This is a genomic window from Neisseria sp. HMSC078H04 (genome assembly GCF_001838135.1).
Classification (GTDB): domain Bacteria; phylum Pseudomonadota; class Gammaproteobacteria; order Burkholderiales; family Neisseriaceae; genus Neisseria.
In genome coordinates, this window is the sequence record NZ_KV835849.1 from 57,467 (window position 1) to 148,997 (window position 91,531).

Below are 91,531 nucleotides of genomic sequence, written 5' to 3' on the forward strand. Positions count from 1 at the left end.
GCTGAAGCGGCTTCGGCAGGGCTGATAGTAATTTCGTTGTTTAAGCCGATAACGGTGTGTTGGACTTTTTCTTCTGCGGAAAAGTCGTCTTCCATGGTCAGCTCGACATCGGTTTTAAGTTGGGCAGGGTGAGCCAGTTTGGCTTTTGCCGCGTAGATTTCATCTTGCTCTTGCAGGTTGCGCAATGCCTCTTCGGTTTTTTTGTTTTTCTTGATAAACAAACCTTGGCCGCCGGTTTCTTTGCTGTCGCGGACATGTTTGGTTTTGCTGGTCAAAAGTGCATCCTTATCGGAATGGCCGAATTGTTCGCGCACTTGTTTGCGGTATTGGTTTTCCTGGTACATGTTGTAACCGATGACCGCCAAAAGGGCGGCGAGGGCTAAGACGATGAAAATCATGGAGTAATCACTTTTTAAAAAGGCAGCATTCCGTCTTTTTCAGGGTGCGGAATCTTGCTGCGTGGGAAGTTCGTTGGAGCCGGACTTTATGTGTCCGAATGAATAGCTGAATTATAACGAAAATAAACGGTTGTGACAGCATTATGTCTGCCAATCATTGTTCAGGCCATCTGAAAGTTATCCGCGCCGGATAGAGAAACCTGCTTTTTGAAGGCGAGGCCAATCGAAGAAATGTCCGGGATCGGTTTTCCTGTCCGGCGCGATGTCCTGATGACCGGTAACGGCCTGAATCGGATAATGCTCGGAAATAGCGGTCAGCAAGGCTTGCAGGCTGGTGTATTGTGCTTCGGTAAAAGGCTCGAAATCGCAGCCTTCCAATTCGATACCGATGGAAAAAGCATTGCATTTTTCTCTGCCTTGAAACGACGATACGCCGGCATGATAGGCCATGTCGTCGCAGGAAACGAATTGGACGGTTTCGCCCTTACGGCTGATGAAAAAATGGCTGGAAACGCGCAAGGTGTGGATAATGCTGAAGAAAGGATGCTCGTCAGGGTTGATTTGGTTGGTAAACAATTTTTCCACTGCCCCTGTGTTGTATTCAAAAGGAGCGAGGGAAATATTGTGGAGGACAACCAATGAGATGTCTTCATCCGGTTCGCGCGGGCTGAAATTGGGCGAATGAGTTTGGCGTGCATTCAGCCAACGGCCGTTTTGCCAAGTGTTTTTGGAAGGGAAATTCATGGTTTCAGACGGCCTTTCGGGATAGGAAAACATACGTTGGGGAAGGTGGCAGGCTTAATGCGCTTGTTTTCGGTTATACTGTCGCCCGACACGTTCACAAACCAAGAATCCTACCATGTTGAAAAAATTGTTGAAATGGCTGGCCGTATTTTTGACGGCATTTGCCGCCGTGGTTGCCGCATTGTTGTTTGTTCCGAAAAACAACGGCAAGCCATACCGTATTACCGTTGCTAAGAATCAAGGTATCTCTTCCGTCAGCCGCAAACTGGCTCAAGACGGCATTGTTTATAACCGTTATGTGCTGGTAGCCGCCGCATATGTGATGGGCGTGCACAACCAACTCAATGCCGGTTCTTACCGCCTGTCTTCCAAAGTATCGGCTTGGGACATTTTAAAACGCATTAGAAAAGGCCGCCCTGATTCGGTCAGCGTGCAAATTCTAGAGGGTGCGCGGTTTGTCCAAATGCGCCGTATTATCGACAATACTGCCGACATTGCCCACGATACGCGCGGTTGGAGCGATGAAAAACTGATGGCTGAAGTGGCGCCCGACGCCTTGAGCAGCAATCCTGAAGGACAGTTTTTCCCGGATAGTTACGAAATTGATGCCGGCGGCAGCGATCTTCAAATTTACAAAATCGCCTACCGTAAAATGCGGGAAAACCTGCAAGAAGCATGGGATGATCGTCAAAGCGGCCTGCCTTATAAAAATCCGTATGAAATGCTGATTATGGCGAGTCTGATTGAAAAAGAAACCGCACACGAAGACGACCGCGCCCATGTGGCCGCCGTATTCGTCAACCGCCTGAATATCGGCATGCGCCTGCAAACCGACCCGACTGTCATCTATGGCATGGGCGATGCATATAAGGGCAGAATCCGCAAAGCCGACCTGCAACGCGATACGCCTTACAATACCTACACGCGCAGCGGTTTGACGCCGACGCCGATTGCGCTTCCCGGCAAGGCCGCGCTTGAAGCGGCGGGTCATCCGTCTGATGAAAAATATCTGTATTTCGTCTCAAAAATGGATGGTACGGGCCTGAGCGAGTTCAGCCACAATCTTTCTGAACACAACGCTGCCGTACGCAAATATATTTTAAAGAAATAAACCAAATAGGCCGTCTGAAATATTTATAATCCCTGTTTCAGACGGCCTTTAAATTGACGATATCCATATGAAACCCAGATTTATTACCCTTGACGGTATAGACGGCGCAGGCAAATCCACCAACCTCGCCGTAATGAAAGCATGGTTTGAAAAACACCAACTGCCCGTATTGTTTACGCGAGAACCGGGAGGTACTCCGGCCGGAGAAGCATTGCGTGAAATCCTGCTCAACCCTGCCACCCAAGTCAGCCTGCGTACCGAAACCCTGCTGATGTTTGCAGCCAGACAGCAACACTTGGAAACAGTCATTCTGCCTGCCCTGAAAAACGGCACGCATGTCGTTTCCGACCGCTTTACCGATGCAACGTTTGCCTATCAAGGCGGTGGACGAGGCGTTCCCTTACAAGATATTGCCACGCTTGAACATTGGGTGCAGGGCGATTTCCGCCCAGATTTAACCTTGCTGTTGGATGTGCCTTTGGAAGTGTCAATGGCACGCATCAACCAAACGCGTGAGAAAGACCGCTTTGAACAAGAAGAAGCCGAGTTTTTCAATCGGGTGCGCGAAGTATATCTGCAACGTGCTAACGAACAGCCGGAACGCTATGCCGTCATCGACAGCAGCCAAAGTCTGGACGCGGTAAAAAATCAGATTGAAACCGCGCTGGACAGTCATTTTGGATTGAATGTTTAAGTTTAAATAAAATGCCGTCTGAAAGAAGGGTAGTGTGGCGAAGAAATATTATTACAGAAGTTTTTAGACATAAAACCAAATAAAACGAAATATCAAAACAAATGTAATAAATATCGGTATGCGCCACCAAAAGAACATGATAAAATTACGGTCCCTTACAAAGCCGGTCTGTTAACAACCCGACTTTAGAAATTTTAAACGTCTGAAGCAGCCTGTTTCAGACTTGTTCGCTGTAAAATCTCTCTCGCAAACAGGATCGATAAATGGAAAATTCATTAAAAGAAGCCGCCCTGCAGTTCCACGAATTCCCCGTGCCGGGCAAAATCTCCGTTACCCCAACCAAATCTCTGGCCACTTCTAAAGATTTGGCGTTGGCGTACTCTCCGGGCGTAGCCGCTCCTTGTATGGAAATCCATGCCGATCCGCAAACTGCCTACAAATACACTGCCAAAGGCAATTTGGTTGCCGTGATTTCCAACGGTACCGCAGTGTTGGGTTTGGGCAACATCGGCGCATTGGCCGGTAAACCTGTAATGGAAGGCAAAGGCGTATTGTTCAAAAAATTCGCCGGCGTTGACGTGTTCGATATTGAAATTGATGAAAAAGACCCGCAAAAACTGGTAGACATCATCGCTTCTTTGGAACCGACTTTCGGCGGTATCAACCTCGAAGACATCAAAGCGCCTGAGTGCTTCTACATCGAACGCGAATTGCGCAAACGTTGCAAAATCCCTGTATTCCACGACGACCAACACGGTACTGCCATCATTACCGCTGCCGCTGTATTGAACGCTTTGCGTTATACAGGCCGCAAAATTGAAGAAGCGACTTTGGTGTGCTCCGGCGCAGGTGCGGCCGCGATTGCCTGCTTGAACCAATTGCTGGATTTGGGTTTGAAACGCGAAAACGTGACCGTTTGCGACTCCAAAGGCGTGATTTACAAAACCCGCGAAGACAAAGACCGTATGGACGAGTCCAAACAGTTCTACGCCATTGAAGATAATGGCCAACGCGTATTGGCCGATGCCGTTAAAGGTAAAGATATCTTCTTGGGTCTGTCCGGCGCAAACCTGCTGACTCCTGAAATGCTGAACACCATGAACGAAAAACCAATCGTGTTCGCTATGGCAAACCCAAATCCGGAAATTCTGCCTCCATTGGCAAAAGAAACCCGTCCGGATGTGGTAATCGGTACCGGCCGCTCAGACTTCCCGAACCAAGTAAACAACGTATTGTGCTTCCCATTCATCTTCCGTGGCGCATTGGATGTCGGCGCGACCACAATCAACGAAGAAATGAAACGCGCCTGCGTGTATGCTTTGGCTGATTTGGCGATGGAAGAGGTAACTGAAGAAGTGGTTGCCGCTTACGGTAAGAAATTTGAATTCGGTGCGGAATACCTGATTCCTACCCCATTCGACTCCCGCCTGTTGCCTCGCGTTGCTTCTGCTACCGCTAAAGCAGCTATGGAAAGCGGCGTAGCTACCCGTCCAATCGCTGATTTGGATGCGTACGCTGCTAAACTGGCCGGTTTGAAATTATAATCCGGTAAGTAGTATTTGATTGAAAATGCCGTCTGAAAGTTGTATTTCAGACGGCATTTTTGTTTATTGGGTATTTTATAGAGGGTTTAATGAAACGGTTGGAATGATGAACATGGTAAGCTGCTGATTCAAAATAGGCGTGGAAATATGAATTGTTTTCTAAAATAGGTTTCTTATTTTTGAGCCGATTTGATTTTGCAGAATTGGTATGGGTTTTAAATACAATATTTTTGCCAGCTTTTTTAAACAACATCAGGCCGTCTGAAATCGGGTTTTCAGATGGCCTGAGTTAATGAAACGGTTTATTTTTGCCAATAGGTTTTGACGTTGACGAACTCGTACAGTCCGAATTCGGATAGCTCCCGTCCGTAGCCTGAAGCTTTGACGCCGCCAAAGGGGAGGCGCAAGTCGCTGCTGGTGTGGCGGTTGATAAAGACAGAGCCTGCTTGGATTTTTTCGGTGTATTGCCATGCGTTTGCCGTGTCGGCTGTGTAGATACAGGCGCCGAGGCCAAAAGGTGTGTCATTGGCAAGCGCAACGGCGTGATCTGGATTGTCGGCGCGTAAGATCATGGCGACTGGGCCGAAGACTTCTTCGTGCCAAACGCGGCAGTTTGGGTTGATTTGATCCAATACCGTGGCAGGGTAAAACCAGCTTTCTCCCTCAGGGATATAGCCGCCGCTCAAGCATTGCGCGCCATGTGCAACCGCATCTTGAACCTGCTCGTGTACGGATTGACGCAGGTCTTCGCGGTGAAGCGGGGCAAGGGTGGTGTTCGGGTCTTTGGGATTGCCGGTTTGCAGTTTGGCGCACTCGGCAAGGAAGAGCGGAATAAATTGTTCGGCAATATCTTGGGTAACAACGATGCGTTTGGCGGCATTGCAGGATTGTCCGGCATCGCGAAAGCGCGAATAGCAGGCATCGATGGCTGCGCGTTGCATATCGGCATCGGGCAGGATGATAAACGGATTGCTGCCGCCTAGTTCAAGGACGGTTTTTTTCAGATGTTTGCCTGCGTGGGCGGCCAGCAGGCGGCCGGTATGGGTTGAACCGGTAAATGCCATGGCATCGGTATCTTCAATGGCTTGAAGCGTGTCTTCATGGCTTAACCATGCGCCGATAAGCGGTAAACCTCTGGGGACAAGGCTGAATAGGGTTTCGCTGACGCGGGCAACACTGGGCGCAGGTTTGACCGCGCAGGCATTGCCGGCACAAAGGGCAGGGATGGCAAATCGTAAAATCTGCCAAACAGGATAGTTCCACGGCATGACCGCCAAAACAACGCCCAAAGGCTCGAAGCGGACTTGGCTGAGGCTGGCTTGGGTGGCGATGGTTTTATGGGCAAGCAGTTCGGGAGCAAGGCGGACGTAGTAGCGGATAAGCTCGATGGATTTGCTGATTTCGGCACGGCATTCGTGCAGGCAGCGTCCGACTTCTTCGCAAACCATTTCGGCAAGGCGTTCTTGGTTTTGGGTAAGGCTGTCGGCAAATTGCTGTAAGAGGGCGGTGCGCTCGATAATGCTTGATTGGGCGAAGGTTTGTTGAAGGGTTTGGAGGCGGTTTAATTCGTCGGTGAACTCGGTATAGCTTTGCGCCGGTCGGCAGTAAATGGTTTCTCCGGTGAAAACGTGGGTGCTGTGAAACATGGTTGGCTCCTTTGTTTTTATGTTTTTATGAGGCCGTCTGAAAATGTTTCAGACGGCCTTTCATTGTGATGATTGTACTTTAAGCGACCAGTTGGGGAAAAATAGATTTTAAGCCGGCAACAATAATCTCTACGGAAATGGCGGCAAGCATCATGCCCATAATGCGGTTGAGGATGGTCAGGCCGGTAGTGCCCAGGCGTTTGCTGATGCGTCCGGCCACGACCAGAATGAAATAGCAAATCAGGCTGACCAAAAAGCCGGAGATGATAATCAGGGCAATATCGCTGTAATTTTTGGCGGCAGAGGAATAAATGATGACAGTGGAGATACCGCCGGGACCGATGGTAATCGGAATGGCAATGGGTACGACGGCAATGGCTTTTTCATTGCGGCGGACTTGTTGCGCACTTTGATGTTCTTCTGAATGGGGATCAATTTTGGGTTTGGCAGGATTATCGTTGCCGTTCATTAAGGAGATGGCAATCAGCAAAACCAGAATACCGCCGCCGACTTGGAAAGAGCCAACGCTGATGCCGAGTACTTTCAACAAGATACCGCCGCTCAGTGCAAAGACGATGATTACGATGAAAACAGCCAATGCGGCAGTACGCGCGATTCTGCGCTTTTCTTTGGTGCTGTGGTTTTGTGTCAGATCAAGATAAATTGAGAGCGCGCTGAAAGGATTAATCAGCACGAGAAATGCCACAAGTAGCTTGCCGATTTCTACACCCAGTTCCATATTATTCCTCGCTTTCAGTTAGGTCATCGTTATCCGCATTACGGCGGCGGTTTTTGTGTTCATTGGCAATACCCATCAACAGGGCGAGCACCACCATGATGGAAAGCGTAGCCGTACCGCCGTAGCTGACCAAGGGGAGAGGGACGCCGACAACGGGCAAAATACCGCTGACCATGCCCATGTTTACAAAGGCATAGCAGAAAAAGGTCATGGTCAACGCGCCTGCCAGAGTACGGCTGTAAAGGGATTGCGCTTGCGCGGCAATCCACAATCCGCGTGCCAGAATGATAAGGTAGACCAGCAGTAAAAGGATATTGCCAATCAGGCCGAACTCTTCGCCGAATGCCGCGAAAATAAAGTCAGTCGTTGATTCGGGAATATAGTCCAAATGGGTTTGCGTACCGTTGAGCCAGCCTTTACCCCATACACCGCCCGAGCCGATGGCAATCATGGATTGGATGATGTGGTAGCCTGCACCTAACGGATCTTTGGTTGGGTCGAGCAGGGTAAGGACGCGGGTTTTCTGGTAGTCGTGCATGCCGTAGTTCCACAAGAGCGGCAAAGCGGCCACAAAGGCAATAATGGCGGCAAAAATAGCCTTCCAAGGCAATCCGGCAAAGAAGATGACAAAAATACCTGAAGCCATAATCAGCGCGGCTGTACCGAGGTCGGGCTGCTTCAAAATTAGGGCGGCAGGAACAAGAATCAGAACGAGGGCGACAATATAATGTATCCATTTCAGACGGCCTTCATAGCGTTGGAAATACCACGCGACAGTCATGGGAATACCGATTTTCATGATTTCGGAAGGTTGGATACGGGTAAAGCCGAGGCTCAGCCAACGTGTCGAACCGTTGACGGTAACGCCGGCAACTTCGACGCCAATCAGCAGTAATACGCCGACAATATAAACAGGCAGGGCAACTTTGGCAGCCGTTTGCGGCTTGAATACGGCGATAATCCATAAAAGGGTAAAGCCTAAAACGGTATGGATGGTTTTGTTTTCCAATTGGCCAAACTCTTGCCCGTCCGCAGAATAAAGCAGGAATAGGCTCATGATATAGATGGCGAGCATGGCAAAAAACAGCCAAGGGTCAATTGGGGCTGCAATGGTGGATTTTAAATTTTTCCACGCTGATGTGTTATTCATGATGAACCTCCGGCTGTGAGGCAGGGCTTGTCGGCGTCAGTCCGTAGGCGGATTGGAAAATACTGGTAATAGGCTGATGTTTATCAGTTTTTTCAGTTTGGGTCAAATCTGATTCAAGGACGTCTGAAAACTGTTGCGGCTTGACGTGAAGCATATAAAAATCAGTCATTTCACGAGCCAATGGCGCGGCATACGCACCCCAGCCGCCGTTTTCCAAAATAACGGCAATGGCGATTTCAGGTTTTTCCAATGGCGCAAACGAGATAAACCATGCGTGGTCGCGGTGTTGTTCGCGCAGGGCTGCGGCGTTGTAGCGGCCTCCCTGTTTGATTTGTACGACCTGGGCCGTACCGGTTTTACCGCCCATCGTATAGGCGAGTCCACCACCGATACGGTGCGCTGTACCGCCCGGTTTCAATACCTTTTCCATTGCGCGTTTGACGTACTCGAAGTTGTCGGCTTTGAACGGAATTTGACGCTCAGGATTGGGGTTGATGCGGGTAATTTTGCGTGCGCCGAAATCCAATACTTCTTTGACCAAATGCGGCTGATGGACAATGCCGTTGTTGGCCAGAGATGCTGTCGCATGTGCCATTTGCAAAGGCGTGTAGGCATTGTAGCCTTGGCCGATACTGACGGAAACCATCTCGCCGGCGCGCCATTCTTTGGCGGTAGGGTCGGAAGACTTGGCAAAGCGTTTGGCTTTCCATTCGCGGCTAGGCAAAACGCCTGTGTATTCGCTGGGCAGGTCAATGCCGGTTTTTTGGCCGAAACCGAATTGCGCCAGATACGGAGAGGCTTTATCAATACCCATCTCGTAACCCAAGCGGTAGAAGAAAGTATCTGAGGATACTTGAATGGCTTTGCTCAAGTTGGCCGAGCCGTGGCCGCTGCGGACAGAGTCGCGGAAGATATGGCGGCTGCTGGGGATGCTCCATGCGCCGGGAGCGGGGATGATGGTGTTTTGAGTGATTTTGCCGCTTTCCAACAAGGCCATGCCCATAAAGGGTTTGAATGTAGAACCCGGCGGATAAAGGCCTTGGGTAACGCGGTTGATCAAAGGCTTTTTCCAATCGTCATTCAGCATTTTCCAAGTGTCGCTGTCGATGCCATCAATAAAGAGGTTGGGATCGAAGGAAGGTTTGGAAACAAAAGCCAAGACAGTACCATCTTGCGGATTGATGGCCACCAATGCGCCACGGCGGTCGCCCAAGATTCGGTCGGCTTCCTGCTGCATACGGATATCCATGCCTAGGCGCAAGGTTTGCCCCATTTTGGACGGGACATTTTTCAATACGCGGACGATATTGCCGTAAGCGTCTTTTTCGACTTCCTGATAGCCTGGAATGCCATGAAGCTGGTGTTCATAATATTTTTCCAAGCCGGATTTGCCGATATGCGTACTGCCGCGGTAGAGGGCGGTCAGACCTTCTTCTTCCAGCATTTCTTTGTCTTTGTCGCTAATACGGCCGATATAGCCTAAGAAATGGGAAGTCAGTTTGCCGTAAGGATATTCGCGGAATGTGCGTGAATTGACCTCTACGCCTTTGAATTCGCGCAGATGTACGGACAAACGGGCGGCCTCTTCATCGGTCAGCCTGAGCTTGAGTGGGATATTTTCAAATTTTCGATAGCTTTCGCGGTATTTTTTGAAGCGTTTTAAATCTGTCGGTGTGATATCGACATATTTTTTCAATGCTTCAATGACATCTTCCATCTTGCCTTCAATGCGGCTGGGAATAACTTCGAGCGAAAAGACTGGATAGTTTTTGGCCAAAGGAACGCCGTTGATATCGACGATTTCGCCGCGTACGGGCGGCGTTGGAATCAGGGTGATGCGGTTGCTCGATGCCTGACCGGAAAACTCGTTGTGTTGAGTCACTTGCAGGTAAAAGAACCGCGCCAGCAAGATGGAAAAGAAGATGACGATCAGGATAAAAGCAACGAGCAGGCGCAATAGGGCGTCGGCTTGTGCTGCCTGAGTGGAAGGTTTTTGGGTATGTTGACCACCGGAAAGACGGCGTGGAAGAATCGGTTTCATCTTTTCAGCGGGAGCGGTGAATACGGGTCACAATCAACATTAGCTGGCTGAGTATCGGCCAAAGCAATGCGCCGACAAATGGGGCAACAAAGCCTTGCAAAGTGATGACCTGATGATTAAGGAACAAACGGGCAACAGTTAAGACGGCCTGATTGAGAAGCAGCGCAGCCAATACAGCGGCTAATTGCATAATGTGGCCGTAAAGCATGATTTGGCGGCGGCGGTTTAAGATGAAATAAGTCATCACGACGTAAGACAGGGCGTGCAAGCCCAAAGTTGCGGCGGTTGCGGCATCGACAATCAGACCGATGGCAAAAGCCAGTCCCATGCCTGCGCGTTGCGGCTGGTGCAATGTCCAATACAGCAATATCAGTGCCGTCATTTCAGGCAGCCAGAAGAATCCGTCAAAGGAAAACGGCATAAAGTCCAGTATCATCATCACTATGAGACTGGCCGCCATGATGTGCAGCGGTACTGCACGGTAAGAATCGTCAAAATCGTTCATGAAATCAGCGTGGGGAAGAAGGGGCGGAAGAAAGTACCAAGACAAAACGGCTGCTGCGTAAAGCGGCCAAAGGCGTCAGTTGCGTATCGTAATAAGGCGTTCCCGATGCGCGGACAACCTTGTTGACGGTTGCAACGGGAATCCCCGCCGGATAAGTACCGTCCAAACCGGAAGTCAGCAGAACATCGCCGGGTTTCAAGTCTGAGCCGGTTGGGAAATAGCGCAAATCCAAACCGTTGCCATTGCCGTATGCCAAATTGCGTTCACCGGTGCGGCTGACGGCTACGGGGACAATGCTTTGTCCGCCCGAAATCAGCCCAATTTCCGCACTTTGTGTGTGAACTTGTGTCAACAGGCCGATCAAACCACTTTGATCGATGACTGCATCGCCAACTTTCAAACTGTCTTGGCTACCCTTGCCGATAATCAGTCTTTCGGAAAGCGGATCTTTGCCATTGGAAATGACTTCCGCACCGATAACGTTGTGAATGCCTTTTTGTTGCAAACCGTACAGTTTTTTTAATTCACGCAATTCATCGGTATTGACTTTATCTCGCTGCAAATCGATTTTCAGACGGCCATTTTCTTCCATAAGCTGGCGGTTTTGTTCCAAGAGCTCGGATTTGGACTGGGAGAGGTCGGCAAAATATTGATAAAGTTGAACAGGTTGATTCGCCAGCCATTGAACAGGATAGAGCATGGGCATTACTGCCGCACGTACAGGCTGCATCAATGAAAAGCGGTAATCGGCCACCATCAGGCCGGCAGCCAGCGTGATATAAACGACAAAACGAGGCAACAGCTTAGGGCCTTTTGCCTCGTCAAAGCGCAAAGAAGAGCGTTCCATAACCATCTACCTTATGGGTTTTCCGTAAACACGGTATCCCATTTGCCGATATAGTCCAAAGCCTTACCAGCACCATAGGCGACGCAATTTAGAGGCTGGTCGGCAATACCGACGGGCAGGCCGGTTGCATCGGCCAAGACGGTATCGATACCGTGCAGAAGCGCGCCACCGCCTGTCAGCATAATACCGCGGTCGGCGATGTCGCCGGCCAATTCGGGCGGAGCCTGTTCCAAAGCCAGACGAACGGCACGGATGATTTGATTTACCGTTTCACTCAATGCTTCACGGATTTCATTTGAAGTAACCGCCAAGGATTTAGGCGTACCTTCGGCCAGATCGCGGCCTTTAATGCGCATGGCTGTTTCTGTTTCAAAGCCCGATGCAGAGCCGATTTGTTTCTTCAATTCTTCTGCCGTCGCTTCGCCAATTAAGACACCGCGATGGCGGCGCAGGTAATGGATGATACTTTTATCGAATTCATCGCCGGCTGCGCGGACGGAAGCAGAATAGGCCATGCCTCCCAGTGAAAGAATGCCGATTTCGGTCGTACCGCCGCCAATATCGACAATCATCGAACCTGCCGCATCTTCAATCGGCAAGCCCGCGCCCAAAGCGGCAGCCATCGGTTCTTCAATCAAATGTACGCTTGCCGCGCCGGCAGCAAACGCAGAATCCAAAATCGCTTTACGTTCCACTTGGGTAGAGCCGCCCGGAACACAGATAACCACACGGGGTGGAACCAAAGATCGTCCTTCGGTGGCTTTTTTAATCAACATACCCAGCATACGCTCGGTAATCACAAAATCGGCAATCACTCCGTCCCTCATCGGACGGACGATTTCAATATTGCGCGGCGCACGGCCCTGCATTTTTTTGGCTTCCGTGCCCACGGCCATAATTTTACTTTTATTGCCTGCGCCGGATTGAATCGCAACCATGGACGGCTCATCCAAAACAATCCCTTTGCCGCGTACAAAAATCAGCGTGTTGGCCGTGCCCAAGTCGATGGCAATATCATTGGAGAGGAAACGAGATAAAAGACGAAACATTAGGATTCCTGAAATTCCGGCCCAGCCCGGATGTGTTTAGCATTATTTAAAATAAGAAAAACAGGTACACGGTTTTAGACGGATAAATGCACCCTTTAAAGGCCGTCTGAATTAAAACACCATGCCAACCTGTTTGGTTTTCGGTTATAATTCTTCGCTTCATAGAAGACGAAATGCAATGATACCCCAAATTGCTATCAGACAAGGATTTTTTATGGCTTTAAGCTTAAATGATGTGGAAAAAATCGCAAAACTCTCGCGCCTCACTTTAACGGACGAAGAAAAAAACAAAACGCTTGCCGAGTTGAACGACATTTTCGCCATGGTTGAAAACATGCAAAGCGTCAATACCGACTGCATCGAACCCATGGCGCATCCGCACGAAGCCGCTTTGCGTCTGCGCGAAGATAAAGTGACTGAAACCGATCACGCTGCAGAATATCAGGCTGTTGCCCCAGAAGTGCGCAACCGCCTGTATATCGTTCCTCAAGTGATTGAAGAATAAGGTTTCAGACGGCCTTTGCTTATCGGCAAGCCCCTATTGCAAGGCCGTCTGAAAGGATACTTTGTTCAGACGGCCCGATTTATTGATTTAAACGGATGTTTTCAATATCTGTTTTGAAAGCAAAAACTGTTTTATAGAAAGTACGGCACAATGACCGCTTACACGCTCAAACAAGCCAGCAGCCTGCTGCAATCCAAACAAATTTCCGCAGTCGAATTGGCGACCGAATATTTGGCCGCTATTGCTGCGAAAAACCCTGCCATCAACGGCTACGTTACCATCGATCAAGATAAGACCCTTGCTGAAGCCAAAGCAGCCGATGCGCGTATCGCAGCCGGCAATGCAACGGCTTTGACCGGTGTGCCGGTTGCTTACAAAGATATTTTCTGCCAAACAGGTTGGCGCAGTGCATGCAGCTCCAAAATGTTGGATAACTTTGTTTCTCCTTATACTGCCACTGTGGTGCAAAACTTGTTGGATGCCGGCATGGTTACTCTTGGCCGTACCAATATGGACGAATTTGCCATGGGTTCGACCAATGAGACTTCGTTCTACGGCGCAACCAAAAACCCATGGAATCTTGAACATGTTCCCGGCGGTTCGTCAGGAGGTTCGGCTGCCGTGATTGCGGCGCGTTTGGCACCTGCTGCGTTGGGTTCGGATACCGGCGGTTCTATCCGTCAGCCTGCATCGCATTGCGGTATTACCGGTATCAAGCCGACTTACGGTACGGTTTCACGTTTCGGTATGGTTGCTTATGCTTCCAGCTTCGACCAAGCCGGCCCTATGGCGCAAACGGCCGAAGACTGTGCGATTTTGTTGAACGCCATGGCCAGCTTTGACGAGCGCGATTCCACCAGTTTGGAGCGCGACAAAGAAGATTACACCCGTGATTTGGACAAGCCGCTCAAAGGTTTGAAAATCGGTTTGCCTAAAGAATATTTCGGCGAAGGCGCAGATGCCGATGTTCAGACGGCCTTACAAAGCGTTATCGATTTGCTCAAAGTCCAAGGCGCGGAGACTGTTGAAGTTTCCCTGCCGCAAACATCATTGTCGATTCCTGCTTATTACGTTCTCGCCTCTGCTGAAGCAAGTACCAACTTATCCCGCTTCGACGGCGTACGTTATGGCCATCGTGCGGCGCAATTCGGCGATTTGGAAGAAATGTACAGCAACACTCGTGCCGAAGGTTTCGGCAGCGAGGTCAAACGCCGTATCATGATCGGTACTTATGTATTGAGCCATGGTTACTACGATGCTTATTATCTGAAAGCGCAAAAACTGCGTCGTCTGGTTGCCAATGATTTTCAGACGGCCTTTGGTCAATGTGATTTCATTCTTGCGCCGACTGCGCCGACTGCCGCGCCAAAACTCGGCAGCGACATTCACGACCCTGTCCAAATGTACTTGTCCGATATTTACACCATCGCTGTGAACCTTGCCGGTTTGCCTGCACTGACTCTGCCTGCCGGTTTCAGCGCAAACGGCCTGCCGATTGGTGTGCAATTTATCGGCAACTATTTCTCCGAAGCCAAAATTTTGGGTGCCGCACATCAGGTTCAACTGAACAGCGATTGGCACACTAAAGCGCCGGAATAATGTTTTTAGGGCCTTGATGATTTAAGGCCGTCTGAAAATAAACCATATAAAAGCGCCTGAATGTATTGAGGTGCTGCATATTGTAGATATTTAAAAAATTATGACAGCCACCGACTTCATTCAAATCATTGGGACAGCCGCGTTTGCCATTTCCGGCTATTTGGTTGGCTACAACAAGCGGTTGGATGTACTCGGTGTCGTCATTACTGCGTTACTGACGGCTGTCGGCGGCGGCATGATACGCGATGGCTTGGTCGGCCGGATTCCGCAAGTATTTTTGCAAACCGATGCGTTGATTGTTGTGTTTGCCACGCTTGCCATTGCATGGTTGATAAGGGTGCAACGTTATCGCAGCACCTATTTGGCCGCTGCTTTTATTATCGCCGATGCCATCGGTTTGGCAGCGTTCAGCATTACCGGCGCACAAATCGGTATGGCTTTGCAGCTTAATTTGTTCGGCGTTATTTCTTTGGCTTTTGTGACTGCCGTTGGCGGCGGTATTGCGCGCGATATTTTGGTCAATGATGTGCCGATGATTTTGCGCACCGACCTTTACGGCAGCGTAGCCATTTTGATTGGCGGACTGATTTATCTGTTCGGGCATTTGGGCTGGATTAATATTTTTACGTTAAACCTGCTCTTTGCCGGCGGATTGTTGTTTCGCCTGACTGCATACCGTTTCCATTGGCAACTGCCCGGTTTCCAACGCCGCAGGAAATAAACTTATCTTACAGACGGCCTATTATGGTGTTTTATTCAGGCCGTCTGAAAAACGAATCACTCATTTAACCGATTAACTTTTTTTCGACAGAAAGACCCTTATGACTTGGGAAACCGTAATCGGACTGGAAATCCACGTCCAACTCAACACCCAATCCAAAATCTTCAGCGGCGCATCCACTGCATTCGGTGCCGAGCCTAATGCCCACGCCAGCGTGGTTGAGTGTGCGTTGCCGGGCGTATTGCCGGTAATGAACCGCGAAGTCGTCGAAAAAGCCATCAAACTCGGTTTGGCTTTGGATGCGAAAATCAATCAGAAAAACGTGTTCGACCGTAAAAACTATTTCTATCCTGATTTGCCGAAAGGCTATCAAATCAGCCAGTTGGATTTGCCGATTGTTGAACACGGCAAACTGGAAATCGTGGTGGGCGACGAGGTCAAAACCATCAATGTTACCCGTGCGCACATGGAAGAAGATGCGGGTAAATCCGTACACGAGGGTTTGAACGGTGCAACCGGTATCGACTTAAACCGCGCCGGTACGCCTTTATTGGAAGTTGTCTCCGAGCCTGAAATGCGTTCCGCTGCCGAAGCCGTGGCATACGCTAAAGCGTTGCATGGTTTAGTGACTTGGCTGGATATTTGTGACGGTAATATGGCGGAAGGCTCGTTCCGCGTTGATGCCAACGTATCTGTCCGTCCAAAAGGTCAGGCAGAGTTCGGTACACGCCGTGAAATCAAAAACCTCAACTCTTTCCGCTTCTTGGAACAAGCCATTAATTATGAAGTGGAAGCGCAAATCGAAATTTTGGAAGACGGCGGTAAAGTACAGCAGGCAACCATGTTGTTTGACCCTGAAAAAGGTGAAACCCGTGTGATGCGTTTGAAAGAAGATGCGCACGATTACCGCTATTTCCCAGATCCAGATTTGCTGCCGGTCATTATTTCAGACGGCCAATTGCAAAAAGCCAAAGAGCAAATGCCTGAATTGCCGCATGAAATGGCGGCGCGTTTTGTTACCGATTACGGTGTGTCTGACTATGATGCGCGCCTGTTGACTGCCAGCCGCGCCCAAGCTGCCTATTTTGAAGAAGCGGCCAAAGCCTGCGACCAAGGTAAATTAACGGCGAACTGGATGAACGGCGAGCTTGCTGCTACTTTGAACAAAGAAGGCTTGGAATTGGCTGAAAGCCCTATTACAGCTCCACGCCTTGCCGAGTTGGTTGCTAAAGTTGCAGACGGAACATTAAGCAGCAAACTGGCGAAAAAAGCTTTTGAAGCAATGTGGGCCGAGCCTGAAGCAGGTATTGCAGAAATCATCGAGAAACATGGTTTGCAACAAATTACTGACACTGGTGCAATTGAAGCGATGGTGGATGAAGTGTTGGCAAACAATGCGAAAGCCATTGAGCAATTCCGTTCTGGTAATGAAAAAGCCTTAAATGCGATTGTCGGTCAAGTGATGAAAGCAAGTAAAGGCAAGGCCAATCCGGCTCAGGTTCAAGAGCTGATTAAAGCTAAATTAGCTTGATAGATAGGACAGGCCGTCTGAAAAATAGGTCTTATTTTTCAGACGGCCTTTATTTTGATTCTAAAATTATTCTAAATACCATGACACATACTATTACTTTACCAGATCAAACTACATTTACGGCAAACGAGGATGAGACCGTTCTTGCCGCTGCGACCCGTCAGAATTTAAATCTGCCCCATTCTTGTAAAAATGGCGCCTGCGGACAATGTAAGGCCGAGTTGATTAGTGGCGAATTTGAAATGGGCAAGCATATTGATAAAGCCATCAGTGAAGAAGAAAAAGCACAGGGCAAAGTGTTATTGTGTTGTACCACTGCGAAGAGCGACCTCAAAATCAATGTGCCAGGTTTTAATCAAAATGCTTTGCCGGTGCGCACTTTGCCTGTACGCATTGAAACGATTGAAATCAAACATGATGTTGCTTTGTTGCGATTGGCTTTGCCTAAAGCGCCGTCATTTGCATTTTATGCCGGACAATATATTGATTTGCTGCTTCCCGGCAATATCAGTCGCAGCTATTCAATTGCCAATTCTCCTGACCAAGAAGGTGTTTTGGACCTGCATATCCGCAAACGTGAAAACGGCGTATGCTCAGAAATGATTTTTGGTGCCGAGCCTAAAATCAAAGAAAAAGGCATTGTCCGCGTTAAAGGTCCATTGGGTACGTTTACTTTGCAAAAAGGCAGCGATAAACCGATTGTTTTGTTGGCAACGGGTACAGGTTACGCACCTATCCGCAGTATCTTGCTTGATTTGATTCATCAGAATAGCGAACGTCCGGTTCATTTTTACTGGGGAGCACGTCAGCAGGAGGATTTGTACGCATTGGAAGAAGCAGAAGCATTAATAGGCCGTCTGAAAAATGCAAAATTTTCGCCTGTTCTTTCTAAGCCTAATTCCGATTGGAAAGGGGAGAATGGATACGTGCAAAATGTTGCCGCACAAAATTATCCTGATATGGGGCAATATGAAGTTTATGCTTGCGGGTCACCAGCCATGACGGAGAATGCGCAAAGTTTGCTGACTCAAAATTGCGCTTTACCGGAAGATGCCTTCTTCTGTGATGCTTTTTCACCGGCATAGGAATATATTTTACGGAATTCATATGTTTGGATAAGGGTATTTAGCATAGGGTTTGACGACAATTCGTTTGAAGAAGAGAGTGTGTTTTTGCACACTCTTTTTTTATACAGTAATTTTCAAAAAATATTTTTATCTTTAAGTAAAGACTATTCTGTTTGTTATCAAACATTAACTTGATTATCTATCATCAAGAAAAAGGCCGTCTGAATCTTTCAGACGGCCTTTGTTTTAAAGATAATATTAGCTACCAATCAGTTTCAAACGTTGACCGGGAGATACGGTACGGGTATTGCGGTTCCAACGGCGGATATCGTTAATATCAACATTGAAACGGCTGGCGATGGTGTTCAGGGTATCGCCTTTACGTACAGTGTAGGAAACGTTTTGAACCGGGTTGCTGCGGACTTTTGCCGGAGCAGCTGTAACACGGAGGATTTGGCCTTTTTTGATATTGTTGCCTTTGATGTTGTTGGCAATAATCAAATCGGCTACGCTCAGGTTATAGCGTTTGGAGATATTAAACAATGTATCGCCATCTGCCACACGGTGGGTACCCACTGCAAGTGCTGCGGTTTGTGTGTTTTGTTGGCCATTTACACGTGCAAGACGTGCATTGATGCGTTGTTGTTGTTTAGCGGTATTGGCTGCGATACGTGCGGCACGAGCGCTTTCAGCAGTAACAACAGTTTGAACTTGTTTGGCTTCAGAAGTCGCTTCAGCAACAGTTGCTGCAGGTTCCTCCGCAGGTTGGCTTTGTACCAAAGCCATCAGGTCATCACGCTCTTCTTGAACCGGAGCAACAGCAACAGATTCAACTGCTGGAGTAGGGGCTACATCGTTTGCGGCAACAGACGGTGCAGTCAAGTCGGCAAGGATAGCTGCTTTGGGTGCTTCAGCAACATTTGTGGCAGCAGGCTCAGCAGTAGTATGGGTCATGGCTACAACAGGGGCGGCTACTTCCGCATTTGCAACTTGAGGCTGTGCTTTGGTTTCTGTTACTGCTACAGAAGTAACGTTTTCAGCTTTGCTACGTGCAATAAAGTCAACCGGTTTGCTGGACTGTGGAACAACAGGCGCAACAATATTGGTCACGGTAGTTTGAGCAACTTTAACCGGTTCTGCTACGCTGGAAGCAATAATCGGAGACATAGCCGGCATATTGGATTGGTAAGTATCCGGAGTATTGTCTTTGTCGATAAAGTTAATAATGTCTTGACTTTGGGTAGCTGAGTTTTTAGCCACCAAAATGCTGCGGCCTTCAGAAATGGCGCTACCGCTCAGGCCGTTGAGGCGTTTGAGTTCGGCTACGCTCATGCCGGTATCGTTAGCAATGGCGTTAAGCTTCTTGTTGCCCAAAGAAGTATAAATATCCCAAGACATCAGGGTATCTGGATTGGCATTGCGGTAGTTCTTCTCAAATGCAGAAACCGCAGAAACCGGCAACAACAGGCGACGGTTATTTTTAGGGATGAATACCGGAGCATTGAAACCTGGGTTGAGTGCCAACAGTTCGCTTTCGCTGATGTTTGCAAAGCGAGCGATTGTGCTGTTATCAATAGGTTTGTCGATGCTGACAGATTTGAAATACGGCTGATTGCTGATTTCGCTGATATTCATACCGAAGGTTTGCGGATTGGCAACGATATTGCGGACGGCCAAAAGTTTGGGAACGTAGTTGCGTGTTTCGTTCGGCATACGCAGGTTTTCGTATGTCGGCTCCAAACCTTGCGCACGGGCACGGTTTACGGCACGGCCGACGTTACCTTCGCCCCAGTTGTAAGCGGCAAGGGCCAAAGACCAGTCGCCGAACATACCGTGCAGGTATTGCAGGTAGTTCAATGCAGCATCGGTAGCGGCGTAAACATCGTGGCGGCCGTCATACAAAGGCGTTTTTTCCAAGCCGAAGTGGCGGCCGGTAGCCGGCATAAATTGCCACAGGCCGGATGCGCCGACGTGTGATTTGGCTTTGGTTACAAATGCGCTTTCAATGAAAGGCAGCAAAGCGATTTCAGCAGGCATATTGCGTTTTTTAACTTCATTGGCAATATGGTACATATAAGGTTTGCTGCGGGAGATGGTGCGGTCGAAATATGCGCTGTTTGCAGCAAATTTGTTTTCATGGCGGCGAACCAGTTCTGTGTTGACTTCGTTGATGCGGAAGTCTTTACGCAACGATGCCCATAAGCTGCCAGAGCCGAAGGTTTGTGCTTTGGCTTGGTCGAGCAGGGCGGAGTTGAGACGCATCATGGCCATGCCGACTTGGTTGGGCGTAGCGTTTTGCGCATAGGCTGTGGCGGAAACCGCCGACAGGCTTGAAACGGTCAGAGCGATGGTTTTTAGTTTTGCCATAGTAAATAAAGTTATCAAATATATAATAAAATTTCGTCTTTTTGATAGTATCGTTTCAGCATTTAAACGTCAAGTCGAGCAGGGAATTTGCTTGTGTGATGTGGCCGTGGTGTTAAAATTCTGTCACACAAGTCGGGATGCATAGGGGAGTATTTAATGGAAACTTTTTTTATGCAAATGCCAATGGGACAATATCTCGCTCAAAAAGAGGCGGATTTTTTCAGACGGCATTTGCAATATTTGAATAGCCAAGTGGCGGTTCAATTAGGCGCTGTATGGCAGAGGCCGTCTGAAAATATGATTGTGGTGCCGCGCGATGTGCGGATGGATGCTGAAATGTTGGCATTTGAAACGCATTCCGTGGATGTATTATTGATGCCCCATCTTTTGGAAATTTCATCTGCCGATTTGGTGTTGCAAGAGGCATTTAGGATATTAAAACCCGAGGGCAGGTTGATTTTAACGGGGTTTAACCTTAAATCTTTGTGGGGGTTGAGCTCGTGGTTTGATGGTAAAAGACTGCCTATGAAATCTCAATGCTTGGCTCTGGCTGAGTTGAAACGAAAAACTGCCGCTATTGGTTTTGAAATGGAATATGGGCAGTTTATGGATTATCTGCCTGCTGTGAATTCATCATCTGCTTTGAAGTTTTGGCAGTTTATGGAAAAGGCAGGGGATAGGTGGTGGCCGCAGTGTGCGGCGGTGTATGGTGTGGTTTTAACGAAACATTTGATTGGTGTCCATCCTTTGCCTGAATTGGAATCTGCATTCGATGGCAATACGGTTGCTTTAAGTACGGCACGTTTGGCCGAATAGTTTTCAGACGGCCTATATATAATGATGAATTTGGAGAATAATGATGCCTGAATTACCTGAGGTAGAAACGACTTTACGCGGAATCGCGCCGCATATTGATGGAAAAAAGATAGAAAAAGTCATTATTCGCCAGTTTAAATTGAGATGGCCTATCCATCCGAACTTGGCGCAAATTTTGGCCGGGCACAAAGTTTTGGCATGCAGTCGGCGTGCGAAGTATTTGATTATTACTTTTGAAACGGGTATTTTACTTATTCATTTGGGTATGTCCGGCAGTTTGCGGATTTTTACCGCCGATGATGAGCGCATCGCCACGCCGGATAAACATGATCATTTAGATTTTGTATTTGATGACGGTACCGTATTGCGTTATCACGATCCGCGTAAATTTGGTGCGGTATTGTGGTATGAGGGTATTGCCGAGCATCATCCGCTGTTGGAAAAGTTGGGACCGGAGCCGCTCTCGGATGATTTTGATGCAAATTACCTGTATCAGAAATTGAAAACCCAAAAGCGTGCAGTCAAATTAGCGCTGATGGATAATGCAGTGGTGGTTGGTGTCGGTAATATTTATGCGAATGAAAGTCTGTTTAAGGCAGGTATTTCGCCATTGCGTCCGGCGAATAAGCTGACCAAGAAAGAATGCGCATTATTGGTAGAAACCGTTAAAGCGGTTCTGCTGAGGGCGATTGCAACGGGCGGCAGTACGCTGCGAGACTTCGTTAATAGCGATGGTAAAAGCGGCTACTTTCAGCAGGAATATACGGTCTATGGCCGTCACAATGAGCCTTGTGTCCAATGTGGCGGGCTGATTTTTAAAGAAACTTTGGGGCAGCGTGGAACATTTTATTGTCCAAATTGCCAGAAATAGTTTCAGACGGCCTTAAATGTCAGAGGCCGTCTGAACATAATGAACACAATACAGAAGAAATTTTATGTCTAAACAAAAAGCTCCTTTTTTTAAACGTCTGAGCCGACTTTGCTGTTTGGCAGCTTGGTTATTCAGAACCGGCCGGGATTTGCGTGCCATTGATGGCAACAATGCAGAGGAACGCAATCACGCTGTGGTTGTTTTGGGAAAAGGTGCGTTGGATGCTTTGGATATCGAATTGGAAATCGGCGTACCGCCTCAAGGAAATGTGAGTGGTACTTTGGTGGTGGCCAATCATGTATCTTGGTTGGATATTTTTGCCATGAGTGCCGTTTATCCGAGCAGTTTTATTGCGAAACAGGAAATCAGCGGTTGGCCGGTTTTGGGGAAAATGGGTAAAAATGCCGGTACGGTGTTTATCAACCGCAATTCCCGCCGTGATGTCGAGCCGATTAATCAGGCGATTTGTGCGGCATTGAAAGCAGGGCATAATGTAAGTTTTTTCCCCGAGGCGCGCACTTCTTCCGGCTTGGGTATTTTGCCGTTTAAAGCAGCCCTGTTTCAATCGGCTATTGATGCGAAAGCGCCGATTCAGGCGGTAACCTTACGCTATTATGATGGCGAAGGACAACGGACGGATTTGCCATCCTATGCGGAGGTAAACCTGTTTCAATCTTTATGGCGTATTGTTTCGATGAGGAAAATCCGTATCCGTTTGGATTTCTCACCACAGTACAAACCGACAGATATGCCGGATAAAGACCGCTATGCTTTGAAGGATATTGCGGAAACAGCCATCGGCGAAATTGTGGCTTCGGATTCTCCCGTTCAGCCCTTACCTAAAAAATAATTTCAGTCAGGTACTTGTTTTATTTCAGACGGCCTTCATTTAGAAGAACAGCTGTTTTCGATTTAATTGAATTGATAGTTTGATGTAATTAATATTATTTGAACTATAAATTATACAAATCGATAGGCCTGCATTAAAATGCAAGCATTGATTCATTTCTCAAACCCGAATTTTTAAGGAGCTTAAAAATGGCTTTGCAAGATCGTACCGGTCAAAAAGTACCTTCCGTAGTATTCCGCACTCGCGTTGGCGACACTTGGAAAGATGTTTCTACTGATGATTTGTTCAAAGGCAAAAAAGTAGTCGTGTTTTCTCTGCCTGGCGCATTTACTCCAACTTGCTCTTCTTCTCACCTGCCACGCTACAACGAATTGTTTGGTGCGTTCAAAGAAAACGGTGTTGACGCAATCTACTGCGTATCTGTAAACGACACTTTCGTAATGAACGCTTGGGCTGCTGAAGAAGAAGCCGACAACATCTACATGATCCCTGATGGCAACGGTGAATTCACTGAAGGCATGGGCATGTTGGTTGGCAAAGAAGACTTGGGCTTCGGCAAACGCTCTTGGCGTTACTCCATGCTGGTTAACGACGGCGTGGTTGAAAAAATGTTTATCGAACCTGAAGAACCAGGCGATCCTTTCAAAGTGTCTGACGCTGACACTATGTTGAAATACATTGCTCCTGACTGGAAAGCTCAAGAGTCTGTTGCCATCTTCACCAAACCTGGCTGCCAATTCTGTGCTAAAGCTAAAAAAGCTCTGCAAGACAAAGGCTTGTCTTACGAAGAAATCGTATTGGGCAAAGATGCAACTGTTACTTCCGTACGCGCTATTACCGGCAAGATGACTGCTCCTCAAGTATTCATCGGTGGCAAATACATCGGCGGCAGCGAAGACTTGGAAGCTTACTTGGCTAAAAACTAATTGCCTGTATGCTTGAGACGGCTTGAAAAGGCCGTCTGAAAGACCCAAATATAGAGTTATTCAGACGACGTTTACAAATCGGCGTTCTGAATAACTCTATATTTATAAGTAGAATTTGAGATTATTGTTTTAAATCGATATTTAGGTATTGACTATTAATTTTTAAATTTTGATAGTTTATGAAGTTTAGGCCGTCTGAAAACGGATAACCTGATGGCAATATCGGTTTGGATATAGACAGTAAGGATAAAATATGAAAAAGATTCAAGCAGATGTGGTAGTACTGGGTGGCGGTACAGCCGGTATGGGCGCATTTCGCAATGCCCGACTTCATACAGACAATGTTTACCTGATTGAAAACAATGTATTCGGAACAACTTGTGCGCGTGTCGGCTGTATGCCGTCCAAATTGCTGATTGCGGCTGCGGAAGCGCGCCATCATGCTCTGCATACCGATCCGTTTGGCGTACATTTGGATAAAGACAGCGTAACGGTAAACGGCGAAGAAGTCATGCACCGCGTGAAGTCCGAACGCGACCGTTTTGTCGGTTTTGTGGTCAGCGATGTAGAAGAGTGGCCAGCCGACAAGCGTATTATGGGTACGGCAAAATTTGTTGACGAACACACCGTCCAAATCGATGACCACACTCAAATTACTGCAAAAAGTTTTGTGATTGCCACAGGTTCGCGCCCTGTGATTTTCCCTCAGTGGGAAGTTTTGGGCGATCGCTTGATTGTGAACGATGATGTTTTCTCTTGGGATACCCTGCCTAAGAGTGTGGCTGTATTCGGTCCTGGCGTAATCGGCTTAGAGTTGGGTCAGGCTTTGCACCGTTTGGGCGTAAAAGTTGAAATTTTTGGCGTGGCCGGTGCCATTGGCGGTATTTCCGATCCTGTTGTCGCTGAAGAAGCCAAAACTGTTTTTGGTGAAGAGTTGACTTTGCATTTGGATGCCAAAACCGAAGTCAAATTGGACGCAGAAGGCAATGTTGAAGTTCATTGGGAACAAGATGGCGAAAAAGGTATATTCCATGCCGAATATGCTTTGGCTGCCGCCGGTCGCCGTCCGAACGTGGACAATATCGGTTTGGAAAACCTGAATATCGAAAAAGATGCACGTGGCGTGCCTGTTGCCGATCCGCTGACCATGCAAACCAGCATTCCGCACATCTTTATCGCAGGCGATGCATCCAACCAACTGCCTCTGCTGCATGAAGCTTCTGACCAAGGCAAAATTGCCGGTCACAATGCCGCTATTTTCCCGAATATTGAGGGCGGTTTGCGCCGTAGCGTAATCGGCGTGGTATTTACCAGTCCGCAAATTGCCACTATCGGTTTGAAATACGCGCAAGTTGCGGAGAAATATCAGCCTGATGAGTTTGTCATCGGTGAAGTTTCCTTCCGAAACCAAGGCCGCAGCCGCGTTATGTTGGTAAACAAAGGCCATATGCGTTTGTATGCTGAGAAAGCGACCGGCCGTTTCATTGGTGCGGAAATTGTCGGCCCTGCTGCCGAACATTTGGCACACTTGATGGCTTGGGCGCATCAAATGAAGATGACGATTCCGCAAATGTTGGATATGCCGTTCTACCATCCGGTTATCGAAGAAGGTCTGCGCACTGCATTGCGTGATGCCGATGCAAAACTGAAACAGGCTTGATTATTTGATGGAATAAAGGCCGTCTGAAACTCGTAGTAAGGTTTCAGACGGCCTTTTTTATGCTTTGAAGCTGTTAAATCAATTCTAAATCCGGACCGGCATTTTGCGCACGACGGCTTCGTAATTGAATGTCTAAGCGCAAATCATGAGCGGAGTCGGCATTTTTAATGGCGTCTTGATAACTGATATCGCCGTTTTCATACAAATCATACAAGGCTTGGTCAAAAGTGATCATGCCCATGCCGGTTGATTTTTTCATCATTTCTTTGATGTTGTGGACTTCGCCTTTTTGAATCAAGTCGGCAATAATTGGCGAATTGAGCAAAACTTCGACCGCCGCCACACGACCCCGTCCGCTTTCACGGGGAATCAGGCGTTGCGAAATAAAGGCTTGCAGGTTGAGCGATAAATCGGTTAGCAACTGGTTACGGCGCTCTTCGGGGAAGAAGTTGATGATGCGGTCCAGCGCTTGGTTGGTGCTGTTGGCGTGCAGTGTCGCCATACACAAATGGCCGGTTTCTGCGAAGGAAATGGCGTAGTCCATGGTCTCGCGGTCGCGGATTTCACCAATCAAAATGACATCTGGTGCTTGGCGCAGGGTATTTTTCAATGCAATCGGCCAATTTTCGGTATCTACACCGATTTCACGTTGGGTGATGATGCAGTTTTTATGTTGATGGATAAACTCAATCGGGTCTTCGATGGTAATAATGTGGTCGAAGCTGTTTTCGTTTCGATAGTCGATAAGGGAGGCGAGGGAAGTGGACTTGCCCGAACCTGTACCGCCGACAAAAATAATCAGGCCGCGTTTCCTGAGGGCAATGTCTTTCAGAATCGGTGGCAGATTAAGCGTTTCAAATTTCGGGATATTGCTGGTAATGGAACGGAATACCAAAGCTGTTGCACCGCGTTGAACCATTGCATTGACACGGAAGCGGCTGGTATCGGGTAGGCTGATGGCGAAGTTACATTCGTTGGTGGAAGAAAATTCTTCGATTTGTTTGGAAGACATAATCGAAAAAGCGATTTCCATACATTTTTCAGCGCTTAACGGCTCATCAGTCAGTCGCATGATTTTGCCGTCCACTTTCATGGCCGGCGGGAAATTGGTGGTAATGAAAAGGTCGGAGCCTTTGTATTTGTTCATATGGCGTAGCCAAGCGAACAATTCTTCTTTTGCATCCGGAGTATTTTCGTTAAACATAAGAATTTAGGTATTTAAAATATAGTTATTTTATCTATGGTAATTATAACAGAGGCAATCAATTATTTGCTGATTGCTAGCTAGAGCATCAATCTGTTTTAAATTGGGTGTCGTTCTGGGAATATAGCAGATTTTTCAGTATCCCTGTGATTTTAAATTCTGCTGTTATAATGTTGCCCGATTAGTGAATGGAAAGGTAACGAGATGTCAGTACAAACAATTGCCGTGGTCGGCGCAATGGAACAGGAAATCGAGCTTTTGCGTGAAAGCATGGCCAATGTCAAGCATGTGTCCTTCGGTAAATTCTCGGCATATGAAGGCGAATTGGCTGGAAAACGCACGGTATTGGTTTTGAGCGGTATCGGTAAGGTCAATGCAGCGGTTTCGACTTCTTGGGTCATTCATCAGTTTGCACCGGATTGCGTCATTAATACCGGCAGTGCAGGCGGTTTGGGTAAGGGTCTGAAAGTCGGCGATGTGGTCATCGGCGAAACTGTGGCGCATCATGATGTCGATGTAACGGCTTTTGGCTATGTTTGGGGGCAAGTACCGCAACTTCCTGCTGTGTTCGCATCGGATGAAAACCTGATTCGCCAAGCAGAAAAGGCGGCGCAAGTGTTTGAAGGTGCGGCCGTAGCTCAAGGCCTGATTGTCAGTGGCGACCGTTTTGTACACAGCAGCGAAGGTGTCGCGGAAATCCGCAGCCATTTCCCTGAGGTCAAAGCAGTGGAAATGGAAGCAGCGGCGATTGCGCAGACTTGTCACCAGTTGGAAGTGCCGTTTGTAATTATTCGCGCCGTATCCGATTCGGCAGATGAGAAAGCGGACATCAGCTTTGAAGAGTTTTTGAAAACGGCGGCTGTCAGCTCGGCGAAGATGGTGACCGAGATTGTCAAATCGCTATAAAATCATGCAGAAACGTTGAATTTCCGTTAGAATACGGAACGATTCAACCTTATTCTAAGGCCGTCTGAAAACCGAATCCCTGTTTTTTCAGACGGCCTTTCCGACTTTAATTGCATTTATCTTAATAACAATATGAAAAACATACGGAATTTCTCCATTATTGCCCACATCGACCACGGTAAATCGACGCTTGCCGACCGTTTTATCCAATACTGCGGCGGTTTGGATTTGCGCGAAATGAGTACGCAGGTGCTCGATTCCATGGACATCGAAAAAGAGCGCGGTATTACCATTAAAGCGCAAACCGCCGCGCTCAACTATAAAGCACGCGACGGGCAGGTGTATCAGCTCAATCTAATTGATACTCCGGGACACGTCGATTTCTCTTACGAAGTATCACGTTCGCTGTCGGCTTGCGAAGGCGCGCTTTTGGTGGTCGATGCGTCTCAAGGTGTAGAAGCGCAAACCGTGGCGAACTGCTATACCGCGATTGATTTGGGTGTGGAAGTTGTGCCCGTTTTGAACAAAATCGACTTGCCTGCCGCAGAACCCGATCGCGTGGAGCAGGAAATTGAAGACATTATCGGCATTGATGCCGTTGGTGCGGTTCAATGTTCTGCCAAAAGTGGTATTGGTGTGGAAGATGTTTTGGAAGAAATCATTGCCAAAATCCCTGCGCCGACCGGCGATGAAAATGCGCCGTTGCAAGCGGTGATTGTCGATTCGTGGTTTGACAACTATGTCGGCGTAGTCATGCTGATTCGTGTGAAAAACGGTACCATCAAGCTGAAAGACAAAGTGCGCTTTATGAGTACTAAGGCGGAAACACAGGTTGAGCAGCTGGGCGTATTCACGCCGAAATCAGTCCAAAAACAAGAACTCAAAGCCGGCGAAGTAGGCTTTTTGATTACCGGCGTAAAAGAATTGGGTCAGGCTAAAGTCGGCGATACAGTTACTTCGGTTGCCAACCCTGCCTCTGAGCCGCTGCCCGGATTCCAAGAAGTACAAAGCCAAGTATTTGCAGGCCTTTATCCCGTGGAAAGCCACGACTACGAAGCCTTGCGCGATGCTTTGGAAAAATTGCAGCTGAACGATGCTTCATTGAAATTTGAGCCTGAGGTTTCCCAAGCGTTGGGCTTCGGCTTCCGTTGCGGCTTCTTGGGCCTGTTACACTTGGAAATCGTTCAGGAACGCTTGGAACGCGAGTTCGACATGGACTTGATTACCACTGCGCCAACGGTAGTTTATGAAGTCGTGTTGAAAAACGGCGAGAAAATCGAAGTTGAAAATCCGTCCAAACTGCCTGAAATCAGCACCATTGAAACCATTCTTGAGCCGATTATCACTGCGACCATTCTTGTGCCGCAGGAGTATGTCGGCAACGTCATGACTTTGTGTAACCAAAAGCGTGGTGTTCAGGTCAATATGCAATACATGGGCCGTCAAGTCATGCTGACTTATGATTTGCCGATGAACGAAGTCGTAATGGATTTCTTTGACAAGCTTAAATCGACTTCGCGCGGTTATGCTTCGTTGGACTACCATTTCAAAGAGTTCCAACCGTCTGATTTGATTAAGCTCGACATTATGGTCAACGGCGAAAAAGTCGATGCCTTGAGCCTGATTGTGCACCGTCAAAGCGCCGTTCACCGCGGTCGAGAGCTGGCATCAAAAATGCGCGAACTGATTCCGCGCCAAATGTTCGACATCGCCGTCCAAGCCGCCATCGGCAGCCAGATTATCGCCCGCGAAAACGTCAAAGCCCTGCGTAAAAACGTTTTGGCGAAATGTTACGGCGGCGATATTACGCGTAAGAAAAAACTTCTCGAAAAACAAAAAGCAGGTAAGCGCCGCATGAAACAAGTGGGCAATGTGGAAATCCCGCAAAGCGCATTCTTGGCGATTCTGCAAGTGAGTGATAAATAATGAGTATAAATCTGACTTTAGGCGCAATCGTTGTACTGCTGGCCGGTTTGGTCCTCAACTTCAAAAGCAGCAAAGAGCGCCAGGAAAACGGCGAATGGAGTTCCGGCCTGCAATGGAGTTATCTCTTGTGCATGGTCGGCGTATTCGGCATTTTGTCCGAGTTTATGAGCTTTACCGCCGTATTGCTGGTGTTTGTCGTGTTCACCGGTATTGTTTGGGCAATCCATAAAGGCCGTCTGAAAAAAAGCGAAACCGGCGAAGACAATGCGCATTTTACCGACTATATGGGCGGCTTTTTCCCCATCATCTTGGTTATCTTTGTGTTGCGCAGCTTTATTGCCGAGCCGTTTCAAATTCCGTCCAGCTCCATGCGTCCGGGCTTGGTCAAAGGCGATTTTATCTTGGTGAACAAATTTTCTTACGGTATCCGCCTGCCGATTTTGAATAAGGTCATTATCCCTGTCGGCAACATTGCCCGAGGCGATGTCGTGGTGTTCAATTACCCACTTCAGCCTGAGATGAATTACATCAAACGTATCGTCGGTATTCCGGGCGACGTTGTGGAATACCGTGATAAGGTTTTGACTGTTAACGGTGAAATTATTCCCGAAAAACCAAACGGCAATTATCAATACGCAGATGATACCGATCCGTCTATGATTCATACGCTTGAGCGTTTTCAGACGGCCTTGAACGGCAAAAACTTTGACGTTGTCAAAGAGGCCGGTCAGCCTTCCGTATCTATTGCCGTATTGAACAAATACACCTCCGAAGTGATGCCTGAAAGCAATTACTCGATTGAAACAAGCGGTTTGGAAAATTGCGAATACGCAGAAGACGGCAATGGCTTTATCTGTAAAGTTCCTGAAGGCCGTTATTTCGCGATGGGTGACAACCGCGACAACAGCGCCGACTCCCGTTATTGGGGATTTGTCGATGACAAGTTGATTGTCGGTAAAGCCTTCTTCGTTTGGATGAACTTTGGAGAACTCAGCCGTATCGGTACCAGTATCAAATAAGCAATAAACAGATTAAAAGGCTGTCTGAAATTTTTCAGACGGCCTTTTTTATAGTAATTTAAAATTTGTGTCTTAGGTGAATATTAAATTTAATATTAAAAGATAGACTTGAAATATTGTTAACTTAAGAGATGATTAGGTATTTAATAATTATAAATTAATCAAAATAAGTACATTTTCAAAAATTAACAAACGTTAATTAAGTAAGGCTGTTTGTATTCGTTTATAATATTACGGTGGTGTAAGTGTTGTTTATATTTAGTTTTTCAATTAGTAGTAAATAATCTAGTTGTTTTAAGTAAAGTTACTTTCAGTTAATGAGGATTATATTTATGTTTACTCAGAAGAAATCACCTATTACTCATTTTGTATTGACAGGTATTTGTGCGGCAGTTTTAGCTGCATGTGCTAGCTCGAATGGAGAACCGGGTTCTCCGATAAGTCCATCTGTGGCACCTAATGATATTAGTAATAATACCAACAAAGGTAATTCCAATAAGGATAATACAAATAAACCTAATACCGGTAAAGATAACGCCGGTAAGGACAATGCAACCAAGCCTACTACCGGTAAAGATAACGCCGGTAAGGACAATGCAACCAAGCCTACTACCGGTAAAGATAACACCGGTAAGGACAATGCAAGCAAACCCACTACCGGTAAGGATAACACCGGTAAGAATAATGCAACCAAACCTAATACTGGCAAAGATAATTTAGCTCAAGTTAATGAGCAAATTTCTAAAAATATTCAGAATAAATTAGTAACTCTTAGATTGAGTGATGTAGTAAAAACAGAAGAATTTAGTCAAGCTGAAGTAGATACAGGTTTTATTGCAAATAACTTTGCTGCAAACCCATTGTTGGAGAAAGCTTCCGAGAATACTTTTGTTTATGATAGTGCACATATTATCGAAACTTCTGGGGGGCGTGGAAAATATAAACTTTTACGTCCCCAAACGGTTATATTGGGAGGTGTAGCAACACGTTATAAAGTAAATAAAATCGATGGATATATTAAGAGAGAGTATGGTTATGATGAAATTGATACCCCATTAAATTCAAAAAATTTAATTGGTGTAGATAAGCGTAATGCAAATGGTATTTTAATTAAACAGGGTAGTAGTGTTAATATCTTAGACCAAGCGGCCAGCAAATTCGAGTTGGATAGTGTAGGTGGTAGCCGTTATACACAATGGTTTAATAATTTTGAAACTAATGCAGATAATAAAACTTCTTTAGATAAAGGGCGCCGTGTATTAGCTGATGTAGAATATAAATTAGATGATAAGGGTAATCCGATATGGAACATATCTACTAAACCTAATAAGGGTTATCAATATGCACATTCTTTGAATAATTATTTTGATAATAATCCGGATGACGAATTATATGTTAATCAAAATGGTGAATATGCATATCGCTTTACTTTGAATAAAACTACTACATTTAAAGTTAGCTCGGAAGCAGCAAAAGTAAATCCAGAGCGCGCAGATGCGCTTAAAGCTTTGGGTTGGGTTGCGGATAAACAATATACTTACCCTGCTGGTAGCTATTTTCTTGTAACACAAAAAGATGGTAGGTTGAAGATTGTAGCTGATAAAGGGCAAATGACCGAAGTGTCATTATATTCAATTCATACCGGTATTGATAATAATAAGGCATTAGGCGCATTTCAAAATAAACGTGTAATTGCTGAAATGTTTAGTGCACTGCGCTATGGAAAGGTAAATGAAGTTCGTGCGATTTATACTTATGATGTTGGACAAGCCAATGGTTTTAACCAACAATATCTCTCATTGACTGCATGGCGTTATAAAAATGGCGATGGTAGTTATGGGGTTAATACTCCGTATAATATCGGCATTTTTGACCGAGTTATTACTGAGAATGGTATGGTTGCCAATGTCTATGATATGAAGACTAAAAAAGGATTATCTGCTAAATATACAGGTGTTGCTTATTCTAGCAGAGACGGTAAACAAGACGGCGTGATGAATATGACTGCGCAGTTCCATGAACCAAATATGGCTTACAATACTGTTTTAAGTAATAATGTTACCTTTAATGGAGCAATTACCAATCGTCGCTTAGATGATAAACGTAATGTATATTTCGCTAGTGGTAATGTAAAAACAGAAAGTGGAATGCCTTCTGCAACTGCAGGTCAAAAAGTCTCTCTAGTGGGAAGCAAACAACTTGCTAACGATATCACTGTTTGGATGAAGGGAAAAAATCCAGGTGAAAATAAAGTGATTTATGGTAAAGGTGACATACGTTTTGCTGGCCCAAATGCTGAAGAAGTGGGTGGTGTGTTAAAAATTACGACCAGCCATGGTGAAAATAATATTGGTTTTATTGGCAAGCGTTAATACGCTGATTAAACAATAAGCAGCAGGAGCTTAGCATCTGCTGCTTATTGTTTTTAAGATGAAAAATACCAATAGATAAAATTTTAATTCAACTATTGTTACTTAAATTTTTAATTTTAAGAAATAGATTTATGAAGTCTTATTCATTCATTTTTATACTGGGAACGTTAGTTCCTTCAATGGCTTCTGCTGAAATTATGACGAATCCTGAAACTGTAGCTGATCGACAGGTAGAAAAAATTCAGGAGATGGCTATTCCTAAAGTATCAGAGCAAGGTAAATTATTTTCAGACAATGACGGTACTTCTGTAGAAGAGTCTAGCCAAACGTTGACATTAGATGATTTATCCAAGCAACCAGAGTTGACAGAGCCATTATTAAATCAGGCTTTACAAATGCGAAATTATGTTTCAGCGGCGCAGCTCTTACCTATATATCGTAAATGGAGCGGGCACGATCCTATTTTATTAGCTTATGCACAAGGTGCAATTTGGCGATCTGAAGGAAAATATAAAAAGGCTATCAAACTTTATCGTTCTATTCTTGCTAAAAATTCTGATCTTGTTACTGTCCGTTTAGATTTAGCTGCTATGCTTTATGAGGATAGACAGACTCGCAATGCGAAACATGAATTTAATGTGGCCAAGGAGCAGGGGCTTCCTGAAGATGTACTTCCGACTATCGCACTTTATGAAGATGCTATGAAGAAAAAGAAATGGCAAATTTCAGGTAGTCTAAGTTATATCCAAGACAGTAATATCAATAATGTTTCAACAGAACGCGAAATTCATCTTCCTCAATTTGGTAATTTAGCATTTGAAAAGAATCCTGACTATTTGCCGCAAAAAGGACATGGGTTTAATTATTCGTTATCTATCAATCGTGATGATAATATTAAAGATAACCATTACTTAGCTATGTCGGGTGATATAGATGGTGTGACTTATTGGGATAATCATGCTTATGATGATCAAGTAGCAAGAATAAGCCTGGGTTATAAAAATAAAAGTTTTAAAACAGATGGCTATGTTATGCCATTTTTAGAAAAACGTCGTTATGGAAATCATCCTTATTACACACGTGCAGGTGTAGATTTAGGCATTTCAAATTGGATAACGCCAAATTTACGTTTGTCTGCTAACAGTACAATAGCAAAAAAAGATTATGCATATACTGAACGACGAGGGAAAGATTATCAAATCGGAGTAGGTGCTACTTACCTTTTAAACAATGATACTTATTTTTTAGGTGGTTTAAACTATGCTCGTGATAAAGTAAAACATTATGCTGGCAGTAGCTCTAAACGTATAGGGAGGTATATTGGTTGGGGGCAGACTTGGGGTAAAGACCTGAATAGCAGACTTATAATCAATCACTATCACGAACGTTTTGATGGAAAGCATTATATTTTTACTGATCGTCATCGCAAAGATAATGTAACTATTACTAATTTAAGTATTTGGCACAATAAATTAAGCGTGCTGGGTGTTACTCCAAGGTTGAATTGGCGATATACAAAAAATAACAGTAATATTGGAGAGCTTAATAGTTATTCTAAAAATCGTGTATTCATAGATTTTGAGAAAACATTTTAGAAAATCATTGAATGGATTCATATAACTTAAACTAATTCGGTTAAATTTGGTTTGAGTCTAAGTATTTCATTATACCAAAAAGGCTGTCTGAAATTTTTCAGACGGCTTTTTTTGTATCTATTTTTTGTCTTTTAACGAACCTAAATAAATTGCCAATAAAGTTAAAGTGGCGCCACTCTATTGGACGGTATTAATCGGTTTATCCAGCCAGAAATAATCGATCAACATGGCGGCGACTGGTTCGGAGAGCAGTAGTAGGCCTGTTAGTGACAAAGATAAAAGTGGGATGGCGTAAGCAATCAATGCCCAAGCAAAACATTGCATGACGATGCCGTAGATGGAGACTAGAATCACATCGTTTAAAGTTTTGGGATAAAGATGGGCGGCATCGAATAGCAGCGATGGGATGACCAGCGCCATTGCGCCGCCGAAGCTTAAAATCATCATCAGTGGAAACAAACCGACTTTTTCCTGCTCATGGGTTTTGCGTACGAAAACCATAGACAGGGCCAGCATGGCACCGGACACTACGCCGCTGACAAATCCCCATGCGGCATTGTCGTTATGACCGAACTCTGGGCTGCCGATTAAGGCTACGCCTATGGTGGCCAATATCAAACTTAAAATTTGCAGGGTGCTTAAACGTTCTGAATAAAAGAAGAAGCCGATGGCGGCTAAAAAGAAAATCTGCAGGCTGTTGAGTAAGGTGGAAATGCCGGGGCCTACGGCGTGAATGCTTTCGTGCCAAAGGGCGAGGTCGAATGCGAGGAAAACGCCGGATAAGATTGCGTAGCCGACCGTTTTTCTTTTCGTGGGCATTTTTTGTCTGAAAAAACGCCCGAGCAGGAAGAATATAGGGGCGGCGATCAGTAAGCGCCAGAATGCGATGGCGTAAGAGCCGACATCGACAAATTTGACGATCAAACTGCCCAAGCCGAAGACGACGCAGCCGACGACTAGCAGGGGTGCTGCATAATTTCCTGAACGTGTGTTCATCGGCTTCTCCAAGAATTAAATGAAGACGATTATTTCATAAAATATAGCTGGGGCGTTAATGATAAATAGTGGTAAGCCAAGATAAAGGGTTTATGATGAAAGGCCGTCTGAAAACTATTTCAGACGGCCTTTTGATGATTTTCTGGCTTGATTTCGTATTGTTGTAGTATAAAATCGTTTTACGCCGTGTTTTCAGACGGCCCGATCAGTTTTGGTTTTGAGAAAAGGATATTGGAAATGGCAAACCCTATTCGTGCGTTTTTGGATTATGTGCCGTCGTTTGATGAGTCTTGTTTTGTAGATGAGACTTCGGTAGTGATTGGCGAAGTGTCGCTGGCGGAAGATGTATCGATTTGGCCTTATGCTGTATTGCGCGGCGATGTGAACAGTATTTCTATCGGCAAGCGCAGCAATGTGCAGGATGGCAGTGTTTTGCATGTGTCGCATAAGAATGCGGCGAAGCCTGACGGTTCGCCTTTGATTATCGGCGATGATGTGACGATTGGGCATAAGGTCATGCTGCATGGCTGCCGAATTGGGAATCGTGTGTTGGTGGGTATGGGCTCGATTATTTTGGATGATACGGTTGTCGAGGATGATGTGATGATAGGCGCGGGCAGTTTGGTGCCGCCGCGCAAGCGTTTGGAAAGCGGTTTTTTATACGTCGGCTCGCCTGTGAGACAAGTGCGTCCGCTGACTGATGAGGAAAAGGAATTTTTGACGTATTCCTCTGCGCATTATGTCCGCCTGTCCGGTCAGCATAAAATTTCAAAATAAGGAAAACCAATACAATGAACGCAATTTATCTGGCTTCGGGTAGTCCGCGCCGTCGTGAGATTTTGGAGAATTTGGGTTTCACGGTACGCCGCCTTCCTGCGGATATTGATGAAACCCCTAAAGAAGGCGAAGCCGCAGTAGAGTATGTGCGCCGTATGGCCTGCGAGAAAAATCAGGCAGCGGTGGCGCAATGGTTTGCTGCTCATAATCAAGAACCTGAGTTTGCTGTATTGACGGCGGATACGACGGTGGCGGATGGTGCGGTTATTTTGGGTAAACCGGAATTCGAAGCGGATGTGGTCGATATGCTGGAACGCCTGTCTGGGCGGACGCATCAAGTGCTGACGGCTGTATGCGTTTACTGGCAAGGCGTGCGCCATGATGTGGTGCAGACGAGCGAAGTGCGCTTTAAAACGTTGACGGCTGAGGAAATTGCAGCCTATGTTGCCAGCGGCGAGCCGATGGATAAAGCCGGTGCGTATGGGATTCAGGGCTTGGGCGGCGTATTTGTCGAACATTTGCAGGGTAGTTTTACCGGAGTGATGGGTTTGCCGGTTTATGAGACCGCGCAACTACTGAAATCCTTGGGTTTGGAAGCGCCGCCATTTGCTTAAAATTAGGCAAATGCCGTCTGAAAGCGTGCCGACAAAAACGCCTGTTTCAGTTACAATACTGCCTTAAACAGCTTGCTTGAAGAAAGATATGAAAGAACATAAGGCCCGGAAACGCTTCGGGCAGAATTTTTTGCAGGATACGCGGATTATTAGCGATATTGTCAACGCGGTCAGACCGCAGCCCGATGATATCGTGATTGAAATCGGCCCGGGCTTGGCCGCCATTACCGAGCCTTTGGCGAAAAAACTCAACTACCTGCATGTTTGCGAAATCGACCGTGACATCGTACGCCGTCTGAAAACTTTGCCGTTTGCAGATAAATTGGTGATACACGAAGGCGATGTATTGCAGTTTGATTTCAACAGCATTGAAGGCAAGAAAAAAATTGTCGGCAACCTGCCGTACAATATTTCCACGCCGCTTTTGTTCCGATTGAGCGAAGTGGCAGACGATGTGATCGATATGCACTTTATGCTGCAGAAAGAAGTGGTCGAACGCATGGTGGCGCAGCCGAAAACCAACGACTATGGCCGTCTGGGCGTGATGCTGCAATATTTCTTCGATATGGAAATGTTGATTGAAGTACCGCCCGAATCCTTTGATCCTGCGCCGAAAGTGGATTCGGCCGTGGTGCGCATGATTCCGGTGAAACACCGTATCGGTAAAGCGGAAGATTTTGAACATTTTGCCAAACTGGTGAAACTGGCTTTCCATCAACGCCGCAAAACCATACGCAATAATTTGAAGGAACTTGCAGGCGATGATGATTTGCAGGCAGTCGGCATTAATCCGCAGGACAGGGCAGAACACATTGCCGCTGAGAAATATGTGGAATTGAGCAATTATTTGGTTCAAAAGGCCGCCTGAAACAGTGATGGCAATTTTTAAGCAGCCTCCTATTCAATGGGGGTTTCTGGGTGATTCATATTTGTGGCGCGAGTTGGCGCAGTATTTTTCCGGTAAGGATATGCCGCCTGAGCGGCACCGTTTTGAAACAGCAATTATCGGCGCAGTTTGGGTATTGACCGGGCATCGTCTCGATAGGGAAGAGCAATTTAAAGTCAATCGGTACAATAAAGGCGGAATCTCAGGCGACATAGTCAGTTGCCGCTTTTGGCTGGAAACGGCCATTCCTTTGCTTTGGCAGCGGCAATCGCAACTCAAGCCCCGAAAATTTTGGTAGTTTGGAAAGAAATAATGATTAAATTCAAAAATGTACACAAACATTTTAAAGATTTACACGTTATCAACGGCGTGAATCTGGAAGTCAAGCAAGGCGAGGTGGTCGTTGTATGCGGTCCTTCAGGCAGTGGCAAATCAACGCTGATTCGTACGGTAAACCAACTCGAGCGCATTGAAAGCGGCGAGATTTGGGTGGACGGTATTAATGTTGCCGATCCGAAAACCGATTTGAACAAAGTGCGCGAAGAAGTGGGCTTTGTGTTCCAAGGGTTCAATCTGTATCCGCATTTGACTGTCTTGGAAAATATTATTCTTTCTCCGATGAAAGTGAAAAACCAAAGCCGTGAAGAGGCAGAAAAGAAAGCGATGGAGCTTTTGGAACGTGTCGGCTTGGCGCATAAAAAAGACGCGCTGCCCGGTCAGCTTTCCGGCGGTCAACAGCAGCGTGTGGCGATTGCACGCGGTTTGGCGATGGAGCCGCGCGTCATGTTGTTTGACGAGCCGACTTCCGCGCTTGACCCTGAAATGGTCGGCGAGGTATTGAAAGTAATGAAAGACTTGGCGGAAAGTGGCATGACCATGATGTGTGTGACCCATGAAATGGGTTTTGCACGTGAAGTCGCCGACCGTGTGATTTTTGTCGATAAAGGCCAGATTCTGGAAGATGAAACGCCGGAAGAGTTTTTTACCAATCCGAAACACGAGCGTGCCAAACAATTCCTGCAACAGGTGATGACACATTAAACTCGGGCCGTCTGAAATTTCAGACGGCATGATCGGTTTGAATGATTTTGAAAGTTGAAAATAATGTATTTTGTTGACCGTACCGCTGTTGTGCTGAAGCCGACCGCCCGTTTTTTGGAATGGCTGAAATCCGCCGATGAAAATATGCCCGACCTGACCATCGAGCAACTGCGCACCAACTGCTCCGTATTCCTTGTGCCGCAATTTGACGAACCCGAATCCGTCATTTCTTATTTTGACGAACGCTACCAGCAGATTTTTGAAGCCGAATTGGCAGGCTGGGACATCGATAAAAGCAAATGGCCGCAAGACATGAGTTTGAAGGCTTTTTGGGAATTTTTCGATACCGAAATCCACGATATGGTTTTGGATATGGAAGAGGCGGAATTGAACATTACGCCTGTTTTCGACAATATGATGTAAAGCCGTGCGAAGTTTTCAGACGGCCTTAAAGCCCTCGCGTTCTTTGAAAATTCTGATTGTCTTCTTACACCTTTCGGCATTGGCCTTATGTCTCGCCGAGTTTTACGGCTGGATGATGTGGCTGGGTTTGGCGGCATTGGCCGGCAGTTTTGCCTATGCTTGGCGCAGCGTTAATTTTCAGACTCGAAATGCGGTCAGAAAAATCATCATCGACCGTCAATACCGTGCGACGGTTTACTTGAATGACGAGGAAGAGGGAAGAAGCGCGGTTTTGCAAGACAGCAGTATGTTGACAGCTTATGCTTTGTTTCTGCAATGGAATATTGACGGAAAAATGGTTAAACACTGTATCTTGCCCGACATGACCGACCGCGATGCCTACCGCCGTCTGAAAGTGTGGGCGCGCTGGTGTCGGGAAAAAGAAGACAAAGCAGAACTTGCGGCAGATATGGATTAAACGGCTGTTTCAGACGGCCTTTTGAAGCGATAAATACAATGAAAACATTACAAGACTGGCTTTCTCATTTGGAGACTGCCCATAGTTCCGGCCTTATCGATATGGGCTTGGAGCGCGTGGGGGAAGTGAAAAAACGCATGAATTTGGTGCCGCAATGTCCTGTCGTCGTGGTGGCGGGTACCAATGGCAAAGGCTCCGTATGCGCCTATTTGTCGCATATTTATAAAGAAGCCGGTTTTAAAGTCGGTACGCTGACCAGTCCTCATCTTCTGCGTTACAACGAACGAATCGCCATCAACACTCAGCCGGTTTCAGATGAATTGATTGTTTCCTCATTTGAGCGTATCGAAGCGGCGCGCGGCGAAATTTCGCTGACGTATTTTGAGTTTAATGCTTTGGCGGCCGTCGATATTTTCATGCATGAAAATGTGGACGTAATGATTTTAGAAGTCGGTTTGGGCGGACGATTGGATGCCGTGAATTTATTTGACGGCGACTGCTCGGTCGTTACCAGCGTGGATTTGGACCATCAGGCATTTTTGGGTGATACCGTTGAGCAGGTCGGTTTTGAAAAAGCCGGAGTATTCCGTAGCGGCAAACCTGCTGTATGCGGTCAGAATCCTGCGCCTGAATCATTGCTCAAACACGCAGAAGAAATTGGTGCAAAACTATTGATGGTTCAACGTGATTTTGATTTTGCGTCAATGGAAAGCGTACAGTGGAACTACCGCTTCCATCCGCAATCTTCAGACGGCCAAAGCCGTAACCGCAATTCCTTGCCATTTCCTGCTTTGCGCGGTGCCTATCAGTTGTCTAATGCCGCGTGTGCATTGACGGTGTTGGAATGTTTGAACGAACAATTGCCGGTTGATATCGGCGCGATTAAACGTGGTTTGCTGTTGGTTGAGAATCCTGGACGTTTCCAAGTTTTGCCTGGCCGTCCGCTGGTGGTTTTGGATGTCGGCCACAATCCGCACGCAGCCCGTGCTTTGCGCCGCAGTCTGATTAACCTTGCCTTTGCCCAAAAACGTACTGCTGTATTCAGTATGTTGTCCGACAAAGATATTGATGGCGTGCTGGAAATCGTTAAAGATCAGTTTGACGAGTGGAACATCGCGCCTTTAGATGTACCGCGCGGCATGACGATAGAGGCTTTGCAGGCCAAACTGGCTGAACACGGCATCGACAATGTAAATGTTTTTGAAACTGTCGCTGCTGCCTACCGCGCTGCTTTGGCTAAAGCAACCGAAAATGATAGAATCGTTGTTTTCGGCTCATTCCATACTGTTGCCGATGTAATGGCTGTTTTGAAAGAACACTAACGAGGAAATTATCATGTCCGACAATAAACAAAAAGAAACTCCAAACGGATACGATTTAGACGGTTACGAACAACTCAAACGTCGCAACCGCCGTCGCTTGGTCTTAGCCTCCGGCTTGGTGGTGGCATCGGGTATGCTGTTCGGTCTGGCACTGACTTCCGGCAACGATAAAAATTCACCGTTTAAAGAAGCACCTGTCGGTCAGAGCCAAGTCAAAACGGCTGATGAGCCGAGCAAGGCCGTTGTTTTAGAGCCGAATAAAGAAGATGTTGCGATGGCTGAAGAAGCAGCCCGCCATGCGGATGCCGAAGCGCAAAGCAAACCTCAAAATGCCGGCGACGAAGAAGACAATGCGCCGGTTGAAGTATTGAAGCCAAACCGTGAGTCTGCTCCCGAAGATGTCGGCGAGCCGTTGGTTTTGATTAATGATACTTTGGATGACGGCAATATTAAAGGTTTGGAAGAGTCTGAGCGTATTCAACGAGCTGAGGCCGCCAAACGCGAAGCTGCGGAGCGCCGAGCCGAAGAACGCCGCCAACGCCAGGCAGAACAACGTGCTGCGGCACGCAAGGCACAAGCCCAACAGGAAGCGGATGAAAAAGAAAACGCATTGGCTGCTAAAAAACGCGCACTTCAAGCGCGTGCTGAAAAAGCAGAGCGTGAAGCCGCTGCCGAACGCAATAAATTGGCACAATTGGAAAAAGCAGAGAAAGCCATTGCTGAGCGTAAATCTGCCAAAAACAGCAAAGACAGCGTAAAAGACAAGGCCGAACCTGCCAAGAAAGCAGAAGCCAAAGTTGAAAAACCAAAAAATGAAAAAGCTAAACCAGAAACGGCCAAAACAGAAAAAGCCGATAAGGTAAAAACTGCCGAGAAGCCGTCTGAAAAAGCCAAACCTAAAGCTGAAAAAGAAAAAGCAGAAGCCAAACCTGCGAAAAAAGCCGCCATTCAGGCTGGTTATGCTGAAAAAGAACGTGCGCAAAGCCTGCAACGTAAAATGAAAGCCGCAGGTATCGACTCGACCATTACTGAAGTGATGACCGATAAAGGTAAGGTGTATCGCGTGAAATCAGCCAGTTATAAAAATGCACGCGATGCAGAGCGCGATTTGAACAAATTGCGTGTGCATGGCATTGCCGGTCAGGTGACCAGTGAGTAATTTGCCTGTTGCCGATTTGTTGGCTGCCGCTGTCATCGTCATCTGCATCATTATCTCGTTGACACGGGGTATTATTGCCGAAGCAGGGGCAATGGTGGCGTGGGTGGTATCGTTTATTGCAGCCAGAACGCTCGCCGTGCCGTTTGCCGATGTGGTCTTTAAATCGGTTGAGCCGCATTCCTTGGCGGTTGCGATGGGTTTTGCCGCTGTGTTTTTTCTGGCATGGCTGTTGCAGAAACTGGCACGATCGCTGTTGAGCAGTTTGATGTCTGCCGTTGGTTTAGGAAGCATCAACCGTTTGCTTGGCGGCGTATTCGGTGCAGTGAAAGGTGTGATTTTGGTGACACTGGCAGTGATGGTTTTTTCACACACTGATTTGCCGAAAACGGAAGAGTGGCAAAGTTCACACACAATTCCGTATTTTGAATCACTGGCCGATGCTGCGATGCCTTATCTGCCAGGGAAAGATACCGCAATGCCGCATCTTTCGGGTAAAGCAGCTGAAGTAGAAGAATTGGATGATTGAGTTTGACGGATTCAGACGGCCTATGGTTCGTCTGAATCCGCTTTTATTTGCGTAAATTTGACATCATATTGTCAACAATTCGAGCAAACTCATCTAAATTATTTTATAATGACAGCTTACCCATTTAATCTTCAAACTCGGAGAAGCACAATATGTGTGGTGTATTAGGTTTGGTTAGTCATGAGCCGGTCAATCAGATGTTGTATGATGGTTTGCAGATGTTGCAACACCGTGGTCAGGACGCAGCAGGCATTGTTACTGCCGAAGGCAATATATTTCATATGCACAAGGGCAAAGGCATGGTGCGCGAAGTGTTCCGTACCCGCAATATGCGCGACTTGGTCGGTAATGCCGGCATTGCACATGTCCGCTATCCGACTGCAGGCAATGCGGGCAGTAGCGCAGAGGCTCAGCCGTTTTATGTCAGCTCCCCATTCGGCATTGTTTTGGCACACAACGGTAATCTGACCAATACCGAAGAGCTCTATGAAAACGTATGCAACAAACACCTGCGCCACGTTAATACCAGCTCCGATTCTGAAGTCCTACTCAATGTATTTGCGCATGAATTACGCCGCGAAGTCTCTAAAAATACAGTTCCTTACCAACTCACCATCGACAATATTTTCAACGCCGTTTCCGAAGTGCACCGTTTGGTGCGCGGCGCATACGGCGTAGTAGCCATGATTGCAGGGTACGGCATGCTGGCTTTCCGGGATCCTTTCGGTATCCGTCCGTTGGTTTTGGGTTCGCAAATTGACGAATCCGGCAAAAAATCTTATGCCGTTGCTTCCGAATCCGTTGCCTTCAATGCACTTGCCTATGATTTGGAACGCGATATCCATCCGGGCGAAGCCGTATTTATTGGTTTTGACGGCACGATTATTTCCCGTCAATGCAGCGATAAAGTTAAACTCAGCCCTTGTCTTTTCGAATATGTTTATTTTGCCCGCCCGGACTCCGTCATCGATGGCGTTTCCGTTTATCAGTCCCGTATGGATATGGGCGTATCTTTGGCAGAAAAAATCAAACGCGAGCTGCCTGTCGATGATATCGATGTTGTTATGCCTATTCCCGATACCAGCCGACCCAGCGCGATGGAGCTTGCCGTTCATCTCGAAAAACCTTACCGCGAAGGTCTGATTAAAAACCGCTACATCGGCCGCACCTTTATTATGCCCGGCCAAGCAACACGCAAAAAATCAGTACGCCAAAAACTCAGCCCGATGGAAACCGAGTTTAACGGCAAGAGCGTTTTATTGGTGGATGATTCCATCGTGCGTGGTACGACCAGCCGTGAAATCGTTGAAATGGTACGTGCGGCAGGTGCACGCAAAGTCTACATTGCTTCTGCAGCTCCCGAAGTGCGCTATCCGAATGTGTACGGTATCGATATGCCGACCCGTGAAGAACTGATTGCAAACGGCCGCAGCGCAGCAGAAATCGCAGCCGAGATTGGCGCGGATGGTATCGTCTTCCAGAACTTAGAAGACTTGGAAGCAGTAGTCAAAGCACTCAATCCAAAAATCGAATCCTTTGATTCTTCATGCTTTAATGGTGTTTATCAAACCGGCGATATCGACGAAGCGTATCTAAACCGTCTCTCTACCGAAAAATCAGGTTGTGGCGGTTTGAAAGTACATCCAAGCAAAATGGAACACAGCATCAGTATCAGCGATAGCGATGATGATGAAGAATAAAGTAAATTGACTTACAATAAAGGCCGTCTGAAAATTAATGTTCAGACGGCCTTTAATTATGTTTTAGACACATTATGAGTACCGAAACCAAAAATTACATCACGCCTACCGGCTGGCAGGCATTGAAAGACGAACTTTATCATCTGGTCAACAAAGAACGCCCAGAAATCGTCCAAATCGTTAACTGGGCGGCGAGCAATGGCGACCGCAGCGAGAATGGGGACTATCTTTACGGCAAACGCCGTATGCGCGAAATCGACCGCCGTATCCGCTTCCTAACCAAACGCTTGGAAGCTGCCGTCGTCGTCGACCCTGAAGCACGTGAAGCCACGGACCAGATTTTTTTCAGCGCCACCGTTGGCTTATTGCGCGGAGATGGTCGTGAACAAACCGTCAAAATCGTCGGCGTAGATGAAATCGATACTGCTAAAAATAAAATCTCATGGATTTCCCCTTTGGCGCGCAGCCTGATAAAAGCACGCGAAGGCGATGAAGTTGTCTTGGATACACCGGAAGGGCGTGAGATTATAGAGATTCTGTCGGTGGAATATATTAAGATTGACTGATTATGCGTGAATAATGTGAATGAAACTACAAAAGGCCGTCTGAAAAATATACTTTCAGACGGCCTTTTATTTGAATGTATCTACGCTTTTAAGATTTTCCGGCTTTATCTCCGATTTTGCTTTCTTTGCCTTGAATCAGGTTTTGAATATTGCTTTTATGGCGGTACAACACCAATGCGGCAATGAATACGGTTGCCCATGCCCAAGAGGCGTGTGGCATCATGAAGAAGGCGAAGATGGGTGCGCAGACGGTGGCGACCAGTGCGGCAAGGGAAGATACTTTGAAACCGAACGCCATGACCAGCCAAACCAAGGCACAGAGCAGGGCGGTTGCGGGGGAGAGGGCGAGCAAGACGCCCAATGCGGTGGCTACGCCTTTGCCGCCTTTAAAATTGAAAAATATTGGCCACATATGACCGACCAATGCGGCGATGGCAACCAGTGCTATCGTTGCATCAGATAAATTTAAAGCATCTTGCAGGCAGCGTGCCAAGATGACGGCAACCAAGCCTTTTACTGCATCGCCGAGCAGGGTCAGTGCGGCTGCTTTTTTCTTACCGCTGCGCAAGACATTGGTGGCACCGGGGTTGCCGGAGCCGTAAGTGCGCGGATCGTCCATGCCGTAATATTTTGATACGATGACGGCAAAAGACAGGGAGCCGATAAGATAGGCGGCAATAATGGCGAGTACATTGAACATTTTGGGTGCTTTACTTAAAATGGGAACGGTTATTCTATCAAAAAAACGGACAGGCAAATGGATAAAATCTTTTTGTACGGCATGAAGGCCGATACTTTAATCGGCGTATATGATTGGGAACGCGAGCGTAAACAGACTTTGATTTTGGATTTGGAAATCAGTGTTCCCGAGCGTACCGGCACGAGCGACGATATCGGCGACACCATTCATTATGGCGAAGTATGCGAAGTCGTACGCTGCAGCCTTGCCGAACAGGATTTTTTACTGCTGGAAACTTTGGCGGAACATATCGCCCAATTGATTTTAAATGATTTTGGTGCGGCCAAAGTGCGTGTCCGTATTGTGAAACCGGGTATCTTGCCAGATGTGGCCCAGGTCGGTATTGAGATTGAACGCGCTCGGGAATAAACCATAAATATATAAATTTTTAGTTTTAAATAAAAAAGAAAACGTCATGATTGAACAAATATTGGGAAGTATGTCAGGTATATTTTGGATTTTTCTGATCATTATTCCTTTGCTTTTATTAAAAGCACTGTTGAGAAATCCTAAAATAAAGGGAAGCATGGGGGAAATAGCAGTTCGTTCTGTAATTGGAAAAAATTTAGATGAGAAAACTTATTTTGAGTTTCACGATTTAATTATTCCATCTCGAGATGGTACGACACAAATTGATCATATTTATGTCTCAATTTTTGGGATATTTGTGATAGAAACTAAAAATTACACAGGTTGGATTTTTGGTGGTGAAAAGCAATCTAAATGGACGCAAATCATCTATAAACAGAAACATTATTTTCAAAACCCGTTGCGTCAGAATTATGCTCATATCAAAGCATTGTCAGAACTATTGCAATTTCCTGAGGAGAAGTTTCATTCAATGGTAGTTTTCTTAGGTGATTGTGAATTGAAATCGAAAATGCCACCAAATGTTTGCCGTATTAGGCAGGCGGCGGCTTATATTAAGAATTTTCAGACGGCCTTATTGCTTTCTCATGAGGTAGAGGCAATAGTTGCTGTATTGTCTTCAAGTGACTACCAAGCAAATAGTGAAAAGCTGCGAACACATACGGAGCGTTTGCAACAACGACATCAGCGGTAATTATTAGAAAAGTCATCCTCTGAGTTTATTTCTGTAAAATTTCAGACGGCCTTTAATATTTAATAATTTGGAAATGAGGTAAAAAATGGATTTGAAAGAAACTAAATTAAGCAGTGAGCCAATCTACGAAGGTTCTTTTGTTACCATCAGCCGCGATCGGGTTCGCCTGCCCAACGGCAACGAAAGCCAACGAGTTGTGATCCGTCATCCGGGTGCTGCGTGTGTATTGGCGGAAACGGAAGATGGTAAAGTTGTTTTGGTGCGCCAATGGCGTTATGCCGCCGATCAGGCGACGTTGGAATTGCCGGCGGGTAAATTGGATATTGCGGACGAAGATCCTGCCGAATGCGCTTTGCGTGAGTTGGCGGAAGAAACGCCATATGTCGCCGACAGCGTCAAACTGTTGTACTCCTTTTATACCGCAGTCGGTTTTTGCGATGAAAAAATGTATCTCTACCAAGCGCAAGGCGTGCGTTTGGGCAGCGAGTTGAGCAATGATGAGGATGAAATTACAGAAACCGTCCTGATGAGCAAGGACGAGGTGCGCAATGCATTGGCAAACGATGAGATCAAAGATGGTAAGACTTTGATTGGTTTGCAGTATTGGTTGACCCAGAATTGATATGTTAAGTAGAAAATCCTTGATAGATTTCTGAATACTTGAGCCTGATATTTGATAATAAGGTTTTCATACAAACAGGGCCGTCTGAAAAAGCTTTCAGACGGCCCTGTTTTATTTTGTAGCCAGATTTTAACCTAATAAAGCCGGTGCAAACCGTGTAATCGTATCGCGCAAAACGATGAGTTTGCCGTGGAAGAAGTGGGACGAACCGGCAATGGTCACAACAGGCAGGTCTTGTGGTTCTGCCCATGTCAGGGCTTTGTTGATTTCGACGACTTCGTCTTCCGCGCCATGAATCATCAATGTTTTGGCGACGTCGGGAACGTTGGATGGTTCTGGGCGATCGGTGTAGTGATGGACGGCGGCGCCCATCAGCAACAGCAAATCAGGCATGCGTTCTTGGGCAGCAAAGGTGGAAACGTAGCCGCCGAATGAGAAACCGGCTAGGACGAATTGCGGTGCGTCAGGATGTTGCGCGCGGGCGTAGTCGATAACGGCAATACAGTCTTGTATTTCGCCGCGGCCGTAGTCGTGTTCGCCTTCGCTATTGCCTACGCCGCGCAAATTGGGCAGGTAGCAATGGAAACCGAGTTGGCTGAGGGCTTTGGCGGCGGTTTGGATGACTTTGTTGGTGTTGGTGCCGCCTTGCAGGGGATTGGGGTGGTTGATGACGGCAACGCCGCGGGCGGATTCTTGTGTGCTTGGCAGGTAGATGGTTTCCAGCAAACCGGCCGGGCCGGGGATTTGAATGATGTCGGGTTTGAGCATGGGTGTGTCCTTGTTTGTTTTTTCAGACGGCCTGAAGCGGTTTACAGATAAAAATTCTTGCCGTTGTTTTGATTGTTGGCTTTCAAATCAGCAAGCATTCGTTTGAAGTCCAAGCCGTATTTTTCGCTTAATTTTTCGGCGCGTTTTTTTAAGTTGTCGAGATTTTGCTCTTTGGGGCTGCTTTGGAATGCCATGACCGCTACGTTGCCGTGGCTTTCGGCAGGCAGCTCGAGCACGCGGCCGTCAAAGACGTTGAGCAGGCGTTCGACAAAGCGTTGATAACGCTGGTCGCCGCTCCACCAGTTGGTGACAAATACGCCGTCTGAAGAGAGGGCATTGCGGCAGTCTTGGAAGAAGGGCTCTTCCACCAAAGCATCGATAATCTGTTCGCTGTCAAAACCATCTACCAAAATCACATCGGTATTGTGGCGGAACACTTTAATATATTCAGCACCATCCGCCTCGATAATTTCAAAATTTTCGCCTTCGTGCGGCAATTCAAACAGGCTGCGCGCCACGGCGATGACTTGCGGATTGATGTCAATGGCGGTTTGCTTGGTATCGGGCAGGTAGCTGTCTATCCAACGGGCAAACGAGCCGCCGCCCAAGCCAATTTGGGTGATGTGTTTGGGCGGGGTTTCTGCAAACAGCAACCAACCCATCATGGCGCGGCTGTACGACAACACAAGCTCGGACGGATGATCGACATTCATAGAACTTTGAATGGTGTCGCTGCCCAAGTGCAGGGAACGGATATTGCCCTCTTCGGAAATGCCGACTTCGGGCAGATGGGATTTGGCTGGGCGCAGGCGGCGGTAAGGATGGCGGGGTGGCATGTGTGCAGACGAAAGATGTAAAAGGCGTTATTTTAACAGAAACCATGATGTTTTGCGCTGGAGCGGTTTTCAGACGGCCTTTGAGCGTGTTGAATTGAGAGGTAAGGTATTTATTTAATTTTCTTTAAAATCATTGGTTTTTATAATTTCGTGAGTAACTTTGTTTTAAAATGCTTGCCAAGATGGGAACTTATCGGCATAATGCCGACTTCCTTGCCGGTATAGCTCAGTTGGTAGAGCACCTGACTTGTAATCAGGGGGTCCCGAGTTCGACTCTTGGTGCCGGCACCAGTTAAAGACTGATGGTGCCGCAAGGCATTTCAGTAAGCCGGTATAGCTCAGTTGGTAGAGCACCTGACTTGTAATCAGGGGGTCCCGAGTTCGACTCTTGGTGCCGGCACCAATTAAAAGCCCGATTGTGAAAGCAGTCGGGCTTTTTGCTTATGCTTTGATATTTTAAAAGCAGACCTTATAATACCGCGTTTCCATTACAACAAAGGGCTGCCCGTCGGGCGGAACACACAAAACACCATGATTACCGTAAACACTTTGCAAAAAATGAAAGCAGAGGGCGAAAAAATCGCCATGCTGACCGCTTATGAATCCAGCTTTGCCGCGCTGATGGACAATGCCGGCGTAGATGTATTGCTGGTCGGCGATTCTTTGGGTATGGCGGTGCAAGGTCGTCAGTCCACTTTACCAGTGAGCTTGCAGGATATGTGCTACCACACTGAATGTGTGGCTCGCGGTACTAAAAATGCCATGATTGTCAGCGATTTGCCGTTTGGCGCATATCAGCAGAGCAAAGAGCAGGCATTTGCGGCGGCGGCAGAGTTGATGGCGGCCGGCGCGCATATGGTCAAGCTCGAAGGCGGTGTCTGGATGGCGGAGACCACTGAATTTCTGCAAATGCGCGGTATCCCTGTTTGCGCCCACATCGGCCTGACTCCGCAATCCGTGTTTGCATTCGGCGGCTATAAAGTACAAGGCCGAGGCGACAAGGCGGAAGCGTTGCTCAACGACGCCAAAGCGCATGATGCGGCAGGTGCGGCAATCGTATTGATGGAATGCGTTCCTGCAGAGTTGGCGAAAAAAGTAACCGAAACCGTTTCTTGCCCGACCATCGGTATTGGTGCAGGCGTGGATTGCGACGGTCAGGTTTTGGTGATGCACGATATGCTCGGCATTTTCCCCGGTAAAACCGCCAAATTCGTGAAGAACTTTATGCAGGGCAAAGACAGCGTTCAAGCTGCGGTCAAAGCCTATGTGGACGAAGTCAAAGCAAAAACGTTCCCATCTGTCGAACATACGTTTGCCGGATAAAATAAAAACCAGGCCGTCTGAAACTTATTTCAGACGGCCTTTTTAATGAATAAAAGCGTATAATCGGCGCGTGATTTCCGTTGATGAAACGGCGGCAAAGATAAAGGATTTTTCAAACCATGCAAATTATTCATACGATTAAAGAATTGCGCGAGTGGCGCAAAACTGCCGGAAAAGTGGCATTTGTGCCGACCATGGGCAATCTGCACGAAGGCCATCTTGCGCTGGTGCGCGAAGCGAAAAAACGTGCCGATAACGTTGTGGTCAGTATTTTTGTCAACCGCCTGCAATTCGGACAAGGCGAAGATTTCGACAAATATCCGCGCACTTTGCAACAAGATGCCGACAAATTGGCAGGCGAGGGCGTTGCCGTCGTATTTGCACCTGATGAAAAAGAGCTGTATCCGAATGTGGAACAGCGTTTCAATGTCGAGCCTCCGCACCTGCAAAACGAATTGTGCGGCAAATTCCGTCCGGGCCATTTCCGCGGCGTTGCGACTGTTGTGACTAAGTTGTTCAACATTGTTCAACCCGATACCGCCTGTTTCGGTAAAAAAGACTATCAGCAGCTGGCGATTATTAAAGGCTTTGTCGAAGACTTGAATTTCAATATTGAAATCGTCCCGGTCGACACCGGCCGCGCTTCAGACGGCCTGGCACTTTCCAGCCGCAACCAATATTTGAGCGAAGCAGAGCGCGCAGAAGCGCCACGCCTCTATCAAGAGTTGCAAAACATTGCCGCCGCCCTGAAAAACGGCAATCTGGATTACGCTCAGCTTGAGGCCGAATGTATCCGCCGTTTGACCGATGCCGGCTGGGTGGTTGATTACGTTGAAATCCGCCATGCACAGAACTTGGCAGTGGCTCATGTCGGCGATAAAGAATTGGTGGTGCTTGCCGCCGCCCGTTTGGGTACCACGCGCCTGATTGATAATTTGGAAGTGGCTTTGGCTTAAAACCAAGCCGCTGTTAAAGGCCGTCTGAAACCTGTTTTTCAGACGGCCTGTTTCAAAGGGGTTAAATCATGAAACAAAAAGCTTTAATCTTGCTTTTTCTGCTGGCTGGGGCCGCTCATGCCAATGACAGTATGGGTACGGTCAGTACAAGCGGCATCAAATATCTGAAAAATCCGCATATCGATATGCAGAGCGAAGATTTGCACATCAGCGAAAAGCAAATCCGCGTGCATTACAAGTTTAAAAACACCTCCTCGCAAGACATTACTGAAACTGTTCTTTTTCCTTTGCCCATCGTTCCTGCGGCTACAGTTTCCGACTTTGCCGACACCAAGGGCTTGGTTGACAGCTTCCGCATTTACGCCGACGGCAAACCTGTCCGCCCGCAAGCCTACGTCCGTGCCTATTTTGAACGTAGTAACGGAACGTTGGTGGATGTAACCGCCGACTTGAAAAAATGCGGTTTGAGCGATCAGGAGTTGATGCACCCATGGACGCAAAACAAAGATATCGAAAAGCTCAATAAGAAAATTCGTACTTGCAGCTCGCCTAAAATCAAATCCTTGCTTCCAGCCAGCGAATTGAACACAATGGGCTGGACGTATTGGTCGGCGCAGATTATTTACAGCTGGAAGCAAACCTTTAAAGCCAACGCTGTAACCGAAATCAAACACCAATACACCCCGTTGGTTGGCGGCAGCTTCCTGCCTTCGCTCAAAGCCAAAGACAGCAAAGCATTCATAGATGAGTACTGTATGGATGAAAACTTCCTTAAAGGCTTTAAAAATGTGAAAGAAGCTACGAAGGTCTATCACCATTTGGGCTATGTCCTGACCACAGGTGCCAACTGGGCAAAACCTATCGGTAAATTCACTTTGACCATAGACCGCGAGCCCAATACTGTGTTGTCACTCTGCTGGGACAAATCCTTGCGCAAAGTAGGGCCGAACCGCTTCCAAGCAGTCAAAGAAAATTTCCTGCCGAAAAAAGACTTAGATATTATTTTCGTTTATGACTAATCTTATTCGGCACATATAAAAGGCCGTCTGAAAGCTTATTTAGGTTTTCAGACGGCCTTTTGTTACAATAATACTTTTGCGTTTCTAAGGCTTTTCCATGTCCAAACCCACCGTTTCCCCGATGATGCAGCAGTATCTCGCTATCAAATCGCAACACGCCGACAAGCTGGTGTTTTACCGTATGGGCGACTTTTACGAGTTGTTTTTGGATGACGCGGTGGAAGCGGCAAAGCTGCTGGATATCACCCTGACCACGCGCGGGCAGATGGACGGCGTGCCGATTAAGATGGCGGGCGTGCCGTTTCATGCGGCGGAGCAGTATCTTGCGCGACTGGTTAAGATGGGCAAAAGCGTGGCGGTGTGCGAGCAGGTGGGCGAAGTCGGCGCAGGCAAAGGGCCGGTGGAGCGCAAAGTCGTGCGCATTGTGACGCCCGGCACGCTGACCGACGCGGCGTTTTTGGAAGACAAGGAAACCAACCGCATCGCGGCGGTGAACGCGGATAAAAAACACATCGCCATCGCATGGGCATCTTTGCAAAGCGGCGAATTCAAAACCAAGCTGACGACGGCGGACAAACTCGCTGACGAGCTGGCGCGTTTGCAGGCGGCGGAAATCCTGTTACCTGACGGTAAGAGCCTGCCTGACAGTTTTCAGGCAAACTCAGCCAACATCACGCGCCTGAACTCGTGGCAGTTTGCCGCCGACGCCGGCGAGAAGTTGTTGACCGAATACTTCGGCTGCCAAGACCTGCATGGCTTCGGTTTGGACGGCAAAGAACACGAAGCCGCCGTCGGTGCGGCGGGCGCGCTGCTGAACTACATCCGCCTGACGCAAAACCTGATGCCGCAACACCTCGACGGTATTTCGCTCGAAACCGACAGCCAATATATCGGTATGGACGCCGCCACGCGCCGTAATCTCGAAATCACGCAAACCCTCTCCGGCAAAAAATCGCCGACCCTGTTTTCCATACTCGACGGCTGCGCCACTCACATGGGCAGCCGCCTCTTAGCACTTTGGCTGCACCACCCCTTACGCAGCCGCGCCCATATCCGCGCCCGCCAAGAAGCCGTTGCCGCGCTGGGTTCGCAATACGAAACCCTGCAAGGCCGTCTGAAAAACATTGCGGACATCGAACGCATCGCCGCCCGCATCGCCGTCGGCAACGCCCGTCCGCGCGACCTCGCCGCCCTGCGCGACAGCCTGTTTGCCCTGACCGAAATCGAACTGTCCGCCGAGGGCAGCAGCCTTTTGGAAACCCTCAAAGCCGTTTTCCCCGAAACCCTGCCCATTGCCGAAACCCTTAAAGCCGCCGTGATGCCCGAACCTGCCGTTTGGCTCAAAGACGGCGGCGTCATCAACCAAGGCTATTGCGCAGAACTTGACGAGTTGCGCCACATCCAAAACCACGGCGACGAATTCCTGCTCGACCTCGAAGCGCGCGAACGCGAACGCACTGGCCTCTCCACCCTCAAAGTCGAGTTCAACCGCGTCCACGGTTTCTACATTGAGCTTTCCAAAGTTCAAGCCGAACAAGCCCCCGCCGACTACCAACGCCGCCAGATCCTGAAAAACGCCGAACGCTTCATCACCCCCGAACTCAAAACCTTCGAAGACAAAGTCCTGACCGCACAAGAGCAGGCATTGGCATTGGAAAAACGCCTGTTTGAAGCCCTGCTGAAAGAAGTTCAGACGGCCTTGCCTCAGCTTCAAAAAGCAGCCAAAGCCGCCGCCGCCCTCGACGTACTTTCTACGTTTGCCGCCATTGTGGCAGAACGCGGCTTCGTCTGCCCCGAATTCGCCGACTACCCCGTCATCCATATCGAAAACGGCCGCCATCCCGTCGTCGAGCAACAAGTGCGCCACTTTACCGCCAACCACACCCGCCTCGACCACAAACACCGCCTCATGCTCCTGACCGGCCCCAATATGGGCGGCAAATCCACCTACATGCGCCAAGTCGCCCATATTGTACTCATGGCGCACACCGGCAGCTTCGTGCCTGCCGATTCAGCCCAAATCGGCCCCATCGACCAAATCTTTACCCGTATCGGCGCATCGGATGATTTAGCCTCCAACCGCTCCACCTTCATGGTTGAAATGAGTGAAACCGCCTACATCCTCCACCACGCCACCGACCAATCCCTCGTCCTTATGGACGAAGTTGGTCGCGGCACTTCGACTTTTGACGGCCTCGCTCTTGCCCAAGCCATTGCCGAACACCTGCTGCAAAAAAATAAATCCTTCAGCCTCTTCGCCACCCACTATTTCGAGCTGACCAAACTGCCCGAAGCCCACGCAACAGCAGTCAATATGCACCTCTCCGCACTTGAACAAGGACAGGACATCGTCTTCCTCCACCACATCGAACCCGGCCCCGCCAGCAAAAGCTACGGTATCGCCGTTGCCAAACTCGCCGGCCTGCCCAACCGCGCATTGAAGGCGGCTCAAAAGCATTTAAACGATTTGGAAAACCAAGCCGCCGCCAACCGTCCGCAGTTGGATATTTTCAGCGCCATGCCGTCTGAAAATAGGGAAGATGAGGAAGGGAAAGAACAAGAAGTTGAGCCTATCGATAATTTGCAGACCAATGAATTGGCTGAAGCTTTGGCGCAAATTCAGCCCGACAACCTCACGCCGCGCGAAGCCTTGGATGCCTTGTATCGTTTGAAAGATATCTGCAACAAGGTGTCGTAAACAACGCAAAGGCCGTCTGAAACAGGAGAAACATATAATGAGTTTTACTGATATTACCGTGGTTGGTATTACCGGCGCAGATTCTTATACCGAGGGCACGATGTATGCCATTATCCGCAGCTGTGCCGAATTGCCCGGTAGCCGTGGATTGCTGATCAGCCCGAGTTGTCCGCAAGGTTTGCCGGAAAATATCCGACATCAGCCTTGCCGGAAATTCGGTTATCTGGAATACAATCTGTTTGTTTTGTACCAACTGATGTATTACATCGAAACCGATTATTGTTTGATTGTTCAAAATGACGGCTGGGTGTTAAACGGTCAAAACTGGCAAGATGCCTATCGAGAATATGACTATATCGGCGCACCTTTGCCGATTTTGTTGGAAACCGAAGCAGACGGGCAGTTTTCCTGAAGGGAACCGACCAATATTTGGCCAAACAACATCTGATTCAGACTTCTCCGAATTTGGACGAGCCGCAGAACGGCGGTTTCAGCCTGCGCAGCAAGCGGCTTTTAACCATGCCGCGACAGCTGGGCTTAAATGTAGAAATCCGGCCGCCTTTGCCGCCGGAAGACGGAAAAATTGCCGGTATGGAATGGCTGATACGGCTGCACCACGAAGATATGTTTTTGACGGCGCAACACCGTTATAGATTGCAGGACTTGGGTTTGAAATTCGCGCCTCCGAATATTGCTACGCAATTTTCTTCAGAAGTACCGTTTATCAATCAAATGAGGAATGTCCCTTTAGAGCGCGTCTTTGGGGCGCACTGGATGGGCAATGTGGTCTTGACCGGCTGCAACCGTGTCCGGTTTGCCCAATTGAATGAGGATAAATTGGAAACATACTCCCATTTTTTTAGAAATTTGGGTTATGAATGTGAATAAATTAAGGCCGTCTGAAAGTTCAGACGGCCTTTTTTAATGGTTGTTAATGTTGATGATGGTGGGCATGGCGTGCAGCCGCGCGTTTGGTACCGACAGGAACGACCAGCGTTGCGTAAGCTTTGTCTTGTTGGCATACGCTTTTATCGCTGTAATCGGTCTCGTTCACCACTTTGATTTTCCACAAGCCGTCAATCAGCGTAATCACATTGACCACGCCGTTTTTATCGGTTTTGCCGGAGAAGCCTTGAGGCTCGCGGTGGTCATGGGTCGATTCCAAGTCCATTTCGGCCAAAGTGTCCGAGCTGGCGGTAACGGTGGCTTTAACCAAAGGCTCGCCTTTGTACAGGACTTTGACCGGCAAAATGCCGCCGGCTTTGACTTCGTTCGGATTTTGCAGCGGAACCAGTTCCAGCTCTTGGCCGATAGGGCGGGTCAATACTGCTTCATCGACTGCGCCGTTGCCCACTTGGACAAAGCTTTTGCCGAACATTTGTGCCTGTTCGCAATAGGTGGCACCGGCCAGCTGCTTCAAGGTTTGCTGTTTCCAGCCGTCTTGGTTTTTCGACCAGAAAGTCGGTTGGTAGGTCGCGCTGACCCAGTAGGAGCCTGCGGGCAGGGCGGCTTTGGAAACGTATTGATAGTTTTCGCCCTTATTCACCAAATCAACGGTTTTCTTTGAGCTGTCGGTCAATTGCAGCGGTTTGAAAATATGCACGCGGTCGTCGGCGATTTTTTCGACATTGGGGAAGTCGTGGCTGTAACCCAAATCCGCATGCAGGATTTTGCCGGCAGGCTGATGTGTCGGTGCGGCCACCCAAACATCGTGTGCCTGTGCCACTGCGCCCAATCCCAGCAATCCTAAAAGCATCCATTGTTTCATAGTTTCTACACTCCATCTTTCGATTATTGAATAAAACGCCTAATGATTCGGCGAATACGAACGGTACTCTTTTTTATTAATTTTGTAAATAATATGGTTTAGATTTTATAGTTATAAATAATTATTTTTTGATTTCAGACGGCCTCGGTTTATATAACCAAAACTGATAAACCCAAAAGCAAACATTATTTCCCGTTTGCCTCCGATCCCGATAAAGTATCGCCATACTTTTAATAGGAGCCGACCATGAATATCCGTACCCTTTCTTTTGCCGCATTGACCGCCGCGCTGGCGTTGAGTGCCTGCTCTCCCAAAAACGAACAATCTGCCGACAATGCCGCTTCCGCAGGCAAGGGCGGTAATGTGAAGCTGTTGAACGTCTCTTATGATGTCGCACGAGATTTTTATAAAGAATACAATCCTTTGTTTGTTAAAGAATATGCTGCGAAAAACGGCGGTGCAACGGTTGAAGTCCAACAGTCGCACGGCGGCTCCAGCAAGCAGGCTTTGGCCGTGGCCAACGGTTTGGCTGCCGATGTGGTGACCATGAACCAGACTTCCGATATCGAGCTTTTGGTGAAAAAAGGTTTGGTCAAAGCCGATTGGAACACGCGCCTGCCGGACAATGCCGTGCCTTATACCAGCAACGTCGTTTTCTTGGTGCGCAAAGGTAATCCGAAACACATTCAAGACTGGGGTGATTTGTCTAAAGACGGCGTGCAAATCGTTTTGGCGAACCCGAAAACCACTGGCAACGGCCGCTACGCCTTTTTGGGTGCGTATGGTTATGGTTTGAAAGTCAATAACGGCGATGAAGGCAAAACCAAAGATTTTGTGGCTGCATTGCTGAAAAACACGCCTGTGTTTGAAAACGGCGGCCGCGCGGCAACGACGACCTTCAGCCAACGCCATATCGGTGATGTTTTGGTTACCTTTGAAAATGAGGCCAACTACGTCAGCAAAAAGCTGACCCAAGACCAATTTGAAATCGTCTATCCGAGCTACACTATTCTTTCCGAAGCGCCGGTTGCCGTCGTGGACAGCGTAGTCGATAAAAAAGGCACACGCGCCGCTGCCGAAGCCTATCTGCAAAACCTCTGGAGCGAACCGGCCCAAGAGTTGGCCGCCAATCTTTACCTGCGTCCGCGCAATGCGGAAGTATTGGCGAAACACAAAGCCGATTTCCCTGAGATTGAGACATTTAATCCGAATGAGAAATTCGGCCCGTGGGAAGAAATCATGAAAAAATTCTTTGCCGACGGCGGATTGTTTGACCAGCTTTCCAGTAAAAAATAAGGCTTAAACATAGAGGCCGTCTGAAACTTCAGGCGGCCTTTTGTTACAATAAGCCTTTTTCTTATCCACCTTTTCCTATGTCCCAACGCAAAATCATCCATATCGATATGGACGCATTCTACGCTTCGGTAGAACTACACGAGCAGCCGCACCTGAAAGGGCTGCCTGTCGTTGTGGCGTGGGACGGTACGCGGTCGGTCATTTGTGCCGCTTCTTATGAGGCGCGCAAATTCGGTTTGCACTCGGCCATGTCGGTGGCAACGGCGAAAAGGCTGTGTCCGCAGGCGGTGTTTGTGCCACCGCATTTCGATTTGTACCGCCAAGCGTCGGCGCAGATTCATGCCGTGTTTCGGCGTTATACCGATTTGATTGAGCCTTTGTCTTTGGACGAAGCCTATTTGGATGTTACCCGAAATTTTGAAAATATCCCGTACGCTAGCGAGGTGGCCAAACGCATTCGTGCCGAAATTTTTGAAGAAACCGGTTTGACGGCCTCCGCAGGCATTGCACCTAATAAGTTTTTGGCCAAAATCGCTTCTGACTGGCGCAAACCAAACGGGCAGTTTGTGCTGCCGCCGAAAAAAATCATGGCGTTTTTGGAGAGCCTACCGTTGGGTAAGATTCCCGGTGTCGGAAAAGTTACGCTGAAAAAGATGAATGCCCTCGGTATGCAGACCGCTGGCGATTTGCGCCGTTTTGAGCGCGGCGAACTTTTAAACCATTTCGGCCGCTACGGCTACCGCCTTTACGATTTGGCACGCGGTATCGACGAGCGGCCGGTCAAAGCCGAACGCGAACGCCTGCAAATCTCAACTGAAATTACCTTGCCCGAAGATTTGTCTTTGGCGCAGGCTTCAAGCCATTTACCGCACCTTGCCGAAGACCTTTGGCGGCAAATCGAATGTAAAAACGTCGAAGCCAAAGGCGTTACCCTCAAACTCAAAACCCACGATTTCCGCATTATTACGCGTTCGCTGACGTATTCTTCCGTCCTTCCCGACAGCGCCTCGCTGCTTCAGGCGGCGCATACTTTGCTGCAACGCATACCGCCGCAACGCGAAGACGCCTTCCGCCTGATCGGTATCGGCGTGAGCCATTTACTGCCGAGAAACCAGCAGCAGACGCTTTGGTTATAAAGAAATAGAAAAGCATTCTTTCCGTTTAAAGATAGGGCGCAGGACAATATTGTTCCATAACCATATCGGCAGCCGTTTCAACAGGCCGTCTGAAAATTATTAGGAACAACCAGCCATGTCTTTATTCCGCCCACAATTCTGGAAAATCCCCGAAATCAGCGATGCCGAACGCCGCCGCCTGCCTAAATTGGCTACTGCTTTGGAGCGCCGTTTGCAAGACATTGCCGCGCGCTATCCGCAAGCCGTATTCGCATCCAGCCTTGCGGTTGAAGATATGGTCATTACCGATGCCGTGTGCCGTCTGAAACTGCCCATCCGCATCATCACGCTCAATACGGGCAAGCTCAATCCCGAAACCGCCGCGCTGATTGCCGAAACCAATGCGCGTTATCAAACTGAATTGGAAGTGTTTTATCCCAACCAGCAAACCGCCGATGAATTTGAAGCGGAATTCGGCACGACCGCCATGTACGACAGCGTCGAGTTGCGTCGCCGTTGCTGCCATATCCGCAAAATCGAACCGCTCAACCGCGCTTTGCACAATGCCCCCGCATGGCTGACCGGACAACGCCGCAGCCAGTCCGAAACGCGCAGCGAATTGAATTTTGAGGAGCTGGATACGGGCCGCAACATCGCCAAATTCAATCCTATTTTCGATTGGGAAGAGCAGGATATTTGGGCATATGCGCACGAGCACCAAGTTCCGCTCAATGCGCTTTATCATCAGGGCTATCCCAGTATTGGGTGCGAACCCTGCACGCGTCCGGTCAAGTTGGGTGAGAATATCCGCGCCGGGCGATGGTGGTGGGAAAGCAAAGACAGTAAGGAATGCGGTTTGCACAAATAATCAAAGGCCGTCTGAAAACATTTCAGACGGCCTTTTTGACGGTTTAACAAAATGATTTATCAAGAATTTGTTTTTCGTTCAACGAAAGTGGAAAGCAGGGCGGTATCGATGTCCCATTTCCAAATACCTTGATCCGAGCCGTCCATGCCGCGCAGGAAGAGGTAGCGGATGGCGATTTTAGGCAAGGGCTTGCCGCGCAGGGCATAGTAGCGCGCGATGGCAACGGCGTAGATCAGGGCTTGCAGGTAGTAGTGATGATGCGCCACGGCTTCGTTCATCGCCTGTTGCGTGTACGCGCTTGCATCGTTGCCCAAATGGTTGGATTTGTAGTCGATTAAAACGACATTGCCGTCTGAATCTTGACAAACCATATCGATAAAGCCGTTTAAATAGCCTTGCAAATCATGGAAATCAAGCAGTTGCGCGGCTTGGACACATTCGGGTGGAAGGTTTGCTTCGCTTGAGGCAAACCAACGGCGCAAGTCGTCCAGTTTGAAATCATCCATGTACAGGGTGAACCCCATTTCGGGTAGGCGTCGGGTTGGCGGAATCTGCGACAGGCTCTCGCCGATTAAAGGCGTTAGGCGGCAGGTATCGAGCATGGCGCTTACCGTCGGCAGCCATTTGTCTTCAAAGCTGTGGCGTTGCAGAACTTCGGCAATCATTTCGGATTGGCTCTCGGCAGAGGCGGCGAAGTCGAGTTTTTCCAGCATTTCATGCAAACATACGCCGGCATTGGTGCCGCGGGGGAAATGGTGGATATCGAGGCCGTCTGAAAGTGGGGGCGGCAGGTTTTCAGACGGCATGGTACGGTCTGCGCTTTCTGCCGGGTCGATGGTAGGTTGCAAAGGCTCGTGTTGTTCGTCAGTTGACTTGGTGTGCCGGCTCAAACCGGTAAAGCTGGTGTGGCGGATAAAGTCAAAATTGCGACGTTTGATGCTATGTGCGCTCAAGGCTTGGTCTTGCTGGCGGCTGTATTGGTAGATGGTTTCCGGCGGGACTTCTTCCGTGAAGGCAAACTCCGTATTTTCAGGCGTGTTTGTGATAAAGCGTTGCCAGTTGGTTTTGAGCATTTCCACAACGTCTGTCGCGCTTTTATAGCTTTGGCTGACGCTTTCGCGGCCGGCATCCGGTAAACCTTCGAGCAGATAGGCAAAAGGATTATTTGGCGTACAGTTTTTATTGGCGGCGGCGTAGATGTTGAGCTGTTCTTCGGCGCGGGTAAGGGCGACATAAAGCAGACGTAAATCTTCTGCCGTCTTTTCATCGGCAAGGTGGCTTAGTTCTGCTTCCGAGGTTTGCGATTTTGCCAGTAGCTCGGTTTCGTGGCTTTCAGTATGCAGGATTTTCCAGTTTTCTTTGGAATTGTCTTTGGTATCCCACGCGAAGGGGCAGTACACCAAAGGATATTGCAAACCTTTCGACGCGTGCATGGTAACGATTTTGACCAGTTTTTCGTCGCTTTCAAGACGGATGGTTTGCGCGTCTGATGGGAAATGGCCGCTGCGCGCACGGCTGATTTGTTCGCTCAGCCATTTATGCAGGGCGGCAGGGTTGCGGCTTTGGCTGTCTTCTTCGGCCAAAAGCTCCAGAATTTGGTAGTAGTTGGTCAGGCTGCGTTCGTTGCCGCCTTTGAGCAGGCGTGTTTCGATGTCATGTAGGGCGGCAAACTGCTGCACGGCAGCAAAAATGCCGCCTTTCCGCCATTTTTCCATGGCTTGGGCAGATGACTCCAGCCATTTCAGCAGCTGGTGTTCGTTGTGGTTGAGTTCGTAAATCTCTTTGGCGGTATAGCCGAACAAAACGCCGGTCAAGACAAAGCGCAGCCAGTCGGTTTGCCTTGGGTTGAGCCAAAAGCCGATCAGCGCAGACAGCGAGTCGGCCTCGGCGGAATCGAAAACGGACTGGCGCGACAGCAACACGCTTTGGATACGGCGCTGTTTCAGTTTACCGGCAATCATCGCCGCTTCGTTGTTGGTGCGCACCAAGACGGCAATATCACCGGATTCCAACGCGCGGCCTTTAAAATTCAGACGGCCTTCGGCTGCTTCATTGAGCGCAAAGGCAATTTCATCGGCGCAATATTCGGCGGCACGGCCTCGAAAAATTTCTTTGCCGGTTTGGTCGTCCGTATTGAGCCAGCGCACTTGGATGGCGGGGCAGTGTGGCGACAGCCGGCTTTCGGCGCGGCTGGCGGAGACATCGCTGTAATCGATGTTTTCCAAGACGAAGGGGTGTTTTTTTTGTTTGAACAAGGCGCTGATGCCGTTAATCAGCTTGGCATGGCTGCGGTAGTTGACAGCGAGGGTGTAATGCCTGTCCGCATCTTGCGCGGCTTGCAGATAGGCGTAAATGTCCGCACCGCGAAAGCTGTAAATCGCCTGCTTGGGGTCGCCAACGAGAAACAGCGGGCAGCCTTGTTCGATAAAAATTTGGCGGAAAATTTCGTATTGCAGCGGGTCGGTATCTTGGAATTCGTCAATCAGCGCGATTTCCCAGTTTGCCGCCGCCGCTTTTGCCAACGCGTTGCCGTGTTCATTGGTGGTCAATGCCTGATGGACATCCAGCAGCAAATCATCAAACACGCGCTCACGGCGTGATTTTTTTTGTTCGGCAATGGATTGGTTGATGTAGGAAAGGAGGTCGAGTTGCAGGCAGATGAAGACTGCTTCTTCCGCGCTTTCCATTGCCTGCAAATCACGACCGAGATTAGCCAAGGCTTGCAGCTGAATAATTTCCGGCGCATCGGCATCGGCTTTATATTCTTTTTTTAGTTTGCTGTTGAGTGTATCGATACTGAAGAGGCTTAATTTCCCTAGCGTTTGTTTGCTCAGGCGGGGCAGACGGCTGGATTCGGCGTTTGTTTTTAAATCGGTAAAAACATTTTCAAAGGTTTTTCTTTTGTAGGTTTGGCCATTAAGTTTGGGGAAGATTGCCCAAAACGCTTTTTCCAAGTCTTCCAACTGGTTGCAAATTTTTTCCCATGTTTCTTGAAGCTTGGTTTGGGCTTCTTTTAAATCGCCTTCAGGCCGTCTGAATTTCAGATAGGGGCGGCCGGTATAGCTTTTGATTTCGGCAAGCATTTCTTCGGGCGTGCATTTTCGGTCAAAAACCAATTGTGCCAATGTGGCATCGGTTGCCACTTTTTGCCGCCAAAAGTCTTGCGCAGGAATCAGCAGCCTCTCGCGCGAGTCGTCCGACAGCTCGACATCCAAAGGCGCGCCGCACAAAAACGCGTAATCGCGCAAGACGCGCTGACAGAAGCCGTGGATGGTGTAAATCGATGCGTTGTCAAACTGGCTCAGGGCGGCTTTTAGGCGGAGAATCAGGCGATGGCAGCTTTCTTGTCCGTCTTGCTCGCCTAAAGCCAAAGGAATCAAGCGATTGAGAAAGTCATCGGGAGATTTTTTCTCTTTTTCGTAATATATGTTCAGGCCGTCTGAAATATGTTCTGGCTTGCCGCCCAAGGTTTGGATTTCGTTCAAAACCTGCAACACTTCGTCCAAACGCGCGCGCAAACGGGTTTTCAGTTCTGCCGTCGCCGCCTTGGTAAAGGTAACGACCAGAATTTTCTCGATGTCTTTTTTTTCTAAAACAATCAGTCGGGTAAAGAGCGCGGCAATGCCGTAGGTTTTACCCGTACCTGCAGAAGCTTCGATGAGGTTGGTGCCGTCGATGGAAAGTGTGAGCGCGTCAAAAGGAAGGGCGGAAGACATGGTTGGAACGGAATAATATTAGCGAGGCATTATCATAACAGAGATAGTGCGTCGTTTTGCATTGATGATAAAATGTGGGGGACTGTTAGTTTTTGCACAAGGAACAAATAGAGTAAAAAAACGCTGAAATCTTCGAAAGACGTGGATTTCGGCGTTTTTTTGTATCCGGAAAAGTTACGCCAGCTTTTTCACAAAACCGTGCCGGAATGCACGGTTTTTTGTTGAAAGCTGACGGGATTGGGAATTTTTTAAAACTATTTTAAGAGGGTTTTAAAATCAGTTTACGGTACGGCCAAACCATTCTACCCGGCCGATGATGGCTGTATCGGTGTTGTCGGCTGTGAGGTCGATTTCAAAAGGCTCGTAAAGTGGATTGGCGGATTTAACCAAGAGCCGGCCGGGCAGGCGTTGGATGTTTTTGACGAACAGGTCGTTTCCTATGCGTAGGACGTACAGGCCGTCGCGCGGCTCGGTTTCGGCGTGGTTGATTAGGATGTTGTCGCCGTGGTTCAGGATGCCTTCCATGCTGTCGCCTTTGACGGCGATTACGGAGAGCTTGTCTGTCTGCCGGGTAACGTAGTTTTCTATCCAGTATCTCCGGAAAGCCATGCAGAATAATGGTTTTTCATCATTCACTGCTTGTCCATGCCCTGCTGCCGCTTCTACGCTGTATCGCGGGATAAAGACAAACTCACGCAGATCAACCGGATTGCCCAAGGTATCCACCGCGCCTGAGCCGGTATTGGATACCGGGAATGCTCCAACGTTCTCCGGTCTTGATTTGTCAGCAAACGGCAAACCTTTGCCGGTCAGTAACCAGTTTAAATCACAGCCGGTAACTTCTTGAATTTTTATAAGTGTTTCAGCCTTTGGCAAACCATCTTTAGCAAATACCTTATTCAGTCCCATGTAGGACATATCTATCTTGGAGGCTATATCCTCCAATGTCGAATCCGGCCATAAAAGCTGAAGTCTGCTTTTAAAAGTCATGTGTTTCTCTCTAACAAAAAGACTAACCAAAAAACCTTCCCTTTTGGTTAGAAATAATCTTAATAAAAAACAAAAGTTTATAAAATAATCGCCATTTGTTTGTAAATTGACTAACCAAAAGGGTTTACAACTATCCTTTTGGTTAGTATTATTCGTTTCACTAAGTCAAATGACTTAGCAAACAAACCCAAAAGGAATGCGTATGGAAACCCTAAAAGAAAGATTAATGGTAAAAATTGAAGATGCGGAAAGACAAAAACAAGATTGGCATCGTGCGGAAATTGTGGCAGCAGTTCGTAAACGCGGGAAAACAATTACTGCACTATCAATCGAATCCGGGTTAAGCGCGAATACATTAAAAAGCGCGTTGCAATTTAAATATCCAAAAGGCGAACGGATTATTTCAGACTTTCTCGGCATTCCACCTCAAGAGATTTGGCCTAGCCGTTATCCCAAACAGGTTTAACTTACTCAAAAGAGTAAACAAAAGTTTATATCAGGAGCAGTAAATGAGCAACACCATATCCTTAGAGGAGCTGAAAAATTTAAGTTTGCCCTGTCTTCCCAAGAACCTAGAAAGCATCAGATATCGTGCCAAAACGCAGGACTGGCCGTACATCGAAGAAGTTGGCAAAGCGCGTGGAGGCCGTCTGAAAAAATACTTAATCGCTTCCCTCCCTGCCGAAATCCGAGCAGCCATCATGAAACGGCAGTCGGACGAGCTGGCGGAGAAGATGCCGAAAACCCTGCCCCAAGTCAGACCGGGTACGGCGATGTCGGCTCAGGCACTGGCTGAAGCGGCAAAGCTGTTGAACGAGAAACAACGGTCGGTGGCGGATGCGCGATGTGCGGTGGTGGCGGCGGTGTTGGGTATCAAATATCAATACGGTTGCTCTGCCAAGGCTGCGGTGGCTCAGTTTTTGGGCTTGCTGGCAGAAGGCAAATTGGACGCGGTTACGCTTGGGAATTTGGAAAAGGCTAATGACCGCAGCCGGTCGGCAAAGGTTGGCGAACGTACTTTAGACGGCTGGATATCTGCTTATTTGAAAGCGGAAAACGCGACGGAGCGGTTGGTTGCTTTGGCTCCGAAGACGACAAAGGCGGTCAAGCCGATTGAAAGTTACGGATGGTTGCCGATGTTTATGCAGTTTCACAACATCCCTTCGGCTCCGAAACTGGCACACAGCTACCGCCGGTTTGTGCAGTGGGCGGAAGCGGAAAATATGCCGGTCAATGATGTGCCTAACTTGAGTATGGTGCGGCGCGTTTGGGACAAGCTCCCGTTGATTATGCAGGAGCGCGGCAGGAAAACGGGGGCGGCTTATAAATCGCTGCTGCCTTATGTGAAACGTGATTGGGGGGCTTTGAAGCCTAACGATGTTTGGATCGGCGACGGCCACAGCTTTAAGGCGAAGGTGGCGCATCCGGTACACGGCAGGCCGTTTAAGCCAGAAGTGACGGTGATTATTGATGGTTGTACGCGGTTTGTGGTCGGTTTTTCAGTATCTCTTGCTGAAAGTTGTGTGGCGGTATCGGACGCTCTGCGTATCGGGGTCAAGCATTTTGGTTTGCCGATTATCTATTACTCGGATAACGGCGGCGGCCAGACAGGCAAGACGATAGACCATGAAATCACGGGTATTACGTCCCGACTGGGTATCCGGCATGAAACGGGTATCGCGGGCAACCCGCAAGGGCGCGGCATCATTGAGCGATGGTGGAAAGACAATCTGATTGAGATGGCGCGGCAGTATGAGACGTTTGCGGGCGCGGGGATGGACAGCAGCACGAAGAACCTGATGTACCGCAAGATGGAAAGTGCTTTTAATGCTTTGGAAAAAGGCAAGGATTTGACGGAGGAACAACAGAAATATTTGAAAAAACTGCCGAGCTGGTCGCGTTTTATCGCGGATGTGGTCAAGTGTATCGACGAATACAACAACCGCCCGCACGGCGAGCTGCCCCGACATCCTGACGGCGGGCATTATACGCCGAAGGCTTATCGGGAAATGAGGCTGGAACAGGACGGTATCGCGCCGGATATGTTGTCGGCGGAAGAGCTAGCAACGATGTTTATGCCGCAAGAGGTGCGAAAGGTACAGCGCGGTTGGCTGGATTTGTTCAACAACTCTTATTTCTCAACCGAGCTGGCGGAGTATCACAAAGACGAGGTACGGGTCAGCTACGATTTGAGCGATGCGTCGGCGGTCAATGTGTTTGATATGGACGGCAAGTTTATCACTAAGGCGCAGGCCAACGGCAATACCCGCGAGGCTTTCCCGACGGCTCGTATCGACCAACTGGCGGAAAAACGCCGAAAAGGCAAAATCAAGCGGGCGGAAAATGCAATCAAGCTTGCAAACGCGGAAGTCAATCCGGCTTTGGAACAGGCTGCGGTTTGGGACGAGCTGGGACATTTGGGCGGAAACGTCATCGAGGCGAAGTATGCGGTATTGCCGAAAACGGGCACGGACGATTTTGTGCTATTTGAGGCGGATAGAAGTTAGAACGGTTTTAAACCTCTTTTAAAAGGACTAAAAAAATGAAACAAATCAATCATACATTGCAACAAAAACTGGCTGAATTTAAAGCCAAATCAGGCATGAACCAAACTCAACTGGCACGCGGTATCGGTACTTCACCGGCATCAATCAGTATGTATCTGAACGGCACTTATGCGGAAAAAGGCGGCAATTATGAAACCATCGAGCCGAAAATCGAGGCGTTTTTGGAGATGCAGGACAGTAAGGCGCGACGTGAAGAGCTGGTGTTGGGTTTTGTATCGACTAAGACGACACGCCGTATTGCAGAAGTGATGCGCGATGCGCACGAAGGCGGCGAAACGGTGGTGATCTACGGTCAGGCCGGCTTGGGCAAGACGCAGGCAGTCAAAAACTACTGCGAGAAAAACCCTGCGGCTATCTTGATTGAGGCTAATCCGAGCTTTACGGCTTTGGTCCTGATGCGCAAGTTGGCGACGGCGGCGAAGGTATCGGCGATGGGCAGCCTGAATGATTTGTTTGAGTCTGTATCTGACCGCCTGCGCGATTCGGGCCGTCTGATTGTGGTCGATGAAGCGGAAAACCTGCCGTTACGCGCCCTTGAAATTGTACGCCGTCTGCACGATGAGACTGGCTGCGGCTTGGTGTTGAGCGGTATGCCCCGACTGGTTGCGAATTTGCGCGGTAAGCATGGCGAGCTGGTACAGCTTTACAGCCGCGTGTCTGTTGCGCTGAATTTGGGCGAATCTTTGCCGGATGACGAACTCTTTGAGATTGCGAAAGCGGCTTTGCCTGATGCGGACGAAGAAACGCTCTTGGAACTGGTTAAACATAGTAACGGCAATACGCGCCGGATGAGCAAATTGATGCGCGGCGCGGTACGCACGGCGAACAAGAACGGTATCAAGATGCAGGCCGGTATCGTTAAGAAATACAGCTCCCTGATTATCCGATAAGAAAGGCCGTCTGAAATGAGACACGAATATGCGGTACACGCCGGAGTCTATGAGGACACTTGGCACGATTATGAAACCCATAAACGGCGGAAGATTTGGCGGGCTGATGTACGCGGCAAGCGGAAAGAAGGCTTCGCATGGTTGCAAATCCGCCGACTGCGGAAACGCTTCGAGAGCAAAGAGGAAGCCAAGGAATGGGCGGCGCAGGTTAAGGCGGATTGGGTACGCAATAATTTTTTTGCCTTGAGAAAATATTAAGTAATTGATTTATAAGGAAATAGGAAAATGTCTAATTTGTTTTGCGAACGAAAAACCAAGTGGATCGGTTTGGCTTTTTGGTTGTTGTTTTGGGCGGTTTTGGTGGGAACGATGCTGCACAGCTGCTCTAAGCCGGTGGTGTCGGCGGCAAAGTTGGAAATGTCACGCCGCGAGCGGATGGCGGATTTGGAGGCTCAAGCTTTGGGCGAGCAATACGAGTCGATGAGTACGGAGGAAAAAATGAAAGGGATTGTTTATGAGCGATAAGCCATTGAGCCCTACGGCGAAAAAAGAGGCTTTGGCACGGGCGGTAAAGGAAATCCGCGCGAAATATGGCGATAAGGCGATTATGAAAGGATGTGTGAAATGAGTTTCGGACGACGTAATACGGATTGGCAGGCTTGGGGACAACACCGCAGGCGTGCGACGGCGCGAATGGCGCAAAAAAGCCGAGAGCGTGAAATCGAGGAATATCAGGCGCGTTTTAAACGGCCTGCCGAGAAGAAGGAGGAGAAAAAATGATTTGGTTTGTTGGTGGATTGGCTGTGTTGGTGGTGCTGGGGATTTGGCTTGAACTGCTGGCCCGAATCGTCGTGTTGCACATGATAGGCGAAGGCCATGACGGGTATGACGACAATTAAAACGGTAAGCCGTTGATGTTGCTCTATATTTTTTTGCCTTGTTGAAAATATAAGGTATTGATTTAAAAGGATTTGAGAAATGAATCAAAAAGAAATTACCGAATGGCTCGAAGACCGTGGCGAGCTGATGATTATGAAAAAGGACGGCGAAGGCTTTGTGATTGCCGCGCGTGCGCCGGACGGGATGTGGAAAACGGCGGAGGCGGAAACTTTGGCCCGGGCGATAACTTTATGGGAGGAAGCGTGATGTTTCAGTGGATTTATTTCGGTGTGGCGTTTGTTTTGGGGCTGGGTATGGCTTTGGTTTGTATGGCGGACTTCCTTAATGGCCGCCGTCCGCTGAAGGCCGAAATATTAGGCGCGGCAGGAATCACTTTTGGCTTGTTGGCCGCGTGGCTGTCGATGATGGTGTTGTCCGGAGCAATCAAATGAACGTGAAATGCCCGAACTGCGGGGCGGTGCATAGCCTGGACGCCTTAATCAATGATGCAGAGGCTTCGGCGGTATTAAAGGCTGTGTTGGAGATGGATGCGGAATTGGGCAAGGCGGCGATACGGTATATCGGTTTGTTCCGCCCCGCCAAGTCCCAGCTCTCTTGGGCGCGTACCGCGAAACTGCTGAATGAGTTGCTGCCGATGATTAAGGCGCAGGAGGCGGCGCGTGACGGGGTTTGTTTTCCTGCCCCTACCGAGGCTTGGATTCACGGTTTTAATGAAACCGTTAATGCCCGCGACCAAGGTCGTTTGAAAACGCCGCTGAAGTCGCACGGATACCTGTATGAAATCCTTGCAGGCTGGGTTGACCAGCCAAGCGCAGGGAATCAGACAAACCAACCAAACCGCCGCGCCGCTCTGCCGGGCAACCCCAGCCAAACCCTGACCGCAGCCGCCTCACTGCAAGGACTGAAAAAATGAAAGAACTGCCTACCCAACTGCATAACGCCATGATCGACGGCCTGACCATGCTTTTGACCCTGCGTCTGAGCGGTTCGCCGGCTGCCGATACTGTGGCCGCCACTGCGCAAACTTGGAGCCGTGTGTTGGCGCACGGCCGGGCGTGGGACGAAGCGCGAGATGTTCCACGCTTTCAGACGGCCTTTATGGTGCTGGCGAATGAAATGAGCCGCTGGCCGAGTCCGAAAGACTTTTTAGACAAGCTGCCGCCACCGCCGGAGCCATTGAAATTGGAACACCATTACCACCCCACGGAAGAGGAAAAAGCGAAGGGAAAATCGGCTTTAAGCCGCATACAGGGCGTGATTAAAGAGGTATTAAGAGGCAAGTCGCTGATACCGCCTCCGGCTGAAACCGCCACCGAGCAGATTTTGAGAAACCGCGCAAAAGTTGAGGCACTTGCCAAGCGCGAACGCGAACAAGGCTTGAGCAAGCCGAAATGTTAAACCCAACCTGAAAGGAAAGAAAAAATGGCTAAAACCCGAATCAAACAGCCCGCTATCGAAGCGGCACAAGACAAAGCGGAAGTTACTGCGTTTATCCGCAAAATTGGCGATTTGCAGCGCGAAGTCAAACGCCTGGAAACCGAAGCCGGAGACAAAAAAGCAGTCATCGAAGAAGAATATGCCGCCAAAGCCGCGCCGATGTGTGCCGAAATCATGAGCCTGACCGAACGTGTGGCCGCATACTGCGAGGCACATAAGGACGAGCTGACGGAAAACGGTAAAACCAAAACCGTGGACTTTACTACCGGCCTGATTAAATGGCGCATCCGTCCGCCATCCGTCAAGGTAACGGGCGTTGCCGCCGTCTTGGCATGGCTCTCGGAGAAATCCGCCTTTGCCGAGTTTATACGCACGAAAAAGGAAATCGACAAAGACGCCATCCTGAATCAAAAAGAGCGTTTTTCAGACGGCCAAGTGCCGGGAATTAAGATTGTGTCGGGGCTTGAGGATTTTGTGATTGAGCCTACTGAGCAGGAGTTGGTGTGATGGCAAAAATTGTTATTACGATAGAAGACGAGATGACAGTAAACGGCCTGAACGGTGTAACCATCAGTTATGACGGCGATGTGGAGCTGGAATGCGAACTAACGATGGCGCAGATAACGGCTTATAACATCAAGAAATTTATAGATGCGGTTGAGTTTGAGGCCGCAAAAGGATGAGTAAAGCAAATTGACCCACGGCGGGAAACAACCCGCCATTTTTGAAAAAGGATTAGATATGTGGTTTAAACAAGTTACTCCATTCCGTGTGTTTGAATTGCCAGAAGCTGAACGCCTCAAAACAGCAATTGCAGAAAACTGGTTTTGTTCTCCTACCGGATTAGACTGGTTTAGTGAAGGCTTTTGTTCTCCGGTGCCATTTGGGAACCCTATTATTTTTGAAGCTCAAAAAACTATGCTTATCAGTTTGATGCGAGAAGAAAAAGTATTACCCAGTGCGGCCATCAAACATAAATTGGACGAACAGGTTGTTAAGATCCAAACTGCCGAAGACCGTAATGTCGGCCGCAGAGAAAAGCATGAATTACGCGAAGCAATTATCGACGACCTGTTGCCTAAAGCGTTGATTAAAAGCAGCCGCACTTATGGTTTATTTGCTGGCGAGTGGTTATTCGTTGATACGGCAAATCGCCGCAAGGCCGAAAACCTGTTGACCAAGTTGCGCGAAGCCCTTGGCGGCCTGCCGGCTCAACAACCAGTTCCCCGTCAATCGCCGGCATCATTGATGACCAATTGGCTGTTACAGGGCGAAGCTCAGGGGCGGTTTGTGTTAGATAGTGATGTTACCCTGGTCGGTGTGGGCGATGTTGCTCCCAAAGTTAAAATCAGCCGCAAAGACCTTACCGCCGAAGATGTGGTACAACACGCCAAAAACGGCATGAAAGTAACCGAACTTGGCTTAGTATGGAATGGCCGCATAGCATTTATTCTGACACAGGATTTAACACTGAAACGTATCCAATGGCTGGACGTTGTGCAGGAAGAAGCTGAAGGCAGCTGCGATGATGCGGAAAGTATGGCTTATGCCACACAGCTACTGATGGCGGCTGCACTGAGTGCGATTCTTGGTGAGTTGGTAGATTTACTGGGAGGTTGGCAGGAATGATGGAGGGTTGGGATGGATTCTGAAGGCTGGGATTTTTAAAGCTTGATTAAAGGCCGTCTGAAATGGGGTTTAAAACCTGTTTCAGGCGGCCTTTTTGTTTGTAGTCATATTGCGTATAATCAAACAACATTTTGACTATATCATATGAGGATAAATCATGAAGAAACTATTAATTGCCTGCGTAACTTTGGCTTTGGTGTCGATGCCTTTAACTGTACAAGCTAAGGGCCGTCAGCCTTGTTCGGGTAAAAAAGGCGGTGTGTCGCATTGTGCGGGGGATAAGTTTGTATGCCAAGACGGCAGTATTAGTAAATCAAAACGTATTTGCGGCCGTTAATAAGGTTTTGAAATTTTGGCTGTCTGAATTTTTCAGACAGCCTTTTTTATGTCTGTTTATTCCTAAAAAAATAATAACTTAATACTATATATTGTATTTTATTGGTATAATATTCGCTAATTTATACTATATATTGTATTGGAGAGATAATGCGCCGAGCGTTGATTGCGAAAATTAAGATTGCTCAAAAGGAGCTGGGCTTGGATGACGGTACCTATCGCGCGGTGTTGGAGAGCGTGACGGGCAAGCGGTCGTGTACCGAGTGCAGCATCCCTGAGCTGGAGCGCGTGGTCGAGGATTTGCGACAACATGGGTTTACGCCGAAAAAGACGGCAGGCCGTCGCCCGAACCGCCGAAGCTCTGCCGACCCGATGATGCGTAAAATTGAAGCCCTGCTGCTGGATAACGGCTGGAGCTGGAATTATGCGCACGGTACGGCGAAAAAGATGTTTAAGGTTGACCGTGTGGAATGGTTGTCCGACGGCAATATGCACAAGCTGGTGGCGGCGTTGCAGATTGCGGCGAACCGCCGTAAGAAAGGGGCTGTGTGATGTATGAGACGGCAGATTTTGGCGCGGTCAAGCATCTGCTTCCTGATAGTGTACAGGCGTTGATTACGGTCATCGGGTTTAATGAAACGCTGGAGTTGGTGCGCCTGATGGGCGGTACGACTTATCCGTTGCGGCAGGGTTATACGAAAAACAGTCAATCCCGTGTTGCGTACTTGGAGGAGATTATCGGCAGTGAGGCGGCCGGTCGGCTGGTGGAAGCGATGGCTCCGTGCAATCTGTTTATACCCCGTTGCGAGACGGCCTTGTATGAGTTGCGAAACCGTAAAATCCGCAGTCAGTTTGACCGACAGACGGCGGGTGGCACCCCCGCATATGAGGCCGTTAACGATTTGGCCTTGGCACACCGCCTAAGCGACCGCCATGTGTGGCGGATCCTGAAACAGGCGGATAAGGAAGCGGAGCAGGAAAATTTGTTTTAGAATGGAATGCCATGCAGATGTATGGCATTTTATTTTGGAGAAAAATATGAAAACGTTTTATTTTGTGCTGCTGGCGTTGGGTTTGGCAGCGTGTGGGCAAGTATCAGAGGAAGTCAAACCGACAGCCCCAGCACAGCAAGAAACTCAGCCTGACCCGAAAGTGAAAATCGTGGAGCGCCTGAAAAACGAAGAATACTTTATAGGGGAGAATAATTTAGACAAAATCCGCCGGCACGGCGAACTGAAAAGCCATGCGGAAAAATTGGTGGCATTGCTTACTCAAGCTGAAAAGGAGAGCCGCGGCATGGTGTTAAACGGTAGCAATTTGGCGGAGGTCAAGACATTTAACGAGGCTTTTATTGCTGTCGCCAAATCAGCCGATGAAACTTTCGGCGGGCCATTTTTGGAAGATAAGGCTGGATTGTATCAGTGTACCAATGCCGCCAATGCTGCATATGACTACTTTACCGCCAGACAAAACCAAAATGCTATGGTTGCCAATTATAAACAAAACTACGACAACGCTATGGCCGCTTGTAAAGAGCAAATTAAACATCCTCCTGAAGCTGAGGCAACTGTCTATGCCCGTAAAGGTATTAATCTGCCTATAAATGATTGTTTAGCCGTGTTGACCGGAGATGAACCATTTGACACATTTACTTGTCCGATGAAAATCAAATAAGGTTGAATCATGCCAAGGCCGTCTGAAATTTCAGGCGGCCTTTTTGTTGCCTACTGACACTGTTTCGACCGCTGCAAAAGCCATGCCGTTTGAAAATGTAAGCCTCTGAAAGTGCATTTTAATCTGATTTTGAGGGAGGCTTTAATGAGCAAAATTATTTGTCTGACTGCCGGACACAGTAACACCGACCCAGGCGCGGTCAACGGCTCCGACCGTGAGGCGGACTTGGCGCAGGATATGCGCAACATCGTGGCATCTATTTTGCGCGATGACTACGGCTTGACCGTTAAAACCGACGGCACGGGCAAAGGCAATATGCCGCTGCGCGAGGCTGTAAAACTGATTCGCGGCTCGGATGTGGCGATTGAGTTCCATACCAATGCGGCCGTCAGCAAAGCAGCTACGGGCATTGAGGCGTTGAGTACCGTCAAAAACAAACGCTGGTGTCAGGTGCTGAGCAAGGCTGTTGCGAAGGCTACCGGCTGGAAACTGCGCGGCGAAGTCGGCTTTAAACCCGACAATGGGGGCCAGCATTCGCGCCTGGCTTATGCACAAGCCGGCGGCATTGTGTTTGAGCCGTTTTTTATCAGCAACGATGCTGATTTAGCCTTGTTTAAGGCTACAAAATGGGGCATCTGCCGCGCGATTGCGGACGCGATTGCGATGGAATTGGGAGCGGCTAAGGTATGAAAAAGTCTTTGATTGCTTTATCTATTGCCTGTTGGGCAAAGTTGAAAAACGGTTTTGGCGTACCACCGTTATCTGAAATCAAAATCACGCCAAGCCCTGTTCGGGTAGGCTATTTGAAACAACATCCGTCTATGCGCCTGGGTAAGTCGGGTGTGGCGGCTGCGAAACGCGCGGCGCGTAAACGCAAGAATTGTCGTTAATCATGGGACAGGTTGAGTTTTACGAAAAGATGATTGAGCTGTGGTCGAGCAAAAGCCGTGAGGCAAGCGAACAGGCGGACTTGCCTGCGTTTGATTTTACGGAGGGAGAACTGGCCAATTATCGGTAAATGCTGAAACGGCACCTGCAAACCAAAAGTGTGGAATAGCAATGCGTATTTTGGATATTTTTAAAAACCCCGCGACAGGCAATGTGTCGCACTCGAAACTGTGGGCAAACGTTGCCTGCGCTGCGGGGACGTTTAAGTTTGTGATGTTGCCCGACCCGTCGGCGGAGATCTGGGCGGTGTATTTGGGCATTGTCGGCGGCTATGCGGTGGCGCGCTCGTTTGTCAGCGTGAAACGTCAGGAGGTCGAGAATGAATCTCGTGAAACTGCTGGCGAATAACTGGCAACCGATTGCCATCATCGCGCTTGTCGGCACGGGCTTGGCTGTGTCGCACCATCAAGGCTATAAGTCGGCGTTCGCGAAGCAGCAGGCGGTCATTGAGAAAATGGAGCGCGACAAGGCGCAAGCCCTGCTGTTGTCGGCTCAAAACTATGCGCGCGAATTGGAACAGTCGCGTGCGGAAGCTAAAAAATATGAAGTCAAGGCGCACGCCGTCGGCATGGCTTTGGCGAAAAAACAGGCGGAAGTCAGCCGTCTGAAAACGGAAAATAAAAAGGAAATCGAAAATGTCCTTACTCAAGACCGTAAAAATGCAAGTGGCGGTTGTATTGACGGCTTTGGCCATCACGGCCTGCAGCTCTACAACCGCGCCCTCGGCTACGGAAATTAAGGTTGTCGAAAAGGCGGTCATGCCGACGCCACCTGCTGCGTTGATGGTCGCTCCGGTACGCCCGAGTCCGCCGAAGGACGGCAAGACGGCCACGCTGTTGGAACACGCCGCCGAGTTTGGCGGCTATGTCTCTGAACTGGAAAACCAAAATCAGGCGTGGCGCGATTGGATCAACAGTCAAGCGGAAGTTGACGGTTCGGAGGGCGCGCGATGACGACTTATCGTGAGTTGGTACAACGCACGGTCGCCTGCCGCCATGCGGATTTAGAGCTGGGATTGAGCCGCGCACGCGAACAAGAGCCGTTTGTCATTCATGTTTCCAATCTGCTGGATAAGGCAGGATTTGAATATACGGTACGGATGAATAAGGATTTTCAGACGACCTTTTGTGTGGAGTTTTCCGCGACCGCTCCTGCTGATGTGATTGGTATTTTGCGGAAATATTACTCAGTCTTTTTTGACGGCCAAAAGGTTGAGGTGGCAAGTCGTCATCCCGAAGGCTATGCAGTGCGTATCGTATTCGGCGACGTGCCGGTTTAAAGGGGTTTTAAATGGACTTTGAATTTGGGTTTAAAACCCTGTGGCCGATTGCAACGGCGGCGTTTTGGTTTTGGGTCAACGGCATTTCAGGCCGTCTGAAAGAGGCGGACAAGCGTATCGACGACCTTAAAGAGGAGCTGCACGCGGTCAAGCTCTCTTATCACACCAAGGCGGACGCTAAGGCAGACAGCACTAATATTGCGGCGGCGTTGGAACGCATCGAAAACAAGTTGGAAAAAGTAAACGAAAAACTGGACAGGAAAGCGGACAAATCATGAGCGACCCGATTTTGGATGCCTTGGCGCGTATTGAAGCCAAGCAGGATGACCTGCTTGCCAATCAGGCGCGCATGGACGAGGAATTGCAGCAAATTAAGAAAGACTGCAAGAAATCTGCTGCGGTTTATGGCGGTCTCGGCGGCGTGATTGTAACGACGGGGTGGGAACTGCTGCGAGCCAAGTTCGGAGGCTGATATGGCACACCCGAAAGAAACCCGCGAAAAGCTGCGCCGACTGTACGTCAGCGACGGCCAGACGCTCGAAATTGCGGCGATGATGTGCGAAATCCCAACAGCTACCGCCCGTAGCTGGAAACGCGCCGCCAAAGAGATCGGCGACGATTGGGACAAAGTGCGCGCAGCCTACACGCTGGCGGGCGGTGGCATCGAAGACTTGAGCCGCTCGCTGTTGGCGGGTTTTTTGGTGCAGTACCAATCGACGATGACGATGTTGCAAGATACGTCGGTTGAAGAGCTGATGCCGTCCGAGCGCGCCAAATTGTTGGCGAGCCTGTCCGACGCGTTTACCAAGACCGTGGCGGCGAACGCTAAAGTAATGCCGGAAACGTCAAAACTGGCGACGGCGATTGAGGTGTTGGAATTGTTTGGCGAAGTAGTCAAAGAGCGATACCCGCAGCACTTGCAGGCTTATGTCGAGCTGGTCGAACCGCTGGGTGTGGAAATTGAAAAGAAATACAGGTAAGCGAAATGCAGAAGGTTGAATACACCCATAAGGGATGGTTTTTATTTTGCCCGATTTGGATTGCGAATTGGGAAAGCGAAGAGCCGGCAGTTGCGCCGCGCTATAAGCTGGAGCCGTTGTTTTGGCTCGCCGACCAGTTTTTTTACTTTATGTCGTCCATGAATGAAATGAAAACAGGAGAGCCGTTGCCCTTTTGTTTCATGGTTAACCCCGAGCCGCTGAAAAAGCCGGTTGTCCACTATTACGAATAAAACATGAAGTCCAAAGAGTTTTTAAAGTCGCTTGCCGAATATGCCGCCCAACTTCGCCAAACCATCGAGGCGGAGGCGGACAGCTTTGATGCATCGCCCGCAGCCATTGCCGAACGTCGGGCGAAGGTATTAGACCCGGTCAACGGTTACGAGTATTTCGTCAATACCTATTTTCCGCATTACGTCAGGTCGTCTGAAAAGTCGGAGCTACATGAATTTCTGTTTTCCCGCCTGCCCGAAATCCTACAACAGCCCGAAGGCATCAACGAGGCGGATGCCGCCCCGCGCGGCGAGGCGAAATCGACGCTGGTTACGCGCTTGTTCTCGCTTTGGACGGTCATCACCGGCGCAAAAAAGTTTATCGTCATCGCGATGGACAGTATCGACCAAGCCTATCCGATGCTGGAAGCCATTAAGGCGGAACTTGAATTTAACCCGCGTTTAAAAACCGACTTCCCCGAGATGTGCGGACAAGGTCGGGTTTGGCAGGCGGGGACGATTGTTACCGCATCCAACGTCAAAATCCAAGTCTTCGGCTCGGGTAAGAAAATGCGCGGCATGGTGCATGGTGCATTCCGCCCCGACCTTGCCATCCTTGACGATATCGAAAACGACGAGATGGTGCGCAACCCCGACCAGCGCGACAAGCTGGAAATGTGGCTTAAACAAACCGTCTTGCCGTTAGGCGCGGTCGGTACCAAGTTTGATGTGATTTATATCGGCACCATCCTGCACTACGACAGCGTGTTGAGCCGTACTTTGAATAACCCGTTTTGGAGTACGCGGAAATTTAAGGCGATGAAACGCTGGCCTGATCGCATGGATTTGTGGGACAGATGGGAGGAGCTTTACCGAAATGACGGCGCGGCGGTAGCCGAAGCGTTTTATCTCGCCAACAAAGACGAGATGGAGCGCGGCGCGCAAACAAGCTGGGCGGCTCGTGGCGTGTTGGCACTGATGAAAATCCGCGCTCGCGACGGTCATGCAACGTTTGACAGCGAATACCAAAACGACCCGGTCAGCGGCGAAGATGCGCCGTTTGCGGAAAACATCAAATACTGGTCGGAGTTGCCCGACGATTTAGTGTACTACGGCGCGCTCGACCCGTCGTTGGGTAAAGCGGGCGCGGGGCGCGACCCGTCGGCGATTTTGGTCGGCGGTTATCAGAAATCGACGGGGCGACTGTTTGTAACCGTTGCCCAAGTCAAAAAACGCCTGCCCGATTTGATTATCGAGGACGTGATCCGCATCCAAAAAGAGGCGCGGGTCAAACCGGTATTGTGGGTGGTGGAGACGGTGCAATTCCAAGAGTTTCTCAAGGACGAGTTGATTAAGCGCGGGGCGCGTTTGGGTGTGCATATTCCGGTGCGCGGTATCAAGCCGTCATCGGACAAGATGTTGCGGATTGAGACCTTACAGCCACATATGGCAAACGGGCTGATTTTGCTCAACCCCGACCAAAAGACGCTGATTAGCCAGTTGCGTCACTTCCCGAAAGCCGACCACGACGATGGCCCCGATGCGTTGCATATGCTGTGGATGGCGGCAACGACGGGCAATGTATCAAACAGAGCGCGGGCGATTGATTTGCCTGTGCCGATGTTGGAGATTTAACAATGTGTGATGGAAAACGTATAACCGCTCGTGAAAAAGAGCTGACAGAGGATGTTGAGTACCTCGAGCGTGGTTTGGATAAAGCGATTGCACATCTGCAAGAGGTTGTCTCCTGCTATAAGGCTGGGCGGCTATTAAATCTACATTTTATTGTCGCTGGAATTGAAGGTTTTTTGGCGGCCCGTGGCGAAGAGTATTGATTTTAAGGTCGTCTGAAAACGGTTTCAGACGACCTTTGGAGTAGAAAATTATGTTCGGATTGATTAAAAGCGCAACGCGAAAAACCGCCATCAAGACATTGACGAGCGCGACCGAAGATGCGTTGGAAAGCCTGTTTTCTAATATGGAAGGCACGGACTCTCTACTATCTCGCCTCGGCGTGGACAGGCAGCAGGCATTGGACGCGGTGGTAAGCGATGACGAGGTGGCTGCCTGTTTGGAGGATTTGCATTCCGCCATGCAGAACAAGGCGTGGCGCATTTATGGCGCGGACTTGAATGACGATGACAAAGACCGTCTGTGGAAAACGCTGAAACGCCATCTGCCCGCACTTGCCGAAATCGTGTTGACGGCGCGTTTGGGCGGCTATGGTGTCGGTCGGTACGTTTATCAGCCCGAACCCGACGGCTTTTTGACGATTAAACACATCAGCAACAAGAGCGGCGAACTGGCGAAATATATCCCCTACCGCGACGGTTCGCTGGTGTATCGCGGCAGCGGAGGCGAAGAAGCCTGCAATACGGACGTGCTGTATCTCTTTATCACCCATCGTGCGACTTCAACCAATCCAGCGGGCGAAATGGCGGCGGCGCGGCTGTATGCACCCGTCGCGTTGCGTAAAAAAGGCTTTGTCTATGCCGCGCAATTTATTACGCGCTACGCCCAGCCTTATCTAATTGCCAAAATCCAAGCCAACAGCAACGACGACCACGACAGCTTCATGAGCCGATTTTACCGCTTTGTTTCCGGCGGCGCGTTGAGTATCGAACGCGAAGACGATGTGATGATGCTGCAAAACAGCGCGGACGGTCAGGCATTCCGCCGATTGGAAAACCTCGCCAATGCGCGCATCCAAAAAACGCTGTTAGGCAAAGTCAAAACCAGCGACCTTGAGACCGCCAGCCGCGCCAGTCAGGAAACCGAAGAAAACAACCGCGACGAGCGCATCGGCGCGTATCTCGCTCTGCTCTCCCGCGCTGCACAGCACTTTATCGACGCGCTTGTGATGGTCAACAATGCCTACGGCAAGCCGATTAATGCGCCCAAAGGCGTATGGTTTGAGTTTGAAGACGAAATCAAGGTTGATAAAACCCGAGCCGAACGCGACAAGATGTATATGGATACGGGGCAGCTCGTGTTGACCGAAACCTACTACCGCGACATCTTGGGCTTTGAGCCGGAACATTTCGAGCTGCGCGACCCGAAAACGTCGTCTGAAAACCCTGCGCCCGCCAAATTCAGCCTGCGCCTGTCTGACGGTCTTGCCCGTAATGCGCCCGATACGGCGGAGCAGGCAATCGCCCGTCCGAAGATGGAAGCGGTGTTGGGTTTGTTGGAAAGCTGCAAAGACTACGCCGAATTTGAGGCGAAACTGTCCAAGCTTGATTTGAGCAAGGGCGACAATCTTTTGATTCAGCGTTTGGTTTCAGACGGCCTTTCGGCTTGGGCGGACGGAGCGGACGATGGACGGGATTGAATACAGCTTCGCCGGCTTGGTCGATAAAGCCGCTTTCGAGCATTTCAAAGCCAAGAAAATCCTGCCCGGGTTTTCGCATTACGACGTTTGGCTGTATCAGCACGGCCTTGCGTTTACCGTCGCCAAGATGATGGACGCGGATATGCTCGCCGAAGTCAAAAATGCCATCGAATCCGCGCAGCAAAACGGCACGGCATTCGCCGATTTTAAAAAGCGTTTAAAACCGTATTTGATGGCGAAAGGCTGGTGGGGCGAGCAAGTGATGACCGACCCGCTGGACGGCGAACCGAAATTGGTACAGCTCGGCAGTACGCGTCGTCTGAAAACCATTTTCAACACCAATATGCAAACCGCCTTTGCGGCGGGGCAATGGCAGCGGATTCAGGCAAATAAAAAAGCCTTGCCGTATTTGCGCTACAACCATTCCGCCGCAGGGCATCCGCGCGACAGCCATAAACGCTACTACGGCTTAGTCCTGCCGGTCGATCACGACATTTGGAAAGTCATCTTCCCGCCCAACGGCTACGGCTGCAAATGCTCGGTTTCCGCCCTGACCCGTCGGCAGGCGGAGCGCGAAGGCATCAGCGGCGAGCCTGATGTGGATATGGTTGAGTTTACCAATCCGCGCACAGGCAAAACGGTATTGATACCCGACGACATCACGCCGAGCTTTGCGCACAACCACGGCGACCGATTGGGCGCGATGGACGCACTGTTTGGCGAGAAAAACGGCGAAGAGGCACTGGCCGCCATGATTGCCGAGCGCGAGGCGTGGCTGGACAAGCGGTATAGCGTGCCGTCTGATAAAGTGGCGGTGTTGGCTTTGTCAGACAAGGTGTCGGAAAAAGAAGTGCGTAGGCTGACAAAAGAGCAGTCTGCCAACAATACCAAAGACCACGAAGCGAGAGCTGCGGCAGCGTGGCAGGCTGAAACGGGCGACAGGCTGGAAGTGTTCGATTTGGCGGTAGAAAAAGGCAAAGGACAAGCCGATTATCTGATTGTTTCAGACGACCTGCCCCGTGAGAAATGGGTAAAACTGGATTTTATGTTTACCGAAAATCCCGAACGTGCGGAATTGATGAACCGTTATTTTGCGCACACCGCCGACGCATGGAAAGGGAAGGTTGACAATATTCAAGAGCATTTCAACAAAGCCGATATTGTCCCGCTTGATTTACGCCATCTGAATGCGGCAAACCGGCATAAATTGTTGCAGTATGTGTTATCATTGCCGAAAGAACAGCGGGATAAAGTCCGCTTATTGGTAAAAATATCGGAGTAAGTCATGCCGTCTGAACTGTATGTCAGTCGCGAGGTAAAAGTATTTTTAGGCGGGAAAACCGCCCCGTCCGAATTGTTGGACTATCTGTACCCGCGTCTTGCCGAAATCGACAAGGAAGCAGCCGAGCAAATGCAGGGCGAGTTTTCGGGCTGCGTATTTTCGATTGCGGATTTGTCCGCTGCGGCATTCGCCCGTGTGCGCGGATGGATACTTGAGGCAGCAGAAAAGTCCGAGTGGATTAAGCCGTACAAGTCCGAATTGAAAGCCGCGCTTGAAGCTGATCCGAGATTTAAACCTGTATAACCCGAAGGTCGTCTGAAACCGTTTCAGACGACCTTTTTTCATAACCGCCCAAATTTCGCGTTTAAGCGCGTTTTATCGGTCAGGATAGGCAAAGATATATCCGAGAGTTTAAATGCAATCTGACGCAGCCCTAAAAGCCCCCTGAAAACGTTTTTTTAAACCGCTGCCGTCTGCATTTTTGGATGTACCTCAAATTTGCGATTTTAGGCGGGTCGGATACCAAAGATAGGCAAACCCCCGACAGAATCTTAAAAATCAATCTGACGCGATTCTAAAGCGGTTTTAAAGTGGGTATTTTCATATTTTACGCATGAGGATTTTCAAAGGCCGTCTGAAACCTGATATTCGGGTTTTAGGCGGCTTTTGCATTTGGATTGGGAAGTGAAATCCTGCCGTCCGTCTTTTTGAACTTGGCAAGGCAAAATGGAGCAATGGATATGAACAACACCCCCCTCAAAATCAAATTGTCCGCCGCGCTGCCGGTTGCCCTGGCGACCGGTGCCGACAAGGTGCGTACTTTTAAAGGCGTTGCCAATTCGGGCAAGCCCTTCGGCTACGGCGGTTATCAGGCAGTCGTCGATTTGGCCCAGCTGTCGCACAAAGCGTCCGTCCCCGTCCTATTGGAGCATTCACCCGTCAAGATGGCGGGCGTGTGCAGCCTGTCGGTAACGGCGGACGGCCTGATTGCGGAAGGTAGTCTGTTGTCCAACGAGTTTGGCACGCAGATCGCCGAAGCAGCCGACCAAGGTTTCCCTTGGGAAATGTCGGTTTACGCGCAGGCGGAATCCTACGAGGAGCTGGCGGCGGGCGCAGTATTGTCCGTTAACGGTAACGAGGTAACCGGGCCGGCCGTCATCCTGCGCCGTTGTGCGATACGCGAAGTATCGTTTACCGCCGTCGGCGTGGACAGCGAGACGGAGGCGGTGGTGTTGTCGGACGGCAGTCCCTTGCCGGATATTTTTAAACAACCTTTGGAGTTATCTATGACACCCGAAGAAAAGAAAGCGTTTGACGACCTGAAAGCGGAAGTCGATACGCTCAAGGCTGAAAAAGCCGAAGCCGAGAAAAAGCTGAAAGAAGCCGAAGCGGCTGCCAAGAAAAACCAAGTCAAGGCGAAATTGTCCGCCGCCGGCTTTAAGGAAGGCGAAGACGGCAAGTTTGAAGGCTTGTCCGACGCTACCATGACCGTGCTTTTGTCTGCCGACATCGAAGCGGCAGAAGCCATGATTGCCGATCTGAAGCCGAAAGCCCCCCAGTCTGCCGTGCCGCACGCACTGTTGAGTGAAGGCGCAGGCAAAGACGAATCCGAACACACCGGCGAGGCGGAGGGCAAGTTCTCCGTAGCCAGCCACAAAGGCTTATTGGGAGGCTCTTATGTCTAAAGCCAAAACCGAAATCCTCGGCCCTGTTATTTCCGACTTTTTGAAATATGAAGCGACGCCGTTAACACGTGTGGCTGTTGCTGCCGATGCCGGTACTAAAGCGGGTAGTTTTGTGACGTATCCGCTACGTAATAAAAAACTTGTTGCTTTAACAGATGAAGCTGACGGGAAAGTTATTGTTCAGCCACTCAATTGCATCATTGAGTGTAAGGATATTTTTACCCAAGCTAAAACTGCATTCCTGTCCGACGCGGTTATGAAAAAAGAAGGTGACGCGTATGGAATTGTTTACGTAAACCTGCCGAAATTCGGTGCATCTGATGCTTAATTATTTGAAATAAGGAAAAAAATATGCCTTTATCTGACAACAGCAAATTTGGCGTGCAGGCTTTGACCACCGCCGTCAACAAAATCGACCCGGGCGCAAGCCAAATCCGCGAACTGGGTATTTTCGAACCCGAATATTTGACCACCACCTACGCCGACATTGAGTTCCAAGACGGCAAAGTCCACTTGGTAGCCAGCAAAGAGCGCGGCACGGCCGGCCAGGCGGTCGAAAGTCCGAAACGCACCGTGCGTACCGTCAAAATCCCACACCTGCCGATTCATGACGTCATCCGTGCCGATGACGTACAAAACCTGCGTTCTTTCGGCACGACCCAAGCCGCGACCGTCATGGACAAGGTCAACGAAAAGCTGGCCGGCGGAAAATCCGACCTTGAATACACCCGTGAGCACCTGATGCTCGGCGCGTTACAAGGCAAGATTTTGGATGCGGACGGCAGCGTGATTTTGGATATCAATACCGATTTCAAAGTGCAGCGCAAAACACAAGACATCGAATTGTCGAAAGACACGACCAAAGTCGGCGCGGTATTGGACAAGCTCTTGTCCGAACAACGCCAAAAATTCAACGGTGCGCAAGTGCGCGGCTGGGTTGTCTATTGCGGCATGGAGTTTTTGAGTGCGCTCAAAGAGCATAAGTCCATCTTCGAAGTGTACAAACGCTACGACGAGGCACGCGCCTACCGCGAAGGCGATACGCTCAATCCGACCGAATTTATCCACAAAGGCATCCGCTTTATCGAATACGCCAACCACTTCGGCAGCGATGCTGACATCGGTGCGGACAAAGCCATTCTGCTGCCGGTCGGCCGTAATCTCTACAAAGAGTATTTCGCGCCGGCCGACATGTCCGCGACCGTCAACACCCGCGCCCTGCCGTATTACGCCAGCCGCGAGAAATTGCAGCATGACAAAGGCTGGAGCCTGCATATGCAGTCCAATCCATTGCCGATTGCGCTGCGCCCCGAGTTGTTGGCAACGCTGACCATGTCTTAAACGGATTTCAGACGGCCTTTAAGGCAACAAAAAGGCCGTCTGAAAACGGAGGACGGCATGATTACCATCCAAGACATGATTACCCGCTTCGGCGAGCAGGAAATGGCAGAACGCTCGAACCATGAAAACTACGAAACGTTAGACGAAGCGGTGATGGCGGCGGCAATTGCCGATGCGGAAGAAGAAGCGGCAAGCTACCTTCGGGCGGCGAAACTGTTTTTTACCAACGACACCGCGCCGCAGGTTTTGAAAATCAAAGTCTGCGACATCGCCCGCTACTACCTCTACGACGATGCGGTAACAGGCATTGTGGAGGAGCGTTATCAGTCGGCAATCGCCTGGCTGAAGATGGTCGTCAAAAATCCGAATATGCTGGACGATAGCCGCGTATCGGATGACCGCAGACCGTCAACGTGTGCCGTTTATGTCAATGCCGAACCCGATTTGCGGGAATGGCTGAAGGAGTAAGCGATGCGGATTACGGTATCACACGACTTATCGCGTATCGCCCAAAGCCTGAACCGCCTGTCGGGTAGGTTGAACGGCAGCCTTGAAGAGCCTTTGCGCGCTATCGGCGGCATCCTCGAATCTTCGACCCGCCGCCGTATCGCCGAAACCAAAACTGCGCCCGACGGCAAACGCTGGGCGGACGTATCCCCCGCTACGGCACAAGCCAAAAACGGACGCGGCGGGATTTTGGTGGACCACGGCAACCTCTTGGCAAGCATTACGCATGAGGCATCGGCAAAAAGCGTGATTACCGGCTCGGTAATGGGCTACTCGGTTTATGTGCAGGAAGGCACGAAAACCATGCCGGCGCGTCCGTTTTTGGGCTTGTCTGCGCAAGATTATCAGGACATTGACGATTTAATGTCCGATTGGTTGGAAGGATTGATTGTCTGATATGGCTTTAAAACAGCATGAAAACTTATTGGCGGTCTATCCCGAAATCCTAGGCCGTCTGAAAACCGTCAAAGGCATTAAGGCGGTCAAGGAGATCGGCGAACTTGCCGAGCTGCTCGCCCAAGGCGCGGCGAAACGCAAAGCCGCCCCGCTGGACGGCGCGGTCTATGTCGTTTACGGCGGCTCGACCTTTGCCGACGAAGCGAAAAACGGCAAATACCTCAAATCGACGCTGCACTTTACCTTCGTCCTCGCACGAAGCTATACCGCCAACGGCAAATCCACGCTGTATGAGGTTGGCGAGACCCTGACGGCAATCCAACGGGTGTTTTCAGGCTGGGATGCGGGCGACGAATATGCCGTTACCCCCTTCCGCCGCATCGCCTCGCCATCCATCGAATACAACGACGGCTTTGCTTTTTACCCCATTTCATTCGCCTGCGACACCGTGCAGGCGGCAAACTAAAGGAGCTGCCACATGGCAAAACAAAACGACCACGGCTTAATCTTTGAGGGCGACGTCAAGGTGCGCAACCTCAATCAAAAAGGCTCGGGCTTTATCGAAATCGGCAATACCACCGCCCTGACCACGCAAACCAGCGTGGAAACCAAAGAGCGCGTATCCAAGCAAAAAGGCACTTACGGCAGCGCACTCGACAGCCTGAAAACCGTCAAGCCCACCGAAATCGGTCTGAAGCTCGATACTTTCGACAAAGACAACCTCGCGCTTGCCCTGATGGGCGAAGCCGCCGTCATCGCGGCTACGGTGGAGACCGTTACTGGCGAGACCGTAACCATCGGCAAAAAAGGCATGGCGTACAAACTGGCGCACGGCAATATCGACCCGGCTACCGTCAAAGTCAAAAACAAGTCAAACGGCAATGTTGATGCCAAGCATTTGGATATTAATGCCACCTTGGGCATGATTACCATCCTGCCGGCCGCCGATACCGTCAACGACGGCGAAAACGTCACCGTCGACTACAAAACCCGAGATTCCGGCGGCTATAAAGTGTCCGCAGCCACCTTGTCCCGCTTGGACTTGGAAATCTATGTTGACGGCCGCAACCGCGTTACCGGCGAGACCGGCATTCTGCACATCCCCCATGCCGTACTGGCGGCGGACGGCAGTATCGACTGGTTCGGCGACGACTTCAACGAAGCCGAATTTAAAGGCACGGCTGTATTGGCTTCGGGCGAAACATCGACCTATTCCTTCACGTCGTACAACAACTAAAGATTCGGTAATAAACAAAGGTCGTCTGAAACTGGCTTCTGCGTCTAGGCGCAGCGGCGGCAGGTTTCAGACGGCCTTTTTTAAACGGGTTTTAAAACAGGATTAAGATTAAATCATGGCGAATATTCAGGCAGGTTTAGAGATTAAGGCGGGCGTGTCCGGTGTTGAAAACATCGACGCGCTGGCGCAGTCCATCGAGGCGGCGGGCATCGATACGGGCAAGCTGACCACCGAAGCGAAAGAGCTGGGCGCAACGCTGGCCAAAGCACAAGCGCAACAGGCGGCAATTGCAGAATATAAGGCGTTGTCGGCGGAATTGGACAATACCGCTAAAGAAATGCGTGCACTGGACGAGCTGACCGCGACGTTGGAGAAATCCATGCGCGGTGGCGGTACGCAGCAACAGCAGGCCGATTTGGCGAAACTTCGCGCCGAATCCGAACGCCTGGCAAAAAGTGAAACCGAGCTAACGGGCAAGCTGTATGCCGCCCGCGATGCGATGTCGGTGTCTGGGGTGTCCGTCAAAAACCTTGCCGCCGAAGAGGCGCGCCTGTCGTCCGAATCCGCCGCCGCAACGGCGCAGCTCGACCGCCTGACCGCCGAAGCACAAACCCTAAAGGCGATCGCCGATGCCAAAATCCAGCTCGGCATCGATACCGACGACAAGGCACGGCAGGAAATCCAAAAGACCAAAGACGCCTACGAATTGCTTAAAAACAGCGGCACACTCTCACATGAAGAATTAGCCCGGGCGGCGCAGTTGCAGGAAGGCAAGGTGCGCGAACTTGAAGCCAGCCTGAAAGGCGTGAAGCCGTCTATTGCCGAAGTTGCTTCGGAGATTCAGGGCTTGGTCGGTGGTGCGGGCGGCTTGGCGTTTGCCACCCGCGAGGCGATGAAGTTTGAAACCGCGATGGCGGGCGTGAAAAAAGTCGCCGAAGGCACGGACGAGCAGTACGCCCAACTTTCAGACGAGCTGAAGAAAATGGGCGCGGAATTAGGCATTTCCGCCGCTGAAATGGCCGAGCTTGCCGCAGCGGGCGGACAACTCGGCATTCCGATTGAGAAATTGTCGGAATTTACCGCTATTGCGTCCAAGATGTCGGTTGCCTTTGGGATGAGCGCGGAAGAGGCAGGCAATGCCGCCGCGACGATTGCCAACGTGTTCCAACTCCCAATCGGCGAAGTGGAAAAGCTCGGCGATGCCATCAACGTTTTGGGCAACAATACCGCCGCACGAGAAAAAGACATTGTCGCCGCAATGGCGCGTATCGGCGGTACGGCGAAACAGTTCGGCTTGGTTGCCGACGAAGCCGCCGCGCTTGCCGACGCATTTATCGCATTGGGCAAACCGCCCGAAGTGGCTGCGACCGCCATCAATGCCATGCTGCAAAAACTGCAAACCGCTCAAAGCCAGGGCAAAGACTTTCAGGCGGCCTTGGAAGGTATCGGTACGTCTGCTGATGAGATGGCGGCCAATATCGCCGCCAATCCGCAGCAGGCTTTGACGGACTTCTTGCACAAACTCGAAGGCTTGGATAAACAAAGCCGCGCCCTGACGCTCTCGCAACTCTTCGGTACGGAATATAGCGACGACATCGCGCTTTTGGTCGGCTCGTTGGGCGAATATGAAAAGGCTTTGGGCTTGGTCGCCGACAAGGGACAAGTCGTTGGCGCGATGCAAAAAGAGGTGGCAAACGCCATGTCTACCAGCGAGGCGCAGATTGCCAAAGCCAAGCAGGAAATCATCAATGTTGCCATCGAGGTCGGCGAAAAGTTGCTGCCTTTAGTGTCTCTATTGGCGAGTACGGCCGGCAGTGTGGCAAGTGCAATCGGAGCGATTACCGAAGAGTTCCCGGCCTTGACGCAACTTGCCGCACTGTTCGCAGCAGGCGCAGTTGCCGTCAAGGCTTATGAGGCGGCTGTTCGCCTGACTGGTGGTGCGGTATCGGCATCATTTGCGACCCAGCGTGTCGGAATTGAAGCAACCAAAGCATCCATCCTGTCTACCACTGTCGCTGCACGAGAGCTGGGCATTGCGCTCAAATCCGCTGCTGCCGGTAACGGTTTCGGTAATGGCGCGGCGGCTGCGGGAGCATTGGCTCAAAATCTCAAGACGGCGGCGTCCAATGCCGGATTATTGTTTGCTGCTTTTGAGGTTGGCCGTGGTGTGGGCGGCTGGCTACGCGAAAATACGGATTTAGCAAAAATTTTCGGCGATAACCTCGCCCGTATTCCTGCCATTTTGGATAGTCTGTTTACCACCGGTGGTCTCGACAAGTATCACGAGTTTTTCAAAACCGAAGCCCAAATTAAGCGCGAGTTGGAGATAGCGGATAAAAAAGCCCAGGAAGCTGCCGAAAAAGCCGCTGTCGCCAAGAAAAAAGCTGCTGAAGAAGAGGCAGCCGCCGTCAAGGCCCTACAAGCCGAATATCGTGCGTCTGCAACAGAGTTGTCAGCGTTGGAACACAGTATGGCCGCCTTGCGTGCCGACGGTCGCAAAACCAGCGACTTTTACAGAGAACTTGCAATCAAGCTGGAAAACGTGCGTACCAAAACCGCCGAACTGAAAGCCGAACTTGATAAGAAAAACGTCAAAATCAGCGCAGATACAGGCGAGCTTGCCGCAGCACAAAAAGCCCTTGAGGCTTTGGGTTTGACGGCGGAAGAGGTAACCACCGGCATGAGCAAAAAGGCGGCGGAAGGTATTGCCAATTTTTCGCGTGTTGCCTCTCAGTTTGGTAATGATGCCGAGCAGATGGGCCGGGTGTTTCAGGCCGCGCTCAAGCAGATGGACAGTAAAGAATCAACCGATGCTCTTTTGGCCGAATTGGAAAAGGTAGGCAAACAATCCGGGCTGACGGCCGAGGAAATTAAGAAAATCGGAGATACGGCAAGGGAGTCGACGGACAAGGTTGCCGACGCCTTCGCCAAAATCGGCGTGGACAGCAAGGCCGTGATGACGGGTATCAGCAGCGACGCGCGGCAGGCATTCGCTGATTTTCAGACAGCCTCGACAGAAGCGGCGGCCGCCGGTCAAAAAGATGCCAAGCTGATACAGGCAGCCTTTGAGGCCATGATGGGCAAACTTAAAAGCAAGGAGGAATTTGCCGAGTTTCAACACCAGCTCAAAGCCAGCGGCGACGCGGCACTGTTGACGCAGGAGCAGCTTGCCCGGTTGGGCGACGCGGCGACGGGTGGTGCGGAAAAAGCAAAAGCCGCTTATCAAGGGCTAAACGATACTGCCGCTAAAACAGGCGAAGCCGCGAAAGCCGCGCATGAAAAAGGCTCGCAAGCGGCGGAAAACCATGCCCAATCGGTCAGAAAAGTGGCGACAGCCAACAAAGAGGCGGCAGCGGAGGCAGACAATGCAGCCAAAGCGGCGGTAAATGCGTCTAAATCGTTTAGTGATTACGGCTACCGTCTGACGCAAACTGCTGGATTTTATAAGCTCAATAATGAGCAGCTGGATTTGATGAACCGACAGTTTTCCGGGATTAAGTTGGGCATGGAGGCCACATTCCGCGCTGCTCAGATGAAAGAGTACACGCAACAGATTTACAACGCGAATACCGCGATGCAAAGGCTGACCAATGCTTCTGCTCAAGGCGCAGTGACACAGGATATCTTGAACGATGCGGCCAGCGCGGCCTCTCGTGCTGCCGATAAATTGGGGAATACTGAGCTGACAAAATTCCGCAATGCGATATCCGATGCCCAACGCCGGCTGAATGCCCTGCGTCAAGAAGCACATGATGCAACCCGCGCGCTTGAGGCCGAGCTTGCCGAGCTTAATGGTAATACGGAAGCGGTTTATTCTTTGCAGCAAGAAAGAAAAATCCGTGAGCTGCAACAAAAACTCGACAATGCCAACCGCCTCAAACAAACCGACGTTGCGCGCGAATATCAGCGTCAAATCGATTTGCAGCAACAGATTTACAACAGGCAGCGCAGCAAGCGCGCCGAATCTGCCGCGCAAGAGCAAGTCCGCAACCAAGGTTCGTATGGTAACAGTAATGCCGCCCAGCGGTTGCAACAAATCGGCAATACGCAGGTTAATATCGACCCGGAAAAGCTTAACCAAATTTTGGCGCAGAGAGACCAGGCAGTTGCCGAGAAAGCTGTTAACGGTTTTATGAATAGTTTACAAGCTTCATTAAAGCGCACGACATAATTCAGACGGCCTGCAACCATCTGACTGCAACCATGCCAAGCCCCGATTTTCGGGGCTTTTGTTT

The 91,531-nt window shown here is 49.2% G+C and carries 100 protein-coding genes and 2 tRNA genes (1 of these 102 only partly in view); 84 read left to right on the forward strand and 18 right to left on the reverse strand.

What is annotated here, in order from left to right; all coding sequences use genetic code 11:
* A protein-coding gene (locus HMPREF2560_RS05930; RefSeq protein ID WP_070608144.1) for a cell division protein ZipA C-terminal FtsZ-binding domain-containing protein crosses the window boundary here: on the reverse strand, nt 1-398 show its 5' portion. It extends 871 nt beyond the left edge of the window; only the first 398 of its 1,269 coding nucleotides appear in the window; the start codon lies at nt 396-398; the stop codon falls past the left edge of the window.
* 177 nt (nt 399-575) lie between these two features.
* The gene (gene ampD, locus HMPREF2560_RS05935; protein ID WP_070608145.1) at nt 576-1,142 is read right to left on the reverse strand and encodes a 1,6-anhydro-N-acetylmuramyl-L-alanine amidase AmpD; all 567 of its coding nucleotides are present in this window, start codon (nt 1,140-1,142) and stop codon (nt 576-578) included.
* Nucleotides 1,143-1,257: 115 nt separating this feature from the next.
* On the opposite strand from ampD, the gene mltG reads away from it, so the two are divergent.
* The 3 genes from mltG to HMPREF2560_RS05950 all read left to right on the forward strand — a co-directional run bounded on the left by mltG (nt 1,258) and on the right by HMPREF2560_RS05950 (nt 4,491).
* A complete protein-coding gene (gene mltG / locus HMPREF2560_RS05940; RefSeq protein ID WP_070608146.1) occupies nt 1,258-2,253 on the forward strand; it encodes an endolytic transglycosylase MltG in 996 nt (331 codons plus the stop codon).
* Between the two features lie 67 nt (nt 2,254-2,320).
* Nucleotides 2,321-2,947 carry a dTMP kinase gene (gene tmk / locus HMPREF2560_RS05945; RefSeq protein ID WP_049331462.1) on the forward strand — a complete coding sequence of 209 codons (627 nt, stop codon included), beginning with the start codon at nt 2,321-2,323 and terminating at the stop codon, nt 2,945-2,947.
* A gap of 263 nt (nt 2,948-3,210) precedes the next feature.
* Nucleotides 3,211-4,491, forward strand: a complete 1,281-nt coding sequence (locus HMPREF2560_RS05950; protein WP_083306184.1) for a malic enzyme-like NAD(P)-binding protein — start codon at nt 3,211-3,213, stop codon at nt 4,489-4,491.
* A gap of 302 nt (nt 4,492-4,793) precedes the next feature.
* On the opposite strand, the gene HMPREF2560_RS05960 is transcribed toward HMPREF2560_RS05950, so the two are convergent.
* The 7 genes from HMPREF2560_RS05960 to HMPREF2560_RS05990 all read right to left on the reverse strand — a co-directional run bounded on the left by HMPREF2560_RS05960 (nt 4,794) and on the right by HMPREF2560_RS05990 (nt 12,468).
* Nucleotides 4,794-6,137, reverse strand: coding sequence for an aldehyde dehydrogenase family protein (locus tag HMPREF2560_RS05960; RefSeq protein WP_070608148.1), 1,344 nt, complete (start codon nt 6,135-6,137; stop codon nt 4,794-4,796).
* A gap of 79 nt (nt 6,138-6,216) precedes the next feature.
* A complete protein-coding gene (locus HMPREF2560_RS05965) occupies nt 6,217-6,876 on the reverse strand; it encodes a MarC family protein (RefSeq protein WP_049328611.1) in 660 nt (219 codons plus the stop codon).
* 1 nt (nt 6,877) lies between these two features.
* A complete protein-coding gene (gene rodA / locus HMPREF2560_RS05970; RefSeq protein WP_070608149.1) occupies nt 6,878-8,026 on the reverse strand; it encodes a rod shape-determining protein RodA in 1,149 nt (382 codons plus the stop codon).
* Nucleotides 8,019-10,067: a penicillin-binding protein 2 gene (gene mrdA / locus HMPREF2560_RS05975; RefSeq protein ID WP_070608150.1), complete on the reverse strand. Its 2,049-nt coding sequence runs from the start codon at nt 10,065-10,067 to the stop codon at nt 8,019-8,021. Before mrdA ends, rodA begins: the two co-directional genes overlap by 8 nt.
* Before the next feature lie 4 nt (nt 10,068-10,071).
* The gene (gene mreD, locus HMPREF2560_RS05980) at nt 10,072-10,572 is read right to left on the reverse strand and encodes a rod shape-determining protein MreD (protein ID WP_070608151.1); all 501 of its coding nucleotides are present in this window, start codon (nt 10,570-10,572) and stop codon (nt 10,072-10,074) included.
* A 4-nt stretch (nt 10,573-10,576) separates the two neighbouring features.
* Nucleotides 10,577-11,419, reverse strand: a complete 843-nt coding sequence (gene mreC, locus HMPREF2560_RS05985) for a rod shape-determining protein MreC (RefSeq protein WP_070608152.1) — start codon at nt 11,417-11,419, stop codon at nt 10,577-10,579.
* An 11-nt stretch (nt 11,420-11,430) separates the two neighbouring features.
* Nucleotides 11,431-12,468 (reverse strand): rod shape-determining protein, encoded by a 1,038-nt coding sequence (locus HMPREF2560_RS05990; RefSeq protein WP_039862245.1) that lies wholly within the window; start codon nt 12,466-12,468, stop codon nt 11,431-11,433.
* Between the two features lie 214 nt (nt 12,469-12,682).
* On the opposite strand from HMPREF2560_RS05990, the gene gatC reads away from it, so the two are divergent.
* From gatC to HMPREF2560_RS06015, 5 genes are all read left to right on the forward strand, one after another.
* Nucleotides 12,683-12,973 (forward strand): Asp-tRNA(Asn)/Glu-tRNA(Gln) amidotransferase subunit GatC, encoded by a 291-nt coding sequence (gatC, locus tag HMPREF2560_RS05995; RefSeq protein ID WP_070608153.1) that lies wholly within the window; start codon nt 12,683-12,685, stop codon nt 12,971-12,973.
* 150 nt (nt 12,974-13,123) lie between these two features.
* Nucleotides 13,124-14,572, forward strand: coding sequence for an Asp-tRNA(Asn)/Glu-tRNA(Gln) amidotransferase subunit GatA (gene gatA / locus HMPREF2560_RS06000; RefSeq protein ID WP_070608154.1), 1,449 nt, complete (start codon nt 13,124-13,126; stop codon nt 14,570-14,572).
* Between the two features lie 100 nt (nt 14,573-14,672).
* Nucleotides 14,673-15,293 (forward strand): trimeric intracellular cation channel family protein, encoded by a 621-nt coding sequence (locus HMPREF2560_RS06005; RefSeq protein WP_049331484.1) that lies wholly within the window; start codon nt 14,673-14,675, stop codon nt 15,291-15,293.
* 100 nt (nt 15,294-15,393) lie between these two features.
* Nucleotides 15,394-16,824 carry an Asp-tRNA(Asn)/Glu-tRNA(Gln) amidotransferase subunit GatB gene (gatB, locus tag HMPREF2560_RS06010; RefSeq protein WP_070608155.1) on the forward strand — a complete coding sequence of 477 codons (1,431 nt, stop codon included), beginning with the start codon at nt 15,394-15,396 and terminating at the stop codon, nt 16,822-16,824.
* A gap of 80 nt (nt 16,825-16,904) precedes the next feature.
* Nucleotides 16,905-17,909, forward strand: coding sequence for an FAD-binding oxidoreductase (locus HMPREF2560_RS06015; RefSeq protein WP_070608156.1), 1,005 nt, complete (start codon nt 16,905-16,907; stop codon nt 17,907-17,909).
* Nucleotides 17,910-18,149: 240 nt separating this feature from the next.
* Here the strand turns inward: HMPREF2560_RS06015 and HMPREF2560_RS06020 are convergent, their stop codons facing one another.
* Nucleotides 18,150-20,258: a LysM peptidoglycan-binding domain-containing protein gene (locus tag HMPREF2560_RS06020; RefSeq protein ID WP_070608157.1), complete on the reverse strand. Its 2,109-nt coding sequence runs from the start codon at nt 20,256-20,258 to the stop codon at nt 18,150-18,152.
* Nucleotides 20,259-20,414: 156 nt separating this feature from the next.
* Here HMPREF2560_RS06020 and HMPREF2560_RS06025 point away from each other — a divergent pair, with 156 nt between their 5' ends.
* The 5 genes from HMPREF2560_RS06025 (at nt 20,415) to HMPREF2560_RS06045 (ending at nt 25,381) form a co-directional block, all read left to right on the forward strand.
* A complete protein-coding gene (locus tag HMPREF2560_RS06025) occupies nt 20,415-21,074 on the forward strand; it encodes a class I SAM-dependent methyltransferase (protein ID WP_070608158.1) in 660 nt (219 codons plus the stop codon).
* Between the two features lie 43 nt (nt 21,075-21,117).
* Nucleotides 21,118-21,945, forward strand: a complete 828-nt coding sequence (mutM, locus tag HMPREF2560_RS06030) for a bifunctional DNA-formamidopyrimidine glycosylase/DNA-(apurinic or apyrimidinic site) lyase (protein ID WP_070608357.1) — start codon at nt 21,118-21,120, stop codon at nt 21,943-21,945.
* A gap of 64 nt (nt 21,946-22,009) precedes the next feature.
* A complete protein-coding gene (locus HMPREF2560_RS06035; protein ID WP_070608159.1) occupies nt 22,010-22,795 on the forward strand; it encodes a 1-acylglycerol-3-phosphate O-acyltransferase in 786 nt (261 codons plus the stop codon).
* A 188-nt stretch (nt 22,796-22,983) separates the two neighbouring features.
* On the forward strand, nt 22,984-23,721 hold the full coding sequence (locus HMPREF2560_RS06040; RefSeq protein ID WP_003747251.1) for a redoxin family protein: 738 nt from the start codon (nt 22,984-22,986) through the stop codon (nt 23,719-23,721).
* A gap of 253 nt (nt 23,722-23,974) precedes the next feature.
* Complete coding sequence (locus HMPREF2560_RS06045) at nt 23,975-25,381, forward strand: dihydrolipoyl dehydrogenase (RefSeq protein WP_070459864.1); 1,407 nt, start codon at nt 23,975-23,977, stop codon at nt 25,379-25,381.
* A 73-nt stretch (nt 25,382-25,454) separates the two neighbouring features.
* On the opposite strand, the gene HMPREF2560_RS06050 is transcribed toward HMPREF2560_RS06045, so the two are convergent.
* Entirely contained in the window at nt 25,455-26,585 is a 1,131-nt protein-coding gene (locus HMPREF2560_RS06050) for a PilT/PilU family type 4a pilus ATPase (RefSeq protein ID WP_070608160.1), read from the reverse strand.
* Nucleotides 26,586-26,789: 204 nt separating this feature from the next.
* Here HMPREF2560_RS06050 and HMPREF2560_RS06055 point away from each other — a divergent pair, with 204 nt between their 5' ends.
* The 5 genes from HMPREF2560_RS06055 (at nt 26,790) to HMPREF2560_RS06075 (ending at nt 34,403) form a co-directional block, all read left to right on the forward strand.
* On the forward strand, nt 26,790-27,491 hold the full coding sequence (locus HMPREF2560_RS06055) for a 5'-methylthioadenosine/adenosylhomocysteine nucleosidase (RefSeq protein ID WP_070608161.1): 702 nt from the start codon (nt 26,790-26,792) through the stop codon (nt 27,489-27,491).
* A gap of 132 nt (nt 27,492-27,623) precedes the next feature.
* Nucleotides 27,624-29,417, forward strand: coding sequence for a translation elongation factor 4 (gene lepA, locus HMPREF2560_RS06060; RefSeq protein WP_070608162.1), 1,794 nt, complete (start codon nt 27,624-27,626; stop codon nt 29,415-29,417).
* Complete coding sequence (lepB, locus tag HMPREF2560_RS06065) at nt 29,417-30,436, forward strand: signal peptidase I (protein ID WP_070608163.1); 1,020 nt, start codon at nt 29,417-29,419, stop codon at nt 30,434-30,436. The genes lepA and lepB overlap by 1 nt, the downstream gene beginning before the upstream one ends.
* Before the next feature lie 332 nt (nt 30,437-30,768).
* Complete coding sequence (locus HMPREF2560_RS11450) at nt 30,769-32,808, forward strand: hypothetical protein (RefSeq protein WP_070734778.1); 2,040 nt, start codon at nt 30,769-30,771, stop codon at nt 32,806-32,808.
* 131 nt (nt 32,809-32,939) lie between these two features.
* Entirely contained in the window at nt 32,940-34,403 is a 1,464-nt protein-coding gene (locus HMPREF2560_RS06075) for a surface lipoprotein assembly modifier (RefSeq protein WP_070608165.1), read from the forward strand.
* A gap of 177 nt (nt 34,404-34,580) precedes the next feature.
* On the opposite strand, the gene HMPREF2560_RS06080 is transcribed toward HMPREF2560_RS06075, so the two are convergent.
* Nucleotides 34,581-35,399, reverse strand: coding sequence for a DMT family transporter (locus HMPREF2560_RS06080; protein WP_070608166.1), 819 nt, complete (start codon nt 35,397-35,399; stop codon nt 34,581-34,583).
* Nucleotides 35,400-35,636: 237 nt separating this feature from the next.
* Between HMPREF2560_RS06080 and HMPREF2560_RS06085 the strand changes: the two genes are divergently transcribed.
* The 12 genes from HMPREF2560_RS06085 (at nt 35,637) to greB (ending at nt 44,870) form a co-directional block, all read left to right on the forward strand.
* Nucleotides 35,637-36,176, forward strand: a complete 540-nt coding sequence (locus tag HMPREF2560_RS06085; RefSeq protein WP_070608167.1) for a gamma carbonic anhydrase family protein — start codon at nt 35,637-35,639, stop codon at nt 36,174-36,176.
* 14 nt (nt 36,177-36,190) lie between these two features.
* Nucleotides 36,191-36,790, forward strand: coding sequence for a Maf family protein (locus tag HMPREF2560_RS06090; RefSeq protein WP_070608168.1), 600 nt, complete (start codon nt 36,191-36,193; stop codon nt 36,788-36,790).
* A gap of 88 nt (nt 36,791-36,878) precedes the next feature.
* Entirely contained in the window at nt 36,879-37,658 is a 780-nt protein-coding gene (gene rsmA, locus HMPREF2560_RS06095) for a 16S rRNA (adenine(1518)-N(6)/adenine(1519)-N(6))-dimethyltransferase RsmA (RefSeq protein ID WP_070608169.1), read from the forward strand.
* A 7-nt stretch (nt 37,659-37,665) separates the two neighbouring features.
* Nucleotides 37,666-37,974, forward strand: a complete 309-nt coding sequence (locus tag HMPREF2560_RS06100) for a hypothetical protein (protein ID WP_070608170.1) — start codon at nt 37,666-37,668, stop codon at nt 37,972-37,974.
* 14 nt (nt 37,975-37,988) lie between these two features.
* Nucleotides 37,989-38,717: an amino acid ABC transporter ATP-binding protein gene (locus HMPREF2560_RS06105; protein ID WP_003747231.1), complete on the forward strand. Its 729-nt coding sequence runs from the start codon at nt 37,989-37,991 to the stop codon at nt 38,715-38,717.
* A gap of 63 nt (nt 38,718-38,780) precedes the next feature.
* Nucleotides 38,781-39,140: a hypothetical protein gene (locus HMPREF2560_RS06110; protein ID WP_070608171.1), complete on the forward strand. Its 360-nt coding sequence runs from the start codon at nt 38,781-38,783 to the stop codon at nt 39,138-39,140.
* Nucleotides 39,141-39,144: 4 nt separating this feature from the next.
* Complete coding sequence (locus HMPREF2560_RS06115) at nt 39,145-39,597, forward strand: protein YgfX (RefSeq protein ID WP_070608172.1); 453 nt, start codon at nt 39,145-39,147, stop codon at nt 39,595-39,597.
* 38 nt (nt 39,598-39,635) lie between these two features.
* The gene (folC, locus tag HMPREF2560_RS06120; RefSeq protein WP_070608173.1) at nt 39,636-40,919 is read left to right on the forward strand and encodes a bifunctional tetrahydrofolate synthase/dihydrofolate synthase; all 1,284 of its coding nucleotides are present in this window, start codon (nt 39,636-39,638) and stop codon (nt 40,917-40,919) included.
* Nucleotides 40,920-40,932: 13 nt separating this feature from the next.
* Nucleotides 40,933-42,078: a cell division protein FtsN gene (gene ftsN / locus HMPREF2560_RS06125; protein WP_070608174.1), complete on the forward strand. Its 1,146-nt coding sequence runs from the start codon at nt 40,933-40,935 to the stop codon at nt 42,076-42,078.
* Entirely contained in the window at nt 42,071-42,604 is a 534-nt protein-coding gene (locus tag HMPREF2560_RS06130) for a CvpA family protein (protein ID WP_063068803.1), read from the forward strand. The genes ftsN and HMPREF2560_RS06130 overlap by 8 nt, the downstream gene beginning before the upstream one ends.
* 152 nt (nt 42,605-42,756) lie before the next feature.
* The gene (gene purF / locus HMPREF2560_RS06135) at nt 42,757-44,304 is read left to right on the forward strand and encodes an amidophosphoribosyltransferase (RefSeq protein WP_070608175.1); all 1,548 of its coding nucleotides are present in this window, start codon (nt 42,757-42,759) and stop codon (nt 44,302-44,304) included.
* A gap of 74 nt (nt 44,305-44,378) precedes the next feature.
* Entirely contained in the window at nt 44,379-44,870 is a 492-nt protein-coding gene (gene greB, locus HMPREF2560_RS06140) for a transcription elongation factor GreB (RefSeq protein WP_070608176.1), read from the forward strand.
* A gap of 88 nt (nt 44,871-44,958) precedes the next feature.
* On the opposite strand, the gene plsY is transcribed toward greB, so the two are convergent.
* Nucleotides 44,959-45,570: a glycerol-3-phosphate 1-O-acyltransferase PlsY gene (gene plsY, locus HMPREF2560_RS06145; RefSeq protein ID WP_070608177.1), complete on the reverse strand. Its 612-nt coding sequence runs from the start codon at nt 45,568-45,570 to the stop codon at nt 44,959-44,961.
* A gap of 57 nt (nt 45,571-45,627) precedes the next feature.
* Between plsY and folB the strand changes: the two genes are divergently transcribed.
* The 3 genes from folB (at nt 45,628) to HMPREF2560_RS06160 (ending at nt 47,294) form a co-directional block, all read left to right on the forward strand.
* Nucleotides 45,628-45,978, forward strand: a complete 351-nt coding sequence (folB, locus tag HMPREF2560_RS06150) for a dihydroneopterin aldolase (RefSeq protein ID WP_070608178.1) — start codon at nt 45,628-45,630, stop codon at nt 45,976-45,978.
* 46 nt (nt 45,979-46,024) lie between these two features.
* Entirely contained in the window at nt 46,025-46,672 is a 648-nt protein-coding gene (locus HMPREF2560_RS06155; protein WP_070608179.1) for a nuclease-related domain-containing protein, read from the forward strand.
* An 85-nt stretch (nt 46,673-46,757) separates the two neighbouring features.
* Nucleotides 46,758-47,294 (forward strand): NUDIX hydrolase, encoded by a 537-nt coding sequence (locus tag HMPREF2560_RS06160; RefSeq protein ID WP_070608180.1) that lies wholly within the window; start codon nt 46,758-46,760, stop codon nt 47,292-47,294.
* 129 nt (nt 47,295-47,423) lie between these two features.
* Here HMPREF2560_RS06160 and HMPREF2560_RS06165 read toward each other — a convergent pair whose 3' ends face one another.
* Together HMPREF2560_RS06165 and HMPREF2560_RS06170 are read right to left on the reverse strand one after the other, a co-directional pair.
* Nucleotides 47,424-48,062, reverse strand: coding sequence for an alpha/beta hydrolase (locus HMPREF2560_RS06165; protein ID WP_070608181.1), 639 nt, complete (start codon nt 48,060-48,062; stop codon nt 47,424-47,426).
* Nucleotides 48,063-48,103: 41 nt separating this feature from the next.
* Nucleotides 48,104-48,898, reverse strand: coding sequence for a polyamine aminopropyltransferase (locus HMPREF2560_RS06170; protein ID WP_070608182.1), 795 nt, complete (start codon nt 48,896-48,898; stop codon nt 48,104-48,106).
* 215 nt (nt 48,899-49,113) lie between these two features.
* Here HMPREF2560_RS06170 and HMPREF2560_RS06175 point away from each other — a divergent pair.
* From HMPREF2560_RS06175 to HMPREF2560_RS11460, 8 genes are all read left to right on the forward strand, one after another.
* Nucleotides 49,114-49,189: transfer RNA gene (locus tag HMPREF2560_RS06175), tRNA-Thr, on the forward strand.
* Between the two features lie 36 nt (nt 49,190-49,225).
* Nucleotides 49,226-49,301, forward strand: a tRNA-Thr gene (locus HMPREF2560_RS06180).
* A gap of 128 nt (nt 49,302-49,429) precedes the next feature.
* Complete coding sequence (panB, locus tag HMPREF2560_RS06185) at nt 49,430-50,221, forward strand: 3-methyl-2-oxobutanoate hydroxymethyltransferase (RefSeq protein WP_049333454.1); 792 nt, start codon at nt 49,430-49,432, stop codon at nt 50,219-50,221.
* Nucleotides 50,222-50,340: 119 nt separating this feature from the next.
* On the forward strand, nt 50,341-51,177 hold the full coding sequence (panC, locus tag HMPREF2560_RS06190) for a pantoate--beta-alanine ligase (protein WP_070608183.1): 837 nt from the start codon (nt 50,341-50,343) through the stop codon (nt 51,175-51,177).
* Nucleotides 51,178-51,245: 68 nt separating this feature from the next.
* Nucleotides 51,246-52,196 (forward strand): DUF4424 family protein, encoded by a 951-nt coding sequence (locus tag HMPREF2560_RS06195; RefSeq protein ID WP_070608184.1) that lies wholly within the window; start codon nt 51,246-51,248, stop codon nt 52,194-52,196.
* 97 nt (nt 52,197-52,293) lie between these two features.
* Entirely contained in the window at nt 52,294-54,894 is a 2,601-nt protein-coding gene (gene mutS, locus HMPREF2560_RS06200) for a DNA mismatch repair protein MutS (protein WP_070608185.1), read from the forward strand.
* Nucleotides 54,895-54,931: 37 nt separating this feature from the next.
* Nucleotides 54,932-55,306: a DUF5672 family protein gene (locus tag HMPREF2560_RS11455; RefSeq protein ID WP_070608186.1), complete on the forward strand. Its 375-nt coding sequence runs from the start codon at nt 54,932-54,934 to the stop codon at nt 55,304-55,306.
* 17 nt (nt 55,307-55,323) lie between these two features.
* Nucleotides 55,324-55,782 (forward strand): DUF5672 domain-containing protein, encoded by a 459-nt coding sequence (locus HMPREF2560_RS11460; RefSeq protein WP_070608187.1) that lies wholly within the window; start codon nt 55,324-55,326, stop codon nt 55,780-55,782.
* Between the two features lie 43 nt (nt 55,783-55,825).
* Here HMPREF2560_RS11460 and HMPREF2560_RS06215 read toward each other — a convergent pair whose 3' ends face one another.
* The gene (locus HMPREF2560_RS06215; protein WP_070608188.1) at nt 55,826-56,662 is read right to left on the reverse strand and encodes a DUF4198 domain-containing protein; all 837 of its coding nucleotides are present in this window, start codon (nt 56,660-56,662) and stop codon (nt 55,826-55,828) included.
* Nucleotides 56,663-56,914: 252 nt separating this feature from the next.
* Here HMPREF2560_RS06215 and HMPREF2560_RS06220 point away from each other — a divergent pair, with 252 nt between their 5' ends.
* The 3 genes from HMPREF2560_RS06220 to HMPREF2560_RS06230 all read left to right on the forward strand — a co-directional run bounded on the left by HMPREF2560_RS06220 (nt 56,915) and on the right by HMPREF2560_RS06230 (nt 59,941).
* Complete coding sequence (locus HMPREF2560_RS06220; RefSeq protein WP_210385473.1) at nt 56,915-57,958, forward strand: sulfate ABC transporter substrate-binding protein; 1,044 nt, start codon at nt 56,915-56,917, stop codon at nt 57,956-57,958.
* A 77-nt stretch (nt 57,959-58,035) separates the two neighbouring features.
* Nucleotides 58,036-59,094 (forward strand): DNA polymerase IV, encoded by a 1,059-nt coding sequence (gene dinB, locus HMPREF2560_RS06225; RefSeq protein ID WP_070608190.1) that lies wholly within the window; start codon nt 58,036-58,038, stop codon nt 59,092-59,094.
* Nucleotides 59,095-59,209: 115 nt separating this feature from the next.
* On the forward strand, nt 59,210-59,941 hold the full coding sequence (locus tag HMPREF2560_RS06230; RefSeq protein WP_070608191.1) for a phosphoadenylyl-sulfate reductase: 732 nt from the start codon (nt 59,210-59,212) through the stop codon (nt 59,939-59,941).
* A 59-nt stretch (nt 59,942-60,000) separates the two neighbouring features.
* Here HMPREF2560_RS06230 and recB read toward each other — a convergent pair whose 3' ends face one another.
* Together recB and HMPREF2560_RS06240 are read right to left on the reverse strand one after the other, a co-directional pair.
* On the reverse strand, nt 60,001-63,657 hold the full coding sequence (recB, locus tag HMPREF2560_RS06235) for an exodeoxyribonuclease V subunit beta (RefSeq protein WP_070608192.1): 3,657 nt from the start codon (nt 63,655-63,657) through the stop codon (nt 60,001-60,003).
* 276 nt (nt 63,658-63,933) lie between these two features.
* The gene (locus HMPREF2560_RS06240) at nt 63,934-64,647 is read right to left on the reverse strand and encodes a S24 family peptidase (protein ID WP_049322698.1); all 714 of its coding nucleotides are present in this window, start codon (nt 64,645-64,647) and stop codon (nt 63,934-63,936) included.
* Between the two features lie 202 nt (nt 64,648-64,849).
* Here HMPREF2560_RS06240 and HMPREF2560_RS06245 point away from each other — a divergent pair, with 202 nt between their 5' ends.
* From HMPREF2560_RS06245 to HMPREF2560_RS06420, 40 genes are all read left to right on the forward strand, one after another.
* Nucleotides 64,850-65,113, forward strand: a complete 264-nt coding sequence (locus tag HMPREF2560_RS06245) for a helix-turn-helix domain-containing protein (RefSeq protein ID WP_079453753.1) — start codon at nt 64,850-64,852, stop codon at nt 65,111-65,113.
* A gap of 43 nt (nt 65,114-65,156) precedes the next feature.
* Nucleotides 65,157-67,154, forward strand: a complete 1,998-nt coding sequence (locus tag HMPREF2560_RS06250) for a Mu transposase C-terminal domain-containing protein (protein WP_070873765.1) — start codon at nt 65,157-65,159, stop codon at nt 67,152-67,154.
* A 35-nt stretch (nt 67,155-67,189) separates the two neighbouring features.
* Complete coding sequence (locus tag HMPREF2560_RS06255) at nt 67,190-68,104, forward strand: AAA family ATPase (RefSeq protein ID WP_070873766.1); 915 nt, start codon at nt 67,190-67,192, stop codon at nt 68,102-68,104.
* Nucleotides 68,105-68,119: 15 nt separating this feature from the next.
* Nucleotides 68,120-68,362 (forward strand): toxin PIN, encoded by a 243-nt coding sequence (locus tag HMPREF2560_RS06260; RefSeq protein WP_004520480.1) that lies wholly within the window; start codon nt 68,120-68,122, stop codon nt 68,360-68,362.
* A 27-nt stretch (nt 68,363-68,389) separates the two neighbouring features.
* Nucleotides 68,390-68,629, forward strand: coding sequence for a hypothetical protein (locus tag HMPREF2560_RS06265; RefSeq protein ID WP_063076373.1), 240 nt, complete (start codon nt 68,390-68,392; stop codon nt 68,627-68,629).
* Between the two features lie 99 nt (nt 68,630-68,728).
* A complete protein-coding gene (locus HMPREF2560_RS11270; RefSeq protein ID WP_004520477.1) occupies nt 68,729-68,884 on the forward strand; it encodes a hypothetical protein in 156 nt (51 codons plus the stop codon).
* Nucleotides 68,881-69,003, forward strand: a complete 123-nt coding sequence (locus HMPREF2560_RS11465) for a hypothetical protein (RefSeq protein WP_283132705.1) — start codon at nt 68,881-68,883, stop codon at nt 69,001-69,003. The genes HMPREF2560_RS11270 and HMPREF2560_RS11465 overlap by 4 nt, the downstream gene beginning before the upstream one ends.
* A gap of 79 nt (nt 69,004-69,082) precedes the next feature.
* Nucleotides 69,083-69,250 carry a hypothetical protein gene (locus tag HMPREF2560_RS11275; protein WP_004520475.1) on the forward strand — a complete coding sequence of 56 codons (168 nt, stop codon included), beginning with the start codon at nt 69,083-69,085 and terminating at the stop codon, nt 69,248-69,250.
* Nucleotides 69,250-69,435: a hypothetical protein gene (locus tag HMPREF2560_RS06270; protein ID WP_083325565.1), complete on the forward strand. Its 186-nt coding sequence runs from the start codon at nt 69,250-69,252 to the stop codon at nt 69,433-69,435. The genes HMPREF2560_RS11275 and HMPREF2560_RS06270 overlap by 1 nt, the downstream gene beginning before the upstream one ends.
* On the forward strand, nt 69,432-69,917 hold the full coding sequence (locus HMPREF2560_RS06275) for a hypothetical protein (RefSeq protein ID WP_070873767.1): 486 nt from the start codon (nt 69,432-69,434) through the stop codon (nt 69,915-69,917). Before HMPREF2560_RS06270 ends, HMPREF2560_RS06275 begins: the two co-directional genes overlap by 4 nt.
* Entirely contained in the window at nt 69,914-70,402 is a 489-nt protein-coding gene (locus HMPREF2560_RS06280; RefSeq protein ID WP_070873768.1) for a hypothetical protein, read from the forward strand. Before HMPREF2560_RS06275 ends, HMPREF2560_RS06280 begins: the two co-directional genes overlap by 4 nt.
* A gap of 24 nt (nt 70,403-70,426) precedes the next feature.
* Nucleotides 70,427-70,948: a host-nuclease inhibitor Gam family protein gene (locus tag HMPREF2560_RS06285; RefSeq protein ID WP_070873769.1), complete on the forward strand. Its 522-nt coding sequence runs from the start codon at nt 70,427-70,429 to the stop codon at nt 70,946-70,948.
* Nucleotides 70,948-71,124 (forward strand): hypothetical protein, encoded by a 177-nt coding sequence (locus HMPREF2560_RS11280; protein ID WP_168167307.1) that lies wholly within the window; start codon nt 70,948-70,950, stop codon nt 71,122-71,124. The genes HMPREF2560_RS06285 and HMPREF2560_RS11280 overlap by 1 nt, the downstream gene beginning before the upstream one ends.
* Before the next feature lie 58 nt (nt 71,125-71,182).
* A complete protein-coding gene (locus HMPREF2560_RS06290; protein WP_070873770.1) occupies nt 71,183-72,070 on the forward strand; it encodes a recombination-associated protein RdgC in 888 nt (295 codons plus the stop codon).
* A gap of 157 nt (nt 72,071-72,227) precedes the next feature.
* Complete coding sequence (locus HMPREF2560_RS10925; protein WP_082815512.1) at nt 72,228-72,407, forward strand: YdcA family protein; 180 nt, start codon at nt 72,228-72,230, stop codon at nt 72,405-72,407.
* A 149-nt stretch (nt 72,408-72,556) separates the two neighbouring features.
* Nucleotides 72,557-72,958 carry a gp16 family protein gene (locus HMPREF2560_RS06295; RefSeq protein WP_070873771.1) on the forward strand — a complete coding sequence of 134 codons (402 nt, stop codon included), beginning with the start codon at nt 72,557-72,559 and terminating at the stop codon, nt 72,956-72,958.
* Nucleotides 72,958-73,398: a Mor transcription activator family protein gene (locus tag HMPREF2560_RS06300; RefSeq protein ID WP_002233845.1), complete on the forward strand. Its 441-nt coding sequence runs from the start codon at nt 72,958-72,960 to the stop codon at nt 73,396-73,398. The genes HMPREF2560_RS06295 and HMPREF2560_RS06300 overlap by 1 nt, the downstream gene beginning before the upstream one ends.
* Nucleotide 73,399: 1 nt before the next feature.
* Complete coding sequence (locus HMPREF2560_RS06305; protein ID WP_083325566.1) at nt 73,400-74,080, forward strand: hypothetical protein; 681 nt, start codon at nt 73,400-73,402, stop codon at nt 74,078-74,080.
* A gap of 144 nt (nt 74,081-74,224) precedes the next feature.
* Complete coding sequence (locus HMPREF2560_RS06310; protein ID WP_070873772.1) at nt 74,225-74,770, forward strand: N-acetylmuramoyl-L-alanine amidase; 546 nt, start codon at nt 74,225-74,227, stop codon at nt 74,768-74,770.
* Nucleotides 74,767-74,970, forward strand: a complete 204-nt coding sequence (locus HMPREF2560_RS06315; RefSeq protein WP_070873773.1) for a hypothetical protein — start codon at nt 74,767-74,769, stop codon at nt 74,968-74,970. Before HMPREF2560_RS06310 ends, HMPREF2560_RS06315 begins: the two co-directional genes overlap by 4 nt.
* 169 nt (nt 74,971-75,139) lie before the next feature.
* The gene (locus tag HMPREF2560_RS06320; protein WP_002219316.1) at nt 75,140-75,376 is read left to right on the forward strand and encodes a hypothetical protein; all 237 of its coding nucleotides are present in this window, start codon (nt 75,140-75,142) and stop codon (nt 75,374-75,376) included.
* On the forward strand, nt 75,348-75,767 hold the full coding sequence (locus tag HMPREF2560_RS06325) for a hypothetical protein (protein ID WP_070873774.1): 420 nt from the start codon (nt 75,348-75,350) through the stop codon (nt 75,765-75,767). Before HMPREF2560_RS06320 ends, HMPREF2560_RS06325 begins: the two co-directional genes overlap by 29 nt.
* Nucleotides 75,664-75,981, forward strand: a complete 318-nt coding sequence (locus HMPREF2560_RS11510; protein ID WP_210400418.1) for a hypothetical protein — start codon at nt 75,664-75,666, stop codon at nt 75,979-75,981. Before HMPREF2560_RS06325 ends, HMPREF2560_RS11510 begins: the two co-directional genes overlap by 104 nt.
* The gene (locus HMPREF2560_RS06335; protein WP_070823971.1) at nt 75,978-76,307 is read left to right on the forward strand and encodes a hypothetical protein; all 330 of its coding nucleotides are present in this window, start codon (nt 75,978-75,980) and stop codon (nt 76,305-76,307) included. The genes HMPREF2560_RS11510 and HMPREF2560_RS06335 overlap by 4 nt, the downstream gene beginning before the upstream one ends.
* Nucleotides 76,308-76,318: 11 nt before the next feature.
* The gene (locus HMPREF2560_RS06340) at nt 76,319-76,585 is read left to right on the forward strand and encodes a hypothetical protein (RefSeq protein ID WP_004520458.1); all 267 of its coding nucleotides are present in this window, start codon (nt 76,319-76,321) and stop codon (nt 76,583-76,585) included.
* Nucleotides 76,582-76,779, forward strand: a complete 198-nt coding sequence (locus HMPREF2560_RS06345) for a hypothetical protein (protein ID WP_070823970.1) — start codon at nt 76,582-76,584, stop codon at nt 76,777-76,779. The genes HMPREF2560_RS06340 and HMPREF2560_RS06345 overlap by 4 nt, the downstream gene beginning before the upstream one ends.
* A gap of 1 nt (nt 76,780) precedes the next feature.
* The gene (locus tag HMPREF2560_RS06350; RefSeq protein ID WP_070823969.1) at nt 76,781-77,287 is read left to right on the forward strand and encodes a DUF1804 family protein; all 507 of its coding nucleotides are present in this window, start codon (nt 76,781-76,783) and stop codon (nt 77,285-77,287) included.
* Nucleotides 77,288-77,292: 5 nt separating this feature from the next.
* The gene (locus HMPREF2560_RS06355; RefSeq protein WP_070491139.1) at nt 77,293-77,538 is read left to right on the forward strand and encodes a hypothetical protein; all 246 of its coding nucleotides are present in this window, start codon (nt 77,293-77,295) and stop codon (nt 77,536-77,538) included.
* A gap of 3 nt (nt 77,539-77,541) precedes the next feature.
* Nucleotides 77,542-79,152 carry a phage terminase large subunit gene (terL, locus tag HMPREF2560_RS06360; RefSeq protein ID WP_070873775.1) on the forward strand — a complete coding sequence of 537 codons (1,611 nt, stop codon included), beginning with the start codon at nt 77,542-77,544 and terminating at the stop codon, nt 79,150-79,152.
* Nucleotides 79,153-79,402: 250 nt separating this feature from the next.
* Nucleotides 79,403-80,848, forward strand: a complete 1,446-nt coding sequence (locus HMPREF2560_RS06370) for a phage portal protein family protein (protein WP_070873776.1) — start codon at nt 79,403-79,405, stop codon at nt 80,846-80,848.
* Entirely contained in the window at nt 80,835-82,130 is a 1,296-nt protein-coding gene (locus tag HMPREF2560_RS06375) for a phage minor head protein (protein WP_070873777.1), read from the forward strand. The genes HMPREF2560_RS06370 and HMPREF2560_RS06375 overlap by 14 nt, the downstream gene beginning before the upstream one ends.
* 3 nt (nt 82,131-82,133) lie before the next feature.
* Nucleotides 82,134-82,433, forward strand: coding sequence for a glycine cleavage system H protein (locus HMPREF2560_RS06380; RefSeq protein ID WP_070873778.1), 300 nt, complete (start codon nt 82,134-82,136; stop codon nt 82,431-82,433).
* Nucleotides 82,434-82,870: 437 nt separating this feature from the next.
* A complete protein-coding gene (locus HMPREF2560_RS06385) occupies nt 82,871-83,815 on the forward strand; it encodes a hypothetical protein (RefSeq protein ID WP_283132706.1) in 945 nt (314 codons plus the stop codon).
* The gene (locus HMPREF2560_RS06390) at nt 83,808-84,143 is read left to right on the forward strand and encodes a hypothetical protein (protein WP_063076048.1); all 336 of its coding nucleotides are present in this window, start codon (nt 83,808-83,810) and stop codon (nt 84,141-84,143) included. Before HMPREF2560_RS06385 ends, HMPREF2560_RS06390 begins: the two co-directional genes overlap by 8 nt.
* Nucleotides 84,144-84,166: 23 nt before the next feature.
* Nucleotides 84,167-85,156 carry a major capsid protein gene (locus tag HMPREF2560_RS06395; protein WP_063076047.1) on the forward strand — a complete coding sequence of 330 codons (990 nt, stop codon included), beginning with the start codon at nt 84,167-84,169 and terminating at the stop codon, nt 85,154-85,156.
* A 57-nt stretch (nt 85,157-85,213) separates the two neighbouring features.
* A complete protein-coding gene (locus HMPREF2560_RS06400) occupies nt 85,214-85,624 on the forward strand; it encodes a phage protein Gp36 family protein (RefSeq protein WP_063076046.1) in 411 nt (136 codons plus the stop codon).
* A 3-nt stretch (nt 85,625-85,627) separates the two neighbouring features.
* Nucleotides 85,628-86,059: a phage virion morphogenesis protein gene (locus tag HMPREF2560_RS06405; RefSeq protein ID WP_063076045.1), complete on the forward strand. Its 432-nt coding sequence runs from the start codon at nt 85,628-85,630 to the stop codon at nt 86,057-86,059.
* 1 nt (nt 86,060) lies between these two features.
* Nucleotides 86,061-86,525, forward strand: a complete 465-nt coding sequence (locus tag HMPREF2560_RS06410; protein WP_070873780.1) for a phage tail terminator protein — start codon at nt 86,061-86,063, stop codon at nt 86,523-86,525.
* Between the two features lie 12 nt (nt 86,526-86,537).
* Nucleotides 86,538-87,296, forward strand: coding sequence for a phage tail tube protein (locus HMPREF2560_RS06415; protein WP_070873781.1), 759 nt, complete (start codon nt 86,538-86,540; stop codon nt 87,294-87,296).
* Nucleotides 87,297-87,411: 115 nt separating this feature from the next.
* Nucleotides 87,412-91,467 (forward strand): phage tail tape measure protein, encoded by a 4,056-nt coding sequence (locus HMPREF2560_RS06420; protein ID WP_070873782.1) that lies wholly within the window; start codon nt 87,412-87,414, stop codon nt 91,465-91,467.
* Nucleotides 91,468-91,531 lie beyond the last annotated feature (64 nt).

Coding starts and splice junctions, on each gene's coding strand:
- ampD (WP_070608145.1), bottom strand. CDS start 1,142: ATGAATTTCCCTTCCAAAAACACTTGGCAAAACGGCCGTTGGCTGAAT.
- mltG (WP_070608146.1), top strand. CDS start 1,258: ATGTTGAAAAAATTGTTGAAATGGCTGGCCGTATTTTTGACGGCATTT.
- tmk (WP_049331462.1), top strand. CDS start 2,321: ATGAAACCCAGATTTATTACCCTTGACGGTATAGACGGCGCAGGCAAA.
- HMPREF2560_RS05950 (WP_083306184.1), top strand. CDS start 3,211: ATGGAAAATTCATTAAAAGAAGCCGCCCTGCAGTTCCACGAATTCCCC.
- HMPREF2560_RS05960 (WP_070608148.1), bottom strand. CDS start 6,137: ATGTTTCACAGCACCCACGTTTTCACCGGAGAAACCATTTACTGCCGA.
- HMPREF2560_RS05965 (WP_049328611.1), bottom strand. CDS start 6,876: ATGGAACTGGGTGTAGAAATCGGCAAGCTACTTGTGGCATTTCTCGTG.
- rodA (WP_070608149.1), bottom strand. CDS start 8,026: ATGAATAACACATCAGCGTGGAAAAATTTAAAATCCACCATTGCAGCC.
- mrdA (WP_070608150.1), bottom strand. CDS start 10,067: ATGAAACCGATTCTTCCACGCCGTCTTTCCGGTGGTCAACATACCCAA.
- mreD (WP_070608151.1), bottom strand. CDS start 10,572: ATGAACGATTTTGACGATTCTTACCGTGCAGTACCGCTGCACATCATG.
- mreC (WP_070608152.1), bottom strand. CDS start 11,419: ATGGAACGCTCTTCTTTGCGCTTTGACGAGGCAAAAGGCCCTAAGCTG.
- HMPREF2560_RS05990 (WP_039862245.1), bottom strand. CDS start 12,468: ATGTTTCGTCTTTTATCTCGTTTCCTCTCCAATGATATTGCCATCGAC.
- gatC (WP_070608153.1), top strand. CDS start 12,683: ATGGCTTTAAGCTTAAATGATGTGGAAAAAATCGCAAAACTCTCGCGC.
- gatA (WP_070608154.1), top strand. CDS start 13,124: ATGACCGCTTACACGCTCAAACAAGCCAGCAGCCTGCTGCAATCCAAA.
- HMPREF2560_RS06005 (WP_049331484.1), top strand. CDS start 14,673: ATGACAGCCACCGACTTCATTCAAATCATTGGGACAGCCGCGTTTGCC.
- gatB (WP_070608155.1), top strand. CDS start 15,394: ATGACTTGGGAAACCGTAATCGGACTGGAAATCCACGTCCAACTCAAC.
- HMPREF2560_RS06015 (WP_070608156.1), top strand. CDS start 16,905: ATGACACATACTATTACTTTACCAGATCAAACTACATTTACGGCAAAC.
- HMPREF2560_RS06020 (WP_070608157.1), bottom strand. CDS start 20,258: ATGGCAAAACTAAAAACCATCGCTCTGACCGTTTCAAGCCTGTCGGCG.
- HMPREF2560_RS06025 (WP_070608158.1), top strand. CDS start 20,415: ATGGAAACTTTTTTTATGCAAATGCCAATGGGACAATATCTCGCTCAA.
- mutM (WP_070608357.1), top strand. CDS start 21,118: ATGCCTGAATTACCTGAGGTAGAAACGACTTTACGCGGAATCGCGCCG.
- HMPREF2560_RS06035 (WP_070608159.1), top strand. CDS start 22,010: ATGTCTAAACAAAAAGCTCCTTTTTTTAAACGTCTGAGCCGACTTTGC.
- HMPREF2560_RS06040 (WP_003747251.1), top strand. CDS start 22,984: ATGGCTTTGCAAGATCGTACCGGTCAAAAAGTACCTTCCGTAGTATTC.
- HMPREF2560_RS06045 (WP_070459864.1), top strand. CDS start 23,975: ATGAAAAAGATTCAAGCAGATGTGGTAGTACTGGGTGGCGGTACAGCC.
- HMPREF2560_RS06050 (WP_070608160.1), bottom strand. CDS start 26,585: ATGTTTAACGAAAATACTCCGGATGCAAAAGAAGAATTGTTCGCTTGG.
- HMPREF2560_RS06055 (WP_070608161.1), top strand. CDS start 26,790: ATGTCAGTACAAACAATTGCCGTGGTCGGCGCAATGGAACAGGAAATC.
- lepA (WP_070608162.1), top strand. CDS start 27,624: ATGAAAAACATACGGAATTTCTCCATTATTGCCCACATCGACCACGGT.
- lepB (WP_070608163.1), top strand. CDS start 29,417: ATGAGTATAAATCTGACTTTAGGCGCAATCGTTGTACTGCTGGCCGGT.
- HMPREF2560_RS11450 (WP_070734778.1), top strand. CDS start 30,769: ATGTTTACTCAGAAGAAATCACCTATTACTCATTTTGTATTGACAGGT.
- HMPREF2560_RS06075 (WP_070608165.1), top strand. CDS start 32,940: ATGAAGTCTTATTCATTCATTTTTATACTGGGAACGTTAGTTCCTTCA.
- HMPREF2560_RS06080 (WP_070608166.1), bottom strand. CDS start 35,399: ATGAACACACGTTCAGGAAATTATGCAGCACCCCTGCTAGTCGTCGGC.
- HMPREF2560_RS06085 (WP_070608167.1), top strand. CDS start 35,637: ATGGCAAACCCTATTCGTGCGTTTTTGGATTATGTGCCGTCGTTTGAT.
- HMPREF2560_RS06090 (WP_070608168.1), top strand. CDS start 36,191: ATGAACGCAATTTATCTGGCTTCGGGTAGTCCGCGCCGTCGTGAGATT.
- rsmA (WP_070608169.1), top strand. CDS start 36,879: ATGAAAGAACATAAGGCCCGGAAACGCTTCGGGCAGAATTTTTTGCAG.
- HMPREF2560_RS06100 (WP_070608170.1), top strand. CDS start 37,666: ATGGCAATTTTTAAGCAGCCTCCTATTCAATGGGGGTTTCTGGGTGAT.
- HMPREF2560_RS06105 (WP_003747231.1), top strand. CDS start 37,989: ATGATTAAATTCAAAAATGTACACAAACATTTTAAAGATTTACACGTT.
- HMPREF2560_RS06110 (WP_070608171.1), top strand. CDS start 38,781: ATGTATTTTGTTGACCGTACCGCTGTTGTGCTGAAGCCGACCGCCCGT.
- folC (WP_070608173.1), top strand. CDS start 39,636: ATGAAAACATTACAAGACTGGCTTTCTCATTTGGAGACTGCCCATAGT.
- ftsN (WP_070608174.1), top strand. CDS start 40,933: ATGTCCGACAATAAACAAAAAGAAACTCCAAACGGATACGATTTAGAC.
- purF (WP_070608175.1), top strand. CDS start 42,757: ATGTGTGGTGTATTAGGTTTGGTTAGTCATGAGCCGGTCAATCAGATG.
- greB (WP_070608176.1), top strand. CDS start 44,379: ATGAGTACCGAAACCAAAAATTACATCACGCCTACCGGCTGGCAGGCA.
- plsY (WP_070608177.1), bottom strand. CDS start 45,570: ATGTTCAATGTACTCGCCATTATTGCCGCCTATCTTATCGGCTCCCTG.
- folB (WP_070608178.1), top strand. CDS start 45,628: ATGGATAAAATCTTTTTGTACGGCATGAAGGCCGATACTTTAATCGGC.
- HMPREF2560_RS06155 (WP_070608179.1), top strand. CDS start 46,025: ATGATTGAACAAATATTGGGAAGTATGTCAGGTATATTTTGGATTTTT.
- HMPREF2560_RS06160 (WP_070608180.1), top strand. CDS start 46,758: ATGGATTTGAAAGAAACTAAATTAAGCAGTGAGCCAATCTACGAAGGT.
- HMPREF2560_RS06165 (WP_070608181.1), bottom strand. CDS start 48,062: ATGCTCAAACCCGACATCATTCAAATCCCCGGCCCGGCCGGTTTGCTG.
- HMPREF2560_RS06170 (WP_070608182.1), bottom strand. CDS start 48,898: ATGCCACCCCGCCATCCTTACCGCCGCCTGCGCCCAGCCAAATCCCAT.
- panB (WP_049333454.1), top strand. CDS start 49,430: ATGATTACCGTAAACACTTTGCAAAAAATGAAAGCAGAGGGCGAAAAA.
- panC (WP_070608183.1), top strand. CDS start 50,341: ATGCAAATTATTCATACGATTAAAGAATTGCGCGAGTGGCGCAAAACT.
- HMPREF2560_RS06195 (WP_070608184.1), top strand. CDS start 51,246: ATGAAACAAAAAGCTTTAATCTTGCTTTTTCTGCTGGCTGGGGCCGCT.
- mutS (WP_070608185.1), top strand. CDS start 52,294: ATGTCCAAACCCACCGTTTCCCCGATGATGCAGCAGTATCTCGCTATC.
- HMPREF2560_RS11455 (WP_070608186.1), top strand. CDS start 54,932: ATGAGTTTTACTGATATTACCGTGGTTGGTATTACCGGCGCAGATTCT.
- HMPREF2560_RS06215 (WP_070608188.1), bottom strand. CDS start 56,662: ATGAAACAATGGATGCTTTTAGGATTGCTGGGATTGGGCGCAGTGGCA.
- dinB (WP_070608190.1), top strand. CDS start 58,036: ATGTCCCAACGCAAAATCATCCATATCGATATGGACGCATTCTACGCT.
- HMPREF2560_RS06230 (WP_070608191.1), top strand. CDS start 59,210: ATGTCTTTATTCCGCCCACAATTCTGGAAAATCCCCGAAATCAGCGAT.
- recB (WP_070608192.1), bottom strand. CDS start 63,657: ATGTCTTCCGCCCTTCCTTTTGACGCGCTCACACTTTCCATCGACGGC.
- HMPREF2560_RS06240 (WP_049322698.1), bottom strand. CDS start 64,647: ATGACTTTTAAAAGCAGACTTCAGCTTTTATGGCCGGATTCGACATTG.
- HMPREF2560_RS06245 (WP_079453753.1), top strand. CDS start 64,850: ATGGAAACCCTAAAAGAAAGATTAATGGTAAAAATTGAAGATGCGGAA.
- HMPREF2560_RS06250 (WP_070873765.1), top strand. CDS start 65,157: ATGAGCAACACCATATCCTTAGAGGAGCTGAAAAATTTAAGTTTGCCC.
- HMPREF2560_RS06255 (WP_070873766.1), top strand. CDS start 67,190: ATGAAACAAATCAATCATACATTGCAACAAAAACTGGCTGAATTTAAA.
- HMPREF2560_RS06260 (WP_004520480.1), top strand. CDS start 68,120: ATGAGACACGAATATGCGGTACACGCCGGAGTCTATGAGGACACTTGG.
- HMPREF2560_RS06265 (WP_063076373.1), top strand. CDS start 68,390: ATGTCTAATTTGTTTTGCGAACGAAAAACCAAGTGGATCGGTTTGGCT.
- HMPREF2560_RS11270 (WP_004520477.1), top strand. CDS start 68,729: ATGAGTTTCGGACGACGTAATACGGATTGGCAGGCTTGGGGACAACAC.
- HMPREF2560_RS11465 (WP_283132705.1), top strand. CDS start 68,881: ATGATTTGGTTTGTTGGTGGATTGGCTGTGTTGGTGGTGCTGGGGATT.
- HMPREF2560_RS11275 (WP_004520475.1), top strand. CDS start 69,083: ATGAATCAAAAAGAAATTACCGAATGGCTCGAAGACCGTGGCGAGCTG.
- HMPREF2560_RS06270 (WP_083325565.1), top strand. CDS start 69,250: ATGTTTCAGTGGATTTATTTCGGTGTGGCGTTTGTTTTGGGGCTGGGT.
- HMPREF2560_RS06275 (WP_070873767.1), top strand. CDS start 69,432: ATGAACGTGAAATGCCCGAACTGCGGGGCGGTGCATAGCCTGGACGCC.
- HMPREF2560_RS06280 (WP_070873768.1), top strand. CDS start 69,914: ATGAAAGAACTGCCTACCCAACTGCATAACGCCATGATCGACGGCCTG.
- HMPREF2560_RS06285 (WP_070873769.1), top strand. CDS start 70,427: ATGGCTAAAACCCGAATCAAACAGCCCGCTATCGAAGCGGCACAAGAC.
- HMPREF2560_RS11280 (WP_168167307.1), top strand. CDS start 70,948: ATGGCAAAAATTGTTATTACGATAGAAGACGAGATGACAGTAAACGGC.
- HMPREF2560_RS06290 (WP_070873770.1), top strand. CDS start 71,183: ATGTGGTTTAAACAAGTTACTCCATTCCGTGTGTTTGAATTGCCAGAA.
- HMPREF2560_RS10925 (WP_082815512.1), top strand. CDS start 72,228: ATGAAGAAACTATTAATTGCCTGCGTAACTTTGGCTTTGGTGTCGATG.
- HMPREF2560_RS06295 (WP_070873771.1), top strand. CDS start 72,557: ATGCGCCGAGCGTTGATTGCGAAAATTAAGATTGCTCAAAAGGAGCTG.
- HMPREF2560_RS06300 (WP_002233845.1), top strand. CDS start 72,958: ATGTATGAGACGGCAGATTTTGGCGCGGTCAAGCATCTGCTTCCTGAT.
- HMPREF2560_RS06305 (WP_083325566.1), top strand. CDS start 73,400: ATGGAATGCCATGCAGATGTATGGCATTTTATTTTGGAGAAAAATATG.
- HMPREF2560_RS06310 (WP_070873772.1), top strand. CDS start 74,225: ATGAGCAAAATTATTTGTCTGACTGCCGGACACAGTAACACCGACCCA.
- HMPREF2560_RS06315 (WP_070873773.1), top strand. CDS start 74,767: ATGAAAAAGTCTTTGATTGCTTTATCTATTGCCTGTTGGGCAAAGTTG.
- HMPREF2560_RS06320 (WP_002219316.1), top strand. CDS start 75,140: ATGCGTATTTTGGATATTTTTAAAAACCCCGCGACAGGCAATGTGTCG.
- HMPREF2560_RS06325 (WP_070873774.1), top strand. CDS start 75,348: ATGAATCTCGTGAAACTGCTGGCGAATAACTGGCAACCGATTGCCATC.
- HMPREF2560_RS11510 (WP_210400418.1), top strand. CDS start 75,664: ATGTCCTTACTCAAGACCGTAAAAATGCAAGTGGCGGTTGTATTGACG.
- HMPREF2560_RS06335 (WP_070823971.1), top strand. CDS start 75,978: ATGACGACTTATCGTGAGTTGGTACAACGCACGGTCGCCTGCCGCCAT.
- HMPREF2560_RS06340 (WP_004520458.1), top strand. CDS start 76,319: ATGGACTTTGAATTTGGGTTTAAAACCCTGTGGCCGATTGCAACGGCG.
- HMPREF2560_RS06345 (WP_070823970.1), top strand. CDS start 76,582: ATGAGCGACCCGATTTTGGATGCCTTGGCGCGTATTGAAGCCAAGCAG.
- HMPREF2560_RS06350 (WP_070823969.1), top strand. CDS start 76,781: ATGGCACACCCGAAAGAAACCCGCGAAAAGCTGCGCCGACTGTACGTC.
- HMPREF2560_RS06355 (WP_070491139.1), top strand. CDS start 77,293: ATGCAGAAGGTTGAATACACCCATAAGGGATGGTTTTTATTTTGCCCG.
- terL (WP_070873775.1), top strand. CDS start 77,542: ATGAAGTCCAAAGAGTTTTTAAAGTCGCTTGCCGAATATGCCGCCCAA.
- HMPREF2560_RS06370 (WP_070873776.1), top strand. CDS start 79,403: ATGTTCGGATTGATTAAAAGCGCAACGCGAAAAACCGCCATCAAGACA.
- HMPREF2560_RS06375 (WP_070873777.1), top strand. CDS start 80,835: ATGGACGGGATTGAATACAGCTTCGCCGGCTTGGTCGATAAAGCCGCT.
- HMPREF2560_RS06380 (WP_070873778.1), top strand. CDS start 82,134: ATGCCGTCTGAACTGTATGTCAGTCGCGAGGTAAAAGTATTTTTAGGC.
- HMPREF2560_RS06385 (WP_283132706.1), top strand. CDS start 82,871: ATGAACAACACCCCCCTCAAAATCAAATTGTCCGCCGCGCTGCCGGTT.
- HMPREF2560_RS06390 (WP_063076048.1), top strand. CDS start 83,808: ATGTCTAAAGCCAAAACCGAAATCCTCGGCCCTGTTATTTCCGACTTT.
- HMPREF2560_RS06395 (WP_063076047.1), top strand. CDS start 84,167: ATGCCTTTATCTGACAACAGCAAATTTGGCGTGCAGGCTTTGACCACC.
- HMPREF2560_RS06400 (WP_063076046.1), top strand. CDS start 85,214: ATGATTACCATCCAAGACATGATTACCCGCTTCGGCGAGCAGGAAATG.
- HMPREF2560_RS06405 (WP_063076045.1), top strand. CDS start 85,628: ATGCGGATTACGGTATCACACGACTTATCGCGTATCGCCCAAAGCCTG.
- HMPREF2560_RS06410 (WP_070873780.1), top strand. CDS start 86,061: ATGGCTTTAAAACAGCATGAAAACTTATTGGCGGTCTATCCCGAAATC.
- HMPREF2560_RS06415 (WP_070873781.1), top strand. CDS start 86,538: ATGGCAAAACAAAACGACCACGGCTTAATCTTTGAGGGCGACGTCAAG.
- HMPREF2560_RS06420 (WP_070873782.1), top strand. CDS start 87,412: ATGGCGAATATTCAGGCAGGTTTAGAGATTAAGGCGGGCGTGTCCGGT.